The 115,343-nt window shown below is 53.5% G+C and carries 104 protein-coding genes, 7 pseudogenes and 1 riboswitch (2 of these 112 cut by a window edge); of the genes and pseudogenes, 32 read left to right on the plus strand and 79 right to left on the minus strand.

Annotation, left to right across the window (positions count from 1 at the left end):
• Together AWJ19_RS22970 and AWJ19_RS36835 are read right to left on the minus strand one after the other, a co-directional pair.
• Window positions 1-424 carry the start of an MFS transporter gene (locus tag AWJ19_RS22970; RefSeq protein WP_241781862.1) on the minus strand. 611 nt of this gene lie to the left of the window's left edge, so only the first 424 of its 1,035 coding nucleotides appear in the window; its start codon is at window positions 422-424; the stop codon falls past the left edge of the window.
• The gene (locus AWJ19_RS36835; protein ID WP_241781856.1) at window positions 376-903 is read right to left on the minus strand and encodes an MFS transporter; all 528 of its coding nucleotides are present in this window, start codon (window positions 901-903) and stop codon (window positions 376-378) included. The genes AWJ19_RS22970 and AWJ19_RS36835 overlap by 49 nt, the downstream gene beginning before the upstream one ends.
• A 184-nt stretch (window positions 904-1,087) precedes the next feature.
• Here AWJ19_RS36835 and AWJ19_RS22975 point away from each other — a divergent pair, with 184 nt between their 5' ends.
• The 7 genes from AWJ19_RS22975 (at window position 1,088) to thiE (ending at window position 6,912) form a co-directional block, all read left to right on the plus strand.
• Complete coding sequence (locus AWJ19_RS22975) at window positions 1,088-1,705, plus strand: TetR/AcrR family transcriptional regulator (RefSeq protein WP_082708074.1); 618 nt, start codon at window positions 1,088-1,090, stop codon at window positions 1,703-1,705.
• Window positions 1,706-1,771: 66 nt separating this feature from the next.
• Window positions 1,772-1,873, plus strand: a riboswitch (TPP riboswitch).
• A gap of 121 nt (window positions 1,874-1,994) precedes the next feature.
• Entirely contained in the window at window positions 1,995-2,750 is a 756-nt protein-coding gene (locus tag AWJ19_RS22980; protein WP_068727374.1) for an ABC transporter ATP-binding protein, read from the plus strand.
• On the plus strand, window positions 2,731-3,507 hold the full coding sequence (locus AWJ19_RS22985) for an ABC transporter permease (protein ID WP_068727376.1): 777 nt from the start codon (window positions 2,731-2,733) through the stop codon (window positions 3,505-3,507). The genes AWJ19_RS22980 and AWJ19_RS22985 overlap by 20 nt, the downstream gene beginning before the upstream one ends.
• A complete protein-coding gene (locus tag AWJ19_RS22990) occupies window positions 3,504-4,562 on the plus strand; it encodes an ABC transporter substrate-binding protein (protein WP_068727378.1) in 1,059 nt (352 codons plus the stop codon). Before AWJ19_RS22985 ends, AWJ19_RS22990 begins: the two co-directional genes overlap by 4 nt.
• Before the next feature lie 34 nt (window positions 4,563-4,596).
• The gene (gene thiM / locus AWJ19_RS22995; protein ID WP_347231146.1) at window positions 4,597-5,400 is read left to right on the plus strand and encodes a hydroxyethylthiazole kinase; all 804 of its coding nucleotides are present in this window, start codon (window positions 4,597-4,599) and stop codon (window positions 5,398-5,400) included.
• A gap of 29 nt (window positions 5,401-5,429) precedes the next feature.
• Window positions 5,430-6,254, plus strand: a complete 825-nt coding sequence (thiD, locus tag AWJ19_RS23000; RefSeq protein ID WP_068727381.1) for a bifunctional hydroxymethylpyrimidine kinase/phosphomethylpyrimidine kinase — start codon at window positions 5,430-5,432, stop codon at window positions 6,252-6,254.
• A complete protein-coding gene (gene thiE, locus AWJ19_RS23005; RefSeq protein ID WP_068727383.1) occupies window positions 6,247-6,912 on the plus strand; it encodes a thiamine phosphate synthase in 666 nt (221 codons plus the stop codon). Before thiD ends, thiE begins: the two co-directional genes overlap by 8 nt.
• Before the next feature lie 67 nt (window positions 6,913-6,979).
• Here the strand turns inward: thiE and AWJ19_RS23010 are convergent.
• Window positions 6,980-7,539 (minus strand): annotated as a pseudogene (locus AWJ19_RS23010) (GNAT family N-acetyltransferase).
• Window positions 7,540-7,655: 116 nt separating this feature from the next.
• Here AWJ19_RS23010 and AWJ19_RS23015 point away from each other — a divergent pair.
• Window positions 7,656-9,506, plus strand: a complete 1,851-nt coding sequence (locus AWJ19_RS23015) for an ABC transporter ATP-binding protein (RefSeq protein ID WP_068727385.1) — start codon at window positions 7,656-7,658, stop codon at window positions 9,504-9,506.
• A 90-nt stretch (window positions 9,507-9,596) separates the two neighbouring features.
• On the opposite strand, the gene AWJ19_RS23020 is transcribed toward AWJ19_RS23015, so the two are convergent.
• The 17 genes from AWJ19_RS23020 to AWJ19_RS23100 all read right to left on the minus strand — a co-directional run bounded on the left by AWJ19_RS23020 (window position 9,597) and on the right by AWJ19_RS23100 (window position 31,966).
• On the minus strand, window positions 9,597-10,292 hold the full coding sequence (locus tag AWJ19_RS23020; protein WP_068727387.1) for a pseudouridine synthase: 696 nt from the start codon (window positions 10,290-10,292) through the stop codon (window positions 9,597-9,599).
• Between the two features lie 9 nt (window positions 10,293-10,301).
• A complete protein-coding gene (locus AWJ19_RS23025; protein WP_082708084.1) occupies window positions 10,302-10,475 on the minus strand; it encodes a DUF3934 family protein in 174 nt (57 codons plus the stop codon).
• Window positions 10,476-10,599: 124 nt separating this feature from the next.
• Window positions 10,600-11,685, minus strand: coding sequence for an aspartate-semialdehyde dehydrogenase (gene asd / locus AWJ19_RS23030; RefSeq protein WP_082708075.1), 1,086 nt, complete (start codon window positions 11,683-11,685; stop codon window positions 10,600-10,602).
• Window positions 11,686-11,971: 286 nt separating this feature from the next.
• Window positions 11,972-13,183, minus strand: a complete 1,212-nt coding sequence (locus tag AWJ19_RS23035) for a VWA domain-containing protein (protein WP_068727390.1) — start codon at window positions 13,181-13,183, stop codon at window positions 11,972-11,974.
• Window positions 13,184-15,529 (minus strand): DUF5682 family protein, encoded by a 2,346-nt coding sequence (locus tag AWJ19_RS23040; RefSeq protein ID WP_068727392.1) that lies wholly within the window; start codon window positions 15,527-15,529, stop codon window positions 13,184-13,186.
• On the minus strand, window positions 15,526-16,629 hold the full coding sequence (locus AWJ19_RS23045) for an AAA family ATPase (protein ID WP_068727394.1): 1,104 nt from the start codon (window positions 16,627-16,629) through the stop codon (window positions 15,526-15,528). The genes AWJ19_RS23040 and AWJ19_RS23045 overlap by 4 nt, the downstream gene beginning before the upstream one ends.
• Before the next feature lie 345 nt (window positions 16,630-16,974).
• Window positions 16,975-18,825 carry a HEAT repeat domain-containing protein gene (locus tag AWJ19_RS23050; protein WP_068727396.1) on the minus strand — a complete coding sequence of 617 codons (1,851 nt, stop codon included), beginning with the start codon at window positions 18,823-18,825 and terminating at the stop codon, window positions 16,975-16,977.
• Between the two features lie 56 nt (window positions 18,826-18,881).
• Complete coding sequence (locus tag AWJ19_RS23055) at window positions 18,882-20,318, minus strand: SWIM zinc finger family protein (protein ID WP_068727398.1); 1,437 nt, start codon at window positions 20,316-20,318, stop codon at window positions 18,882-18,884.
• Window positions 20,319-20,608: 290 nt separating this feature from the next.
• Window positions 20,609-21,211 carry a response regulator transcription factor gene (locus AWJ19_RS23060; protein WP_068727400.1) on the minus strand — a complete coding sequence of 201 codons (603 nt, stop codon included), beginning with the start codon at window positions 21,209-21,211 and terminating at the stop codon, window positions 20,609-20,611.
• Window positions 21,208-22,347: a sensor histidine kinase gene (locus tag AWJ19_RS23065; RefSeq protein ID WP_068727613.1), complete on the minus strand. Its 1,140-nt coding sequence runs from the start codon at window positions 22,345-22,347 to the stop codon at window positions 21,208-21,210. Before AWJ19_RS23065 ends, AWJ19_RS23060 begins: the two co-directional genes overlap by 4 nt.
• Before the next feature lie 130 nt (window positions 22,348-22,477).
• Window positions 22,478-23,545, minus strand: a complete 1,068-nt coding sequence (locus tag AWJ19_RS23070) for a fatty acid desaturase (protein WP_068727402.1) — start codon at window positions 23,543-23,545, stop codon at window positions 22,478-22,480.
• 254 nt (window positions 23,546-23,799) lie between these two features.
• Window positions 23,800-25,404, minus strand: a complete 1,605-nt coding sequence (locus tag AWJ19_RS23075) for a response regulator (RefSeq protein ID WP_068727404.1) — start codon at window positions 25,402-25,404, stop codon at window positions 23,800-23,802.
• Window positions 25,405-25,422: 18 nt separating this feature from the next.
• Window positions 25,423-26,769: an extracellular solute-binding protein gene (locus AWJ19_RS23080; RefSeq protein WP_068727406.1), complete on the minus strand. Its 1,347-nt coding sequence runs from the start codon at window positions 26,767-26,769 to the stop codon at window positions 25,423-25,425.
• Window positions 26,770-26,804: 35 nt separating this feature from the next.
• Complete coding sequence (locus tag AWJ19_RS23085) at window positions 26,805-28,529, minus strand: sensor histidine kinase (RefSeq protein WP_068727408.1); 1,725 nt, start codon at window positions 28,527-28,529, stop codon at window positions 26,805-26,807.
• Window positions 28,530-28,677: 148 nt separating this feature from the next.
• The gene (locus tag AWJ19_RS23090) at window positions 28,678-29,541 is read right to left on the minus strand and encodes a carbohydrate ABC transporter permease (RefSeq protein ID WP_068727410.1); all 864 of its coding nucleotides are present in this window, start codon (window positions 29,539-29,541) and stop codon (window positions 28,678-28,680) included.
• Window positions 29,538-30,491 carry a sugar ABC transporter permease gene (locus AWJ19_RS23095; protein WP_068727412.1) on the minus strand — a complete coding sequence of 318 codons (954 nt, stop codon included), beginning with the start codon at window positions 30,489-30,491 and terminating at the stop codon, window positions 29,538-29,540. The genes AWJ19_RS23090 and AWJ19_RS23095 overlap by 4 nt, the downstream gene beginning before the upstream one ends.
• A gap of 116 nt (window positions 30,492-30,607) precedes the next feature.
• Window positions 30,608-31,966 (minus strand): extracellular solute-binding protein, encoded by a 1,359-nt coding sequence (locus AWJ19_RS23100; RefSeq protein ID WP_068727413.1) that lies wholly within the window; start codon window positions 31,964-31,966, stop codon window positions 30,608-30,610.
• 198 nt (window positions 31,967-32,164) lie between these two features.
• Between AWJ19_RS23100 and AWJ19_RS23105 the strand changes: the two genes are divergently transcribed.
• Together AWJ19_RS23105 and AWJ19_RS23110 are read left to right on the plus strand one after the other, a co-directional pair.
• The gene (locus AWJ19_RS23105; protein ID WP_068727415.1) at window positions 32,165-32,377 is read left to right on the plus strand and encodes a hypothetical protein; all 213 of its coding nucleotides are present in this window, start codon (window positions 32,165-32,167) and stop codon (window positions 32,375-32,377) included.
• A gap of 4 nt (window positions 32,378-32,381) precedes the next feature.
• Window positions 32,382-32,687 (plus strand): HNH endonuclease signature motif containing protein, encoded by a 306-nt coding sequence (locus tag AWJ19_RS23110; RefSeq protein WP_068727417.1) that lies wholly within the window; start codon window positions 32,382-32,384, stop codon window positions 32,685-32,687.
• Between the two features lie 102 nt (window positions 32,688-32,789).
• Here AWJ19_RS23110 and AWJ19_RS35970 read toward each other — a convergent pair whose 3' ends face one another.
• Both AWJ19_RS35970 and AWJ19_RS23115 read right to left on the minus strand, forming a co-directional pair.
• Complete coding sequence (locus tag AWJ19_RS35970; RefSeq protein WP_198536625.1) at window positions 32,790-32,948, minus strand: hypothetical protein; 159 nt, start codon at window positions 32,946-32,948, stop codon at window positions 32,790-32,792.
• A gap of 171 nt (window positions 32,949-33,119) precedes the next feature.
• Window positions 33,120-34,118 (minus strand): aldo/keto reductase, encoded by a 999-nt coding sequence (locus tag AWJ19_RS23115; protein ID WP_068727418.1) that lies wholly within the window; start codon window positions 34,116-34,118, stop codon window positions 33,120-33,122.
• 126 nt (window positions 34,119-34,244) lie between these two features.
• Here AWJ19_RS23115 and AWJ19_RS23120 point away from each other — a divergent pair, with 126 nt between their 5' ends.
• Together AWJ19_RS23120 and AWJ19_RS23125 are read left to right on the plus strand one after the other, a co-directional pair.
• On the plus strand, window positions 34,245-34,916 hold the full coding sequence (locus tag AWJ19_RS23120) for a tetratricopeptide repeat protein (RefSeq protein WP_068727420.1): 672 nt from the start codon (window positions 34,245-34,247) through the stop codon (window positions 34,914-34,916).
• Window positions 34,917-34,918: 2 nt separating this feature from the next.
• The gene (locus tag AWJ19_RS23125; protein WP_068727422.1) at window positions 34,919-35,227 is read left to right on the plus strand and encodes a hypothetical protein; all 309 of its coding nucleotides are present in this window, start codon (window positions 34,919-34,921) and stop codon (window positions 35,225-35,227) included.
• 292 nt (window positions 35,228-35,519) lie between these two features.
• Here AWJ19_RS23125 and AWJ19_RS23130 read toward each other — a convergent pair whose 3' ends face one another.
• The 6 genes and pseudogenes from AWJ19_RS23130 to AWJ19_RS23155 form a co-directional block, all read right to left on the minus strand.
• Entirely contained in the window at window positions 35,520-36,401 is an 882-nt protein-coding gene (locus AWJ19_RS23130) for a carbohydrate ABC transporter permease (protein WP_068727425.1), read from the minus strand.
• Window positions 36,398-37,276, minus strand: coding sequence for a sugar ABC transporter permease (locus AWJ19_RS23135; RefSeq protein WP_068727426.1), 879 nt, complete (start codon window positions 37,274-37,276; stop codon window positions 36,398-36,400). Before AWJ19_RS23135 ends, AWJ19_RS23130 begins: the two co-directional genes overlap by 4 nt.
• Before the next feature lie 188 nt (window positions 37,277-37,464).
• On the minus strand, window positions 37,465-38,799 hold the full coding sequence (locus AWJ19_RS23140; protein WP_068727428.1) for an extracellular solute-binding protein: 1,335 nt from the start codon (window positions 38,797-38,799) through the stop codon (window positions 37,465-37,467).
• 173 nt (window positions 38,800-38,972) lie between these two features.
• On the minus strand, window positions 38,973-40,544 hold the full coding sequence (locus tag AWJ19_RS23145; RefSeq protein ID WP_068727430.1) for a response regulator: 1,572 nt from the start codon (window positions 40,542-40,544) through the stop codon (window positions 38,973-38,975).
• Entirely contained in the window at window positions 40,541-42,322 is a 1,782-nt protein-coding gene (locus AWJ19_RS23150) for a histidine kinase (RefSeq protein WP_068727435.1), read from the minus strand. The genes AWJ19_RS23145 and AWJ19_RS23150 overlap by 4 nt, the downstream gene beginning before the upstream one ends.
• Before the next feature lie 198 nt (window positions 42,323-42,520).
• A pseudogene (locus AWJ19_RS23155) lies at window positions 42,521-44,430 on the minus strand (beta-N-acetylhexosaminidase).
• A gap of 255 nt (window positions 44,431-44,685) precedes the next feature.
• On the opposite strand from AWJ19_RS23155, the gene AWJ19_RS23160 reads away from it, so the two are divergent.
• The 5 genes and pseudogenes from AWJ19_RS23160 to AWJ19_RS23180 all read left to right on the plus strand — a co-directional run bounded on the left by AWJ19_RS23160 (window position 44,686) and on the right by AWJ19_RS23180 (window position 49,384).
• Complete coding sequence (locus tag AWJ19_RS23160) at window positions 44,686-45,819, plus strand: amidohydrolase/deacetylase family metallohydrolase (RefSeq protein ID WP_068727440.1); 1,134 nt, start codon at window positions 44,686-44,688, stop codon at window positions 45,817-45,819.
• A pseudogene (locus AWJ19_RS23165) lies at window positions 45,785-46,885 on the plus strand (DgaE family pyridoxal phosphate-dependent ammonia lyase). Before AWJ19_RS23160 ends, AWJ19_RS23165 begins: the two are co-directional and overlap by 35 nt.
• A gap of 2 nt (window positions 46,886-46,887) precedes the next feature.
• Complete coding sequence (locus AWJ19_RS23170; RefSeq protein ID WP_241781857.1) at window positions 46,888-47,655, plus strand: KDGP aldolase family protein; 768 nt, start codon at window positions 46,888-46,890, stop codon at window positions 47,653-47,655.
• Complete coding sequence (locus AWJ19_RS23175) at window positions 47,648-48,661, plus strand: sugar kinase (RefSeq protein WP_068727442.1); 1,014 nt, start codon at window positions 47,648-47,650, stop codon at window positions 48,659-48,661. The genes AWJ19_RS23170 and AWJ19_RS23175 overlap by 8 nt, the downstream gene beginning before the upstream one ends.
• 9 nt (window positions 48,662-48,670) lie before the next feature.
• Window positions 48,671-49,384, plus strand: a complete 714-nt coding sequence (locus AWJ19_RS23180) for a GntR family transcriptional regulator (protein ID WP_068727443.1) — start codon at window positions 48,671-48,673, stop codon at window positions 49,382-49,384.
• A gap of 207 nt (window positions 49,385-49,591) precedes the next feature.
• On the opposite strand, the gene AWJ19_RS34270 is transcribed toward AWJ19_RS23180, so the two are convergent.
• The 7 genes from AWJ19_RS34270 to rpiA form a co-directional block, all read right to left on the minus strand.
• Window positions 49,592-49,894, minus strand: a complete 303-nt coding sequence (locus AWJ19_RS34270) for a hypothetical protein (protein WP_082708076.1) — start codon at window positions 49,892-49,894, stop codon at window positions 49,592-49,594.
• 5 nt (window positions 49,895-49,899) lie between these two features.
• The gene (locus AWJ19_RS23185) at window positions 49,900-51,633 is read right to left on the minus strand and encodes a serine hydrolase (RefSeq protein WP_198536626.1); all 1,734 of its coding nucleotides are present in this window, start codon (window positions 51,631-51,633) and stop codon (window positions 49,900-49,902) included.
• Between the two features lie 594 nt (window positions 51,634-52,227).
• Window positions 52,228-55,389 (minus strand): MMPL family transporter, encoded by a 3,162-nt coding sequence (locus tag AWJ19_RS23190; RefSeq protein WP_068727444.1) that lies wholly within the window; start codon window positions 55,387-55,389, stop codon window positions 52,228-52,230.
• Entirely contained in the window at window positions 55,367-55,840 is a 474-nt protein-coding gene (locus tag AWJ19_RS23195) for a MarR family transcriptional regulator (protein ID WP_068727445.1), read from the minus strand. Before AWJ19_RS23195 ends, AWJ19_RS23190 begins: the two co-directional genes overlap by 23 nt.
• Window positions 55,841-56,036: 196 nt before the next feature.
• Window positions 56,037-56,477: a GNAT family N-acetyltransferase gene (locus AWJ19_RS23200; protein ID WP_068727447.1), complete on the minus strand. Its 441-nt coding sequence runs from the start codon at window positions 56,475-56,477 to the stop codon at window positions 56,037-56,039.
• A gap of 14 nt (window positions 56,478-56,491) precedes the next feature.
• Window positions 56,492-56,890, minus strand: coding sequence for a VanZ family protein (locus tag AWJ19_RS23205; RefSeq protein ID WP_068727449.1), 399 nt, complete (start codon window positions 56,888-56,890; stop codon window positions 56,492-56,494).
• A 76-nt stretch (window positions 56,891-56,966) separates the two neighbouring features.
• Window positions 56,967-57,653, minus strand: coding sequence for a ribose-5-phosphate isomerase RpiA (gene rpiA / locus AWJ19_RS23210; protein WP_068727451.1), 687 nt, complete (start codon window positions 57,651-57,653; stop codon window positions 56,967-56,969).
• 74 nt (window positions 57,654-57,727) lie between these two features.
• Between rpiA and AWJ19_RS23215 the strand changes: the two genes are divergently transcribed.
• Window positions 57,728-57,925, plus strand: coding sequence for a hypothetical protein (locus tag AWJ19_RS23215; RefSeq protein ID WP_068727453.1), 198 nt, complete (start codon window positions 57,728-57,730; stop codon window positions 57,923-57,925).
• 8 nt (window positions 57,926-57,933) lie between these two features.
• Here AWJ19_RS23215 and AWJ19_RS23220 read toward each other — a convergent pair whose 3' ends face one another.
• Genes AWJ19_RS23220 through AWJ19_RS23230 form a run of 3 tightly spaced genes read right to left on the minus strand, consistent with a single transcriptional unit; the run spans window position 57,934 to window position 59,457 of the window.
• On the minus strand, window positions 57,934-58,410 hold the full coding sequence (locus tag AWJ19_RS23220; RefSeq protein WP_068727457.1) for a GNAT family N-acetyltransferase: 477 nt from the start codon (window positions 58,408-58,410) through the stop codon (window positions 57,934-57,936).
• Between the two features lie 38 nt (window positions 58,411-58,448).
• Entirely contained in the window at window positions 58,449-59,003 is a 555-nt protein-coding gene (locus AWJ19_RS23225; RefSeq protein WP_068727458.1) for a macro domain-containing protein, read from the minus strand.
• Entirely contained in the window at window positions 58,987-59,457 is a 471-nt protein-coding gene (locus tag AWJ19_RS23230) for a hypothetical protein (protein ID WP_128083675.1), read from the minus strand. The genes AWJ19_RS23225 and AWJ19_RS23230 overlap by 17 nt, the downstream gene beginning before the upstream one ends.
• A 225-nt stretch (window positions 59,458-59,682) precedes the next feature.
• Between AWJ19_RS23230 and fsa the strand changes: the two genes are divergently transcribed.
• The 3 genes from fsa to AWJ19_RS23245 all read left to right on the plus strand — a co-directional run bounded on the left by fsa (window position 59,683) and on the right by AWJ19_RS23245 (window position 62,114).
• Window positions 59,683-60,336, plus strand: a complete 654-nt coding sequence (gene fsa / locus AWJ19_RS23235) for a fructose-6-phosphate aldolase (protein ID WP_068727461.1) — start codon at window positions 59,683-59,685, stop codon at window positions 60,334-60,336.
• Between the two features lie 119 nt (window positions 60,337-60,455).
• A complete protein-coding gene (locus AWJ19_RS23240; RefSeq protein WP_068727465.1) occupies window positions 60,456-60,896 on the plus strand; it encodes a MarR family transcriptional regulator in 441 nt (146 codons plus the stop codon).
• Between the two features lie 12 nt (window positions 60,897-60,908).
• Window positions 60,909-62,114, plus strand: a complete 1,206-nt coding sequence (locus AWJ19_RS23245) for an MFS transporter (RefSeq protein WP_068727467.1) — start codon at window positions 60,909-60,911, stop codon at window positions 62,112-62,114.
• A gap of 8 nt (window positions 62,115-62,122) precedes the next feature.
• Here AWJ19_RS23245 and AWJ19_RS23250 read toward each other — a convergent pair whose 3' ends face one another.
• The 3 genes from AWJ19_RS23250 to AWJ19_RS23260 form a co-directional block, all read right to left on the minus strand.
• Window positions 62,123-63,388, minus strand: coding sequence for an MFS transporter (locus tag AWJ19_RS23250; protein WP_068727469.1), 1,266 nt, complete (start codon window positions 63,386-63,388; stop codon window positions 62,123-62,125).
• A gap of 192 nt (window positions 63,389-63,580) precedes the next feature.
• Entirely contained in the window at window positions 63,581-65,935 is a 2,355-nt protein-coding gene (gene helD, locus AWJ19_RS23255) for an RNA polymerase recycling motor HelD (RefSeq protein ID WP_068727472.1), read from the minus strand.
• Window positions 65,936-65,980: 45 nt separating this feature from the next.
• On the minus strand, window positions 65,981-67,012 hold the full coding sequence (locus tag AWJ19_RS23260; RefSeq protein WP_068727474.1) for an aromatic acid exporter family protein: 1,032 nt from the start codon (window positions 67,010-67,012) through the stop codon (window positions 65,981-65,983).
• Between the two features lie 394 nt (window positions 67,013-67,406).
• Between AWJ19_RS23260 and AWJ19_RS23265 the strand changes: the two genes are divergently transcribed.
• Entirely contained in the window at window positions 67,407-67,901 is a 495-nt protein-coding gene (locus tag AWJ19_RS23265; RefSeq protein ID WP_068727476.1) for a hypothetical protein, read from the plus strand.
• A 67-nt stretch (window positions 67,902-67,968) separates the two neighbouring features.
• Here the strand turns inward: AWJ19_RS23265 and AWJ19_RS23270 are convergent, their stop codons facing one another.
• Window positions 67,969-68,613: a phosphatase PAP2 family protein gene (locus tag AWJ19_RS23270; RefSeq protein ID WP_068727478.1), complete on the minus strand. Its 645-nt coding sequence runs from the start codon at window positions 68,611-68,613 to the stop codon at window positions 67,969-67,971.
• Window positions 68,614-68,723: 110 nt separating this feature from the next.
• Between AWJ19_RS23270 and hfq the strand changes: the two genes are divergently transcribed.
• On the plus strand, window positions 68,724-68,945 hold the full coding sequence (gene hfq / locus AWJ19_RS23275) for an RNA chaperone Hfq (protein ID WP_039872699.1): 222 nt from the start codon (window positions 68,724-68,726) through the stop codon (window positions 68,943-68,945).
• A 170-nt stretch (window positions 68,946-69,115) separates the two neighbouring features.
• Here the strand turns inward: hfq and AWJ19_RS23280 are convergent, their stop codons facing one another.
• Window positions 69,116-70,222: a lactonase family protein gene (locus tag AWJ19_RS23280; RefSeq protein WP_068727479.1), complete on the minus strand. Its 1,107-nt coding sequence runs from the start codon at window positions 70,220-70,222 to the stop codon at window positions 69,116-69,118.
• A 225-nt stretch (window positions 70,223-70,447) separates the two neighbouring features.
• On the opposite strand from AWJ19_RS23280, the gene AWJ19_RS23285 reads away from it, so the two are divergent.
• Entirely contained in the window at window positions 70,448-70,783 is a 336-nt protein-coding gene (locus AWJ19_RS23285; RefSeq protein ID WP_068727480.1) for a hypothetical protein, read from the plus strand.
• Window positions 70,784-71,010: 227 nt separating this feature from the next.
• Window positions 71,011-72,225, plus strand: a complete 1,215-nt coding sequence (locus AWJ19_RS23290; RefSeq protein WP_068727482.1) for a peptidylprolyl isomerase — start codon at window positions 71,011-71,013, stop codon at window positions 72,223-72,225.
• Window positions 72,226-72,307: 82 nt separating this feature from the next.
• On the opposite strand, the gene AWJ19_RS23295 is transcribed toward AWJ19_RS23290, so the two are convergent.
• The 3 genes from AWJ19_RS23295 to AWJ19_RS35975 form a co-directional block, all read right to left on the minus strand.
• Window positions 72,308-72,502 (minus strand): hypothetical protein, encoded by a 195-nt coding sequence (locus tag AWJ19_RS23295; protein WP_068727483.1) that lies wholly within the window; start codon window positions 72,500-72,502, stop codon window positions 72,308-72,310.
• Between the two features lie 75 nt (window positions 72,503-72,577).
• Window positions 72,578-73,177 (minus strand): nitroreductase family protein, encoded by a 600-nt coding sequence (locus AWJ19_RS23300; RefSeq protein WP_068727485.1) that lies wholly within the window; start codon window positions 73,175-73,177, stop codon window positions 72,578-72,580.
• Window positions 73,178-73,417: 240 nt separating this feature from the next.
• Window positions 73,418-73,609, minus strand: coding sequence for a hypothetical protein (locus AWJ19_RS35975; protein ID WP_198536627.1), 192 nt, complete (start codon window positions 73,607-73,609; stop codon window positions 73,418-73,420).
• Here AWJ19_RS35975 and AWJ19_RS23305 point away from each other — a divergent pair.
• Together AWJ19_RS23305 and AWJ19_RS34275 are read left to right on the plus strand one after the other, a co-directional pair.
• Window positions 73,608-74,633, plus strand: coding sequence for a metallophosphoesterase (locus tag AWJ19_RS23305; RefSeq protein WP_198536628.1), 1,026 nt, complete (start codon window positions 73,608-73,610; stop codon window positions 74,631-74,633). The two genes, AWJ19_RS35975 and AWJ19_RS23305, sit on opposite strands and share 2 nt — an antisense overlap.
• A complete protein-coding gene (locus tag AWJ19_RS34275) occupies window positions 74,570-74,878 on the plus strand; it encodes a hypothetical protein (protein WP_241781863.1) in 309 nt (102 codons plus the stop codon). The genes AWJ19_RS23305 and AWJ19_RS34275 overlap by 64 nt, the downstream gene beginning before the upstream one ends.
• A 141-nt stretch (window positions 74,879-75,019) precedes the next feature.
• Here AWJ19_RS34275 and AWJ19_RS23310 read toward each other — a convergent pair whose 3' ends face one another.
• The 18 genes and pseudogenes from AWJ19_RS23310 to AWJ19_RS23385 form a co-directional block, all read right to left on the minus strand.
• Window positions 75,020-76,534 (minus strand): copper amine oxidase N-terminal domain-containing protein, encoded by a 1,515-nt coding sequence (locus AWJ19_RS23310; RefSeq protein ID WP_082708080.1) that lies wholly within the window; start codon window positions 76,532-76,534, stop codon window positions 75,020-75,022.
• Between the two features lie 101 nt (window positions 76,535-76,635).
• Window positions 76,636-77,304: a TraX family protein gene (locus AWJ19_RS23315; protein ID WP_068727486.1), complete on the minus strand. Its 669-nt coding sequence runs from the start codon at window positions 77,302-77,304 to the stop codon at window positions 76,636-76,638.
• Between the two features lie 191 nt (window positions 77,305-77,495).
• Window positions 77,496-78,659: a multiple monosaccharide ABC transporter permease gene (gene mmsB / locus AWJ19_RS23320; protein WP_068727488.1), complete on the minus strand. Its 1,164-nt coding sequence runs from the start codon at window positions 78,657-78,659 to the stop codon at window positions 77,496-77,498.
• Between the two features lie 5 nt (window positions 78,660-78,664).
• Window positions 78,665-80,194: a multiple monosaccharide ABC transporter ATP-binding protein gene (gene mmsA, locus AWJ19_RS23325; RefSeq protein ID WP_068727489.1), complete on the minus strand. Its 1,530-nt coding sequence runs from the start codon at window positions 80,192-80,194 to the stop codon at window positions 78,665-78,667.
• Window positions 80,195-80,289: 95 nt separating this feature from the next.
• Complete coding sequence (gene chvE, locus AWJ19_RS23330; RefSeq protein WP_068727493.1) at window positions 80,290-81,384, minus strand: multiple monosaccharide ABC transporter substrate-binding protein; 1,095 nt, start codon at window positions 81,382-81,384, stop codon at window positions 80,290-80,292.
• Window positions 81,385-81,663: 279 nt separating this feature from the next.
• Window positions 81,664-82,899 (minus strand): response regulator, encoded by a 1,236-nt coding sequence (locus AWJ19_RS23335; protein ID WP_068727495.1) that lies wholly within the window; start codon window positions 82,897-82,899, stop codon window positions 81,664-81,666.
• Window positions 82,900-82,917: 18 nt separating this feature from the next.
• Window positions 82,918-84,477 (minus strand): sensor histidine kinase, encoded by a 1,560-nt coding sequence (locus tag AWJ19_RS23340; protein WP_347231142.1) that lies wholly within the window; start codon window positions 84,475-84,477, stop codon window positions 82,918-82,920.
• A gap of 32 nt (window positions 84,478-84,509) precedes the next feature.
• On the minus strand, window positions 84,510-84,785 hold the full coding sequence (locus AWJ19_RS37670) for a hypothetical protein (protein WP_347231143.1): 276 nt from the start codon (window positions 84,783-84,785) through the stop codon (window positions 84,510-84,512).
• A gap of 24 nt (window positions 84,786-84,809) precedes the next feature.
• Window positions 84,810-85,823, minus strand: a complete 1,014-nt coding sequence (locus tag AWJ19_RS23345; protein WP_068727498.1) for a substrate-binding domain-containing protein — start codon at window positions 85,821-85,823, stop codon at window positions 84,810-84,812.
• A 173-nt stretch (window positions 85,824-85,996) separates the two neighbouring features.
• Complete coding sequence (locus AWJ19_RS23350) at window positions 85,997-87,802, minus strand: LTA synthase family protein (RefSeq protein WP_128083676.1); 1,806 nt, start codon at window positions 87,800-87,802, stop codon at window positions 85,997-85,999.
• 222 nt (window positions 87,803-88,024) lie between these two features.
• Window positions 88,025-89,013 (minus strand): annotated as a pseudogene (locus AWJ19_RS23355) (aldose 1-epimerase).
• Between the two features lie 84 nt (window positions 89,014-89,097).
• Window positions 89,098-89,325 carry a hypothetical protein gene (locus AWJ19_RS37675; protein WP_347231144.1) on the minus strand — a complete coding sequence of 76 codons (228 nt, stop codon included), beginning with the start codon at window positions 89,323-89,325 and terminating at the stop codon, window positions 89,098-89,100.
• Window positions 89,319-89,819, minus strand: coding sequence for an MgtC/SapB family protein (locus AWJ19_RS23360; RefSeq protein WP_347231145.1), 501 nt, complete (start codon window positions 89,817-89,819; stop codon window positions 89,319-89,321). Before AWJ19_RS23360 ends, AWJ19_RS37675 begins: the two co-directional genes overlap by 7 nt.
• Before the next feature lie 215 nt (window positions 89,820-90,034).
• Window positions 90,035-90,826, minus strand: coding sequence for an SDR family NAD(P)-dependent oxidoreductase (locus AWJ19_RS23365; RefSeq protein WP_068727503.1), 792 nt, complete (start codon window positions 90,824-90,826; stop codon window positions 90,035-90,037).
• A 236-nt stretch (window positions 90,827-91,062) separates the two neighbouring features.
• On the minus strand, window positions 91,063-91,947 hold the full coding sequence (locus AWJ19_RS23370; RefSeq protein WP_068727505.1) for a GNAT family N-acetyltransferase: 885 nt from the start codon (window positions 91,945-91,947) through the stop codon (window positions 91,063-91,065).
• Window positions 91,948-92,225: 278 nt separating this feature from the next.
• Window positions 92,226-93,020 (minus strand): ABC transporter ATP-binding protein, encoded by a 795-nt coding sequence (locus AWJ19_RS23375; protein WP_068727507.1) that lies wholly within the window; start codon window positions 93,018-93,020, stop codon window positions 92,226-92,228.
• On the minus strand, window positions 93,007-93,933 hold the full coding sequence (locus tag AWJ19_RS23380; protein WP_068727508.1) for an ABC transporter permease: 927 nt from the start codon (window positions 93,931-93,933) through the stop codon (window positions 93,007-93,009). The genes AWJ19_RS23375 and AWJ19_RS23380 overlap by 14 nt, the downstream gene beginning before the upstream one ends.
• Window positions 93,934-94,001: 68 nt before the next feature.
• Window positions 94,002-95,072 carry an ABC transporter substrate-binding protein gene (locus tag AWJ19_RS23385; protein WP_068727509.1) on the minus strand — a complete coding sequence of 357 codons (1,071 nt, stop codon included), beginning with the start codon at window positions 95,070-95,072 and terminating at the stop codon, window positions 94,002-94,004.
• Window positions 95,073-95,404: 332 nt separating this feature from the next.
• Here AWJ19_RS23385 and AWJ19_RS23390 point away from each other — a divergent pair, with 332 nt between their 5' ends.
• From AWJ19_RS23390 to AWJ19_RS35380, 4 genes are all read left to right on the plus strand, one after another.
• The gene (locus AWJ19_RS23390) at window positions 95,405-96,340 is read left to right on the plus strand and encodes a C40 family peptidase (protein ID WP_068727510.1); all 936 of its coding nucleotides are present in this window, start codon (window positions 95,405-95,407) and stop codon (window positions 96,338-96,340) included.
• Between the two features lie 305 nt (window positions 96,341-96,645).
• Window positions 96,646-97,029: a hypothetical protein gene (locus AWJ19_RS23395; protein WP_068727512.1), complete on the plus strand. Its 384-nt coding sequence runs from the start codon at window positions 96,646-96,648 to the stop codon at window positions 97,027-97,029.
• Between the two features lie 64 nt (window positions 97,030-97,093).
• Window positions 97,094-97,792, plus strand: coding sequence for a YitT family protein (locus AWJ19_RS23400; protein ID WP_068727515.1), 699 nt, complete (start codon window positions 97,094-97,096; stop codon window positions 97,790-97,792).
• A complete protein-coding gene (locus AWJ19_RS35380; protein WP_157890077.1) occupies window positions 97,789-97,944 on the plus strand; it encodes a hypothetical protein in 156 nt (51 codons plus the stop codon). Before AWJ19_RS23400 ends, AWJ19_RS35380 begins: the two co-directional genes overlap by 4 nt.
• A 102-nt stretch (window positions 97,945-98,046) precedes the next feature.
• Here AWJ19_RS35380 and AWJ19_RS23405 read toward each other — a convergent pair whose 3' ends face one another.
• From AWJ19_RS23405 to AWJ19_RS23420, 4 genes are all read right to left on the minus strand, one after another.
• Entirely contained in the window at window positions 98,047-98,334 is a 288-nt protein-coding gene (locus AWJ19_RS23405; RefSeq protein ID WP_068727517.1) for a stage VI sporulation protein F, read from the minus strand.
• Window positions 98,335-98,400: 66 nt separating this feature from the next.
• A complete protein-coding gene (recG, locus tag AWJ19_RS23410; RefSeq protein ID WP_068727519.1) occupies window positions 98,401-100,458 on the minus strand; it encodes an ATP-dependent DNA helicase RecG in 2,058 nt (685 codons plus the stop codon).
• A 3-nt stretch (window positions 100,459-100,461) separates the two neighbouring features.
• Window positions 100,462-101,325 (minus strand): DegV family protein, encoded by an 864-nt coding sequence (locus tag AWJ19_RS23415; protein ID WP_068727521.1) that lies wholly within the window; start codon window positions 101,323-101,325, stop codon window positions 100,462-100,464.
• 29 nt (window positions 101,326-101,354) lie between these two features.
• Entirely contained in the window at window positions 101,355-103,127 is a 1,773-nt protein-coding gene (locus AWJ19_RS23420; RefSeq protein WP_068727522.1) for a DAK2 domain-containing protein, read from the minus strand.
• 191 nt (window positions 103,128-103,318) lie between these two features.
• Between AWJ19_RS23420 and rpmB the strand changes: the two genes are divergently transcribed.
• On the plus strand, window positions 103,319-103,507 hold the full coding sequence (gene rpmB, locus AWJ19_RS23425) for a 50S ribosomal protein L28 (RefSeq protein WP_036686205.1): 189 nt from the start codon (window positions 103,319-103,321) through the stop codon (window positions 103,505-103,507).
• Window positions 103,508-103,605: 98 nt separating this feature from the next.
• Here rpmB and spoVM read toward each other — a convergent pair whose 3' ends face one another.
• The 11 genes and pseudogenes from spoVM to coaBC all read right to left on the minus strand — a co-directional run.
• A complete protein-coding gene (gene spoVM / locus AWJ19_RS23430; protein WP_020431362.1) occupies window positions 103,606-103,686 on the minus strand; it encodes a stage V sporulation protein SpoVM in 81 nt (26 codons plus the stop codon).
• Window positions 103,687-103,891: 205 nt separating this feature from the next.
• Window positions 103,892-104,560 carry a ribulose-phosphate 3-epimerase gene (rpe, locus tag AWJ19_RS23435; RefSeq protein ID WP_068727523.1) on the minus strand — a complete coding sequence of 223 codons (669 nt, stop codon included), beginning with the start codon at window positions 104,558-104,560 and terminating at the stop codon, window positions 103,892-103,894.
• A 3-nt stretch (window positions 104,561-104,563) separates the two neighbouring features.
• Window positions 104,564-105,468 (minus strand): annotated as a pseudogene (gene rsgA / locus AWJ19_RS23440) (ribosome small subunit-dependent GTPase A).
• A 117-nt stretch (window positions 105,469-105,585) separates the two neighbouring features.
• Window positions 105,586-107,808, minus strand: coding sequence for a Stk1 family PASTA domain-containing Ser/Thr kinase (gene pknB, locus AWJ19_RS23445; protein WP_068727525.1), 2,223 nt, complete (start codon window positions 107,806-107,808; stop codon window positions 105,586-105,588).
• A pseudogene (locus tag AWJ19_RS23450) lies at window positions 107,805-108,580 on the minus strand (Stp1/IreP family PP2C-type Ser/Thr phosphatase). Before AWJ19_RS23450 ends, pknB begins: the two are co-directional and overlap by 4 nt.
• 6 nt (window positions 108,581-108,586) lie before the next feature.
• The gene (gene rlmN, locus AWJ19_RS23455) at window positions 108,587-109,627 is read right to left on the minus strand and encodes a 23S rRNA (adenine(2503)-C(2))-methyltransferase RlmN (protein ID WP_068727527.1); all 1,041 of its coding nucleotides are present in this window, start codon (window positions 109,625-109,627) and stop codon (window positions 108,587-108,589) included.
• Between the two features lie 169 nt (window positions 109,628-109,796).
• On the minus strand, window positions 109,797-111,290 hold the full coding sequence (gene rsmB / locus AWJ19_RS23460; protein ID WP_241781858.1) for a 16S rRNA (cytosine(967)-C(5))-methyltransferase RsmB: 1,494 nt from the start codon (window positions 111,288-111,290) through the stop codon (window positions 109,797-109,799).
• Window positions 111,287-112,223, minus strand: a pseudogene (gene fmt / locus AWJ19_RS23465) (methionyl-tRNA formyltransferase). Before fmt ends, rsmB begins: the two are co-directional and overlap by 4 nt.
• Window positions 112,224-112,228: 5 nt before the next feature.
• The gene (def, locus tag AWJ19_RS23470) at window positions 112,229-112,714 is read right to left on the minus strand and encodes a peptide deformylase (protein WP_068727529.1); all 486 of its coding nucleotides are present in this window, start codon (window positions 112,712-112,714) and stop codon (window positions 112,229-112,231) included.
• Between the two features lie 62 nt (window positions 112,715-112,776).
• Entirely contained in the window at window positions 112,777-115,308 is a 2,532-nt protein-coding gene (gene priA / locus AWJ19_RS23475) for a primosomal protein N' (protein ID WP_068727531.1), read from the minus strand.
• Window positions 115,308-115,343: the end of a bifunctional phosphopantothenoylcysteine decarboxylase/phosphopantothenate--cysteine ligase CoaBC gene (gene coaBC, locus AWJ19_RS23480; protein WP_068727533.1), read on the minus strand. The gene runs 1,200 nt beyond the window's last position; 36 of the gene's 1,236 nt are visible here — the last part of the coding sequence; the start codon falls outside the window, past its right edge — the gene reads right to left on this strand; its stop codon occupies window positions 115,308-115,310. Before coaBC ends, priA begins: the two co-directional genes overlap by 1 nt.

The raw sequence follows: 115,343 nt of genomic DNA on the forward strand, positions 1-115,343 counted from the left end.
AGCCGCGGGCCTGCTGCAGAAACTGCGGAAGCAGGAACAAGGCTCCGTACAAGCCGAACTGGGCGATCCACTGGACCAGAATGCCTGTGGTGAAATCAACCGAGCGCAGAATGCGCAGCTCCAGCAGCGGCGTCCTGGAACGCAGCTCAGCGATGACAAAAGCAATCAGCGCTGCCAGTCCCAGCGCAAGTCCGATCAGTGTTTTATTGGAGGACCAGCTATCCGCTCCCTGACTGACCCCGTAGGTCAGAGAGGCAAAGGCCAGCGGTCCGAGGATCATCCCCAGCTTGTCCATTCCCGGTACCTGTCCGCGCTGAGCATTTGGCAGCTTGCGCAGGCCAATCATCAGGCAGATGATTCCGATCGGGATATTGATCAGGAAGATCCATCTCCATGAATGATACTGGACCAGCCAGCCGGACAGGACGGCCCGATGGCCGGAGCGAACAGCACCGGAATACCCATAATGCCCATTACAATGCCGACCTTGCTCTTTGGCGCGAGCCTGTACACATATGCCATGCCTACCGGCAAAACGCAGCCGCCGCCGAGCCCCTGCAGCACCCTGAAAGCAATCAGCCATTCTGCGCTGTTTGGCGTAGCACATAAAATGGAACCTATTGTGAATACCACCACTGCAGTCAAAAAGACGGTTTTGGCCCCGAAGCGGTCGGACAGCCAGCCGGACAGCGGAATGACCGAAGCCTGTGCCAGCATATAGCCGGTTACGATCCACTGCAATGTTGTCAGATTGGTATGAAAGTCTTCAACCAGCGTAGATAACGCCACATTCATCGCCGTGCTGTCGAGGACAACCATAAATACACCGAATATGATCGCCAGCAGCGGCACCAGAATTCCGGACAGCCGGAACTCGGCATCCTCCTTGATTACTCCTTGCATCTTCTTTCTCCTCTCCTATGCCAGTGCAGGTTCAATGTCGTTGACCGCTGCACCCTTCTCTTTATATAATATGTTTGCGGACAATTGTCCGTATAATCCAATAACAGTCTACGGACAATTGTCCGCTGTGTCAATAAATTCTTGATATCTATGCTGAATACTACCTATACCGAAAGGAACATCCATGACCCCTTTTAAACCTATTGTCCCATCCGCCGCACCCGACCCGTATAAGGAGCGTATCCTGGAGGCTGCACGCGAGCTATTCACCGCAAACGGGCTGGAGGCTGTCAGTATGTACGCCATCGCCAAGCGCGCCGGTATCGGCCAAGGCTCACTGTACCGCCGTTTTTCTGATAAAGGTGAAATCTGTTCATTGCTGCTGCGCGACAGCACGGACCGGTTTTTGCTCAGTCTGGAAAATGAACTTGCACTGCCGCAGGCAGATAAGGCTGCTCTTGATCACCTGCGGAGCAGCATCAGCCGGATTGTCGGGTTTATCGAACAGCACGCCGAGCTGCTGCAGCTGATCAAATCAGAGTTTACCGGCAAGAAGCAGCTCACCCAGTTTGAACACCCTTTTTTCCGCAGGCTGAACGAGTTTCTGACCCAGCTGCTCAGACGTGCTGCCGCCGGCGGTGAGATCAGTCCGGTTGATCCGCAGTTTACAGCCACGGCTCTGATTGCCGTGCTAAGCCCGGATTTGTACCTGTATCAGATGAAGCAGCACGGCTCCACCAGGGAGCAGATTACCGACGGTATTCTCGCCCTGTTCGTAACCGGCATTCAAAAAGGACTATAAGCCTCTCTTTACAAACCGCCAGGTTATGGTATATTAATTAGAAATTACGAATTGAATAAGAATCTTTTATTTCACTAGGGGAGTCGGCCGACTGAGACGGAGCTAAGCTCCGGACCCTTGGAACCTGATCTGGATCATACCAGCGGAGGGAAGTGGAGCAGGAACGATCAGCATTGTCTGTATCCAGCCGACAGACTGTATCTTTCAGACCTCTTTATTTCCTCCGGAAATGAAGAGGTCTTTTTGTGTTCAATGTCTTTCGTAATTCAAGGAGGTAAAGTAGACTGCTATGCTCTCGATTACTAATCTTAGCTATTCCTATGGCGCCGGGTCAGGCGGGCCTGTTATCCAAGGACTCTCCATGAACGTACAGCAGGGAGAATTCATTTCCCTGGTCGGAGCCAGCGGCTGCGGTAAAAGCACCCTGCTGCGCATCATCGCCGGTCTGCTCGAACCTTCAGGCGGGGACATTTCATTCGGCGGCAGACCTTCAACCGGCAGTACCCGGCTTGGAAAGATCGGATATATGCCGCAGCAGGATCTGCTGCTGCCGTGGAGAACCGTGCTGGACAATTGCCTGCTGGCGTGGGAGCTGAAGCGGAGCGGCAGCAAAGAGGCTGCCGTGCAGCAGATCCTCAGCCTGCTGCACAGTCTCGGCCTTGCCGGCACGGAGAATGCTTATCCGGAGGAGCTGTCCGGCGGCATGCGCCAGCGGATTGCCCTTGCCCGGACACTGTCCGCGGGGAGTGAGCTGCTGCTGCTTGATGAGCCTTTCGGAGCGCTTGATGCCCTGACCAAGCGCGGACTGCACCGCTTGCTGCTGCAGCTGTGGAGCAGCCTGGGCCGGACAGTGCTGTTCATCACCCATGATCTGGAGGAGGCACTGCTGCTCAGTGACCGGATCTGCCTCATGCATGGCGGGAGCATGCAGGAGATTGCTGTGCCGCTGCCGCGGCCAAGGCACGGGGAGCTAATCTATCAGCCGCAGTTTATGCAGCTGCGGGAAGAGCTGGAGCGGAGGCTGTATGAGAGCATTGCACATTAAACGGCTTCTTCACGCCTATGCCCCTGCCGCCCTGCTGGTGCTGGTGATCATCGCGGTCTGGGAAGGTGGTGTGCGGTTTGGTAAGGTTCCTGCGTTCATCCTGCCCGCGCCTTCCGCGGTCTGGGCCGCACTGCTGGAACACCGGACTTTGCTGCTAAGTGTGCATTTGCCGGCCACCTTGCAGGAAATCCTGCTCGGGTTCCTGTTATCTGCAGGCTGCGGCACCCTGCTCGGACTGGGGATGCATCTGTTCCGGCCGCTGGCCAAAGCGGTGTATCCGCTGCTGATTGTCAGCCAGACCATTCCGCTGATTGCGCTCTCCCCCATCCTGATTATGTGGTTCGGCTATTCACTCGGGGGCAAAATTGCCGTTGTTTTTCTGACCGCATTCTTTCCGGTAGTAGTTGGTACTTACGACGGACTGTATAAAAGCGGGGAGCAATACAAGGAGCTCCTGCTGACTCTTGGTGCCAGCCGCCGGCAGCTGCTGGTCAAAACGCAGATCCCGCTGGCGTTGCCCGCCTATTTCTCCGGCCTGAAGCTGTCGATTGTCTATTGCGTCATTGGAGCCACCATCGGCGAATGGCTTGGAGGCAACCGGGGTCTCGGCTATTACAGCCGCCGGATGGTCGGCAATCTGCACAGCGCAGAGCTGTTCGCCGCTGTCTTCCTGCTCTCTGTTCTAGGAGTCCTGCTGTTCCTGAGTGTCTGCGCTGCTGAACAAATTCTTGTAAAGAAAAGAGGTTTACGACGATGAGCCCTAATCCCATCTGTAACAAATCATCTAAAAGAAATCTGCGCGTAAGAGCCGCACTGCTGGTCCTGACCGGCCTGCTTGCTGTAATCAGCGGCTGCAGCGGGTCAAATGCAGCCGATCCCTCCACGGATGCTGCCTCAGGCAATGCCAACGGAAAGCTGCACAAGATGACAGTCATGCTGGACTGGTATCCGAATGCTGTGCATTCTTTTCTGTATGCTGCTCAAGAAAAGGGTTATTTTGCCGAGGAAGGACTTGAGGTTGTGCTGCAAATGCCTGCCGACAGCAACGATGCCCTGAAGCTGGCCGCCGCAGGCAAGGTTGATCTTGCCCTCAGCTATCAGCCCCAGGTGCTAATGGCCCGTTCAGAGGAAATTCCCGTTGTATCCATCGCCGCGCTTGTGCGTCATCCGCTCAATCATCTGCTTGTTCCGGCAGACAGCGGCATCAAGAGTCCCAAGGAGCTTTCCGGTAAAACCGCAGGTTACTCCTCCATTCCGCTCTATGAAGCTATGCTGCGGACCATGGTGGAGCATGACGGCGGTGATCCGCAGTCGGTATCGATGGTCGATGTCGGCTTTGACCTGATTCCTGCCATTACTGCAGGCCGTGTTGACGCCATTATCGGCGGCTTCATCAATCACGAGCAGCTGATACTCGACAAGGAGAACCATCCTGTTACTTCCATCGACCCTACAGCCTTCGGAGTGCCTGACTATTACGAGCTGGTGCTGGTTGCCGGTGAGCAGGGGCTTCAGGAATCCAGGGACTACTACAGCAAATTCATGAATGCGGCCCGCAAAGGGCAGCAGTTTGTGCAGGACCACCCGAAGGAAGCTTTGGATATTTTGCTGGCTCATGAGGACAGCACGGCCCCGCTCGACCCGCAGATCGAGAGCCAGAGCCTGGACATCTTGCTGCCGCTGATGGATGCAGGAGACAAGCCTTTTGGATACCAGACATCAGAGTCGTGGAACCGGGTCACAGACTGGCTATCCGGAAGCGGGCTGCTGTCAGGCGAAACGAAAAGCGATGAGGCCTTTGTTAATTTGTGAGCTTTACCATTTTATACTCTAATTCTCAGGAGGAATAATCATGTCCTATTTAGCCAAGGTACGCGAGCTTAATCCGCTCGTACATAACATTACTAACATCGTGGTGGCCAACTTCTCCGCCAACGGGCTGCTGGCGCTGGGTGCCTCCCCTTTTATGGCCGATGCGCGCGAAGAGGTTGCGGATGTTGCCGCCATGTCCGGAGCAGTGGTGCTGAATATCGGCACCTTGAACGAACAGGCCATCAACTCCATGATCCTCGCCGGACAGTCCGCCAACACGCACGGCGTACCGCTGGTGCTTGATCCGGTGGGCGCCGGTGCGACTGCTTACCGCAGCGAGGTCACACAAAAGCTGGTGCAGTCCATGCAGCTGACCGCGCTGCGCGGGAATGTGGCCGAGGTGGCCAATGTAGCCGGTGAAAGCTGGGCCAGCAAGGGTGTGGATGCCGGTGCAGGCGAAGGCGATGTACTTGCACTGGCCAAAAAGGCTGCCAAAAAGCTCGGCTGTGTAGTCATCGTTACCGGCCGGGAGGATGTCATTACCGACGGCAGACGCACCTTTGTCGCCAGCAACGGCCATCCGGTTCTGACCAAGGTAACCGGAACCGGGTGCCTGCTTAGTGCAGTGACCGGTGCATTTCTTGCCGCGAGCGAAGGCGCATGGCTGGAAGCGGCAGCAGAAGCGATATCCTTTTACGGCGTCGCTGCTGAGATCGCCGCAGAGCGGACTGAAGGCCAGGGGCCGGGAGCATTCCAGATTGAATTTCTGAACCAGCTGTCAGCAGTGACCCCGGAAATCTACAGCCAAAGATCGCGGATCGAACAGCTTCACAACTAACAACCTGCAGGCAAAAAGGAGAATGCGGTATGACCAAAGTAGTAAAAGCACTTACCATTGCCGGTTCGGACAGCGGCGGCGGTGCCGGCATCCAGGCTGACCTCAAGACCTTTCAGGAGCTGGGCGTGTACGGCATGTCGGCACTCACTGCAGTCACGGCACAGAATACGCTGGGCGTTCAGGCTGTCTATCCCCTGACGGAGGAGGCTGTGGCCGCCCAGCTCGACTCCGTTGGAGCTGATTTGCAGCCGGATGCCGTGAAGACGGGCATGCTCTTCAGCAGTGCAATCATAAGTACCACAGCCGCCAAGATCAGGGAATACGGCTGGGAACGGCTTGTAGTCGATCCGGTGATGGTCGCCAAGGGCGGCTCTCCTCTCCTGCTGCAGGAGGCGGTGGCTGCACTAGTCAATCAACTGCTGCCGCTGTCTCTGGTCGTCACCCCCAATATTCCCGAAGCTGAAATATTAACCGGCATGACCATCACCGGGCTCCAAGAGCGTGAACAGGCTGCCAGGCTGATTCGCTCGATGGGCCCAAGGTATGTTGTGCTCAAGGGTGGCCATGATGACGGAACGGACGGTGTGCGGGATCTTATCTATGACGGGCAGGCTTTTACTTACCTGGACAGCACGCGTATAGATACCAGACATACCCACGGCACCGGCTGTACCTTCTCGGCAGCCATTACCGCCGGACTTGCTGCAGGAGATCATGTTAATGAGGCTATACAGACAGCCAAAGCTTTTATTCACGCGGCCATAGAACACAGCCTTGGGATCGGCAGCGGCCATGGTCCGACCAACCATTTTGCGTACCGGCGCAGTCAAAGAGAGGGGCAGCAGAATGCTTAGCCGCAGCGAACATATCAGGGAATTGCTGAAGCTGTATTTTATAATGGGCAGTGTGAATTGCCGCCTGTCTCCGGCCGACACACTGCTGCAGGCGGTTAACGGCGGCATTACCCTGTTCCAGTTCCGGGAAAAGGGTCCCGGTGCGCTGGGCGGCGCTGCAGCTGTTGATCTGGCCCGCCAGCTCCAGGCCATCTGCCGGTCGTACGGCATCCCTTTTATCGTCAACGACGATATCGGGCTTGCTGAAATGCTGGATGCCGACGGTGTCCATGTCGGCCAGGAGGATGAGCCGGCCGCTGCCATCCGCCGCAGGCTCGGTGCTGACAAGATCGTCGGCGTATCGGCGCATACGCTGGAAGAAGCACAGCAGGCGATAGCGGATGGTGCAGATTATCTCGGCGTAGGCCCGGTTTACCCCACCTCCTCCAAGGAGGATGCCAGAGCAGTACAGGGAACGCAAGTGATCGAACAGCTAAGACGCAGCGGGCTCAGCATACCGCTGGTGGGGATCGGCGGTATTACTGCAGACAATGTGACACCTGTGATACGCGCAGGTGCGGATGGAATATCGGTGATCTCAGCGGTTGCGCAAGCCCCGGATATCACCGGCGCAGCAAGGCATCTGCTGCACAAGGTCATCACAAGCAGCAGGACTTAAAAAAACAAACAGGGCGGGCAGCATCTCCGGATGCGCCCGCCCTGTTTTGAAAGAAAGAATATTGCTGTTATGCTTCATCCGTCAACGAATTAATAAATCTGCCCATAACCAGCGTGTTATAATATGTACCGTCTGCCAGCAGCTTGTCTTTTTTGAGGATCCCCTCGGTTTCGAATCCGAACCTGCGGTAGAGCGAGATAGCCTATTGGTCTCCAGCACCGTCAGCCCAATCTTGACGATCCCGTGGCTGTCCGCCCAGGAAGTGGCCTGCTGCAGCAGACTGTAGCCGATTCCGTATCCCCAAAACACCCGCAGAATGCAAATTCCGAATTCCACCTTATGCGCATTCCTGGACAGCACGCTTCCCTCGCATCTGGCGAATCCGGCGATCCTTCCCTCTACTTCCGCCACAAGAAACAAATTTCTGGACGCTTCCGTATCCTTGCGGATAATCTCTTCAAAGCCTTCCGGACTGATGAAGCCTTCACCCTGACGCCGCTCCATATTCTCTGTTTCCCCGTCAATCTGCAGCCTTACTGCGGACAGCTCCGCGGCATCCTCACGGACAGCTGATCTGATCATATAAAAGATTCCGTTCCGTTCAACCTGCCGATGACCAATGATCATAAGATATGTGCCCCCTTTTTCTGGCGAATGTTAATTATAGCATTTACCACCTCCCCTTTCAGGTGTAAAATTACCCGGACCTCTCTATTAAATTCAAGCAAAGCTGGTGAGCATAAATGGCTAGAAATTTCAGTCCCGGCGGGTTCGGCGGAGGACCGGGGCACGGAAAATTCAAATTCGATGACAGTACCGGCAAACCGGATATTTCCCGGGCGCTGCTGCTGCGGATCAGCAAATATTTTCTCCCCTACTGGAAGCAGACACTCGTTGTGGTGCTTGTATTATCCGTATCTGCGGTGCTGGGACTGCTGCCACCGATTCTGATTCAGCAGATTATCGACCATGCGCTGCCGGATAAAAATTTGCGTCTGCTTGCTCTGCTTGTCCTGGCTTCGCTGGGCACCACTGTTATCTCCGGTCTGCTGGGAGTATTGCAGAATTATTTGAATTCTTTTATCTCCCTGAACATTGTGCATGATATGAAAAACCAGATGTACCGCCATCTTCAGCAGATGCCTCTGCAGTTCTTCTCGGAAGTGAAGCAGGGAGAGGTGATTACCAGAATGACCAGTGACATCACCGGAGTGCAGAGCGTGTTCAACAACACAATCGTCAATTTTGCGAGCAACCTGTTTATTCTCGTCTCCACCGCAGGAGCGCTGTTCATTATGAACTGGAAGCTGGCTTTGCTCGGCATTCTTGTCGTACCGCTGTTTATCGTGCCAACCCGCAAAATGGGCAATGTACGCTGGAAGCTGGCCAGAGAGACGCAGGAAAAGGTCTCGGAGCAGAACCGGATTATCCAGGAGACGATGAGCATCAGCGGCTATCTTTTGATGAAGCTTTTTACGAGAGAGTCTGCTGAATACAGAACCTTCACAACAATTAACGCAGAAGCTACACGCCTGCAAATCCGCGAATCGATGGCCGGCCGCTGGTTCATTATGTTCCTCTCCACATTTACGAGTATCGGCCCGATGCTGATCTACCTGTACGGCGGCATTCTTTTTATTCAGGGAGAGCTGACCATTGGTACCATCATCACCTTCGTTGCGCTGCTCGGCAGATTGTACGGGCCTGTCATGCAAATGACGAATTTATATGTGGATATCAAGCGGTCTGTGGCGCTGTTTGAGCGGATTTTTGATTATTTTGATATGGAACCTGTCATTACAGATCAGCCGGAAGCAACAGCAATCAATGCCGCCGGAAAAAACATTTTGTTCGACAATGTTCATTTCGCTTATCAGCCGGATAAGCCTGCACTGCGCGGGATCAGCTTTACTGCTGCCGCAGGCACCGTAACTGCACTCGTCGGACCAAGCGGAGCAGGCAAAACAACCATTACCAGCCTGATCCCCAGGCTCTATGAGATACAATCCGGCACCATCAGCATCGGCGGTACAAGCATCCGCGAATTCACACTGGAGTCACTCCGCTCCCAGATTGGTCTGGTGACCCAGGACACCTACCTGTTCAACGGCACGATCCGGGAAAATCTGCTGTACGCCCGTCCCGGTGCGGCCGAAGCGGAGATGATTGAAGCCTGCCGTGCTGCGTATATTCATGATTTTATTATGGGGCTGCCGGAGCAATATGAGACCATCGTCGGCAACCGCGGAATCAAGCTCTCAGGCGGGGAACAGCAGCGGCTTTCGATTGCCCGTGTGCTTTTGAAGAATCCGCCGGTCATTATTATGGATGAAGCCACTTCTTCTCTTGATACCGTCTCGGAATACTACATTCAGCAGGCCATGCATTCCCTTTTAGCGAACAAAACAGGGATTGTCATCGCCCACAGGCTTTCCACGATTGTAGCTGCCGATCAGATTCTGGTGATTAAGGATGGAATGATCGCTGAAAAAGGTACGCATGACCAGCTTCTCCAACAAAACGGGGTGTATAAAGCTTTGTACGATAAGCAGTTTGAGCCGAAAGTGTTCTCAGACCCTCCTGTTGCTGAATAACGCTATTTTGTTGTATAAAAAAACCGTATCCTGCCGCTATTACAGCCGGGGTACGGTTTTCACTTTTGCGCAAAATGGTTCATCCGATTGTCATCCGTTCAGCGTCTCCATCAGCCTGTCCAGCTCCTCCCCGGTCAGATGCCGCCACGCTCCTCTTTCCAGGCCGTCCAGTGTAATATTCATAATCCGGGTCCGTTCCAGACGGAGTACTCTTTGACCCAGCTCCTTGCACATCCGGCGGATTTGCAGATTAAGCCCCTGGGTAAGTATAATCCCGAACTCCTGCTCTGCTATCGGATAGGTAATACAAGGCTTCGTGACGGTGCCGAGAATGGCGACACCGGCGGACATGGCCTCCAGGAATGCTTCGGTCACCGGCTTGTCCACGGTTACATGGTATTCCTTCTCATGCTGATTTTCCGAACGCATCATTTTGTTAACAATATCACCGTCGTTCGTGAGCAGAATCAGACCCTCCGAGTGTTTGTCGAGCCGTCCCACAGCAAAGATGCGGGAAGGATAGTTAATATAATCAATGATGTTGCCCTCAACCCCGTGCGCAGCTGTGCAGGTAATGCCAACCGGCTTGTTCAGGGCTAGATAAACTTGTTCCTGTGCATTCAAGCTGACCGGGCTGCCGTCAACAGCGACCAGATCATCCGGCTCCAAAAGGGTATTTTTGCCGCAGACCTCACCGTTAACGGTTATCCGGCCGGCTGCAAGCAGTCTGGCCGTTTCCCGGCGCGGGTAAATGCCGGTCTTGCTCATGTATTTGTCGATTCTCATCTCCAGATCCTATTTACTGCCGCCCTTTTTATTATCACTGCCGGCTTTACCTGCACCTTTCGGCCCCTGGCTGCCTGCCGGTCCTTTTTTCGGCTTCACCGGCTTGGCTGTTTTATTCCAGCGGGTCCAGCCCTTGCTGCCGGTTCCTCTGCCTGTGCCGCCGCCTTTACTTTTTGCCACAATATCACTCCGTCTTTTGTTCAGTTTCTTTGCAATCCAACCTATCTTACCATTATTAAGCATGGCCTGTCAGGTAAATACACAAACAGCCTGCCGGAACCAGTCCGGCAGGCTGTACATAACGATATTATTTCGGCTGGATATAGCCTTCTGCTTTCAGCAGCTCTGCGATCAGCACTGCACCGCCGGCGGCGCCGCGTACAGTGTTGTGGGAGAGGCTGACGAATTTGTAATCATACAGCGAATCTTCACGCAGTCTGCCTGCAGACACGCCCATGCCGTTCTCGATGTCGCGGTCGAGCTTGGTCTGAGGACGGTTTTCTTCTTCGAAATAAGTGATGAACTGCTTAGGTGCGCTTGGCAGCTCCAGCTCCTGCGGACGTCCCTTGAAGCTGTTCCAGCGTTCCAGAATCTCTTCCTTGGACGGCTTCTGCTCAAAGGACGCGAACACTGCAGCCAGATGCCCATCAGCTACCGGCACACGGATACACTGGCTGGTAATGACAGGCTGTTCGCTTTTAACGATACCTTTTTCTGATACCTCGCCCCAGATCCGCAGCGGCTCCTGCTCGCTCTTCTCTTCTTCGCCGCCGATGTACGGAATGACGTTGTCGAGCATCTCCGGCCAGTCGGTAAAGGTTTTACCCGCTCCGGAAATAGCCTGATACGTGGTCACTACAACCTTGGACGGCTTAAATTCCTTGAGGGCATTCAGTGCCGGCATGTAACTCTGGATAGAACAATTCGGCTTAACGGCGATAAAGCCCGTTTCTGTACCCAGACGTTTGCGCTGCTGAGCGATAACCGCCAGATGCTCCGGATTAATCTCAGGGATAACCATCGGAACATCCGGTGTCCAGCGGTGTGCAGAGTTATTGGAAATGACAGGCGTTCCTGTCTTGGCGTAGGCTTCTTCTAGCGCCTTGATTTCATCTTTTTTCATATCTACAGCACAGAAAATCAGATCGACATCTGCAGCCACTTCTTCTACATTAGAGGCATCTTGAACCATTATGCCTTTTACTGCTTCAGGCATAGGTGTAGCCAGTTTCCATCTGCCTTTTACCGATTCCTCGTACGTTTTACCGGCCGAATTCCGGCTTGCAGCAATAACGGTTACCTGAAACCATGGATGATTCTCAAGTAGTGCAATAAAACGCTGACCCACCATACCGGTACCGCCAACGATACCCGCTCTTAATTTACTTGACATAAGGGATTCATTTCCTTTCAAGCAGCTCCTATTGTTAGGTGCTTTTTAATAACCGATTATAAATGATATACGCAGCTTACACAATATGTGATTGAAAAGTAAGTACTGGATAAAATAAAACGTTCAGCGGCTGGATGTACTCGTAACCGTCTGCGGCTAAACTGGATATACTCTAATCCGGCGACCCATAATCCCTGATTCTTCTAAACCATAAAAGCTCCGCCCTTGTGTTAAAGGAGCAGAGCCTTTCATTATAATGCCTGAGTTAATCAAATATCCGCTAAAATTATTGGGCACCCAGCCGCTTCGCCAGTTCCCCAAGATCCTGGCCCTTCAGCGCTCCTTCAACCAGTGCCGGCAGCAGTGCCGGTGTACAGGCAAAGCAAGGTGTTCCATCCCTGGACAGCTGCCTTGCAAGCCTTTCGTCATAAGAGGGCTTGCCGGAATCGGACAAGGCCAGCAGCGTCATTGTGCGGACACCGGACTCCCGGAGCTCCCGCATACGCCGTACGAGCGCTGCCTGATTACCGTTCTCGTACAGGTCAGAGACGATGATAAACAGCGTTTTTTTGGGTTCTTCGATAAACTGCTCACAGTATTTAACGGATTTGTTAATGTCCGTCCCCCCGCCGAGCTGAATACCAAACAGCATATCAACCGGATCATTCGCACATTGCTCAGACAGGTCTACGACCTCAGTATCAAAGACAACTACTCTGGTGTTCAAGGCCGGGATACTGGCAAAAATCGAGCCGATCACCGAAGCCCAGATGACCGAATCCGCCATCGAGCCGCTCTGGTCAATATCTACGATTACCGTCCATTCCTTGCTGCGGCGGGCCCGGTCAAAGTAATAAAAACGCTCAGGAATGATAATCCGCCGTTCCTGGTCATAATGCTTGAGATTGCGCTGAATCGTCAGCTTCCAGTCCAGACCGCTGAGCGACGGCAGAGGGGAATGCTGGCGTTTGTTCAGCGCGCCTGTGACCGCACGCCGGATATCTGTCTCCAGCAGCTTGACGAGATCATCAACCAGCGCCTTAACCAGCATCCGCGCCGTCTCCTTCGTCTTCTCAGGGATTTTGCCCTTCAGCGAGAGCAGGGTTCCCACCAGCTGAATGTCAGGCTTGACCGCTGCCAGCAGCTCGGGCTCAAACAGCAGCTGCTTCCAGCCTTTACGCTCCATGGCATCGCTCTGGATAATCGAGACTACATCTTCCGGAAAGAAGCTGCGCACGTCGCCCAGCCATTTAGACAGGTTCAGGGAACCGTGCCCGGAGCCTGCGCCCTTGCCCCTGTTGCTGGCTGCCTTCCCTGAGGTCCCGCCGGCTCCGGTCTCATCATAGATGGCGGCCAGGGCAGCATCCATTACCCGCTCTTCATCCGTCAGCGACAGCTGACCGCCTTCCCCGTATCCGGACAGCGCCGCATCCGCCTCCTGGCCGAGAATCAGCCGCCAGCGGGTCAGTGTGTGTTCCTCTATATGTTCATTCGTCATCTAAAAGTCACCGAAGTCAAAATCATTCAGCTCATCCAGCATTTTGGCTTCCTCCTCCTTCAGCTCACCGGTCAGAACCTCTGCCGCCTGCTCGCTGTTTACACCCCACAGCTCGCCCAGCAGCTCGGAAATCATCGTCTTCTCGCGCGGGGAGAACGTACTGAACGCTCTGCGGAGAAAGACCAGTGCCCGCTTGAATTGGTCGTCATCCAGCGCATTGATATAATCATTCAGCTGCTCCCACAGGCTCATCCGTGACAGCAGGCCGTAATGCCCGCGCATCGACAGGCCCTCGAACCAGCCGGCGCCCAGATCAGCCGGTATGCCCGGGGACAAGCGGCGCGAAACTTCAGCCGCAAGCTCCCCGGCCGAGACGCTGCCGCGCTCCAGCAGAATCGCGCAGGCATAACCGGACAGGCGAGGATTGCGGTCGTCGCGCTCAGCGAGCTGCTGCAGCTCCTGCAGCCATTGCCCGTCATCCAGCTTGTCGCCATGCTCAAGCGAGATCCCGTTCAGTTCGTTCATTGCCGTCAGCATTGCGCCGGCCGCCTCGTCGTTCACGCTGCTGGCGTCCAGCAGGAACAGGCAGCCCCTGTTGAACAGTTCCTCAAGCAGAGGCAGAAGCGGTGCAGTATCGACTTTGCGGATATCCCCGAAGCTCAGGATCGTTGACAGCTCACGGGCAGCAGCAGCCATTCCGACCACATCCCGGCTGAGGGCAGCCAGATTCTGCAGCACCCGGGTACCTTCCTCCATCTGGGCCGTCATGGCGCACTGGCAGGCAATCCGGATCAGAACCGAAGCTTCGGCGATTGACCGGCATTCCTGCAGCTTCTCGCGCAGCACATAGGCTGCTGCCACTTCAACGGTCTCACCCAGCAGTGTCGATTCGACCACCTGAATTTCCACCTCGGGTGACCACTGGATGACCCAATGCTCCGCCCAGGTCGCACTGTCCTGTCCGCTCGGACGGTTCCTGGCAAAGGAAATACCCAGTAAGCTCAGCCGGTGGAACAGGACCGAACGGTTCAGGTCAAGAAAGGCAGCCTGTTCACTGGATACTCTGCGGTTCTCGCGGAGATCAAGCTGCAGGTCGCTGGCGACCGCAGTCTTATATTTCTCCAGCTTATACTGCTTAAGCAGTCGGCCCAGATCATCCTGAATCGGGGTCTGACTGACACCCTCAGGCAAATAGCCGATCGCCGTGCCGACATCTACGCGTGCCAGCGGTTCTGCTATGGCGCCAAGATCTCCATGGCCTAGCAGTGTCTGGGCTGCATCGCGCAGGTCCCGCAGCGCCGGCCTGCTGCCGCCATGCAGGGCAGCCAGCGATTCCGCCAGCCTGACCGCTTCAATGACTTCAGCGGTGGAGCGGTAGGTACCGCCGCTGCGCACATGGCCGGCCACTGCAGAAAGATAGCGGTGCGGCAGCTCCTCAGGCTTGCCGGCAGCCATAGCGTCCCACATCATTTCAAAGTAATGCGGAGCTGCGTTGCCGGCGCCATAACCGGACATGGTAGACAGTTTATAGTACGAGTAAGGCATCAGCGTCAGCTTGGTGCTGCGTGACGGGAGAGCGGCGAGCTCTTCATCACTCATAGGCGGAAGCTCTGCCGCCAGAGCCGAGGCATGATAAGCCCCGCAGATCACTACAATCTTTTCCGGCTTATGCCCTGAAGCAACCGCCTGCTGAATCTGACGCCGCATATAGGCTTCACGCAGCGCATTGTAGGCATACTCCGAAGGCTGCTCCCTTAGCTCCTTCTCCTCTCCCAACTCCCGCATCTGCGCCGAAAAAGCATGAATGGCAGCCTGATATGCCCCACTGCTGTCGTTATGCTCATAATTGCGTTCCCAGTACATGTCGTAATCATATTCGCCGGCAAGCTGGGCAATCCGGCTGTAAACAGATTCTTCATCCTGGACCTCTGCCTCTTCCGGCTCGCCTGCCTGGTCAACGGAAGGCACTGCTTCCGGCCCGGCTGCTCTGCTCCGGTTCATGATGTCCTGCAGGCCGAGGGTTACGGATGACGGAAGATCAATAAAAGCAGCCTCCGCCTTATGCTTCCGCGCCCATTTCATCGCCTGATACTCTGGAGAGTAGACAGCGAACGGCCAGAGCACCGTGCGGACAGGAACCTGATCGGTGAACGCCAGAATGGCCACGGGGGGCCGGGTTGCTCCCTCGGTCAGATGGCGGATTTCATCCGTTGCATCACCGGGACCTTCAATCAGCACCGCTGTAGGCTTGTGCTCATCCAAGAAGTCCAGCAGATGCCTGGCCCCGCCGGGGGACAAATGGCGCACCCCGAAGATACGTACCCCAGCTTCAGCAGCCGCAGTCACTCGTTCATCTCCTTACAGGCCTGGTACAGGCCGCGCCACTCCGTCCCTTTTTTCTTCATCACATTATCAAGATACTCTTTCCAGACCAGCTTATCCTTGTCATCATCCTTCACAATGGCGCCCTGCAGGCCGGCTGCCAGATCACTGTCCGTCAGCTCACCGCTCCCGAAGCTTGCAGCCAGCGCCATACTGTTGGTCAGAAGAGAGATCGCTTCCGCAGTAGAGATCACCCCTGCCGGCGTCTTCACCTTCTCCTTCTTGTCCAGTGTCATCCCGCTGCGCAGCTCGCGGAAAATCGTAACCACTTTGAGGAGCGCGTCATCCGCCGGAACAGCGGCCTGCAGTTCGTAAGAACCCGCGATTTCGGCTACCCGCTTCTTCACAATGGATAGCTCCGTCTCGATATCTGACGGTGCCGGTAGCACAATGATGTTGAACCGCCGTTTCAGGGCAGCGGACATCTCATTGACCCCGCGGTCTCTGGTATTGGCAGTGGCAATAATCGAGAAGCCCTTGCGTGCACTGGTTTCCTTGCCCAGCTCCGGTACGGAAATGGTCTTCTCAGACAGGATGGAGATCAGCGCGTCCTGCACTTCGGAGGCACAGCGTGATATTTCCTCGAAACGGGCGATGCCGCCATCCTCCATGGCCCGCATAATCGGGCTTCTGACCAGCGCCTCCGGAGTCGGCCCGTTTGCCAGGAGCATCGCATAGTTCCAGGAGTAGCGCACCTGCTCCTCGCTGGTTCCTGCTGTTCCCTGAACAACCAGGCCGGAGTTGCCGTAAATCGCCGCCGCCAGGTTCTCGGACAGCCACGATTTGGCCGTACCCGGCTCCCCGATCAGAAGGAGTGCACGGTCCGTCACCAGCGTGGCTACAGCCATTTCGATCAGCCGCGTATTCCCGATATACTTCGGGGTAATCACCTTTTTGCCGGCTTTCCCTCCGGCGATAAAGGTCAGAACCGAACGCGGCGACATCTGCCAGCCGGCCGGGATTTTCCCCGTATCCTCCTTGATCAGCGCTTCAAGCTCCTCGCGGTACAGTACCTCCGCCGGCAGCCGCATGTAGTCCTGAAGCTGCTCTTGTCCAGTTGACATGTACACCTCTCCTTTGAGTAATATCATGTATCTTTCCTTGGTGTCCTGGCAATTTCTCAAGCTCTTCCTGCTGTTAGTGTGCTTCGTCCAACTAAGTGGAAATTCGCCACTTAATTCTTCTGCGAATAACGTTATTGAATTTCTAGTTGGAAAAACGCCACTTAATTTCCCACAAACCAGGCCTGAAAGGCTATTTGGATCAAATTAAATGCCTTTTTCCCACTTAATGACGGCAAAATTTGAAATTACCCTGAATTAAGTGACGAAAATCTAATTAGGTTTCGCACCCGTCCACCAACGTCTAACACCTAACTCCCTAACTCCTGGCAACCGACTCCCGTCAGCCTATTGCCGGCTCCGCAGGTGACTAACCAGATACTCAAGCTGTGTCTTACTCTCGTAGCGGTATTTAGACAGGACTGTTTCAATCCGTCCTGCATAGCTGGCCGGGAAGTCAAGCATCAGCTCGAGCAAATAAAAATGGAATGAATACGGATTTTGGAATCTCTGCTGCTCCACCACAGAAATCAGCAGCTCCTGCCGCTCCGCTTCAGGAATCCCCGCGCGTTCTAGTCCCTTAAACAGGCTGGACACGAAATCAAAGTCTTTGCGATGCTTGCCTTCCCGGTTGAGCTTTGCAAGCAGATATTCCTGTACGCCTGAATGACCGGGGCGGGCAAGAGCAGCTGCCAGCTCGGGTGCATCCCGTTCGATCGCCCAGTCCAGCCACCGCGGGTCCCACTCAGCCGCAATCCGGTCCGGAGACAGCATCTCCCACACATACTGCTGGCGGCTTCCGGCATAATCCCAGGAGAGCTCATAAGTCACTCTTTCCGCATTCAGAATCTGCTCCTCCAGCGTATCCTGCAGTACCCGGTTGCGCGTGGCGGCATCTTTAGCCAGCCTCGCTTTCATCTTGTCGATTAGCGAGCCGCCGGCGAACTCATTGTAGAGCTCCTTGGCTGTAAGAAGCTGCTGCGCTGTGCGGAAGTAGTAGGACAGATAGCGGACGCTTTTCTTATCCAGCTCTCGCAGCAGCTCAAGTCCCTGCTCCGAAAGCGCAGTCTCCTCATACCGCGCCGCCCGGTCCAGCAGCTGCAGCCAGCCGAGTGCGGCAAACCGGTCATACTCCTCAATAATAAAGCGGTATATTTCATCCAGCTGCGGATTGCGGATATCAGCAAGGGCTATCAGGTAAGGCGAGATGACATTCCAGAGCGCCTCGTTCTTTTTGCTGTCTTTATGGTCAGCTGCAAGTGCCTCACGCAGTTCATCCATAAACTTCACTGACAGCCGTTCCCCCAGCGGGGCAGACGGCCATTTCGCCAGCGCATAGGCAGCCAGCTCCCGGTCCTTCTTCCCGGCAAAAGCCTCAAACAGCCGCTCCAGCCCCTCTGTGGAGCCGCCCTCCGCCAATGCCGTATATGCTGCTTCACGGATCGGCTTCTTCTTATCCGTAGTCCAATCGAGCAGTGCCTGAACATATTCCTCCTGACCGGCCAGACAGAGTATAGCTGCTGCCCGCACATCATCACTGCCGCTGCCGGCAGCCTTATAGATCTCTTCAAGCAGCTCCGGACGGCCTACCGCTTTGATTACGTGCAGCTTGCGGACTTCGCTTTTTCCGCCGGCGGGATTGAAGTGCTGAACCAGATAATCAGCTGCTGCCGGACCATAGGATGGCACAATCTTGTTCATGGCAAAGTCAGCAAGCTCCGCATAGGGATCGCCAAGCGCTCCGACGGCCAGCGGGAGCAGCCGTAGATCCTGGAACACTCCGTCTTTGAAAGCCTCAATTACCGTCTCATATCTGCCGCTCCCAGTCGTTGTCAACGCCTGGCGGACGGCGGCAATCTTTCTGGAGGAAACCCCGGTTTCAAGACCAAAAGCGCTGCCCCGAAGCTGGGCAGCTTCACCGCCGGATGGTGAGGTGCTGCCCTGCGTAAACAGAACCGATTCCAGCAGCAGGGTCAGATCCTGCAGCTGCACTGCCGAACTCTGACCTGCTGCAGCTTCTGTTGTGACCAGAGCCGAGATCCCTTCACCCAGCCGCTTGAACACTGCCGCCCGTTCGCCCAGCTGCTCGAACTGCGGCAGCAGCCGTTTCAGGCGGAAATCATCCGCAGCCAGATCGCTGCCCGCAATATATAGTCTTCTGACCTCCTGATGAAGCTCTTGCAATAATGCTGTACTCATGCGCGTCCCCCTAACGAGATAGTATGCAATGGCTATCTATTCAGACTTATAGTTAGTTAGAGCAGCCTTGTAATCCCTTCAGCATGAATGATGCCAAGCGGCTGGGCTGCGAGTCTGCCCCGGTCCATATCATGTTCAAACATGACCAGCAGGGTGCAATGTTCAAGGCAGACCGGCGGCAGAAACGGCAGCAGGCCGGTTGTGCCCTGGGACAGGGCGGGAACATCCTCCAGCACAAGCTGTCCCCCGGCTTCATCTGTTATCAGGTACTCGCCTTGATCGGTCTGACTGATACTTACCGCATGGAGCAGCAGTACCGGCTCCTTGTCACTCAGCGGATTCTTCAGCTGGTTCTTCACTTTCTTGACCGCCTCCGCAATGGAGCGGTGGGCATGAGCATGAACCTGATCCAGGTCTGCAGGTGTGACTGTTCTTGCAGTCATCCCTTCATAACGGACCCGCGGATTCATCTCGCCCGGATATTTATACAGCAGTGGCACTTCAGCCACTTCATAGAAGCTGTCTTCCTCACGCAGCAGCTTTGCTGCCTTGTACGGACGGTAATGCAATGTCTTATAAACGGCACCGGCGGACATATCCAGCCAGTACCCCTGATCCACGAATTCCTGGCGGGCCTTGTCGTCATAGCTGTAAAAAGCCAGCTGAAGCAGCTCCGCATTCTCCGCTGTCAGCCCGTATTCCTTCAGCTCGGACAGCTGCCAGGCATGGCCCAGCCATTCATCAATCGTTGATTCATGGTCAAGGGCCAGCTCGGGGTCCTCACTTCTGGCAGTCAGGTAGCTGCGGCCTTTCTTAATGAAGGCATGCAGCAGCGTCAGCTGCCGGACCGCATATGTATAGCCCTGTTCACGGTCCTCTCCTTTGCCGAGCAGCAGCGCAAACCGGCGCAGCTCAATCTGCGCACCGGACAGATAATAGTTGCCAAGCTGCTTAACATGCTCCTGCACGGTCTTGAGCGTCTTTGCGTCGATAGCAGACAAGCCGCCGCGGATCAGCGAGAGCACCAGCTTCTCCAGCAGGTCCAGCCCTTCAAGCTGGGCCGTGATTTTTTTCTTGAGCGCAGATTTATTAACCTTCTTCGGTTTGGCCGGGCTGCCTTCTGCAGCTTGCTTTACCTTGTTTTCTTCCCGTTTCTCCGCCTTCTCCCGTTTGGCTGCGATATCCTCCGGAACGGGTGCAGGAGTAAAGGTCTGGCCCTCCACATAGGCATACAACAATCCAAGGGCATGCTTGCAGGGAAACTGGCGGCTCGGGCAGGAGCACCGGAACACCGGGCTCTCAGGAGAAATGAAATCCACCGAGCATTCGTACGGCGTTTTGCCGCTGCCTGCGCATTGTCCGAACAGCAGCTCGCCGTTCTCGGTGCGGTGAAGCTGGATAAAGCTCTTTTTGCGCACCAGTCCCTGGCCGTTCTTGATGGCGGCGGTGTTCGGTGCTAAAGAATCGACATAGGATGAAGTAAGTTCAGGCAAAGCAGATACCTCCCGACATGTAAGCTGGTATAAGAGAACAAAATGGCAGAAATAAGCATACAACCTACATTACCCTTTGGGAGCAATAAGATCACATGTTTGCATTTATCTTAACAAAAATAAACTAAGCTTCCAATCTTACAGGCCCTATTATGGAAAAATTGGGAAATAGGAACTATACAGAGCAGCCGCCCCTTACTTCTCCCCAAAAAAATAGGACGGACCCACTAAGGTCCCTCCTTCTCCACAAACATAACGCCGACGCTCGCACGCTATAGTCTCTAAACATTTTATTTAAACCAGCCCTTTTCCTTGAAACGTGTTATCGCCTCAATCCGGTTGCCGACATCCAGCTTGTCCAGAATCACCGAAATATAGTTGCGGACGGTTCCCGTAGTGATATAGAGCTGGCTGGCGATTTCTTTTGTGTTTTTACCGTCAGCGATCAGGCCGAGCACTTCCTTCTCGCGCTGGGTCAGTGGATTGGCCTCACTGCTGTAGGCTTCATCCATCAGCTCCGGGGCATAGATCCGTCTGCCGGCCATGACACTGCGGATCGAAAGGGCAAGCTCCTCGCTGGGGCTGTCCTTGAGCAGATAGGCGTCCACACCGGCTTTTACAGCACGCTCAAAATAACCGGCCCGGGCGAACGTGGTCAGGATCATGATTTTACAGCCGGAGCCCTTCAGCGCTTCTGCTGCCTCCAGTCCTGTCATCGCCGGCATTTCAATGTCCATAATGCAGATGTCCGGCTTGTGCTGCTGCACCAGTCTGACCGCTTCTTCACCATTGCCTGCGCGGCCCACTACCTTCATGTCCTCCTCCAGATCAAGCAGTGAAGCAAGTGCGCCGAGCAGCATGCGCTGGTCTTCCGCAATCACGATATGAATCATCCTTCTTTCGCCTCCATTTCCAGTTGCCGGATTACTGTCGGTGCTTTAATGATAATGGTTGTACCATTAATATGTTGCATTTCCATACATCCGTTCACGAACTCCAGGCGTTCCTTCATCCCCTGGATGCCATGGCCTTTATAATTCAGATTAGCTGCGTCAAGCCCCTTCCCGTTATCAGATACTTTGATGACCAGTTCCGTTCGGGAGGGCTCAATCTGAATGCGGCACTGCGAGGCCCCGCTATGCTTGACTACATTCGTCACCGCTTCTTTAATGCACATACTGAGCACATTTTCCGTAATTAATGAGGTATTTTCCAGCTTCGGGCTGCCCTCCAGCTCAAATTCAATCTCCGCCGCCTGCAAAAGCTGCCTGATCCGCACCAGCTCATCTTCCAGCCGGATGCCCCGCATCTGGGTGATCATCTCCCGGACCTCTTTAAGGGCGCTTCTTGCTGTCTGCCTGACATCGTTAATTTCGATAATCGCCTGCGCAGGGTTTTTGTTGATCAGCTTGCCGGCCAGGTCGCTTTTGAGCCCGATCAGGGACAGCTTTTGGCCCAGTGTATCATGCAAATCCCGCGAAATCCGCTGCCGCTCCTCCATAATGACCAGTTCAGAGATCCTTTTGTTGGCATCCTCCAGCTGGCCTTGCAGCTTATCCTGGTTATTGCGGTTGTAGGTGGTAGCCGGCAGCAGCACTACAGCAATGATGCTGACGAGCACAAAGGGCAGCTGGGACAAGAACACCGGATTACGCGTGATCAGCTCGTAATTGATGGCCACAATCGTCGTCAGCAGGTGAATCGTGTACATCGTGAAGAAGCCCGCCCGGCTCTGGATATTACCGATAAAAAAGGCCAGAAAAAGTGCGAAATACATATACCCGAACATGAGCGTCATCGTAATTGAGACCACAATCTGCACACTCGTCCAGAAGTAGACCAGCCAGCCCCGGGATTTGAACGCAAGCACATAACAGGCAAAAAACAAAATAATCATGACAATACCGTACACCCACCGGTCCATCGAAGATGAACGGAAGATCGAGTAAAACGGAAGAATATAGAACACGACCCAGACGTAAGGGCTCAGACCCGTGCTTTTATGAAAAATATGATGCCATTTCTGCATATCCGCCATCCTTTTTGCCAGCAAGTTTGTACCCCCATTTTAGCATAATCCGCGGCAAAAAAGAGAAGAAGCGCACCCGCCGCCAATCTGCGTGTCTGCTTCCCCTCCTGACTCCTGCACCGGAAGCCTGCTATTTGGCCTGCAATCCGGTTTTTTGTATCTTCAGCCCTTCCACAGCAGGCAACGGCTGCCGCAAGCGGTCCTTGATTTCCTTAAAGCTGACAAACCCTTTATTCTGCTCATCCCACAGGCGGAACCGGAGCGCCTTCAGGCTTGTGCTGATGGTAATGGTCGTTGCTTTCTGCAGCGGAGGCGTGGCGTTGTGTGCCAGCTCCAGATTATAGTTAGGCACTTTGGGCGCCAGGTGATGGACATGATGAAAGCCGATGTTGCCGGTGATCCACTGCAGCAGCTTGGGCAGTTTATAATACGAGCTTCCTTCTACGGCAGCCATAACATAGCTCCACTCCTCTTCATGCTCAAAAAAAGTATCCTCAAACTGATGCTGCACATAGAACAGCCAGATGCCCAGGAAACCTGATACGAACACGATCGGCAGCTGCACCAGCAGAAACGCCTGCCAGCCTACAAGCCAGATCATCCCCGCATACAGCGCCACAATCAGCACATTCGTCAGATACGTATTCATCCGCTCCTGGCGCCTGGCGCTTTTTACGTTAAAACGGTACTGGATCAGGAACACGGCAATGGGGCCTGCGCCGAACATGACCAGCGGATTGCGGTAGATCCGGTACCAGAGGCGCTGCAGCGGCTTGGCGGCAATGTACTCATCCACAGTCATGATCCAAATATCGCCGATGCCCCGCTTATCGAGGTTGCTGCTGCCGGCGTGATGGATCGAATGGCTTCTTTTCCACTGGCGGTAAGGGACAAGGGTCAGCACACCGGTGATCGTTCCAAGAATATCATTCGCTTTGCGGTTTTTGAAGAACGAGCCATGGCAGCAGTCATGAAAAATAATAAAGGTGCGGATGACAAAGCCTGCAGCCGGTATGGCAAACAGCAGGGTAAGCCAGTAAGATACGGATAGGCTGAAATAAGCAGCCGCCCATAACAGGAACAGCGGGCCAAGTGTATTAAACATCTGGTTTATGCTTCTATTACGGTCATTTTTTTCAAAAGGGGCCACGCTTTTCTTCAGGCTGGAGAGCTGGGATGACGTGCTGCTCTTGGACATCTGTAGGTTCCTCCTTGTATGTGTGCGCTCAAGTCTGCATTTATTTACCTTATTATAGTGAAGGAAGTGTCATGTCCGTAAGGCATAAACATCAAGGAGCGGGTATGACATTTATCATACTCCATCAAGCCGGTTTGATTAACGTTAAAATAAAAAAGCCGCAGCTCCCGGACGGTGTTCCCCTCCAAGACAGCTGCAGCTGCATACTTTACCTTTTATTCACATTTTATTTTGAGCACTTACCGATACCCTGCTCAGCCTTCACCCGCCAGCCTCATCATCTCTTCCCGGTATTCCGTCGGCGTCTTCCCTGTTGCCTTCTTGAACACCTGGGTGAAATATTTCGGGTCCTGGTAGCCGACTAGCGGTGCCACCTGGTATACCTTGACACTGCTGTTCTGCAGAATATATTTCGCTTTCTCCATCCGGCAGTGGGTTACAAATTCGAGGAAGGTATAGCCGGACACCTGCTTGAACAGGGTGCAGAAATGGCTGATGCTCAGATCCGCCACCTCCGCCACTTCCTCGATGCTCAGGTCCTTATGGTAGTTGTCCTCGATGTATCTTTTGACTTTGTCGACTACACTGCGGCCGTCATCCCGCGCCGCCTGTCTGCTGCCTTCCTGCATCCAGTCCCGGAAATCCTGCTTGAGCACATTGATGACGCCCGTCAGTGTCCCCAGGCCCTGCAGCTTACCCATCAGCCCTTCCAGCGACCATTCCGCCTGCAGGCCCATCTGCTCGAACTGCCTGTACAGGACGACGACCAGTTCAATAATTACCCGCTGGGCCAGCTCCTTGGTCAGCGACTGAGCTTCAATGAAGCAGGCCATCTCATCGAACAGCAGCAGCATCCGCTCCAGATTCAGCGTACGGATGCTCTCGATCAGCGAGAGCTCCAGTTCCTTGGGATACTGGACCTCGTGTTCCCCGGCTTCCGGTGTCTCCTCTTCGATGAATACACCTGCCTCACCGGAATAAAAGCGCCGGTACAGCGCTTTGGCAGCGAGCGGATAAACGGTGCTGAGCTGGTCAATGCCCTGTGTACTGCGGCTGATCCCTACAGAGCAGTGCAGCTTGGAGTAACGCTTGATATCCGCGACAAGCCGCTCGCCGAGCTCCTTCCTGACCGTACCCAGACTTCCGGGGAACAGCAGCACCCATTCGCCGTTGTAGAAAGGAAAAATCGATAAGGCGCCGTTCTCCAGCGACCATTCCTCCAGGATGTTGCGGATCGCAAACAGCCACAGATGCTTCTCCTCTGCGCTCCATTTGGCCGTAAGGGAGGCATAGTCGTCCAGCCTCACCACCGCCATAAAATACTCGCGCTCCAGCTCACTGTTCTCCAGCCATTTCAAATGCTGCAGCGGACGGGGATTGCCGAGCGTGAACTCGGCGAACATCCGCTCCCTCGCCAGCATGGACAGCATCTGTACCGAATGCATCAGCTGTTCATTCTCCTTCTGGCGGTCCAGCTTCACCCGCGCCCGGGTAAGCATATCCGTCAGCTCGTCATGATCAATCGGCTTAAGCAGGTAGTCAAAGGCTCCAAGCCGCAGGGCATCCCGGGCATATTCAAATTCCCCGTAGCCGCTGATAAATATAAACAATAGCTTCGGATTCTTCGGAAGCAGCTCCTTCATTAATGCGATACCGTCAATTACCGGCATCCGGATGTCGCTGATCACGATCTGCGGCGAGGTTTCCTCGATCAGCCGCAGCGCGGCTTCCCCGTTGCGGGCTTCACCGGCAATCGTCAGGCCCAGCTCCTCCCATGGAATAGCCACCTTTAAGCTGCGCAGAATAATCGGCTCATCATCCACCAGCAGCACTTTGTATTGTTCTTGCCGTGCACCCACTTCCCGCACCTCCCAGATTTATTGTACAGCCGAACTCTGTATAAGATTCCAGTACTGCTCCGACGCGGACTGCAGCTGCTGCAGGGCCTCCTCCGCCGCCAAGCCGCCGTCAATCATTTCTTCGATCACACTGAGGAAGGTCTTCTTCACTTCAGGCGACAGCAGGTTGTCATAAGGCACAAAGCTCTGGCGGTCCTTGGCCATAATCCCCATCACCTGCGCGAACACTGGTCCGGTCTTCTCAGGGTCAAAATCAATCCGCATCGAAGGAATTCTTAGCCCCTCATAAACAATCCGCGTCTGGATCTCCTTCGTATAGAAGGCTTTCATCAGCTCCAGCGCCGCTTCACGCTTCGCCCCCGTAAGACTTGAGGACAAGCCGATGCCAATTGTATAACCTCCGGCTATGGAGGGCTCTGTTCCCTGGGCCAGCGACGGGAACGGGATGACTCCGACCTCATTCTCGAAGCCTTCAGGAGCCGTCTCTCCGGTGAACAGGTTAATGTCCCAGTTCCCGTTCAGATACATTGCGGCTTCGCCGCTGCTGAACATGCGGACCGCATTTTCGGGGGAAGTATCATTCGAGTCTGCGCTGAATGCCCCTTCACCGATCCACTTTTCCAGATGGCTGAACGCTTCCAGATATGCCTTATTCACGAAGGCAGCGCCGTCTTTGCCTGTAACCAGCTTCTGGATCAGGTCGGGTCCGGCATAGCGGTCCATCAGATAATGGGCAAAAATACCGGCCGGCCAGCGGTCCTCATTGCCAAGCGCAAACGGGGTAATTCCCGCCTGCTTCAGCTGCCGGATCGCCTCATCCAGCTCGCTGACTGTTTCCGGCGGTTTGATGCCGAGCTTTTGGAATAAGGTCTTGTTATAATACAGCGGCTCGGCATTCCCTTCGATCGGCAGCCCGTAAATATGCCGGTCAAAGGTCCACAGGTGCAGGTCGCTGAACTGGTTGCGCAGCCCGTTATCCTGTACGAAGCCGGTCAGGTCCATCAGCCGGTTGGACCTTGCATAAGGCTCAATCTCTGCGCCGCCGAACAGCACGAACATGTCAGGCGGAGTGCCGGTAACCATTTCGCTTTTGAGCTTTTGCTCGCGGTGAATCGTCTGATCCAGCCCTTCAAAGTTCACCTTCACGTTCGGATGATCCTTCTGATACTCCTGAACGACTTCCTCAAAGATGGCCAGCAGCGGCCGGTCATGCTCCTTCATCCAGAAATGGCGGAAGGTAAGTGTTATTTTCTCCGGAGAATTATCTTCAATCGGCTCCTTATTGCCAAACGAAATAAATAATACCGCTCCGGCCATCAATGCTATATAGAGCAGAATCCAGCCCCATTTGGTTAACCATCTCACCGCATTACTCCCCGCTTTCATCCTGTTTAGGTGCTTCATGGCTGTATGGTCGGAATCCGGATACAGATCGTCGAACCGAATCCCGGAGAAGAACAGACCATAATACCGTAAGGATGGCCAAACCGGATATTCAGGCGCTCATGCACATTCCGCAGCCCGACACCGCTGTCCGCGTATTTCTTGGGGTTGCTGTGCTCCGTGTCCCACAGGCTCATCAGGGTAGAGAGGTCAAAGCCGGGCCCGTTATCCTTTACGATAATAATGATATCCTTGCTGCTGCGCTGTGCGCTTATCGTAATCTCCCCGTGCTCCTCCATCTGTTCGATGGCGTGATAGAGCGCATTCTCGACAATCGGCTGGACAATCAGCTTCTGGGTCATCACCTGCCTGAGCGTATCCGGAAGGTCGATCCGGTAGCTGAATTTATCCTCGAACCGGAACTTCTGAATGTCCAGATAATGCCGGACATGCTCAAGCTCCATCTGCAGCGGAATCAGCTCCTGGTTCTGGCTGATGCTGATGCGCAGCAGCTTGCCGAGTGAAACGACCATCTTGCTGATATCGCGGTTGCCCGCAAGCACGGCCATCGAGTTGATTGATTCCAGTGAGTTATAGATAAAATGCGGGTTGATCTGGGCCATCAGCGCCTGCATTTCCGCTTCCTTCTTGCGCCCCTGTTCGGTCTGCACCTGCTGGATCAGCTCACTGATCTGCGAGCTCATCCGGTTGAAGCCGTCGATCAGCAGGTCGCTCTCATCATCTGACCGCAGCGGTGTGGTAATCGGCATAAAAATGCCCTGTTTCACCCGCTTCATCCCGTTGACCGCACTGTTGATGCTGCGCACAAGCCTTCTGACGAAGTAGTGATCAAACAAAAAGGCGGACAACAGTGAAACCGTTCCCAGAATAATCGCCAGATTACGGATCGAATCGGACTCCGAGGAGATCAGATTCATCGGGGTAATCGCCGCAAGATACCAGTCTGAATTATGTGAAGGCAGGAAAGTAATCAGAGATTTCTCCCCCTGATAGTTGTCAATGTAATAGTCCTGGCTCTTGGTATAATCTGCCTGCAGAAAAGGAAACTCCGTCCGCTGCCCGATATGCTCCCCGGACTTGTTGAAGACGATATTACCCTGCTTGTTGACCAGCAGTATATCTCCTTTCTTCAGCGTTGCCGCCTCCCAGAAAATCTGGTCCAAAAGATCCGGTTTGACGTATACGACCAAATATCCGATATCCTCCAGAGAGTAATAGTCTTTAATGACTCTGGCCTGCACCAGCACCGGGTTACCCGCTGCCTCCGAGCCGTTCTCCCCCGGGCCTGACCAGACCGGGCGGCCTTCGGCGCCTTCCATGGCGCCATACCACACCTGCTTACGCATATCGGCGAAGGACATAGGCGCATTGTACTGGTACAGCAGCCGGTCTTTGCCGTAGAGGCTGAAGGAGGTGATCATCGGGTGATTGATCAGCAGATTGTTGATCTCCTGCTTGCGGTCATAGGTCAGCACAAAATTCGGCTGCTTCAGCGACTGCTGGATGGCAGGCTGCGTAATGGCCGAATTCGTAATGGATGATATCTCGCTGAGTGCGAATTTTAGTTTGCGGTCGGTCTCAAGTAATGAGATCCAGTAAAAGCTGCTCGATTTCTTCTCCATTGCATTTGAAAAGTTCACGTATGTCACAATTCCCATGACAATAACGGGAATGAATACGAGAAGAATAATAGCGAACAGAATTTTGCGTCTTAGCTTCATTGCCGTTACCTTCCCCCTGCTGTCTTCAGCCGGACTCAAGCAAAACGGGTGCCGCCCCTGACTGCAAGGACGGCACTGCCGCTTCTGCCTCCTCTACTATTCTTCACGTATGGTGCGGTTTCCTGTTAACCGCTTTGGGTAAAGCGGATTAGCTCTTGATAGCGCCTGAGGTCAGGCCGGCGATAACCCAGCGGCTGAACAGCAGGAATACAATCAGCAACGGCAGCGTCGCCGTAAAGGTAGCGGACATGATCATTCCATAGTCAAGACCGTCACGGGTTGTAAAGAGCTGCTGAAGCGCAATCTGGATGGTATAGTGCTCTTTGTTCTTCAGCACAACGAGCGGCCAGAAGAAGTCATTCCACACGGTCATGAAGTTAAGAATACCGAGTGTCGCCATAGCTGGCGTAATAACCGGCACCGCGATATTCCAGAAAATCCGGAAGTGGCCGCCGCCGTCGATCCGCCCCGCTTCAATCAGCTCGGTCGGCACCGCAGACGAAATATACTGGCGCATCCAGAAGATCCCGAACGCATTGACCATCGCCGGCACAATCAGCGCCTTGTAGCTGTCGATCCAGTGCAGTTTAGCCATGATAACATAAGTCGGAAGCACACCCAGCTGCTGCGGTACAATCAGGGTGGCGATAACAAATACGAACAGCGCGTTTTTAAACGGGAATTCATATTTGGCAAAAGCGTAACCGGCCAGTGTACAGAAAAAGACGACCGAAACGGTTACCATCGAGGATACAAACAGCGAGTTGCCGAGCGCCTGGAAGAAATCCGCTTTTTCCAGTACTCGCTTGAAATTGTCGAAGAATTGGTCGCCGACCGTCAACAGCGGCGGTACATGGAAAACAGCCCCTTTGTCGTTGGTGCCGACTACAAACATCCAGTAGAAAGGGAATACGGAGACCAGCGCCCCGAGGATAAGCAGGAAATAAAAGCCCAGCTTGCCGAAGAAGCCAAGATCATCCGGTTTTTTTCTGAACATACGCAGTGTACTCATGCTTTCTTGCCTCCAGTGTCTCCGCCTGTGCCTCTGGAAATCAGCATGTTAAGGATGGAGAAGAGAATAGTGACGATGAACAGCATAACCGCTGTTGCCGCCGCTGTACCGAAGAAGCCGTTACGGAACGCTTCACTGTACAGGTAAGTAACCATGGTAATCCCTTCCTGGCGGGTGGAGCCGGTTCCAGCCTGGCCAAGGAATACATAAGGCTCTGTGAACAGCTGTAAGGCACCGATCGTTGACTGGAGGGATACAAAAATAATGAAAGGCTTGAGCAGCGGCAGCGTAATCGAGAACAGCTGCTGTCTGCGGTTGGCGCCGTCAATGCGGGCGGATTCATACAGGTCCATCGGAATACTCTGCAGTCCGGACAGGAATATAATGGCGTTGTAGCCCGTCCAGCGCCACATAACCATAGTGGAGATGGCAATTTTGACACCCCACCAGCCGGAGTTGAAGGCAACACTTTCAAGCCCGAGGCCGTTCAGCATCCAGTTGATCATCCCGTTATTTCCGAACAGGGTGCTGAATACGAGCGTAACGGCCACAATGGACGTAATATTCGGCATGAAATAAAGAATACGGAATGTCTTTTTAAATTTGGTCATTCCTGAATGCAGCAGTACGGCCAGCAGCAGCGCCAGCATAACCTGGGGAACAGTCCCCATCAGGCCCATAATGAGCGTGTTGCTGAAGGAAATCCAAAAGGTCGGGTCACTGGTGACCAGATCATAGTTTTTGAAGCCGACGAATTTCATCGGGTTGAGTGCATCCCATTTGAAGAAGGATAAATAGAAGGTAAAAAAGATCGGGTATAGTCCGAATATCGAGAACAGAATAAAGAACGGTGAGATAAAGGTATAGGCCGTAATACGGCTCCGTCTTTGTTCAGTTAAAAAAGGGCGTTTGCTCTCGGCATGCGGACTCGTAATTACGGGTTCTGCCATGTCACACCTCCAGGATAATTAAGAAAGCTCCATTTCCGAAGAATCCGGATTCCCGGGGGCTGCCTGCCCTCTCAGGAATCCGGATGTCCGGTTCATATCACGCTTCTGCTTGGAGTCTAGCTGCGTTCAGCCAGAGTCTTCGCCTGTTTTACAGCTTCATCCCACTCTTTTGCAGGGTCGGCTTTCTTCTCGATTACGTTCTTGAGCGCATTCTTGAAGAAGGTATCGGTCTGGTCATGCAGCGGTCCGTAGTATACCGGTTTAACGCGGTTAGCCGCTTTACCGAATTCCACTGCAGTCTGCTGTCCGCCGAAGAAATCATCCTTGAAGTCTACGAATGCAGGATCTTCATACAGTGCAGGGATTGAAGGCATCAGACCTTTGGTCTTGAAGGATTCCAGCTGATTGTCCTTGTTAACCATCCACTGGATGAAATCATAAGCTTCTTTCGGGTGTTTGCCTTCTTTAGGCAGGGTGATGAACGATCCGCCCCAGTTTCCGGCACCTTCAGGCAGCTGGGCAATTTTCCATTTGCCGGCCGAATCCGGTGCATTACTCTTGATATTGCCGGCCATCCAGGCAGGTCCCATGACTACGGCGAACGAGCCGTCGCTCATGCCTTGGCCCCATTCAGGCGACCACAGCAGGTAGTTGCTGATCCAGCCCTCCTGGATGCCTTTTACCGTGAAATCATAAGCCTTCTTAACCTGCGGATTTGTGTCGCCGATGAACTTCCCGTCAGCCTTGCTGAAGTAGATTTCATCAGCCGACTGGTCGCGCAGAGCGTTGTAAGTCAAGTCAGTCAAGTCGGAGAAGTACTTGCCGGTTTTGTCTTTGTAGGCCTTGGCTACAGCAGCAAACTTGTCCCAGGTATCGATCGCCGCGCTGAAGCCTTCAGGATCGCTAGGCAGTCCGGCTGCTTCAGCCAGATCTGTGCGGTAGTAGACAACTGTCGGCCCGATATCTGTCGGAAGTCCGAGCTGGAAGCTGCCATCGATGGAGGAAGCCTGCTTCCATTTCCAGTCCAGATAGTTAGCCTGGATGTCTTTGGCGCCAAGGTCGTTCAGATTGTAGAATTTGTCCTGGGCACTGATGAAACGCTCCATGAAACCGATTTCAAGTTGGAAAATATCAGGTGCTCCGGAGCCTGCGGACAGAGCGGTTGTCAGGTTGTTGTGATGGGCAGTCTGGTCACCGGTATTCTGGATTTTAATAGTGACATTCGGATGCTCCTTGGTATACTCGTTCGCCAGCTCTTCATAGTTGACGTTACCGAGTGTCCAGAAGGACAGCTCCACTTTTTCAGCCGGTTCTGATGTGGCTGCATCTGTAGCTGGTGCATTTGTACTTGCTGCGTTGTTACCCGCATTTTCCTTGCCCGCATTGTTCTCTGCGTTGTTGCCTCCGCATGCTGCCAGTGATCCAACGAGCATTACGGACGCAAGTGCAAGCGCCAGGTTCTTTCCTGTTTTCATTCCTCTGTACCCCTCTCAAAGGTTTCTCTTACAAGACTTAGTGTACCGTAGGAGAACTCTTTTGCAGAGGAGGCAAACTTCCGATTTATGGTTGAAATACTTACGATTCAGGCCAGCCCGGATTGGATTTATCGCCCCTCGGCAGGTATACTGGTTGTATTTCAGGTTCATATTCACTGCTAAAAGGAGAATGCTCTTATGCCTATCAACCGCCCGCTGTACACCGACAGCGACCTGCAGGAAGCGATTGACCGCAAGCTGCCGGTACGGGTCTTTGAAGATGATCATCTGGTGAACTCGGGGGCAACCGTTGTCCGTTTCACCGATTCCGATGTCATCATCCAGTCGCGGGTCAGCGACCTAACCTATTACTCGCGCCGCACCTGCCAGTTTTTTGAAGTCAGAGGCTAGGACGATGAAAGGACAGCCCTCCGGCACCTGTGAATTGTGCGGACGTTCTCCCCTGGCTACAACGGTCCATCATCTGGTCCCCCGGGAAAAAGGCGGTGCCCTGCAGCCGACCGCACTGCTGTGCAAAGCCTGCCACCGGCAAATCCACGCACTCTATACGAATGAGGATCTGGTGACACTTGGACTGACTACCCTTCCAGCCCTGCAGCAGGATTCTCAGATCGCTTCCTATCTGAAGTGGATCGTCAAACAGGCTCCGGGAGCAGAACCCAAGCTTCGCAAGTCACAACGTGTCCGCGGGAAACGCTGACTACAGATACAGCAAAGAAGCCGGGCCCTGCTATTACAGCAGAAGTCCGGCTTCTATTTTCATTACATCAGATAGACTGTGATAAGGGGATTATTCTCCAGGTTACCGCTTTAACAGGTTCGAGTTGTTAAGCTTTTCGTTAAGGATATCCTGAAAGCTTTGCGTTTTATCTTCGCTTCTGGTCTGCTTGTGCTCGGTGACCGGGTGAGGTCTAAAAAATTGATGATTGTAAGCCATAAGATTATGTACTGCCATATTCATAATGGTTCAGCCTCCTTCCGAAATCTACACCCTTGCACGGATGCGAATCAACTTATGGTTTATATAACCCAATGCAACCATTCTCAAACCCTTTTTTTGCATATTTTTTGCATAAATAATAAAAAAAATAGCTTCAGGCCCTGAATCAGGCCTAAAGCTATTTCATCAAAGCTATTTCAAAGCTGCCCATGAAGCATCATCCAGCTGCTGCAATTCACGGCTGTCCAGTCTGAATCCCATTGCTCCGATATTCTCACGGGCATGGCGGACTTTAGACGCTCCGGGAATGGCGACAACTGTCTCGCCGTGGAAGTGAATCAGCCAATTCAAGGCAATCTGGCCGTGTGTAACCCCGTATTTTCCGGCAAGTGTCCCAAGCAAGTCAATCAGCGGCCTGCTGCGGGCAATGCCCTTCTCATCCAGTCCGGACTGCATCCGTCTGATCAGGGACAGCTTGCTGATCTGGGCCGGATCGTTATGGAACCGCCCGGTCAGTACCCCCTGCTGCAGCGGGGAGTACGCAATAATGGAAATGCCCAGCTCCTTCGCGGCAGCCATCGTCCCGCTCTGGTCAATACTCCGGTGAAGCAGGTTGTATTTGACCTGATTGGACACCAGCTCCAGACCATGCTGCTGCAGAAGCCCGTGTGCTTTGACCATCTGGCTGGCCGAGTAATTGCTGACTCCGACATAACGGATTTTTCCGGCCTTGACCAGCCCGGCCATCGCCTTCATCTCACTGTCAATCGACGACAGCGAGAACGGCTGATGAATCTGGTATAAATCAATCTGCCTTCCGCCCAGACAGCGGATCCGTTCATCAATGGTGGCTGGTATGGATCCGGCCGTCCGGAACAGCGGCCACCATTTGGTTGCGATCAGCGGCTCCGCATGTGGGCTGCCCTCGAGCCTCAGCTGATCCAATACAGCTGCCAGAGCCTGCTCGGACTTGCCTCCCCCGTATATTTCAGCCGTATCCACCCAGTTCATGCCGCCTTCCAGACTTACCCGGACAATCTCCAGGATATCGGCATCCTCCAGATTGCTCCAGTACTTGCCTACGATTCCGCTGCCCCGGCTGAACTGCCAGCAGCCCAGCCCCAGCGGTGACACGGACAGCTCAGATTGTCCCAGCTTACGCAAAGGAATTACGGGTGTGACTGTACTCATGGCTCATCCTTCTTTCCAAAAAATTCGGAGTTAGTAAAAATGAATAATATGGTATAATTACCCTGCTCTGCAGGTTAGATGTTAAGTGAACGCTGACCGGAGTTACAACTTATTCGGAGGGACTTCATGTTTAAAATTCTGGGCTTTTTGTTTCTTGCACAATTTTTAGGTAATCCTTTTCTGGCCTTGATTGTTCTGTTCCTGATCCTGTATGTTCTGGACCGCCGGTATGTAGGCATCCTGCCCAGCATAGCCAAGCCCTTCCGCCGGAGCCGGCAGATGTCCAGACTGCGGACAACCATTTCCCTTAATCCCAACGATGTCTCCTCCAAATTCGAGCTGGCCCGCCTGCTCATTGAACGCAAGCGTTACAGCGAGGCCAAAGAGCTGCTCCTTAATATCGCAGACCGGTACGAGCAATCTGCGGAATATTGGGTTGAGCTCGGCTATGCAAATCTGAAGCTCGGAATGCTGCCGGAGGGCGAAGCCCAGATGCTGCAGGGGCTGGAGATTAACCGCCGGGCACAATATGGCCAGCCTTTTCTCCGCCTGGCCGAGATCTTCCGGAGTGTTGATCAGGACAAAGCGCTGCACTATGTAAGCCAGTTCCAGGAGATCCACACTTCGTCCAGCGAAGCCTATTATCTGGCCGGCTCGATGTACAAGGCTCTCGGCAGAAATGACGAGGCCAGACGGGCTTTTGAAGAGTCCATAGCCATTTACCGCTCGCTGCCTAAATACAAGAAACGCCAGGAACGCGGCTGGGCACTGCGCAGCTATTTTGCAAAGATGCGTTAAGGGTGCACCCGAAGGAAAAGCCCGTACGCGGCTCATTTGATGCGGCGGGAGCGCTGCTGCTCGGCATCGGCACGACCGGCATGCTGCTGTTCCTGACTACGCTGTCCTGGATTGCGCTGGATGCAGGGACGGCAGGCCCCGCGCTTGTCTGCGCTTATGATCCGCACCGTCTCCGATCCGTACGTCTTCCCGCCGGCCAGCCCGATCCAGCGGAAACATTCCTCCGCCGTGCCGGCGGTGACCCGCTCGATCCGGAACGCCTGCCTGGCGGATTCCACCACAGCCGCGGGCCGCTCAATGGCGGCGAGTGATTCATACAGGCATGCCTCCCATCGTAGATATATAGCCCAATATTACACAACGGGAGCGATCCTGTCGCCCCTGTTGTGTAATATTTTTCGTTTATCCGGTTGTGTTCATCCGCATCAAACTTCAGGCACGCCGCCGTACCATTCGTTGATTCCCTGCCGCCTCTCCGCACCGCGATAGCGCAACGGCTTGTTGACCTCCGCCTGAATAATATCCGCCCAATGCAAACAAGGCGGCTTGCTTCCCGTTAAGTACGGTAAGCAGGCCGCCTTATTGTATTTGGATATGCTGCGCTCAGCCCTTTACGGCCCCCGCCACCATCCCTTTCATAATCGAATTCTGGAACAGCAGATAAATGATGATGGTCGGAATCACCGCAATCGACATCGCCGCCATCGTCAGGCTGTAGTCCGTGCCGTAACCGTCCGAGAACAGCGACAGGCTGAGCGGCAGCGTCTTTAGCGCCTGATCGTTAATGAACACGAGCGCGAAGGCGAAATCGTTCCAGAACCGCAGGAATCCGAGAATAGACACGGTCGCCATGGCCGGAACCGCCAGCGGGACGATAATCCGGAAGAAAATGCCCCAGTAACCGTTGCCGTCGATCATCGCCGCTTCCTCAAGCTCTTTCGGGAAGGCGGTCAGATAGGCGGCTACGACGAAGATTGCGACGGGAAGCTCGAAGGCGGTGTACGGAAGAATCAGAGACGCGTATGTGTCCAGGATGCCGATATTTTTCATCAGAATAAACAAGGGCACCAGCGTGCTGTGAATCGGGATCAGCATGCCGAGCACGAATAGCATCATGACCAGTCCCTTCAGCCGGAACTGCAGACGGGACAAAATAAACGCGGTAAGTGTTCCGAGAAACAGCGTCAGCGCCAGGGAGCCGACCGACACAATGATCGAATTCAGAAAAGCGGAGCCGATGCCGCCGATCTCCCACGCCCGCGTATAGTTGCTGAACTGCCACTCCGAAGGGAGCGCGAACGGACTGCCGAAGAAGTCCTGATTCGATTTGAAGGAGCTGATAAACAGCCAGAGCAGGGGATACAAGGTCAGCAGCGCATAGATGAGGAGAACGGGGTTCAGGATCCACGCCCCGCTGAACTTCAGCGTCCGGGCCTGTCTTTCGGCCGGGCGTTCCGTCAAGCTGCCGGTAGCGATCGTCTTCATTCCATCCCCCGTTTCCGCATGAGCAGCTGGCTGCCTAGCACCAGAATCATGCTGATGATAATAATTAAGGTAGAAACCGCCGACCCGTAACCGTAGCGGAAGATTTCAAAGGTGTTGTTGTACATATAGGTGGCGAGAAGCTCGGTGGACTGCGCAGGCCCTCCGCCCGTCATGACGAAGATCAGATCGAATGCCTTCAGACTGCCCGAAATGCACAGCACGATAGCGACCTTAATGGTGTCCCAAATCATCGGGATGACGATCAGATACAGCCACCTTCCTTTGACCGCGCCGTCGATTTTGGCGGCTTCCTCGATTTCCGAGGGGATGTTCTGAATGGCGGACAGAAAAATAATCAGATAAGGGCCGATGTTGGCCCAAATGACCGGGGCGCTGACCGAATACATGTTAATGCCGGGGTCGCCCAGCCAGTCCCGGATCCAGGATCCGAGCCCCATACTGTCCAGCAGCACGTTCAAAATACCGATTTGCGGATGATAAATGTATCCCCAGATCAGCCCGATCACCACGGTAGAGACGACCATCGGCATAAACACGGCCGAGCGGACAAACCGGTGAAACCGGGTGCTTTTTCTAAGAATCATGGATAACAGGAGCGCGATCGGCAGCTGTCCGAGAATGGAAGCCACGACGATGATCATATTGTTCTTCAGCGCCCGCCAGAATACGGGGTCCTGAAGCGCTTCGGCATAATTGTCGAAGCCGAGAAAGCTGGCTGCGCCGATGCCCTTCCAGTCGAAAAACCCGTAATATGCGGACCAGACAATCGGAACGATGACAAAGACCAGGTAAACGGTCAAGGCGGGCAGCAGCCCGATTGCAATAAAGCCTCTGAGACGGTTCGTGAATGCCATAGCCGGCCTCCTTTGCTAGCCTTGCAGAATGGATAAGAGAGATAAGGGGAAACGATCAGGCGATCCGCCTTTCCCTTGCGGGCAGAAGATACGGACGCTATATGTGCTCAGATCCGGTTGTCGCCCTGTAAAAAGGTCCTCCGCCGGCTATCAGGCGGCGGAGGACGCCCAAACCTTTATGAAGGCGATTATTGGCCGAGCTCGCGGGCCTGGGCCTCCTGAATCTTCTTCGCGATATCCTCCGGATTGCCGCCCATAGAGATTTCCTGCAGGCCGTTGTTCACCGCTTCCGTAGCCGAGGAGGTCAGGTAAGCGTCGTATACCGGCGTCAGCTTCACAGATTTATAGAGATTGAACGCCTTGTAGAACAGCGGCATCACCTTGGTCTGATCCGGCTCCACGTTGTACGTCACGATAGAGTTGCTGTTTGCAATTGCTTCCATAGCTTCCGGTCCGCTGACGGTATAAATCAGGTCCAGCGCAGCCTTCAGCTGATCGCCTTCCACATGCTTGCTGAGCGCGAGACCGCCGCCCGAGCCGCCGGACATGGAGTTCGGATCGCCTTTGCCTCCGGGTACGGAAGGAAGAATTGTTACATCGACCTGATTCAGCTGCTCCTCGGTGCCGGAAGCGGCCATGTTCGTCAAGGCCCACGCGCCGTCGATCATCATGGCGGCTTTGCCCTCAATGAAGTACTGCTCCATCTGCGTGTTGTCGAGACTGTTGAAGCCGGTCTGGAACGCCTTTGCGTCGGCCAGCTCTTTAAAGAGGCTCAGCGCCTGCACGAATTCGGGATCGGTGAATTTCGCTCCATCCTGGGCGACGGCCTTCTTGAACCATTCGGTGCCGGTCACCCGGTCCGCAAGCGACGAGATGATGCTGGACTGGGCCAGCCAGGAGGCCTTGTTCCCGAGCGAGATCGGGGTAATCTTGTTATCGTTGAACGTCTTCACCGCGGTCATCATTTCATCCCATGTGGTCGGAACCTTGACGTTATATTGTTCGAACAGGGATTTGTTATAGAACAGGAAGGAGGTCGCCGAGCCGCTCAGCGGAGTCGCATATACCTGACCGTCAAAAGACAGCGTGTCCAGCGAGCCCGGGATAAAGTTGTTTTTCCATTCGGGATATTGATCGAGCAGCGGTGTGATCGGCTGGATCAGTCCGCCGTCGTAGAATTCTTTAATGGAAGTTCCGGACTGGGTAAAGAACACGTCCGGCATTTCGTCGGCCGCAGCCACGGTCTTCAGGCGCTGGCGGTAGCCGTCGGGAGGAATGGCTTGAGCATCCAGCTCAATCTCCGGGTGCTCCGTTTTGAACTTGTCAATCTGGGCGCGGACCGCCTGGGCCCGAAGATCGTCCCCGGAGAAGTTATGCCAGATGGACAGCTTGATCTTGGGGGATGCCGCATCGGCCGTATTCCCCTCCGCTCCGGTGTTCTCTGTACCGCCTTGCCCGCAGGCCGCAAGCAGCAGCGACAGCGCCGCCGCAGAGGCGGTGATTGCCAGTGGTTTCTTTTTCATCTTCAAGCCCTCCTCGTTTCTGTTGGTATGTTCAGTATAGGCGCTGAAGGACGGGTCAAAAAGGTGACATTCTACAGGTTCAGGGTAGACAAAATTCAGTTTATGGGAGGAAAGAGGACATTTCGTTCGGATATAAAGCGTTTCCTTTGAATATATCACTTCGATGTGTTAGATTATATGTCATTTGACTGGCGGAATTCGGATGGGGTAAGCCCGGTTGATTTTTTAAACTGCTGGCTAAAATATTTCACATCTTCATACCCCACCTCCCCCGCCACCTCGCTGATCTTTTTCCGGGTCGTCATCAGCAGACTTCCCGCGCGGCTCATCCGCTCCCGGGTCACAAATTCCATGTATCCCTGACCGGTCTCCCGTTTAAAGACCTCACTGAAATGATTGGGGTTCAGATGCACAAAGCCGGCGACCTGCTGCAAACTGAGCTGCTGGTTAAGATGGCTGCGGATGTAAGCTATGGCCCGCTGGATATACGAATACCGGCCTTCGCCCGCTTCGCGGTGGAACTCGTTCATGACGGACAGCAGAAGCCGGAACACCTCATCCTCCAGCCTGACCCCCGGCTCGAAGCTCAAAGAGGGTGAGCCGCCCGTCTCCTGCCCCCGGCCGTCCCGGTTCCGCTCCAGCCACCGCTGTGCGACAATGACGACCGACTGCAGATAGGCCCGCAGCGTTGCCGGCGTCGTCTCCGGATCCTCAAGCTGCTCGCTTACGACCCGCCGGGTCCAGGCGTGAAGCTGCGGCGTATGATGCTGAATAAGCAGGCCCAAGAGCTCCTGCTCTTCCTTCTCTGAACACACTGACCGGCCGCCCCGGCGGCGCTCGATATCTCCGATCTCGTAAAATCCCCGGTCCCCGAACAGAACCCGGTAGGCGAATACTTTCTCCGCTTCCTCATAGGACCGCCCAAGCTCGCCCAAGGCGCTTACCCTGCTGCCGGCGGCGGCAAACAGCTCGCATTTCAGCATTTCCTCCACCCGGCCCAGGGCTTTCGCAAGCGCCGCTCTGCCCGCCCGGTCCGCCTCGGACCTCAGCACTGCGACAATCGTCCGGTTCCGGCGCAGCGTCACGCACGGAAGCAGCTCCTGCAGCCGGTTCTCCGCGCTGCCGAGCATCAGCTCGTCAAACCGCTCGTCTCCCCAGCCCGATGCCCCGATCAGTAGCACCCGTACCTGACCCGTTGTTGAGCCGGGGGTCTCCGACTCGGGAATCACGCCGGCTTCCCGTAGCCATTGTCTTACCGGCTCGGGAACCGTTCCGCCCGTGCCGGCTCCTGCTCTGCCTGTCAGCCATTCCTCCATCATCCGCTGCCGCAGCGCCGCCGCCTGGGCCGCTCCCTGCTTCGCCGACTCCCGCTTCGCCGTCAGGTTCTGCTGCGCCTTCATAACCGCCTTGATCACCTCTTCCGGCCCGCTCGTCTTCAGCAGATAATCAGTCACGCCCTGGCGCAGCGCCTGCTGGGCATAACCGAAATCATCATAGCCGGTCAGGATGATGATTTCGGCATCCGGCAGCCGCCGATTGATCTCCCCGGCGAGCTCAATCCCGTCCATGCCGGACATACGAATATCCGTCAGCACGATGTCCGGCTGCTCCGCCGGAATCCGCTCCAGCGCTTCCTCGGCCGATTCCGCCGGCGGAAGCAGCATCATGCCCAGCTCTCCCCAGTCAATGACGGTGCACAGCCCCGTCCTGATGATCGCTTCGTCGTCAATGATCAGTATGTTCAAGACAATCCCTCCGTCGCCTCAGGTATGGTAAAGGAAATACGCGTGCCGCTGCCCGGCCCGCTTTCGATATGAAGTCCCGTGCCCCGTCCGTAGTGCAGCAGGAGCCGCCGGTGCACGCTTCCGAGTCCGTACCCGGACTTGGACGAGTCCGCGCCTCGTCCCTCTTCTGCGTCTGCGGCTTCCGCCTTCAGCAACATGCGGCGAAGGGAATTCAGCTTCTCCGCGTCCATACCGATGCCGGTATCCTCTACGGTAAAGGACATCCCGCCCTGCTTCAGCTCGCCATAGACGTATACGCTGCCCTTGCCCTGTTTTTTCTGCAGGCCGTGCATGATGCTGTTCTCGATCAACGGCTGCAGCAGCAGCTTCAGCATTATCCGCCCCTGCATGTCCGGCTCGATCAGAAATGTGGAGTCGAATTTGCCCGGAAAGCGCTTGGACATAATGCTCACATAGTTCTGGGCATGGGCCACCTCCTGTCCGACGGAGCAGAATTCCTTGCCGTCGTTCAGGCTGAACCGCAGAAAATCGCCGAGCGCCCCCACCATCTCCGCCACCTGCCGGTCCTTGTTCATCAGGGCGGTCCAGTGAATGGAGGATAAGGTATTGTACAGAAAATGCGGGTTGATCTGCGCCTGAAGCGCCCGGATATCCGCTTCTTTCTTCTTGGCTTCGTTCAGCTGAAGCTGGCTCTTCAGCCGCTCAATCCGGCCGCCGAGCTGATTGTAGCTGTGCAGGACCATCCCGATCTCATCAGTCGACCGAACCTCGAACTGCTCGACCGGATCGCCGGGCCTGACGTCTCTCAGCTTGCGGGCAAGCTTCGTCAGCGGCCGGGTCACCCATGCCGTAAAATAGAGCGAGAGCGCTCCCGCGAGCGCAGCGGCTACACCGATCGCGATGGCCGTCAGCGTCAGCACGTATTTGTTCTGGGCGGTATAAATCCGGGTCGGGATGACGCCGACCAGCTTCCAGTTCAGGCTGGGCAGCGTATAGTAGAGCAGTGTATTGCTCTCCCCTTCCCGCGCTACCGTTAGCACCCCTTCGGTCCCTTTCATCGCTGTAACTCCCGGTAGGACCGATTGGAGCGGCTGGTTCAGGCCCTCGCCGGTCTGCGAGGACATAATTTTGTTCTCCTGGTTGACGAGCCAGATCCACCCGCTCTCATTCCATGCCGCGTCCTGAAGCATCTTCTGCACTTCATCCACGTTAACGCTGACTGACAGTTCGCCGAGCGGTTGAAACTTCTCGGTGCTGCGGATCGGGCGGACGAGCGAGAACACCCGCTTCATCCCGTCGTCGGTCGTCTGGTTCTCATATAACGGCGTCCACCATTTTTTATCCGGGTCATAAGCATCCGCGTTGGATTCCAGCAGCCGCGGCAGCCCGGAATGCAGTATGGTCGTGTTGGACAAGGTCGGATAACCCCGGTCGGAGGTGATGGTAATGTTAGAAATATATGCCTTGGAAGAGGCCAGATTCAGCAGGAAAGCGACGTTTTGCGAGTACAGGGAGATGTCCCCCTGCGCACTGCCCAGATAGGATTGGATGCTGCGCTGGCCGATGATGAATACCGACATGTTCTCCGCGTCGCTGATGATGAAATCCAGTTTGTCCGAGATTTGCCGGAGGGTGTTCATGCCGGACTGCTTCTCGATTTTCTCCGTCAGGTTGGACGCGATCCGGTAAGACACGGCCCCGGCGCCAAGAAGCGGGAGCGCGATCGCCGCGATCAGCAGCAGCGACAGCTTCCCCTTCAATGATTGTTTGATTCCCATGATGACCGCCCTCCCTGCTAACATTCTTCACATTGTAACTCAATCCGCCCGGATGGTCTTTAGTGCCGGCGCACAATTTTCACTCTCTTTCGAACATTTCCGGACGGTTTTCATGATGTTTACATGAACAAAGAAGCCGCTCCGTGTCAGCCGGGCTATCACCGGTCGGAAGCGGCTTCTATTAGGGTTACGGAACTTCTAGAACGGATTCAGCACGTGGAAAAAGACATTCGGAGACGCCATCCGGTAATAATAGCTGCACCAGCCGGCTCCCCGGTTGTTAAAGCGGTTGGCCGAGCTGTACGGCAGGCGTTCCTGCTCCAGCTCCTCAATCCTGGCGATCCGGCCCTCCGTATAGTCCAGCAGCCGCAGGGCGGCGGAGTCGAGCCGGCTGAGCAGTCCGCCGTACCGGATGTCCAGCACCTCCCACCCGAACGGCTTGAACATCCGGTGCCAGGCGGCCCGGAGCGCGCTGCGCCAGCTCCCGCGCCGCCTCCGCGATCTCGGGCAGCCGGCGCACGGCTGCATCGGCCAGTGTCCCCGCATCGCCGGCGTCGTACGCCCGCTTCAGCTCCACGCCGAGCTCGCTCTTGCGTTTCAGTACGGCGCTCAGCTTCACCGGCACCTCCAGCATCGCCGCCGCTTCCGGATCGGCCGCGCGGGCGGACGCAATCCGGCGCTCCAGCCCCTCGTAATGGGCGTTCATCTCAAGGCCTTCGATCTGCCGGTCGAACAGGCCCAACAGCACGTCCTGGTACAGCAGAAACTTCGACGGATTGCTCTGGACCCGGTTATCCGGCTCCGCGCCCGGCGTCTCGTCGAGATCTTTCATCAGCAAATAGCTGTCCGCTTCGATCCCAGTGCAGAACCTCACGCGCTCCGCCAGGGTCTCCCATTCCGGCGAGCCTTCTGAATAGGCATGCTCCGCGTACTGCTGCAATCCGAGGAGCGCCGCGAACGGATTCCCCTCATTGCCGTCGTCTCCCCACATCGTGGCGTACACCTCGCGGATGCCTTCCTTCTTGCAGACTTGAAGCGCGGTGTCAGACGCTTTAAGGGACAGGCCGTAGTTGACCCCGAACGTATTGAAAATCCACACCGCCCCGGCGAATGTAAGCCTCGAGCCTAACGGGCGTGCTTGGCAATCAACGCCTCATAGTCAGCGGCCTCCGTGTGCACATAATCCCAATACACCATCCCGACATCCTTAGGTATGCGCCGCTGCATCTCTTCCGGAATCTTTGTTTCCCCCTCGTAATATTCGCTGCCGTTTGACGAGGCGAGCTTCAGGAACATATCGCTCCACATCAGCGGCTCCAGTCCTTTGCTGCGGACAACGGCCAGCACCTCTTCAAGATGTGAGGTCATGATGTCGAACCGGCTGATATAGCCGTTGCGGTCCAGATATTTGCCCCGGCCCAGCTCTTCCGCTTCATCCATGCCGATGTGAATCTTGCGGCTGCGGAACGGGCGCTCGCAGCTTCGATCATCCGCCCGATCAGCGCGCGGGTCCTCTCTTCGCCGACGAGAAGTGCGCCTTTCGTATCCTTGTAATGGGATACTGGCTCCCATTTCAGGAATTCCTCCAGATGGGCCAGCGTCTGAATACTCGGGAACGCCTCAATACCGAACTGTGCGGCGTAATCGTCGATCTCGCGCAGCTCCCCGCGGGAGTAGCGGCCCCGCATGTAGCCGAAATAAGGCTCCCCTTCAATCTCGTATGTATCCTCCATGTACAGCATAACAGTGTTCAGTCCCATCAAAGCCATCCGGTTCAGCATGGATTTAAAGCTCTCTACCGTCAGGACCGCGTTCCGCGACAGATCAAACATCGGGCCGACCAGGTCGAATTGCTGACGCTCCCGGATTCGGAACGGCTTCCCCTTGCGCATATGCTGGACCAGCAGACCAAGCCCGCGGAAGAACTGATGGGTTTGTGCATACGATATATAGGCCTTCCCCTCTTCCCAGCCGGCCTCGATCCCCTCTTCGTTTACGCCGACACGCACGGGCGTGCCATCCTCCCCGATCTCGAATCCAAGCTCCCCGGCTATGATCCCGATCCCGGGCAGCAGCGGCGCTACGTCGCCTTCGAACCGAAACTTCATTTCCCCATCCTCCTCTGATATCAAGTTAAGCTGAAGCAGACATCATCTGCTAAACAGCTTCTCAAACAGCTTCCCGAACAGCTTCCCGGACAGCTTCTCAAACACCGGTTAGCAAACAAACTCCCTCATAAACATTATAACGTTATATTGTATTTTCTGATTTCTATGGTATCTTAAATGTACGTCGAAGCGCAATACATGATTATCGGCGGCAAGAAACGAAATTCATTTATTCAACATAGGCAGGTGAATCATATGCGGGAACACAATCATACGCAGGAAGCGACGCTGGTGCTCTCTAATGTGCGGATGACAGACGGCCGCAGGGCTGACATCGTGCTGGACGGAGAACATATTGCGGAGCTGGCTCCTCCGGGCCAAGGGCAGGCCGAACGAAAGTTGGACTGCACGGGCCTGTATGTATCCAGCGGGTGGATTGACATGCACGTGCATGCGTTCCCCGAGTTCGACCCTTACGGCGACGAGATCGACGAGATCGGTATCCGGCAGGGCGTTACAACCATCGTCGACGCCGGAAGCTGCGGAGCGGACCGGATTGGCGAGCTTGCCGCAAGCGCTCGGAGCGCCCGGACGAATCTGCTTGCCTTTCTGAACATTTCCCGCATCGGACTATCGCGGATCGACGAGCTCTCCAGACTGGAGTGGATCGATGCCGAACGGGCGGCGGAAGCCGTCAGGGCTCATCCGGACCTGATTGTCGGGCTGAAGGCCCGGATCAGCGGCAGTGTCGTCAAGGAGAACGGCATCCAGCCGCTCCGGATGGCGAGAAGCCTGTCCGGGGCGCTGTCACTGCCGCTCATGGTACATATCGGCTCTGGACCTCCGGATATCACCGAGGTTATTCCGCTTCTGGAGAAGAACGACGTGCTGACCCACTATTTGAACGGGAAGCACAACAATCTCTTCGACGCCGCCGGCAATCCTCTTCCGGTGCTGACCGAGGCCATCTCACGGGGCGTGCATCTGGATGTCGGTCACGGCACGGCAAGCTTCTCCTTCCGGGTGGCCGAGGCCGCCCGGAGGCACGGCATTGCGCCGGACACGATCAGCAGCGATATTTACCGCGGCAACCGGCTGAACGGTCCTGTATACAGCCTGGCGAATGTAATGAGCAAGTTCCTGCACCTGGGTTATTCACTCCAGGAGATCGTCGATGCCGTCACCGTCCGCGCGGCGGATTGGCTGAACCGTCCGGAGCTGGGACGGATCCGCCCCGGCGAGTCCGCCAATCTGACGCTGTTCGCCGTCGAGGACGGCCCGGTCCCGCTTACGGATTCGGAAGGAGCCGTCCTGACAGCGTCCCACAGCATTCATCCCAAAGGAGTGGTTATTCATGGACAATACGCTGCATGTGAAATACGGCCTTAAACGGGTCATCAATGCCAGCGGCAGAATGAGCATACTCGGCGTCTCCGCCCCGTCCGACACGGTGATGGAGGCGATGAAGACCGGCGGTCAGCAATATGTAGAGATCGCCGACCTTGTGAATAAGGCGGGAGATTACGCCGCCCGGCTCATCGGGGCGGAGGCGGCCATCGTCGTCAACTCCGCCTCCAGCGGCATCGCTCTTGCAGTTGCCGGCATCGTCACACAGGCGACCGGCGCCGTCGCTGCGCCTGCATCAGGATCCTATCCCGAAGAATGAGATCATTATGCTTAAAGGTCATAATGTCCAGTATGGGGCTCCTGTAGAAACGATGGTTTATTTGGGCGGGGGCCGGATCGTGGAAGCCGGATATGCCAACGAGGGCCGGGCGGAAGATATTGAGGAAGCTATATCCGATCATACCGCGGCGATTCTCTACGTCAAATCGCATCATGCCGTGCAGAAGAACATGATTTCCGTGGAGGAAGCCTCCGAGCTGGCCCGCCGCCGGGGCGTCCGCTTATCGTCGATGCCGCGGCGGAAGAGGATCTGCGGAAATACGTTTCCCTCGCGGAACTTGCCATCTACAGCGGAAGCAAGGCCATTGAAGGCCCGACCTCCGGCCTTGTCGCGGGCAAGCGAAGCTTTATTGAGTGGGTCAAGGTCCAGATGCACGGGATCGGTAGAAGCATGAAGGTCGGTAAAGAAACGACCTTCGGGTTGCTCCAGGCACTGGATGAGTATATGGTTAAGGAAGATACGAGCGAACAGGAACGGACGGCGCTGCAGCCGCTGCTTACGCTGAATGAAACACCCGGTGTCCAGGTGACGATTGTGCAGGACGAAGCGGGACGGGCGATTTTTCGCGCACGGGTAAAGATCGACCCTCAGCAGTCGGGGACCAGCGCTGCAGCCGTCGTCGAGGCGCTGCAGGGGGGCGAGATCGCCATTTATACGCGGGATTACGGAGTGAGACAGGGGTATTTCGATATCGATCCGCGGCCGCTTCAAGGCGATGACATCGCCGTCATTCAGGCCAGAATTCAAGAGCTAGCAGGGGGGCAATAACGATGAGCGACATCAATCAAATGAATATCACCGGACGGCTGTATAAGAACCGTGCGGCTTTGAACGTACTGGCCGGCAGCATCGGCAATGCGAAAGACGTCTATGAAGCGGCAGAAGGCCATGTGCTCGTCGGCGTGCTGTCCAAGAACTACCCGAACGCGGCTGAAGCGGCAGCTGCGATGAAGGAATACGGCGCGGCTATCGAGGACGCGGTGTCCATCGGACTTGGCGCAGGCGATAACCGCCAGGCGGCGGTCGTGGCCGAAATCGCCAAGACGTATGCCGGCAGCCATATCAACCAGGTATTTCCGGCGGTTGGAGCGACCCGGGCGAGCCTTGGTGCACGGAACAGCTGGATCAACAGCCTTGTGTCTCCCTCCGGGCGTCCAGGCTATGTCAACGTTTCGACCGGTCCGTTCAGTGCCGCCGGCGAACATGCCGTCATTCCGGTCAAAGCGGCCATCGCGCTGCTCCGCGATATGGGCGGAAACGCCCTGAAGTATTTTCCGATGAACGGGCTTACACTGGAGGAGGAATACCGCGCCGTGGCGAAAGCCTGCGGTGAGGAAGGCTTCGCCCTGGAGCCGACCGGCGGTATCGACCTGGACAACTTCGAGCCCATCCTCTCCATCGCACTGGAAGCGGGCGTTCCGCAGGTGATTCCCCATGTCTACTCCTCCATCATCGACAAGGCGACGGGCGACACCCGGGTTGAGGATGTGCGCACCCTGCTGGCCATCATGAAAAAGCAGGTCGATCTCCATGCCTAAAACGGTCGCCGCCTTCGGAGAAGTGATGATGCGCCTTCAGGTGCCAGGCTTCAGCCTGCTGTCCCAGAGCGATACGCTTCAGGTGTCGTACTCCGGCACAGGTGTCAACGTCGCATCCGCTCTGGCCCGGTTCGGGCATACCGGATACCTCGTCACGACGCTGCCGGCCAACGCAATCGGGGATGCGGCGGTCGCCAACCTGTGCAAGCTGGGCCTGCTTCCCGCCCATATCCGGCGCGCAGGCGCCTACATGGGGATGTATGTGCTGGAGAACGGCTTCGGCCCCCGGCCAAGCCGGGTAACCTATACGAACCGGCTGGAGAGCAGCTTTAATACGGCTCCTGAAGGAGCGTATGATTTCGCCGCCGCACGTGAATGCGATGCCGTTCATTTCTGCGGGATCACGCTGGCGATGAACGACACGGTCCGGCGGCATGCGCTGTCCTTTGCCCGGACCGTCAAGGAGGCGGGCGGCCTGGTCGTCTTCGACTGCAATTACCGGCCTTCCCTGTGGGGGGAAGACGGGTATGCGAAGGCCAAGCCGTGGTATACTGAGATGCTGGGGCTTGCCGATATCGTCATGATGAACGAGAAGGATGCCCTCTATATTCTGGGGATGACAAGCAGGCGGGAAACCCGGCAGGAGCAGCTGGAAGAGCTGATCCCCCAGGTGGCCGATACATACGGCATCACCGTCATCGCGGGGACTCACCGCAAGGTGAACCCGGACAATACCCATTCGCTTCAAGGTTATTTGTATAAACATTCCGCCTTCGCCTATTCCGACCGGCTGACCTTCCCGGTCCATGACCGGATAGGAGCCGGGGACGCTTTTGCGAGCGGAATCATTCATGGAGAGCTGGAAGGCTATCCGCCCGGGACGGCGGTCCGTTTCGCGGCAGCGGCTGCGATGCTGGCACATACCATTCCGGGCGACACCCCCCTCTCTCCCGAAAGCGCCATCCTTCGGGCCATGACCGAAGGAAGCGGCGATGTAGAAAGGTAGGAATACAGCGTGAGTTTATCCCGTAACAAGCGGCCTTTATATCAGCAGATCAAGAATATTATCAAAGACCGGATTCTTCACGGCCATTATCCGCTGGAGTCCAACATCCCGCCCGAGCCCCGTCTGGAGGAGGAGTTCGGCGTCAGCAAGATTACGATCCGCAATGCCATTAAGGAGCTGGTCCAGGAGGGCTACCTGGAAACGAGCAGCGGCAAAGGAACGAAGGTGATCCGCAACACCTCCACTTCCAAGCGCTCCACCTGGAAAAGATTCACCGAGGTGCTTGTGGAAGAGGGCCGGGTCATCCGCAAAGTGCTGCTCAGCGCGGAGGTCGTCATTCATGAAGAGGGCAGCCGGCCTCACGCTCTGTTCGGAGACACAGGTCTGCGGATCGAACGCCTGTATGAGCTGGACGGCAAGCCTTATATCCATTACTCGCATTACTTCCCGGGCTGGATCGGCGAGGCGGATCCCTCGGAGCTGGACGCCCAGTCCCTGTACGGCTGGCTGGAGGAACACAAGGTGTCGATAGCCAAATTCAGGGACGAATTCGCCGCTGCGTCCCCGCCGCCCGCCGTCGCAGGTCTTCTGCAGACCGGGGAGAGTCATCCCCTGCTCAAGAGATACCGATACGCCTATGACGAGGCCGGCAGCGTCGTTGAATACAGCGAAGGGTATTACCATTCCGAACTTCAGCCTTATGTTGTCAATTATGACGTTTGATCGGATGAATTAACCGCAAACTTGACGAAACATCAAAAGGGACCCTTCCGGGTCCCTTTTGATATTTGCCTTTGTTCCCTGCTGCCTGTGTTCCATTTGCCTTTATTCTCTGCTTCATTTATTCCCTGTTGCATATATTCCTTATTTCCTTTGTTCCCTGTCGAGCTCTCTTGTGCTCTCTTATGCTATTGCTTTGAATTCAGCCGCCTACTGCATCAGCGGCTGCTCCGGCAGCATCAGGTAGTATTGGATCGCGGCCAATTCGGCCCGCTTCAGTCCGTGCTGCGAGCCGTAGTCATAGATTCCATTGCTGACCGTTACCTCGGGGCCGTGAATTTGGAGATCAACGACCGCCTTCACGGCCTCATCTGCCCAAGGCGAAGTGCCAGCCGCCAGTTTGGCGTTGCCTGCGCTGCCCTGGAACCCGGATATTTGCAGAAGCTTCAGCGTAATGACTGCGGCCTCTTCACGCTTGATGATCCGCTTCGGCTCGAACAGCCCGTTGCCCATGCCTGTCAGCAGTCCAAGCTCGGCGGCCGCTGAATCTCCGCTTGATAAGGAGAAGCCGTCAAGTCCTTGAATACAGGCTTTTTCGTTGATGGTGGCAGTCCGAACTGGCTCATCACCGCATGAATGAATTCCTCACGGTTAACCTGTTCGTCCGGACCAAAGGAGCCGGAAGGATCATTCGGGAGCACGCCCAATGACTGCAGGCCGAAAATATAACGGGCATACGGATGATCCTTCGTTACGTCCGTAAATCCGGTCCCTTCCGCCAGTTTCACCGCGTAGCTGCCCGGGTTGGCATATTTCAGGTAGGTGATCCGGCCCTGAGCATCCTGCTTGAAGGCCAGCGGGTTGCCGTCCTGATCGGTAAACAGCAGGTCCCCGACCTGTTTGAATTTCACCTGCTGCCCGGCCTGGTCTGTCCCGGTCAGCGTTCCGTCCCCGCTCGCTTTAATATTCATCAGCAAAATGCCAAGGCGCAGATCTCTGTATACGCCCTCGAAACGGGCCAGCTCGGACTTTGGCTTCGGCGCATAACCAGAGTTTCCGATCTTCGGGCTGCCCGGGTAGAACTCATCCATAAAGGCTCCATATAGCCGCATCGTTAAGCTGGGGTCAAGCGCCGTTGTCGAAACGAATACGCCGGACTGTTCACCCGGCAGCAGGAACATGTAAGATTCAAAGCCCGGTATGCTGCCGCCCTTGGCAATGATGAACCGGCCGTTGGCGTCCGTCAGCGGTGCGGGAGCCTCGAAGCCGTAAGTCATATCGGGTACGCTGGGATGAATGGATACCTGGTAGGCGGACATCGCCTGATGAGAAGACCCTGAAAGCAGGCTTTGTCCGTTAGAAGTTTTTCCCCCGTTCAGGAAGGACGTCATAAATTTGGACATGTCCGCCGCGGTCGTGATCATGCTTCCCTCCGGCAGCACCTCCGGCGACAGACGGTAATCCGGCATTTGTTCCCCGCTCACCTCATAAGCCGCCGGCAGCCGCTTCGCAAGCGCTCCGGCAGGATCGTAGGTGCTGGAGGTCATGCCAAGCGGAGCGAATATATGCTTGCTCATGTACTCGTTAAAGGACTCGCCGCTGGCCTTCTGAACGATATAGCCGACAAGCTGGGAGGCGAAGTTATCATACATGTAAGAGGTTCCGGGCTCTCTGACCACCGGCGGGAAAGTTGAAAACACCGATTCTTTAAGCGTCACCGGCTTGGCCGAAGGATCGAACAGCACATTCGCTTCCGTGGGGTCTCTGACCTCGAAACCGGTGGTGTGCGTCAGCAGCATTTCCACCGTTACTGGTTTGCCGAACGGGTTGGTAAGCTTGTAGCCGTCCAGGTATTTTTCGATATTGTCCTGAAGTCCGACCTTGCCTTGGTCCACCAGCTGCATCAGCGCGATCACCGTAAACACCTTTGACACGGAGCCGACCCGGAAGGTTGTATTGGACGGATTCACCGGGTTCCCGGATTCCTTGTCCAGCTTTCCGTAGCCCTTCTCCGCAACAACAGAGCCCTTCTTCACGACCGATACCACCGCCGCGGCTGTCCCCAGCCGATTCTGTTCCTCCGCAAAAAAACGGTCCAGAAATGCCGATACCGTCCGGGCATCCAGAACATTCGCGCTTGCCGCCGCCGCGGACACAGTCGGAATGGCAGCCTGAGCGCCTGCAACGGGTACAGCTCCCGTAAATATCAGTATCAACGCCATCAAGCCCGCCGCGGTTCGTTTCCTCTTCATCTGATCAGCCTCCGTTTGGTTGGTTATGGATTGGAATTCGTACATAAAAAAGGTACCATTACCATCCACCCTTCCAAAACGTACCAAAGTCCGTATTTTCACTGGCCTTAGGTCCAGTTGCCATTTGCCCTATAAACCAGCCGCTGTCTCCTATATGGTTGTATGCCTAATACCGGTATCGTTCGAGGATAGCCTTTCATACAAAGTGATGGGCGCAAGTACGCCGTCCATTACCGCTGATTACTCCGCGAAAAAGAGCCTTATCCCCGGAGGCGGGGAATAAGGCTGTTGTATCGGTTCACTTTTTCATATCCTAACCATATTCCTTAAAACCACAGGGTCAAACAGGGGTGCTCATATAAGCTGTGAAGGAAGCTTGACCAGCACTTCATATTCCTGATGATACCGTCCTGCGTCCGAACTTCCGGCACGTAAACCTCCGTCTCCGTACCAGCGGAATCCCGGTCCATTATACCGCGGAAAATCCCTGAAATTCCGTTTCACCTCTCCTCCTTCCTTCCCGATCCAGCCGGAGCAGCCTTATTACGCGCATAACAAGCACCAGTAATTCACCGATGTTCTTTCGTTGCTTATTTACATATGCATGTCATGCTTGGTTGTCTCTCCGCTGTCTTTGACGCTGAACGGCCACCAGTTCGCCCGCCCGAACATCCGCACCATCACCGGAACGAAGAATGGCAGGAAGACCAGCGCATACAGGGCAAGACCCGATAACACCACAGTGGCAATCTGCATCATCGACAATACACCGGATGGATACATGGAAGCAAAGGTCCCGCCTAGTATGACTACCGCTGACAGGATAACCGTACCCATATTGCGCATCGCATGCAGAATCGCTTCACGTACATCCCATGTTTTGTTCTCGTTAAATCGGGCCATCAGGAAGATACTATAGTCTACACCTAATGCAATCAGCATTACGAAGCTAAAGAACGGCGTGGTCCAGGTAATACCGGAATAATCCAGCAGATTCACGAAGATTGCTTCCGTAATGCCAAGCGCCGTAAAGTAGGTGATTACGAGCGATACAATCAGATACAGTGGCATAATAACCGAGCGCAAGAGCAATACAAGAATGATAAAAATCCCCGCAAGCATCAGCACAACCGTCCGTGTATAGTCCTCATTTGAGATCTTTTGCAAATCGCTGTACGTGCTGGTTACGCCGCTGATGGCTGTCTCGGCATTTTCCAGCTTCGTGCCTTTGACTGCACGGTCCACTGCCGCTTGAATATCTCCCATACTGTCAATCGCTTCAGAGCTGTAAGGATTGTAAGAAAATACAACATCCAGCGTCATCACCTTGCGGTCGTCAGAGAGATATGTGTCAAACACCTGCTGAATGCCTTCAGCTTCCAAAGCTTCCGCCGGAACAAAGAATCCGCTCAGCTCATCGTCTTTGGCATCCTGAATCTGCTGCAGGTAATCCTGGGCAGAGCTCAGACCCGTGGTGATCTGCTTAAGGCCGTCCGCACTGTCACTAAGCCCGCTGGTCAGCTCGCCGATCTGCCCGGTCAGCTGTCCAAAACCGTCAGCCAGCTGCTGTTGTCCGCCCTGCAGCTGATCCAGCCCGCTGCTGATCGACGGAATCTGATCCACAATCCGGCCCTGCCCGGCTGCAGCCTGGTTCAGCCCTGTCTGCAGCTGTCCGATTCCGGCCACCAGCTTCTCAAGACCCTGGGCCAGCGCAGTCTGACCTGCTGCCGCCTTGGCATAACCGGCGTTGGCTTCAGTCAAGCCAGCCGCTGCGCTTTGAAGCTGGCCGGAAATCTGGCCGAGACCTGCTGCAAGCTGAGAAGCACCTGTACCGGTTTGAGTTACGGTACCTTTAATTGTCTGGTAATTCATATCTTGAAGCAGTTCTGGATGACTGCCTTCGAGGCTGGTGAAGGAAGCATCCAGTCCGGTTAATGCGGAGGCCACACCCTCAAGCTGGGTTTGCAGCCCGCCAAGGCCTCCGTCAAGCGCAGTCAACCCTGCGCCAATCTTCTTATAGCCTTCAAGCAGCGCAGCATTCGCATCTGCCAGCTGCTTCGCACTGTCTGCAGCCTGGGCCAGACCGGCTTTGATCTCACCGGCACCGGCAGAGCCGCTCTTAATGCCGCTCTCAATCCGGGAGAGGCCATCGCCAAGTGCAGCAATGCCCTGTTTGAGCTCCGCCGTTCCTTCCGTCAGCTTCGCACTGCCGGATACGGCCTCCTGGAGCTTCGGTTCATTGTCACTCAGCTGCTTGCTTGCTTCCGCAAGCCCTGACTGGATCTTGTTCAGTCCGTCATTGCTCTGATCCAGACCGTCAGACAATGTAGCAACCTGGGTCGGAATCAGGAAATCATTGATTTGTTCCCCGGTTGGACGTGACATACTGCGTACAGACTTGACGCCGTCCACCTTTTCCAGCTCGCGGCTGATTTTTTCAGCCAGGCCCATATATTCCGAGCTGTCCATACGGTCGTCATTTTTGATTACGATTTTACCCGGCATCGATTCACCCGGGCCAAAGCTCTCCGAAATGATATTAAAGCCTTTCACCGAGGCGTAATTCGAGCCGATTTCATCCATGCTGTTGAAAGACAGCTTCCCGTCATAAGTGATCAGGAACGGAGCAACGACAGCCGCCACAATCAGCAGCGCCGCCCAGGGTCTTTTCAGCGAGAAAGCGCCTGCAGCGCCCCAAATCCGGCTTTCACTATGCTCCAGCTTGCTGCTCGAAGGCCAGAACAGTTTTTTGCCCAGGACGGCCATAAAGAAGGGAACTACGGTCACGAGGGCCAGCAGCATTACAGCGATCCCTACCGCCACGGCCACCGCTGAACGGTACAGCATGAACTTCGAGAGGCCGATTGCCAAAAAGCCGACGAATACGGCAAGACCCGAATAGAACACCGTACCTCCTGCCTTGCGGTAAGTTGAGATAATGGCGCTTTTCGTATCTTCTGCAGTAGCCATTTCTTCCTTAAAGCGGCTGATCAGCAGAATACAGTAATCCGTCCCGATCCCGAACATCACGGCAACCATGAAGATTTGTGTGAAGGTCGATAACGGGAAGTCAAAACGGTCAACCAGAAAGGATACGATCGACTGCGATACAATATAACTCAGTCCCACCGTCAGCAGCGGCACAAACGGCGCAACGAAGGAACGGAACACGACAAACAGAATCAGCAGAATAAAAATAACGGTGATGTATTCTGATTTCTTCAGGCCGGCTTCCGAGCTGACAATCGTATCTTCGGTGATCAGCCCTTCACTGGTCAGATAATGATCGGCAGTGACATCTCCGAGCAATTCGTCGACCTTATCCGGCAAAGCCTTTACCTCTTCCTCCCCACCTTTTACCGAAAGCGCCACCATGATGGTATTGCCGTCTTTGGCAATCAGCGTATCCGCCAGCTCCGCCTGCGAAAAAGGATCTGTTATGGAGTCAAGCTTAAGTGCCTCCTTGTCCGCAGCCAGCTTCTCCACGCCTTGCCTGATGCTCTCTTTATCTTCGGTACTAAGCCCCTCCGGCTTATTGAACACAAGGGCTACCTGATGCAGCGTCTCTCCGCCCTTTGCAGCTGCAACCTCCCGCATAATTTCGGCTGCACGGGAGGAGGTATATCCGTCCGGAACAGAGATTTGCCCCTTCTCTCGAACGAGATCGGACATCGCCGGCGCAGTCATGAATAACACAACAGCGGCGGCGAGCCAGACTGTTATCACAGCCCACCTAGCTTTCAGTATGGTCTTCAAGCTTTTCTCCCTCCTGTTTCTCCTGCATTAAAAATGCCAGCTTCTCAAACATGGTGATGAATTTCTCGATATCCTCTTCCATAAAATAAAGCAGATAAGGAGAAATCACTTCCTTTACCTGTTTTTCAGCCAGCAGATATACCTGCTCCCCCAGCTCAGTGAGCGTCAAGTATATCTGGCGCCGGTCATGCTCATCACGGGTCCGTTCAATCATTCCCGCTTCAGCAAGCCGGTTGATAATTGCGGTAATTGAGCTCTTGCCGACACATACGGCTTCCGCCAGATAGGTTGAGGTGCACATCTCCTGGCCTTTGATCAGCCGCAGAATCAGAAACTGATCACTCGTCAGACCTTCGGCCATCCGCTCCTTGATCCGGGCATTGATCTGCCTTGTCACTACGAGATAGGCATCCACGTAGCGGTTTATCCACCGTTCTGCGTCTTCATTCAACACTGCTGCCTCCTGTCCCAATAATAGTTCACGAGTAAAATAGTTTCACAGTAAAACTATATTGTCATCTGCCTAAAAAGTCAACCTGTGACGGGCTCCTGTCTGCTGGAATCAATCACTCCCCAAAAACAACAAAAAAGCTACCCGGGATGGACTCCCGGATAGCTTCCTTTGAACGGCACCAGCTGAGTGCCTTTTATTCTTCGTCCTCGTTCTCTTCTACTTCATACACACAGCGGAACATCTCAATGCCCGCCGGATTCTCGCCAAGACTGTACACCATGAATCCCAGCGAACGATAAAAGTCCGCAGCAATCTCATCTTCAGTCTCTGCAAGCAAGTAACGCGGCTGACGGGCAGTCAGCAGCTCAAGGATCATGCCGCGTGCATAGCCCTTGCCTCTGTTCTCAGGCAGAACAGCAATGTGGCGGATGTCCAGTGAACCGTCCTCGGTCTCTTCAAAGCCTATCAGGCCTAGCAGCAGCCCCTCTTCTTCCCAGCCGCACAGCTGCAGCGCAGCATGCTTGCTGTATTCGGCTGAAGCGCGCCACAGCGCATCCGGTTCATCGATTACGGCGTAAGACAGCAGCTCATCCACTTCCGCTGTTCCGACGCGCTGCTTCAGATCTATCAGCATAAATGTTAATCCTCCTAAATGTGTTTATTTATACGAAGCAGTAAATATCCAACCCATACACCTATTAGATTGAGCAGCAGATCATCAACATCGAAGCTTCCGACCCGCAGCAGCATCTGAAAGATTTCAAGCAGCAAAATACTAGGAACTGCCCATAAGGTCAGTATGAATAAGGAACGGAATTTTCTCAGCAGCAACGGGAATAACACGCCAAACGGAATGAATACGGCCACATTGCCAACGAGGTTAATCAATCTGCCAGTGAAGGATACTCCGTTATCCAAATTAAAATAAAGCTTTACGGTACGAAACAGCTCCAGATTATATTTCAGCGGCCCCTCCGTCCGGACCGTTCGTCCAAAACCAAGAAACATCCAGTATATTACGGCCGCACTATACAGAAACAGCAACATCCATTTCCCAAGCTGCAGCCGCGGACGGATCTGTGAGCTTCCGGTACGTGAAGGACTGCTTCGTTGTTTTCGCGGTTTAGAGATGGGTCTCACCTTCGATGATCTCGATGCTGCCGTCTTGCTTGCCGATAATAGCCATGCTGGCAATACCTATGAACAGCCCGTGATCCACTACGCCTGAAATGCCCTGGAGCTGTTCTGCCAGCTCTGGGGCTGAAGCGATCGCTCCAAAATGGCAATCGGCAATGTAGTTGCCGTTGTCCGTCCGGTAGAGCTCATCACCGCTGCGGCGAAGCTCCGGATTGCAACCGAGCTTGGCAAGCTTCGCTACCGTCCATTCCCAGGCAAACGGTACAATCTCTACCGGCAGCGGAAATTTACCAAGTGTCTGCACCGCCTTACTCTCATCCGCAACAACGATCATCCGCGTGCTGCCCATCGCCACGATCTTCTCACGCAGCAGGGCTCCGCCGCCGCCCTTGATCAGCTGAAGTTTGCTGTCCAATTCGTCCGCTCCGTCAATGGTCAGATCCAGGCTGTCGATCTCGCTGAAGGCCACCAGCGGAATGCCCAGTTCACGTGCCTGATCCTCAGAAGCCTGCGAAGTGGCCACAGCGGTAATGTTAAGGCCCTCCCGTACACGCTCGCCCAGCTTCCGGATGGCCCAATAAGCGGTTGAGCCAGTTCCCAGACCTACCTTCATCCCGTCTTGCACATATTCCACGGCTTTCTCCGCAGCCAGCTGCTTAACATTGACACTCATTTTAATACCCCCATATTTTCCTATATAATGGTCTATAAATATCAATTAATCATTTACTTCCGGGAGGATTCACGATGAGAACCGCAAATCAGATCCAGTCCAAAATCAATGAGCTGACTCTTCAGCGCAGGGCACTTACGAGCAGGCTGGCTCCGCTTCCTCAGGACAGCCCCCAGCGGGAGGGCTTAAGCACCCAGCTGAGCAGGCTTGACGATATGATCCTGATGCTGGAATGGGTGCTCGACGCGCCGGCCGGCAAATACCATGCCTGACACGGCATTCAGGACAGTATCTTGCCGTAGCAGACACTGTCCGGATCGCCGATATACTGGCCGAACAGGTCAATGGGCCGGTAGCCGTGCTTGACATAAAGCGCAATGGCTTCCGGCTGTTTAATTCCGGTCTCCAGCTTGATCTCCACGCATCCTGCGGCAGCAGCCTTTCCCTCCAGATCCACCAGCATTTTACCGGCGATGCCCATCTTGCGGCTGCCCGGTTCCACATAGAAACGCTTCAGCTCCATCACACTGCTGTCCTTCTCCAGCGGCCGCAGTCCCCCGCAGCCAACCGGCTGTCCACCCAGATAGGCTACGACGAAGGTCATCTCTTTAACCTTGGGGTCAGAGAAATCAACCACATAGATCATTTCATGCGGGTAGCGTGCCTTCAAATCCTCATCCAGACGTTCAATCAGATCCCGCAGATCCGTATTATCGGGCTGGACAGTAACAAATTTCAATTCAGTAACAGATGACATCTCCAGGGCTCCTCCGTCCTTCCGGTTAACCGGTCTGTTTAGATATAAGTTTTAAGCGTTTCCTCGTAGAGCCGGGCATTGTCCGGCTCAAAGCAGATAAAGGTGATGGTATCCAGCGGCAGCTTGTCCGGCTCAGTGCTTTGAACGTAATCTACAACGGTAGAAAGAGCCGTCTCGCAGGCCAGTTTTTTCGGGAAATTGTAGATACCCGTGCTGATATTAGGAAAAGCAATACTGCGTGCTCCGCGGGCGCAGGCCAGGTCAAGGCTGCTGATATAGCATCTGGCCAGCGTCGCCTCCTCCCCTGCACCTCCGCCTTTCCAGATCGGTCCGACAGTATGTATAATCCCCAGGTTAGGCAGTCTGCCAGCTGTTGTAAATGCAGCCTCGCCCGGCATGACGCCGCCCTGCTTCTGGCGGATTACCGCACATTCGGCGGCAATCTGCGGTCCGCCGGCACGGTGGATCGCCCCGTCAACTCCGCCTCCGCCGTAAAGTCCGGAATTGGAGGCATTAACGATGATATCGCCTTTCCAGGCTGTGATATCTCCGGTACTCACCGATATAACCACATGATTAATGCGGACTTGCATATCCGGCTTCCTCCCTCACCGTAGCTTCCAGATTGATAATCAGCTCTTTTTCCCCTTTGCGGTCAGCCTTGCCGGGAAATGATAAGTGTTCAGACAACACACGCTGAATGGATGCAGCGCGGATACGTGTCTGCATCCATTGCCGGGCATCCTCAAGAGTCATTTCTCCGGTACCAGCCGGTACGCGGCATAGAGCATAAGTAGTCCCTGTTTCTCCCTCATGGAGCTGTTCCTCCGGTTTGGACAGCACGGTATATTGAAATAAGGGTACCGCCTCCGGCCTTTCCTCATCCACGCGAAATTGCTCAAAAAATACGGAATACATGAGTTTTCCGGTTGGGGCCGCAGCGCTTTCAGCCTCCTGCTGCCTGATCAGCCTGCTGTTCTGATAGGCGATCAGTCCGGCGGCAAGCAGCAGAAACAAGGCGGCACCGGCAATTGCCGTGATCATCATGCTCACCTGCCATTCGCGTTCTTTTATACAACACCGTTACTATATTATCATGGGAAATGATGCCGGGGAATGGTCCTGAGGGGTGTAATTCGGATTAAAACGAAAATTCTATAAAGTTAAATTGAAATATTCATATTAACAGTTGAAACTTCGTGCAGCATGATACATAATGAGGTTGTACAAGCTGTTTGTCAATCCATAAGATATCAAGGAGGAATAGCTTCAATGAAATTTTTCTTGGATACCGGTAATATTGAAGAAATCAAACGGATTACCCGGCTCGGATTAGTGGATGGCGTAACGACAAATCCGTCGCTGATCGCCAAAGAAGGCAGATTGTTCAAAGATGTGATCAAAGAAATCGTTGAGATTGTACCCGGTCCTGTAAGCGCCGAGGTTATCGGCCTTACTACTGACGAAATGCTGAGCGAAGCGCTTGAAATTGCAGAATGGGCACCGAACGTAGTTATCAAGCTCCCGATGACTGAAGACGGCCTGGCTGCATGCTACGAGCTGACCAAACGCGGCATCAAGACCAACGTTACCCTTATTTTCTCCGCCGCACAGGGCCTGATGGCCGCTAAGGCCGGCGCTACTTATATCAGCCCGTTTGTCGGCCGCCTGGATGATATCGGGGTGGACGGAATGAAGCTGATCAAGGACCTGAAGACAATCCTGACCAATTACGGGCTGTCCTCCGAGATTATTGCAGCCAGCATCCGCAATATCGCCCATGTGGAAGAAGCGGCGATTGCCGGCGCACATATCGCGACCATTCCCGGCTCCCTCCTCCCATCCCTGTGGAAGCATCCGCTGACTGATAACGGGATTGACCGATTCCTTAAGGACTGGGAATCGGTACCAAAGGAAGCAAAATAACAGATTCATTGTGAAGCACCTCCCTGCGCGGGGGTGCTTTTTTTGCGCTGCATAAGTTGACATTATTAATTGTCATAATTATAATTGTCATAACAACTATTAATGAAAGGACGATTCCTATGTCCGGTTCCCCCCAACAATTTCTGGGCTTTTTGCTTGGCTCTACCTACCGGAGAATTTCCACCGCCTTCGCCCGTGCGCTAAAGCCTTATGATATTACTCCTGAACAATGGTCTGTACTGCTGATGATTGTCGACCGCAGCGGAATTAACCAAAAGGAGGTTGCAGCCGCAGCCGCCAAAGACCAGCCTACAACCGCAAGAATTGTTGAATTGCTGCTCAAGAAGGGCTTCATCACGAAATCGCTGAATCAGAGTGACCGCCGGGCTTTCCTGCTCTATCCGACCGAGGGGGGTAAGCAGCTTATCGAAAACACCGTCGCCCTCGAACGGCAGGTCATCACCACAGCTGTATCAGGCCTTACAGACATTGAGCTTGAACAGCTCCGCGGCATGCTGGAGCTTATCTATCACAACACAGAGAATACACAACTAGAATAGGAGCAGAACATATTGAATCATTCATCAGAACGCTTATGGACCAAATCGTTTATCACTCTTACCATCTGTAACCTGCTGCTGTTTATCGGCCTGCAGATGACATTGTCGACTTTGCCTGTCTACGCCAAAGACAGCTTATCCGCTACATCAGTACAGATCAGTCTGGTTACCAGTCTGTTTGCGCTTAGTGCTATTGCTTCCCGGCTATTCGCCGGCAAAGCAATGGAAAAAGGCGGCCGCAATCTGCTGATCTTCCTTGGCGTGGCAATCTGTATAACCGCCGTAGCCGGCTATTACTGGTCCGGGACGGTAACGGTCCTGCTGCTGATGCGCATGCTGTTCGGCATCGGCTTCGGCATGGCCAGCACTGCATTCCCGACAATGGCCTCCGATGTCATTCCGATCCGCCGGATGGGTGAAGGCCTGGGCTACTTCGGGCTTTCGACCAGTCTGGCCATGTCAGCCGGTCCGCTGATCGGACTCAGCCTGCTGCAGGGTCCAGGCTTCAGCTCTCTGCTGATGTGCACAGGGCTCGCCATTGCTATCATTCTGCCGCTGGGCTACCGCCTGACCCGAAGCCTGCCGGCTCATCACAGAGAGCCTGCGCCGGCCATAATACCCGGGCCTAAGGGCAATGTGTTCCATAAGCTGCTGATCCCCGGCCTGCTGAATCTGCTGCTGTCGGTTTCCTATGGCGGACTGCTTGGCTTTCTTGCCCTGTACGGACAAGAGGCGCATTTGGACCACATTGCTTACTTTTTCCTGTTTAACGCCGTGGCTATCGTCATTATCCGGCCTGTTTCAGGTAAAATCTATGACCGCTTCGGCCCGGCAGCCCTGCTGATTCCCGGCAGCCTGTTCATAATAGGCGGACTGCTGCTGCTCTCCTTCGCCTCCTCAACCGCTGCGCTGTTTCCGGCAGCACTCTGTTACGGCATCGGTTTCGGTTCCATGCAGCCTGCGCTGCAGACCTGGATGATCCAGTCCGTCGATCCCCGTCAACGCGGGACGGCCAACGGGATGTTCCTGAACTCCCTGGATTTCGGAGTTGCTATCGGCACCATGATTCTGGGCACTGTTGCTTCGTACAACTCCTATGCCGAGATGTACCGTTATTCAGCACTGGCTCCTTTGCTGCTGCTGGTCATTTATAGCATAGTTCTCATTACAAAGCGGCGCAGCCGTTCAGTATCCAGCAAGGTGCAGGTTAGCCGGTAATTAGACGGTTACCGGGCACGCTGGCGGATTCCGCGCGGAAGCTGGAGTTGTTTTTCACCTCTCTGACCGCTTCCGGAGCTCTTTTTACCGGGAGTAACGGCCAGGAGCGTAAGCAACCCTCCTACTGCGCTGACTCCAGCCATGGTACCGAAGAGCAGCCATTGCCCCCTTGGCATCAGCAACGATACAACAGGTGGTCCCAGGGCTACACCGATGAAGCGCATGCTGCTGTACAAGGAGGTGATTGTTCCGCGGTTTTTCTGGTCAATGCCTTCAGTAATCAGGGCATCCATACAAGGCAGTGCAATCCCGATACCCACCCCACCCACACTAAGCAGCCCTACCAGCCAGTATAATCCTGAACCAAACCCCGTAATAACCATGGCCGCAGTTATCAGGAACATACCTCCGCAGCCAATCCATTTCATCCGCGGCTTATTTTGCCCGATGATTTTGCCGCTTCCGTAGGAGGCAAGGCACAAGAGCGCAAGCGGAATGGCCAGCACGAGACCTTTTATCACCCCGTGAATATTATATTTGTCCTCAAGCGTTTCCGATAAATAAAAAAGAACCCCGAATGTTACAAACATACATACACCACCGATGGCAAAAATAGCATACAGCCACCGCCCGTGCTCCCGCAGGATAGCAACAATGCCTGACATAAATTCTTTAAGGCTCTGCTTATCAGCTTCCCGTTCCGGCTCCTTAACCAGAAACAGCACAAGCAAAAAAGAAATAATGCATAAAACCGGAATCGAGATAAATGGAGCGTACCACAGCAGCAGCCCCAGATAAGCACCGAGAATCGGACTGAGCACCTTGCCGAAGGTATTGGAGGTTTCAATCAGGCCGAGACTTTTGCTTACCACTTTTTCGTCCTTGAACATATCCCCTACAAAAGGCAGGACAATGGGAAAAGCCCCTGCCGCACCGATCCCTTGCAGCACACGTCCCCCCAATATGATCCAGTATGCCGTTATTCCTTTGGTAAACAGGGCAGCAGCGATACATACAGCTCCGCCGGCAGCAGCAATAATCAGGCTGGGCATAATGATTTTTTTGCGCCCGAACCGGTCAGAGAGATAGCCGGCAACCGGAATCATTAGAATAGCCATTAAGCCATACAGCGTAATCAGCAGGCTGACCTGGAAGGAGCTGATATGAAGCTCACGCGAAATTTGCGGCAGCACCGGGAGGAGCATGGAGTTGCCGAGGGTCATAATAAGCGGAATGGAGGCTAACGCCATAAGATCCCATTTCTTATCCTTCATGGAGTGACCACCTTTACTGTCATTGACAATCCCCGTTAGTGTGCTTGGTTCTGTCCGCCTGTATGCACACAAAATAAACCCGCAATGTGAGGCCCTCAAAAACATAGGATTTATACAAAAAATGGCGCAGAACAGTCCCATTAATAGGGCTGTCCTGCGCCATTTTCTATATTGTTCGGTTTGATGCCGCCATTACAGCAACCCGGCTTCCGCCGATCCTGCCGCTGCCGGATCGGGCAGAAATGAGCTGGGCCGGCCAAGGCTGTAAATATGCAACAGATGCATAGCCCGGGTACAGGCGGTGTAGAACAGCTTGCGTTCATTTTCCCTGCCGTACTTTTCCTGTGAGCCATCATAAATAATAACAGCATCAAACTCTACGCCTTTGGCCAGGTAGGCGGGAAGCACGAGCGTTCCCTTCTGGAAATTCGGGGTTTCCTTGGTCACCAGTCTGACCGGAAGGCTGTTTTGCAGCTTGGCATGCACTCCGGCGCTCTCTTCTGCCGTTTTGCAGATTACAGCTACATAATGATAGCCTGCGGCATGCAGCTTCAGCACATCCTGCTCCACTGCAGCCAGCAGCTCGGGTTCACTGTTCACAACGGTAAGAGACGGAGCTTCGCCCCGCCGGTTGAAGGGAACGATCCGTTCTCCGCCGGGAATCATGGCCCGGGTAAATTCCACTATCTCATAAGTTGAACGGTAGCTTCTGGTCAGGGAGATTACCTCTGTATTGTCCTCCCCGTAAATACTAACCAGGCTGGAAAGATCGCCAAGCACCTCACCTTGTGCATAGATGGCCTGGTTGAGGTCCCCCAGCACCGTCATTTTGGCCCGGGGAAAGAGCCTGCGCATAAATTCAAGCTGGAACGGGGAGTAATCCTGCACCTCATCTATAATAACGTGGCGGATGAGTGTATTTGTGCGGAACCCCTGGCTCAGCTCCTTCAGATACAGGAAGGGAGTTGCATCTTCATAGGCCAGCTCACCTGCGGCAATCGTATCTAGAGTAAGCCTTGAGATTTCATCCCAGTGCTCCGGCAGCCCTGCCCCGGAATTCAAGCTGTCCATCAGCCTGCGGTCCGTAAACATCCTGCTGTAAAGCCCTTTGACATCGACGAACCGGCCGCGCTTGGTCCAGCCGCGCAGCGGCTTCAGCTTCTGGCTGACGATATAGCGGGCCAGCATGCTTTTCTCGGTATCAAAATCATCAAAGCTCTCATTGTGCCCGCCGCCCTTGCGCCGTGTCATCTGGTACGCACGCTGGTAGTCGCTCGTATCCAGCAGTTCCATCTGCTCCTCTACCCACGGGGCACTGCGCTCTTCTACGCTAAAAGCGGCAATTTGCTTGAGCAGCCAGCCGGTCATAAGATCGATCCGGTTCGCAAGCTTGATATTGGGGTCGTAAGTATAGAACTGCCGCTGCATCTCTTCCTTGCTGACGATAGCTTTTCCCTGAAACATCAGCGGTTTGAACAGCATCCCCTCATGCTCAAGCAGATTGACATATCTCCGGATGGCATCAAGAAAAGCTACCGACGATTTATAGCCGATTCCGGCGCGGCGGATTTCCGCAGACGGATGATCCGGCGCGGCCAGCAGGCTCTCGGTCTGGCTGAATACATCTTCAAGCTGAAATTCCTGTCCGAGCCTGTGTTCCAGGTACATCTGGAAGGTGGTCTGCTGCATGTTTTCTTCACCCAGCTCGGGAAGTACCGTAGAAACGTAGCTGTTGAACAGCGGGTTCGGCGAAAACAGCAGCATCTGGTCTGCCTGCAGAACTGCACGGTATTTATAGAGCAGATAAGCTACACGCTGGAGCGCCGCTGAGGTTTTACCGCTGCCCGCCGCTCCCTGCACGACCAGCATCCGGCTCCGGTCATTACGGATAACCGCATTCTGCTCCTTCTGGATTGTAGCTACAATGCTTTTCATCCGGTCATCGGCACTGTGGCTCAATACCTGCTGCAGCAGTTCGTCGCCGATGGTCATCCCGGTGTCAAACATGACCTCAATCAACCCGCTGTCGATCACAAACTGGCGCTTGAGCTCCATCGTTCCGCTGACCAGGCCTCCGGGCGTCTCATAGGCAGCAGGTCCGGGAGCTCCATCGTAATAAAGGCTGGAAATGGGTGCACGCCAGTCATAAATCAGGAAGGTTCCGTCGTCCTCCATCAATGAGCCGATTCCAAGGTAAATGCGCTCTGCCTCAGCTCCGGGCTGTTCTGAGAAATCAATCCGGCCGAAGTATGGCGAATTTACCAGCTTTCTATATTTTTTGAGCGCCTTGCTCGACTGCAGATGATGACGCTCCCGTTCATTCAGGATTTGCGCCTGCTGCCGCAGGCTGGTCGAGGTCTCCCCCAGATCATCCGGGCTGCTGAAGTTTACTGTAACCTCTTCCCAGAAATCTTTGCGCATATCGACAACATCGGTACGGTGCAAGCCCAGCTCTTCTGAGAGACGGCGGATATGTGCAGTTAGCAGCCGGGTAATTCCTGTCACCCGTTCCTGTTCTTGTTTCCATTCTTGATCATGTTTCTCCACTGTATTTCATCCCCTTTGAAAGGTTGACGTTCAAGTCTGCTCCGGTTATTCCTTCTCATCACTGTTCACCCGGTTGATCTGATCCGCCAGCCGGTCAAGCCGGTCAAGCTGGTACCCATAATCATAGATCGCCGCCGCTACCACTGACAAGCGCAGCTGTCCCGATTTCTCGGGATTATAGCCCTGGATGGCCGCCTCCAGGAACCTGTCATTGTCTTCGGCAAGCAGCTCCGAATCATTGGAGCCCGGCTTCAGCTTGTCTTCGAACTTGAGCAGAATGTACTCATGATATTTAATCAGCTGCTCCAGGTGGCGGTCAAACAGCTCATCGGTCCGCTCGGTCCGTTCTGCCTGGAAATAATGGCGGTCAATCGCCTCCAGCACCTCAAAGCCTTTTTGCAGGGTGTGCAGCAGGTTTTTATATACGACCATTTGCCGGGTCTGGCTGTATTTTGCCCTGCGCAGCTGTTTCTGTTCCTCCTCGAAGAGGGCATACTTATCGGCCAGCGACTTGATCGAGCCTTCCAGCGCATTTTTTTCATCCCGGAACACACTTTCCTTCATCTCATGCGAGACTGCGGTCCGCAGCAGCAGTGACAGGCTGGTAAAAACATTCTCGATCTGCTGGATGTACTGCTTGCGCGGCTTGGGCGGGAATACGCTGATATTTATAAGAAATGCAGAGACAATCCCGGTCAGTGTAAGCAAAAAGCGGGTCAGTGCGAACTCCCACTGCCCGGACGCCTCCATCACAGAGATTACAGTAACCAGAGTCAGGCCGATGGTGTCAGCTCGGTTCATTTTCATACTGATCATAATAACCAGAATACATACAAGTCCTACTGCAATCGGTTCATTAGACAGGAGCATCCCGCCCAGCAGCGCAATCACCGCTCCCATGGTGCTCGTCTGGATCTGGTCCAGGAAATACCGCCATGAGCGGTAAATGGACGGCTGCATGGCAAATATTGCTGCTATGGCTGCGCCGACAGGAGAAGAAAACTGCAGGAGTACAGATAAATAAAGGGCAAGCGTAACTGCCATTCCTGTTTTTAATATGCGGGCGCCAAAAGCCAAATCCATCCCTCCTAAAGTTTTGCATAGCATATGCATCCAATGTAGTTCTTCGGCAAAACTGCTTCGGAAGCATACGCTTAGTTTTGCATAGCATATGCATCCAATGTAGTTCTTCGGCAAAACTGCTTCGGAAGCATACGCTTAGTTTTGCATAGCATATGCATCCAATGTAATTCCTCGGCAAAACTCGTTTTCGGAGCATTCATCTAAAGTTTGTTCACATCCGTTATGTATATCCTGTAAGTCTTCCGTCAATCTCTATAGGGTACATATGTAATTACCCATGAACCATGCCGGCGAATTTTTAGACAGGCTTAAGCCAAGCTTCATGTTTCTTTCAGCTTTCCGGTAATACTGTGTACGGAAGTACCATTCCATCCCAAGAGGTGAACGCATGAGCAACAAGATCAGAAGAATTGCAGCATTTACGGCAGCCGTCATGCTCTGCCTGGCTCCGGCCGCTGCTTATGCCGAGACAGTTCCAGGCAGTACGCCTACACCGGCAGCAGACCATACCAGCCCCGGAAAAGAGCAGCCGTCACATCCGCATCACAGCAAGGGCCTGAAAACAGGCGGGCATTTTATCCTGGGCGAAACCGCTAGGCTTCTTGAAATGGACCGCCGGGAGCTTATGGACAGCCTGAGAAACGGACAAACCCTTTACAGTCTGGCCAAGGAAAAAAAGGGCTGGAGCGAGGACCAGTACATTCAGAAGCTGAGTGAAGCTGCCAGCCTCAAGCTGGACGAATCCCTCGAGGAGGGCCAGCTGACCAAGGAAGAAGTCAAAAAGCTGAAAGCAGGACTTCCGGCATTGCTGAAGCTTAGCATTTCTGCTGCCGCCAATTCGCATAAAGGTAATCCTGGAAAGCCGGCAGTACCGGTCCAATAAGCCGCGATACGGACACCCTTGCCTGTACAGGCTGACGGTGTCCGTATTTTATTTATACAGAAAGGCTTTATTTCCGCTGCCGGGTATTCTGGTAAGCTTCAAAGCAGGCAACCGACAGCATCAGCCAGGCGCCGCTTGCCGCATATCCGCCTATCACATCGCTGGGATAATGGACCCCCAGATAGATCCGGCTCCAACCGATGCCAAGGGTCATAAGTACAGTGAACAGAATCAGTATAAGCCTTTCTCTTTTCCGCCGCATATGACGCCAGAGCAGGTATGCCAAGGCCCCGTATAAGGAGAAGGCAGCCATGGAATGACCGCTCGGAAAGCTGTAGCCAGCCTGTTCGATCAGGCGGTGAATACTCGGACGCTCCCGTTGAAACCACAGCTTGAGCCAGGTATTCAGCAGCTGGGAGCCTAAGCCCACCCAGAGGAACAGAACGAGCTCCATCCGGTGCTTCAGTACAAAAAAGAGCATCACCATGGTAACAAGTGAAATCGTAACCGCCAGCTTCGATGAGCCGACAAGTGACAGGCTTTTAGCCAAAGAAGTCAATCCTGGCGACTCCGCTGATTGTACGGCATGAATGATGGAATTGTCAAAATAGGCCGTCTTGTTCAGTGCCACAAGCAGCGCAATGACGGCAAAACCTAATGCAAACCATAAAGAGAACCGGAATCCTCTGGACCATCTGCGGTATTGAAACATAACAAACCCCTTGTCTGATACGTATTCTGTGAAGACGTTGCCTGAGAACCGTCTTGCCGTGATATAATGGGACAGGAAGACAATTCATATAAAGATGGAGTGCTGCCAAAGTGGAAAGTCTAAAGCTGCAGGAGCGTTTGTTGAACCAGTGCATTTCAACAAAGGTGCCCGTAACGATTTTTACAACTAACGGAGTCAAAATGCAGGGACTCGTCACCTCTTACGACGCTTATACAATCACCCTGACAGGACAGGGCGACGGCAAACAGAACGTTTTGTTCAAATCAGCGGTCTCCACTGTTGTACCGCTCAAGCCAGTTTCGCTTAAATAGGCAAGTAGAAACGGCTTCGCCGTCCTTAAAAAGGCGGCAACCGTTTCTGCGGGAAATATCAGACCTGTATAGATCTGCAAGTTTATACTTTCTGATATTTTTAAAAGGAACACCGGAGCCAGCCCTTCCGGTGTTCCTTTTTTGGTCAATCAGTATGAAGCCGGCCTGAATCAGGCAGGAAATACTGCCGGCTTAACACAAACCGGCTTGGACGTCTTCGCTTCGTTACCGGTAAAGGTCAACCGTCCGGTAGCTTGATCGAGAGAGAATACAACCAGGTTATTGCCGTCACGGTTGGCTACAATCAGATATTCACCATCCGGTGTAACAGTGAAGTGGCGCGGATGACCTCCACGTGTAGACACATGCTGGGCCAGCGTAAGCTCTGCCGTTTCAGCATTCACTGCATAGACCACAATACTGTCATGCCCGCGGTTCGAGCCATACAGGAAGCGTCCGTCCGCCGAGAAGGCAATCTCTGCACATCCGTTATTTTTATAAGAATAATCATCCGGCAGCGTAGGCACAGTAACTACTGTCTTCAAGGTTCCTGACTCGCTGTCATACAGGAAAGAGGTGACTGTGCTGTTCAGCTCGTTAATGACATAGGCGGACTTGCCGTCCGGATGGAATACAAAATGACGGGGGCCTGCTCCTGCCTCCACCTTGATTTCACCTTGAACCTCAAGCGTATTTGCATCCCGGTTGACCCGGTAAGTACGGATCAGGTCCAGGCCGAGATCGGAGACAAACAGGAAACGCTCGTCCGGACTGAAAACAGCCGAATGGGGATGCGGCTTCTCCTGGCCAGGCACTGTTCCTTTGCCCGTATGTACAGCAGTATCGGTCAGGCGCACCGGCGTGCCGTCAGCATCTGTACTCAGCAAGCCTACAAGGCCGCCATGATAGCTGCATACAACGATAACTTCGCCAGCGGCATCCCTGTTAATATGACAGGTTGTCGTCTGTCCTGCTTCTGAAGCAGGCATTGTGGCAATCCGGTTCAGCTCTGTCAGGCTGCCTGTCTGCGGATCAATAGCAAGGGTTACGACCTCGCCCTCTTTAACCCCGTCACTGTTAAGCTTCTCGCCAATCGCATACAGCCGGTTCTTTGCAGTATCTACATTAACAAAGGTAGGATTGGCGATGCCCTGCACACTGTCCAGCAGCTTCAGCGTACCTCCTGCCTCCCCGTCAAACGCATATACTTGTACCCCGTTATCCTCAGCACTCGCATAGGAGCCGGTAAACAACAATAGTCTGGAATTTTCTTTCATCTCGGTTTTCCTCCTCCATAAGTCCATCCGGTGTTTTATATGCAGCCTGGCTCTCATTCAAACTACAGCCATCTTTATAATTTACATTTTTTCAGCGTCTATGACAAATGCAACGGAAAAAATGACAAAAAACATTTCAAAAATAAGACTTCTCAAAGAATTAAGAATATGCTATAATGAAAGCGCTAACACGCGTCGTTAAAATTGTATAAAGGGGGAACACGAATGAGCAGCCTGCTGGAAGCCAGAAATGTATATGAGGACTTCGAGGTGGAAACAGACATTCTGTTCTTTAAGGTCGGGGACCATGATCTGGTCATTTTTCACGGCAGAAACTATAACATTAAAAAGAGAATGACTGCCGAGCAATTAAACCGTTTGCTGTCGAATTCCAGTTACTATCATGTTTACGGAGGCTGCTATGTAAATCTGAACAAGATCAGCGCCATTGAAGACGACTGCATCTATTTCGGAGAGAAGGGCCTTTACGCCAAAAATGTCCGTGTTCCCAGACGGAAACAGGAAAGCATACGCCATCTGCTGAAAGGGCTTACTACTTGAGCAAGGATTTGAATGCAGAAACAGGCTGACCTTATGCAATCTAATGACTTCTGCCAACAAGCCGGAGCGCACGGGAATCCCCTGCCTCCGGCTTTTTTCCTTTATCTTAATAAAAACTTAAAAAGCGTTTTTGCTTTTTTATACTTTCTTAAGGTTTGGAATCGGAATTTCTGGTAAAGTTGTAGAAAGACAGGCATCACCTATACCGAAGGGAGTCATTAATTATAATGGACAAAAAAGAATTTGAAACAAATGAGCAATTGAACAACAACGCAACATCCGAAGAGACTGACGCTTCCGCAAACACCAATGAAGCACCAGTGGAAGCTGAAACGGTTCCTGCAGCGGCAGAAGAAACTGTTACTGCAGCACATGAACCGGTTGAACCAGCTAATAATGCAGCAGCAGATGTAACACCTGAAGCTGTTCCTGTGATGAGCAAGGTTGGCGGCGGCAATACTCCTCCCTCCTCCCCTAAAGGCGGCAAAGGCTGGATGATCGCATCGATCGTTCTTGCAGCAGCACTGATTATAGTATTAATCAAACCGCCTTTCCAGAAAGATGACAGCAGCGTTGCAGTGGCTACCGTCAATGGTACCGATATTACCAAAGCGCAGCTGTATGATAAGCTGGTTGAAGCAGGCGGCGAATCGACCCTGCAGAACCTGATTACAACTACGCTTGTAGACCAGGAAGCCAAGAAAGCCAACATTACAGTTACCGACGAAGACATCAATGCTGAAATTGAAGACCTGAAAACCCAGTTTGGCGGTGAAGATGCACTGAATGCCGCACTGGCCCAAAGCTCCATGACGATTGATGATCTGAAGGCGCAAATGCCGCTGCAGGTTGAGATCCGCAAGCTGCTTGAGCCTAAGGTTACCGTTACCGATGAAGACATTACAACCTACTTTAATGATAATAAAGCCACCTTTAACCAGGAAGCAGAAGTACAAGCTTCCCATATCCTGGTTGCTACCAAGGAAGAAGCCGATGCGATTGTCAAGCAGCTTAAAGAGGGCGCTGATTTCGCTACCCTGGCTCAGGAGAAGTCTTCCGACACCGGTTCAAAGGACAACGGCGGGGATCTCGGGTTCTTCAAAAAGGGAGACATGGTTCCAGCGTTCTCTGATGCTGCCTTTGCCCTCAAAGTCGGTGAAACCAGCGGTGCTGTGAAGAGTGATTACGGCTACCATGTTATCAAGGTAACGGACCGCAAGGACGCTCATGAATACACGCTGGAAGAAAAGAAAGACGAAATCAAAAAGACCCTGATTTCCCAGAAGGTGTCCGAGATGTCCTCCACCTGGCTGCAGGATCTGACTACAAACGCTAAGATTACCAACACCCTTACTGATGAGCCGGAAGCCTCTGCAACACCGGAAGCCTCTGCTGCAGCCTCCGATTCCCCGGAAGCAACAGAAGCACCTGCAGCTAAATAAGCTGATCAAATGACAAAAGGACCAGACGGTTAACAAAACCGCTGGTCCTTTTTATGCTGCCGGTTTAAGCTGACAGCAATTGCTATGTGTTTTTCTTGCGGATCTGCTTGTCGTGATTCTCGCCCCACTCTTTGGCCTGTGCTGTGGCAATAGCAATGGCCCGTCCTTCATCGTATCCGTCTTCCAGCAGCGCATTGGCGATTTCAATCGCCTTGTTGCGCACCGGTGCCATGAAATTCTTCAGGGAATCCGGATAGTTATCCTTGTTCCAAGGCATAACAAAAACCTCCTTAATCAGGTTATAGTACTACTTATCCTGAATAAGGAGGTTTCAAACAGTTATGGCCGGTGCTTATTTAAGCACTTTTACACGCTCTTCAATCGGCTGGAATTCTTTAGGTCCCGGTGCGGTAACCGTCTTGCCGAACGGCAGCTGGGCAATCAGCTTCCATTCTGCCGGAATGCCGAAGGTTTCCTTCACTTCATCGTCGATCAGCGGGTTGTAGTGTTGAAGCGAAGCGCCAAGACCGGCTTCGGAGAAGGCAGTCCAGACTACATATTGCAGAATACCCGAGGACTGATTCGACCAAATCGGGAAATTGTCAGCGTACAGCGCAAAATTCTCCTGCAGATTCTTCACAACAGCCTGATCCTCAAAAAACAGAACAGAGCCGTAACCTGCTTTGAACGAAGACAGCTTCTGGGCTGTACCTTCGAATTGCTCTGCCGGTACAATTTTGCGGAGCGTTTCAGCAGTGATATCCCACAGCTTATCATGCTGTTCGCCAAGCAGAACTACCGCTCTGGAGCTTTGGGAGTTAAAAGAAGTCGGGCTATGTAATACGGCCGCTTCAACAATTTCCTTAATTTGATCATCGGAGATCGGGGATTCCTTGCTGATTGCATATACGGACCGTCTTGCTTCTACAGCTTCCAGAAAACTCTTAGACATAAGATAACTACCTCCATTAAATTTAGTAACTAACTTTTGTATATCTTAACACTTCTATTCCGATAAAACAACATCTATTTCATATTTTTTCCTGCTGCTGTGATTGTATCCACCCTTATTCTCGCAGTAATCTGTTTGTTTATACGCTTTCCACTATTTTCTATAATCACGGGAGCTTGATTCGAAACACCTGCCTGCCCATGCCGATATACAAAACCGCTGTAAATGCGCTACAATGGTTCAGCCATATTGTTGAAGGAAGGTCCTAACCATGATATTTTCCGCCAAAAGAAACGGTTTTCCGTTTAAAAAATCACCCTTGATTGCTTTTACCATACTACTTGCAGCAGTTTCTCTCCTGCCCGGCTGTAAAGACACAAATTTGTCATCTGGCTCTCCCGAAGAAGGAACAGTTCCTGCTGTCGGCTCCATGACCTCTACCCAGCCGGTGTCATTCTGGGTTGCAACAGATACCCATTATCTTAACAAGTCACTGCAAGACGGCGGACCAGCCTTCCAGAGCTATGTAAACAGCGGTGATGGCAAAATGCTGCCTTACAGCGATGAGCTTATGGAGGCGCTAGTCCATAATGCAGAGCTGAAAAAGCCGCAATTTCTGATCCTGAGCGGCGATCTGACCAACAACGGTGAGGCGGACAGCCACAAAGAGCTTGCCGCCAAGCTGAAGCGTATCGAGAAACAGGGCACCTCTGTTTATGTCATCCCCGGCAATCATGATCTGTTCAACCCCTGGGCAAGATCGTTTAAGGGTGACAAACAGATTGTGACTGACCATATCACCAGTCAGGATTTCACGGAGCTGTATGCTGATTACGGATACAATGAAGCTATTTCAAAAGATGCGGGCAGTTTGAGCTATGTTGTGGAGGCCTCACCGGGCTTATGGCTGCTTATGATTGACAGCAGCCAATATGTAAACAACGAGAAATACGGATTCCCGCAGACGGACGGGCGGATTCTTCCGGCGACTTTATCCTGGATAAAAGATTGTGTAAAGCTTGCTTCAGAGCAGCACGCTTCCATCGTAACAGTGATGCACCATAATCTGCTCAGCCACACTTCCATGTCCGTATCCGGTTTCAAACTTAACAACAGTCAGGAGACGATGGCAGCCCTTCGTCAGGACGGCCTTAATCTCGTGTTATCCGGACATATTCACATGCAGGATATCCGCCGTGATCCTGCAACCGGCCAGACAGCAGCAGATTCAGATCCCCTTCCGGTGTACGATATTGCCACCAGCGCCTTTGCCGTCAACCCGCACCAGTATGGCGAGATGACCTTTGATCCCCGGTCCCGGAAAGTCACTTACCATACCGCTTCGGTTGAGTCGAGCAATGGGCGGCAGACAATGGAATTACAGATCCGAACCTGTTACATTTCAAAGCATATGCCGAGCAGTCTTTTTCAGAAAGCTCTTATAACAAAGCTATGAAGAATCTGAAGGACAGCAGCTTTGGCGAAGCAGACAAGCAATCTATGGCCAGGATGATGTCGGCGCTGAATGTAAAATATTTTGCCGGCACAGCCGGCACTGATGCAGAAGCCATAAAAGCAATGCCGGGTTACAAGCTATGGCTGAGCCAGAAGGAAGGCTTCATGTCCGGATACATCAGCAGCATGCTCAAGCCCAAGGAGCAAAGCAACATAGCACTGGAAATGACTCTGACCACACAGTAAGCAGCATTGCTGCAGAATGGAGCCTGCAATGACCACCCGAATAGTGCTTACTTTTGCCGAATAATATGAATCCGTAGCAAAAAGCCGGAGTCCCGCGTCAGGGAACTCCGGCTTTCTATTAATTCAGATAAGTTACACTGGTTAAGGGCGTTCGATCCAGATGTAGCCATCCTCATCCTTCTCAACCTTCGCATGCAGTCCTTCGGCCAGCACACGGAGCGGTACATTGGCATCCCCGTATTCATCCACGAATACCGGAAGCGGCAGCTTCACCGTTTTCCCGCCCACAAGTGCCTGATCGGAACCGATTTTGAATACGACTGCATCTCCGTATACATCATCAGTTACAGTAATGGACTTGTTAGCACCATCCCAGGTCACTTCGGCATCCAGGTCCTCAGCTACATAACGCAGCGGAATCCAGGTGGTCCCTCCGATCACTACCGGATAATAATAGTCGTCATCCGGGGTAATCATCAGCGTTTTGGCCGTTATTTTCATATCGTCCTTAAGCACATTGTATACAGTAGAGCCCGGCTCAAAATTACGCAGGGTTTCACCCGGAGTCAGCTCGGTGTTCGACAGGTCCAGAGCACCGTCCTTGCTGATCAGATCTGCGGTAACCGCCCCGTTCACATTCCATGTCTGACTCTGTGACTGAACCGAAATGCTCTTCAGCGGCAGGTCCTCACTCGCCGGCAGCGCAACGGTAAGGTCAATGTTCTGCTTGCGGATATGGAAGCCGCTGTCTACAAACAGATCTACCTTCAGCTTCGTATCCTTGCCCAGCACAGTAGCCATTTCAGGTGTTGTCTCGTAAAGACTCTCAAGCTGCTTGTCATAGACAAGCAGGAGTGCATCCACAGCCAGCTTGGCAGCATCATGGGCCACGGTTACAACGCCTTCCTTATCCTCCAGCGGAATATCTCCCAAGCCGAGCATATCCAGCTCTTCATCAGCTCCGGCTGCTGTCAGGATCGGATACAGGTAATCATACAGACCGCCAATCAGGGCAGTAAAGCCTTCTGTATCCTTCGAAACGGATTTGAGGAAGCTCTTCACCAGAGCAGGCAGCTCATCGCCTGTAATTTCGGTATGTAGCTTCGTCAGGTTCAGCTGCTGGCCATACACGGTTTCACTAACCGAAGTAGCGCTGATAGCAGCCGGGTTCGGCAGATTCTTCACTACAAATTGGGTAACAAGCTTGGAAATATCCTGCAGCTTGCTCTCATCCAGCCCTTCTACCCCAAGCGAATCCTCATAGCTCTCAAGCGGGAAATAGAACGGCTGCTTGGCTCCCTCTGCATTAAAGACCACCGCCTCCTGATCCATGGACAGGTTAAACGGTACAGTCGCCTGCTTGTAGGTTACGGATCCGGCTGCGGAAACATTACCGTTATCCTGCAGCTTTACATGCGCGATATTAACAGAAAAAGAATTGATAAGTTCGATCATTTCCAGATCCTCGGCACTGATTCCGTCAGCCGGAACAGCCTTCAAGGATAAGGTAGTGCTGGATTCCATTGATTTGACATCAAGATCCCCCAGCAGTGCCTTGTTAACGTCCAGCCCTCCGACTGTTTGGCAACCTGCCAGAATCAGCAGCAATGCCAGTACCGGCAGCAGCCATTTGGTGCCTTTCTTCATTCTCCTCATAGCATGACTCCTTTATCGGTTATTTGTACATCTATCCATCAACTCAAAAGAGGAAGGACTTGCCGTTAAAAGTGCTATATACCCTGGTTAAAGGAACTCTCCTAAAGCATAAACAGAGTTTTCCATTGAATATTTACCCAATCCTGGTAAAGCATAATCTTGATTATGGCCAGTACCGCCAGGTGACCCGGATAAAAGGACCACCATACCCAGCGGGGCAGGCGTCTTTTCTCAAGGAAAGCCCATGCAGCCGGAAATACCGCAACAAGAATGGTCGGTACGATACTGAACATCTGGACCAGCCAGCCGCTATAGAACAGATAGAAGCTATTCAGCACAAAATGGGCCAGAATCAGATAATACGAACGTGCATAACGGAAGATCAGTACGAGGATCAGACCGTAGGCATTATAATCAAGCGGAAGAACATCCATTACATAGACAGCTATCAATACAACCGGAATGCCCAGCCAGAGCGACGGCAGCTTATCCAGTATAAGCAGTACAATGGCGGATAGCAGCAGCGTAAAGACAACATTCCAGCCGCCGGGGTCTAGCGCCATATTGTATGGAATCTGGGCAATAACCGCAATGAGCAGCAGCCTCATCAGATACCTTGGTCTCGATTTAGTATGTATATGCCCTTGCACCAGCCCGTAGCAGTAAATCGGAAAGGCGATTCTTCCAATGATTCTCCAGCCCATCTCATCCGGGAAAAAGATGTAGCCTATGTGGTCGATAAGCATTGTAAGCATTGCAATAACCTGCATCTCCGGCCTCCTGATTTAAGTTCTATGAATGCTATTATCCAATGCTTTGCCGGACAGTGCAAGCCTGCCTACTATTTCCACAAGCTGCAAGCGTTTTCCTTTAGTTAGGAAATATTTATTCTTATATAAAATGAAAGCCGCCCCGCTAGTGCGGAGGCGGCTTTGACTGTGTCTGCGGCATCAATAGCCGGTTAGGCAGTTTTTGATTTGTTGTAAATGTCAAACCCTACAGCCAGCAGCAGAACCAGACCTTTAATGCCCTGCTGCCAGTCTACACCAAGGCCGACAAGGGACATTCCGTTATTCATAACCCCCATGACCAGACCGCCGATGATGGCTCCGACTACCGTGCCGATCCCTCCCGAAGCCGAAGCCCCGCCTATGAAGCAGGCTGCAATAGCATCCAGCTCAAAATTGGTTCCGGCCTTTGGGGTAGCCGAATTCAAGCGGGCAGCAAAGACCAGGCCGGACAAAGCGGACAGTACGCCCATGTTTACGAATACCCAGAAGGTGACCCGTTTGGTTTTTACACCTGAAAGGCTCGCTGCTTTCTCATTGCCTCCCAGCGCGTAGATATGACGGCCCATCGTCATATTGTTCATCACAAAGGAGTAGACAGCAATCAGCACCAGCAGGATGAGGAGGATGTTGGGAATCCCGTTATACTGAGCGAGGACAAAGGTAAACAGATTAATAACGATAATAAGTGCAGCCGCCTTCACCATTGAAATCCAGAGCTGCGTTTGTTCAAATCCGTATTTGATCGAAGTTCTCCGCGTTCTGATCTCTTGAAGGACTACCAGTACAGACAGAATAATGCCTGCCAGCAGTGTCACTACATTCAGCGTGCTTCCGTCAGTGAAATCGGGAATGAAGCCGGAGCTGATTTTTTGGAACGTCTTGGGAAAAGGGGCAATCGACTGCCCGTTCAGCACAATCATCGTTAATCCGCGGAACAGCAGCATGCCTGCCAGCGTTACGATAAATGCAGGGATTTTGATATAGGCAACCCAGAAGCCCTGCCAGGCGCCGACAAGTGCACCCATCAGCAGCGAAATGACAACGGCCAGCACGGGATTCATCTGCTGCTCAACCATCATAATGGCCGAAAGCGCCCCGATAAATGCGGCGACAGAACCGACTGACAGGTCGATGTGGCCGGTGATGATCACCAGCACCATGCCGATCGCAAGCACCAGAATGTAGCTGTTCTGCAAAATAAGGTTTGTCACATTCAACGGCTTAAGCAGAATGCCGTCAGTCAGAATCTGAAAGAAGACGGAAATGAAGATCAAGGCAATAATCATGCCGTATTGGCGGATATTCTTTTTGAAAAGTTCACTGATTGCTCCCATTGGTGTTACCCCCTGCTTCGTGTCATATATTTCATCAGCAGCTCCTGCGTAGCGTCCTGCCGCTGCACCTCACCTGTGATCCGTCCCTCGCACATCGTATAAATTCTGTCGCACATCCCGATAATTTCCGGCAGCTCGGAGGAGATGACCAGCACGCCCCGTCCTTCCGCAGCCAGGCTGTTAATAATTGAGTAAATTTCATATTTGGCGCCAACGTCAATTCCGCGTGTCGGCTCATCCAGTATAAGCACATCCGGCTGGGCATAAATCCACTTGCTTAGCACAACCTTCTGCTGGTTGCCGCCGCTTAAATTTACCGTTTTCTGCAGAATACTTGGTGTCTTGATGTTCAGCTTCCTGCGGTATTCCTCTGCCACCAGCACTTCCTTATTCTCATCGATCACACCATGCCGTGACAGCTTATTCAGGCTGCTGAGCGAAATGTTGCGTTTGATATCATCAATCAGGATCAGGCCGTAATGCTTGCGGTCTTCCGTTACATAGGCAAGTCCGCCCGCAATAGCCTGGCTGATATCATTGAAATGAACCTCCCGGCCGTGCATGAACAGCTCTCCGCTGATCCGTCTGCCGTACGATTTGCCGAATACACTCATCGCCAGCTCCGTCCGGCCGGCCCCCATCAGCCCGGCAATGCCGACTACCTCACCGCGGCGGATATGCATATTGATCCGGTCGAGCATTTTGCGGTCTGCTTGCGTCGGATGATAGACTTCCCAGTCGCGGATTTCAAAAATGGTCTCCCCAAGCTCCGGCGTCCGCTCCGGGTAGCGGTTAGTCAGATCGCGGCCGACCATGCCTTTTATAATGACATCCTCGGTTACCGCATCCTGCTTCATATCCAGCGTTCTGATCGTCTGGCCGTCCCGCAATATCGTTACCGAATCCGCTACCTTCTCGATTTCGTTCAATTTGTGTGAAATGATAATTGAGGAGATTCCCCGCTTCTTCAGCTCCAGGATCAGGGTCAGCAGGTTCTCGCTATCATCCTCGTTCAGCGCCGCTGTAGGCTCATCAAGAATGAGCAGCTTCACTTCTTTGGACAACGCCTTGGCGATCTCCACCAGCTGCTGCTTGCCGACACCGATTGTCGATACCCGGGTCAGCGGAGATTCGCCCAGGCCGACGGTCCCAAGCAGCTCCCTGGTTCTCAGCGTCGTTTCATTCCAGTTGATTACTCCGCGCTTTGCCTGCTCATTGCCAAGGAAGATATTTTCCGAAATCGACAAATACGGAATCAGCGCCAGCTCCTGATGAATAATGACGATGCCCAGCCGTTCGCTGTCCTTGATATCCCTGAACTGGCATACCTCGCCGCCGAACAGGATATCCCCTTCATAACTGCCATGCGGATATACCCCGCTAAGCACCTTCATCAGGGTCGACTTTCCGGCGCCGTTCTCCCCGCAGAGGGCATGGATCTCGCCCGCCTTCACCTTCAGGTTAACATCCGACAGCGCCTTGACCCCCGGAAAGGTCTTCGTAATCCCCTTCATTTCCAAAATATACTCACTCATCTGACTCTCACCCAGCTTTCCCTGTTACTGTGAAGCGGAATGCCGGCGGCTGTACAGAAAGAACCGCCGCATGCCGCCTATATTGTGCCTGCCGGTTATTGGCCGAGCTGCTCTTTAGTATAATAGCCGCCCTCTACCAGCACTTTATCCACATTGCCTGCGTCTACAGAGACAGGTTCAAGCAGATAAGAAGGAACAATCTTGACTCCGTTGTCATAAGTAGTCGTATCATTGACCTCCGCTTCTGTACCCTTCAGCACACTTTCCGTCATTTGTACTGCCTTCTTGGCCAGCTCACGGGTATCCTTGAACACGGTTTGGGTCTGCTCTCCGGCCAGAATCGATTTCACCGATGCCAGCTCGGCATCTTGGCCTGTTACAACAGGCAGCTTCTTATCTCCCGAGCCGTAGCCTACCCCCTTCAGGGAAGAGAGAATGCCGATGCTGATGCCGTCATAAGGAGAAAGCACCGCATCAAGATTGTCGCTCGCATAGTTGGCGCTCAGCAGATTATCCATCCGTGCCTGGGCAGTGGCACCATCCCAGCGTAAGGTTGCCACCTGTTCCATCGTAGTCTGTTTACTGCGTACAACCAGCTTGCCGGAGTCGATATAAGGCTTCAGGACGGACATCGCCCCGTCGAAAAAGAAGTACGCGTTATTATCGTCCGGCGAACCGCCGAACAGCTCGATGTTGAAAGGTCCCTTACCTTCCTTCAGCCCCAACTGCTCTTCAATATAGGAGCCCTGCAGTACACCGACCTTGAAATTGTCGAAGGTAGCATAATAGTCTACATATTCACTCTTTTTGATCAGCCGGTCATAGGCAATTACGCTTACACCCGCGTCATGCGCCTTCTGCAGCACATCGGTTAAGGCCTCACCATCGATTGAAGCGATTACAAGTGCCTTCACCCCTTTGGTGATCATATTCTCAATCTGCGCTACCTGATTTTCAACGACATCCTCCGCATATTGCAGGTCCGTACTGTACCCCAGTGCTTCGAACTCCTTCACCATGTTGTTGCCGTCATTCACCCAGCGTTCGGAAGATTTCGTAGGCATCGCGATTCCTACTTTGCCGCTCTTTCCTTCCGAGCTGCCCGAGCTGCCCGAATTGTCCGCGTTGCCGCAAGCAGCCGTCATTAGCATCAGTGCCAGCGTCAACAGGATAAGTCCAATTTTCTTCATTCTGCATTCCCCCTGAAAGGTTCTGTTGTTGTTTCTGAGAGGCGGGTGCCTCCCGCTTCACAAATTGAGTATAGCAATGCGTATACCTGGCCGTATTTACACTGAAACTACTGTTTTTATAAAAAAACTACCTTTGTGTTTACGCTTACAATCATGGACAAAAAAAGAACACATTCAGCATAGAGCTGCATGTGTCCTCCAGTGTTAACACGGTAGATACGGTGCCTTGTTTTTAGATCGGGCTTTATTTACATCCTTACCTGTACCCGCCCTTACTTCTTAACCATTCCCGGTCCTTCCGCCGCCCTCTGTCTCACCGGGAAGCACGCCTTTACGGAACTGCAGCGGAGATACGCCGGTCTGTTTTTTGAAAGCTGTGCTGAAATAATGCTGCGTCTCGTAACCTGAGCGTTCGGCAATTTCATTGATACTCCATTCGGTGGAATTCAGCAGCTGGGCGGCTTTGCGGATCCGGATCTGAGTCAGATAGGTGCCAAACGATTCACCCAGCTCCTGCTTGAACAATCGGCTGAGATAGACCGGAGAGGCCTGGAGCTTCCCAGCCATCGACTCAAGACTCAGATCACATTCGGTGTAATGCTCCAGCATATGTTGTCTGGCCCGGCGGACCAGCGGCGACAGAGGCTGCTCGCTGGACAGGGATACCCTGCATTTGCGGTAAGCAGAGGGCAGACTGGTCAGATCGCCGGAAACCTGCTGGAACCCAAGCTCCACAGCAATCTTGAGATGGCTGCGCACTGCTGCCTCAATGCCGGCCAGCGCCCCTTCTCCGCTGCCTTCCCATAGAAGGATGACTATCAGTCCGGCGCTGTCCCGGAAAATGACCTTTGGATAAACCTCCAGCAGCTCAGCACTGATATTCTCAATGGCATACAGAAACAGCTGGCGTTCGCTGTCCTTCATCGATGGCTGGCGTACTTCGCCGCGCCAGCGGATCACGGCAAGCAGCTCCGGGCAGGCCGGGGGCAGCTTCAGAAACTGCAGCTGCTCACTGATCTCCTCGCGGCTGAGGTTCCCCTCCAGCCACTCCTGGCAGAATCGTTCACGCAGCAGCGGAAAGTTCTTGAGGATCTGTCTCGAGGCTTGCTGGAAGTGCTCGCTTTGGCGGCGCTCTGTCTCCAGATCATCCCGTACCCCCCGTAGCACCTGCATCAGCTGCTGCGGATCTGCGGGCTTCAGTATGTAATCATTAACCTGCAGCCGGATGGACTCCTGGGCATAGGAGAATTCATCATGCCCGGTAATGACAATAATCCGGCAGCCCGGCAGACGCTCCTTCAGCTGCTTCATTAGCTCAATGCCATGCATAATCGGCATGTTCAGATCCACCAGAGCAATGTGGACCCCATGGTGCAGTGCAAGTTCAAGCGCCTCTTCCCCGTCTTCCGCCTCTGCTGCAACCTCTAGGCCGAGACTATTCCAGTCTACACATCGCCGGATGCCTTCACGAATAATCTCTTCATCGTCGGCAATCATCACCTTCCAATGCTCCATAGCCCTCAAGCCCCTCTCTTAGTCAGCATAATCCGCCGGACTGCTGCTCCGTACAACCGGATGCCGGACAGTTACCACAGTGCCACTCCCTGCTGTACTTTCAATAACTAGACCATAAGGCTCCCCGTAAGTGAGCCTGATCCTTGCCTGCACATTCAGAATGCCGTAGCCGCTGCCGCTGCTGCCAACTGCCCCTTGGTCAGCCTCTGCAGTTTCACCATCCACACCCGCCGACTCCAGACGCTTGTTAAGCAGCGCAAGCCGCTCTGCGGCCATTCCGGCGCCGTCATCCGTTACTGTCATGTACAGGTCACCTTGCCGTTCTTCTACTGTAATAGTGATCCTGCCGGGGCCGCGCCGTTCCTTGATCCCGTGATAAATGGCATTTTCCACAATCGGCTGCAACAGCAGCTTCAGCACATACAGCTCACCGAGCCGGGGATCCGCTGAAATGGAGTAAGACAGCTTACTGCTGTACCGGGTATGCTGGATCTGCAAATAACTGACGATATGCTCCAGCTCATCTGACAGCGGGATAATGTCACTGCCCTTGCTAAGCCCCAGCCGGAACAGCCTGGAGAGAGACTGCACCACGCCGGCAATGTCCTCCGCACCTTTGCTGCGGGCCATCCAATGGATCGTATCAAGCGTATTGTAGAGAAAATGCGGCTTGATATGCGCCTGCAGGCTGCGCAGCTCCGCCTCCCGCTTCTGCCGTGCCTGCAGCTCGGTCAGCGAGAGCAGCCGGCTGATCTGGACCAGCATCGTATTGAAGCTGCGGCCAAGCATTCCGATCTCATCTGAACGGTTCCCCCAGTAGCGGATCGTCAGATCACCGGACTGCGCCTTGCTCATGAAGGAGGCCAGCTGGCCGATCGGCCGGGAGATGGAATAGGCCAGATAGAAAGAGGCCGTCATCCCGAGCATGCAGACTACAAACACAAAGGTGACTACATTAAAGGTGATTTCCCGTACACCATAGGCGGATTCATCCATCGGAAAGACACCTACCGTGGTCCAGCCGGTAAATGACGAGGTCCGGTAGATCAGCTGAATCTCCCGCTTATCCGCTTCTACCGAGGTAATGCCGGAGCTGTCAGTAAACAGGTCTGCCTGAATAGACTGCATGAACGGGTGCTGCGGCGTATAAACAATCTCCCCGCTGCTGTCGACCACAGTCAGATAGCCTGTTTTGCCCAGCGTGACATCCCGTGCAGTTTCGGCAATTGCCCGCAGCTTCATATCCACCAGCACCACTCCCTGAACGATCTGCGTATCGGGATCTACAATCGCCCTGACGGCAGATACGACCTCACTTTCTTTATAGTCGGCATGGGACTTGACGGCACGGCCGTAAGGATGACCGATTATTTTGAAGATACCTTTGTTGGCCGCTGCCGCCTTGTACCATGCCTCCTCGGTCAGTTCGGTATCCGGCCGGGTGTACATCTCGTTACTGATGTAATCACCGTCCCGGTTCACCAGCATTATTCCGGCGATTTCCGAGCTAAGCGTAGTGAAGCCCTGCAGGAACTTTCGGATGTTATATTCCACCGGTTCGCCGTTAACTCCGGTCACGCCGGAGCCTGCGCTGCCCGGAAGCTGACCGCTCAGAAAAGACTCGACCCGGGGTCGAACGAGATCAGATAAGATATTTTCTGCAGATTCTCCACATCATTCTCCAGTGCGGCATTGACCTTGCCAATCAGCTGCATCGTATTCTCATTGCTCTGCTGCTCCACTCTGCGGTCAACCGTCCAGCCGATCAGCAGCCCTAGTCCGATGGAAGGCAGAATGCTGATTAACAGAAAATGAATGATCAGCTTATAGCGGATCGGCATATTATTCAGCTTAAGCTTTTCAAAAGTCAGCCCGTGCCTGTTCATAAGATGTCCCTCCCCCGGCCGGGCCTACTTGGCATAATAATTCTCCACATTCGCCCGGGTCACCACATCAATGCCCGTATCTACTGTATCCGGCACCGGCAGCGGCTTATTATTGAGATAGGCTGAAGGATCCTCCAGCAGGCCGCGGTGCAGGTGAAACAGCTCGGTCAGCGACCAAAAACCCATATTCCAGGTGCCTTGGGCCATTGTTGCCGCGATCCGTCCTTCCTTCACCAGATCCAGTGTGCCTTTATCAGTGTCAAAGCTGATAATCTGCATCCGGGAGTCCGTACCCTGTATTTTCCTCACTGCCTCGGCTACTCCGATTCCTCCGTTGGATTCCGTAGCAAAGATCCCTTTAAGCTGCGGATAAGCGGCCAACAGCTGCCCAGCAGCCTCCCTTGAAGCGACCTGATCGCCATCGCCGTCCTTGACGGCTACTATTTTCATCTCCGGAAACTCACTGCGGATGGTCACACTGAATCCGTCTGTACGCTCCTGATGGTTATGCTGCTCAGGTGTTGTGATGATGGCTACTTCTCCCTGTCCGCCCGTAAGCTCTGCCATCTTGCGCGCTGCCTCAACGCCGGCATTGTAATTATCCGTGCCCAGGAACGAGTAAGCTTTACTTGCAGGAGCACCCGAATCAAACAGAACAACCGGGATTCCGCTATCCACCGCTTTGTTGATCGTGGCTGTCAGCAATTCGGAGTTGACTGCAGAGATGGCAATGCCTGCCGGCTTTCTGGCAATAATCTGCTCCAGTACCGTCATTTGCTCATTCGCGTCATGCTGAGTCGAGCCATGATATTCTACGGATACATTGAGTTCCTCCGCAGCATCCTCAAAGCCCTTCAGAACACTTTTCCAGTAATCGATGCCGAGCTGAAAGGTGACCATTACATACTTGTCTTCGATATTGCCGCGCAGGCCCGCCGTTTCCCAAGGGTCCGTGCTGCTTGCCTGCAGCTTGTAGTTCAGTACATACACCAGGAAAATTCCGATCAGAAGCACATAGACCAGCCATAGCTTCTTCACCATGTAACCCCTTTCATAAGTGAATGATAATCAGTTGCTAAGGCCATGATACCTTGTTTGCCGGAAGTTGAAAATAACAAATGATTGCCGCTGAGCAATTGGCAGCACACGCTATACATAGACAAACAGGCCCCGCAATGGGGGCCTGTACGCAAACCTGCTGCTGCTGCGAATCAGAACAACAGGCCTGCCGAGTAGCTCTCGCCCTCCAGCAGGTCATATTCCACCAGGCGGTAATCGTCAAGCAACTCCTGCTGTTTCGGAGTCAAGCCGCTCTGCGGACCGGAATTTCCGAGCAGGACAGCTTTGCTGAGGCCGGGAATCTCTGCCTGAACCTGTTCAAGCAGCTTGTAGTACGGAGGCAAAGACATTCCGGACAAACGGAAGACCTCCGGACCCAGGTAAGCCGGACTGAGCGTACCGAGCGGATCCGCTCCTATATCAAAGTTGGCCAGCACCATCAGCTTGGTCTCATGCTTCAGCCGGGGCTCTCGATCCCAGCCTGCTGCCGAATAAATTCCTGAGGACAGCGCCGGCAGATGGTCGCCCCAAAATACGGCAATGGTCGGCCGCTCTATTGTCAGCAGCTCCTGCTGCAGATAAGCCAGCGCTTCGTCAGTAAGACTGGTATTGTGCACATAGGTTTCGATTTCATCTTTATATTCAGCCTCCACCCCGCTGACGCTAATGGTATTCGGCCCGTTCAGCCCTTTGGTGAACGGAAAATGATTCTGCATCGTCACCAGATGTAGAAAAACCGGGTCTGCTGCCGATCTAAACCGCCTCACCGCCTCCTGCACGGCAAACTTATCAGAGATATAACCGTCAGGTGTGATACGGCCGCTGTCCCCCATATCCTTTTCACTGGTGAACGAATCGAACCCCAGCATCGGATATACCCGGTTGCGGTTATAAAAGGTTTCATCGAAGGGATGCAGCGCCTCCGCCTTGTAGCCCCGTTCCTTCAGGATGCTGACGATGGACGGCAGGAAGGACATTTTGACCAGCCGCTGCTGATATGGAATGGAGCCGTCGTTCAAAAAATACATGGACAGTCCGGTCAGCGCTTCAAATTCCACATTAGCCGTATTTCCGCCAAATTCAGGGGAGAGCAGATAGCCGGATGGCGTTGTCTGCTCCGCCGAATGGATAAAGCTGAGCGGGTCTTCACTGAAAGCAAGCCCCTCCAGCCGTGTAGGGTCGAAAAAAGCTTCATCCATCATGAACAGGATATTGGGCTGCTCCCCGGCAGCAGCTGTCCCTCCGCTATCCGGCTGTTCCCTGTATCTGGCGGCAATTTCTTCGATTGCCTGTTTGCTGTAGCCTTCAGGCTGCTCCATCAGATTTTGCCGCAGATTGCCTGTAAAGGCGTAGAGGAAGCCATTCTGGGTGTAATTCACCTTCTGGTTCCAGAAAATATTCTGGTACTTCAGTGAGGAAGCGAGCGGACTCTGCCCGCTGACCATTGTGATAAATCCGGCCAGTATGATAACAGATATAACCCCCAGTGTGATCCTGGACGGCAGGCGAAGCTTCATCTCCGGCAGCCGGCGCAGCAGCAGGACAAGCACGGCAACGAACAGCACGCCTGCAGCCAGCAGCGGCGGTGAGATCATGCCCTTCGTGATGGTGCGCATATCTGCGGCATTTTTGAGCAGCAGCAGATCCCAGGGAAACAGCGGCTCCCCGGTTGTTGACAGCTTTTTATAATTTGCAGTACCGGTCACGGCACCGGCTAACAGGATTATTCCCGGCCCGATATACATATTGGGCAGAAGGACTGATGCTGCCAGCAGAAAGAAAAAGAAAAAAAGGCTGCCGGATATATATAACAGCGGATACTCAAGGATCCAGCCGAATATACGTTGAAGCTCCAGACTGAATGAGGCTGCCTGCAGGCAGAAATTCAGCAGGAATCCGGCAAGCAGCAGGCCGGCTGCCAGCTGCCATGTCCGCCTGGGTAACATTGTGTGGCGCAAAACAATCACTCCTATCTATACTAAACGTGTAGTATACGCCACTTACCTTAAAACAGGATTAAATTCAGAACATCCCCCTTGTATCGTTGCTCCTATTCTTAACCTCCGCCGGCTAGAGGTATACTTTTTTAGACAAGCAAAAAAAGCGGGGGCAGCACGCAGCTACTTCCCGCCCTATTTTAACCTTTTCAATACACGCGGCATTAGCCCCGCTTAACCCTATTATTTTACATACAGTCGGCCGGTCTCTTCCCAGAATTCTCCCGGTGCCAGACTGAACAGCCCGATTTGATCGCCGGAAGATCAACCTTCGGCGCATTCACGAGGTTAATCTGCGGTTCAGGGCAGAAGAAGCCCTCGGTTGCCCCGTTGTTCCAGATCATCCACTGCTTGTACGATGTTCCTACATCGTAAACGAGCGTTACACCAGACTTGCTGTCTGTAAGCTCCATCCGGTTACGGCCATTCTGGGCCACCGCAGTATAATGGTTGTCCATTGGCGCATAGAACGGGTACAGGCCTTCATCACGCAGGGCAATTTCGTCCGCAGTCAGTTCCTGGTAAGCACCTGTAGGCAGCATACGCTCGTTAAGCTCCCAGCGTTCGCCGATCGTCAGCTTCACCTTGTAATCCTGAGGTGTACTTCCGGGCGCAAACGGCGCATTAATGGCGGTATGGAAGGCCAGCAGACAAGGCATCAGCTCTTCACCGTCATTGTGCACCTGCAGGTGCTGGGACAAACCGCCTTCACCAAGCGTATAGCGCAGCTTAACGGTATATTTGAACGGCAGATACTGATAAGAAGGATGGTTCTCATCCACCTTGATGGCAACTGTTACGAAGCTCTCGTTTTTGCCGGCGCCAAATTCCTCAACTTCCCAGGCAGCCGTATGTAAAAAACCATGCAGATGGTTGCCGGTCGCCGTCTCGTTCACCGGAAGGTGGTAGGTCTGCCCGTTAAAAGGGAATTCGCCGTCTTCATAACGGTTTGGAGGAAACAGCACCGGAATCCCATGAATCCCCGGACTGGCCTTGAATGCCTCCATCTCCTCCGCACCCGGCTCATGCAGGAAACGGTAACCATTCTCGGTATCGCGGAAGCAGATCAGATTGCCCCCGATATGCGGCAGGATTGCCGCCTCATAACGTCCGGCCTTCAGCCAGACCGCAGCTTCCCCTTCAAATTGGCCTTCATAAGCAGTAATCGACATTGTACATTCTTTCTCCCTTCCATAATCTCAAAATGACTCTCTTAGATAGATTAACACATCTGCGGAAGCGGTAACATGGCATTTTTACAATTGTTCCACTTCGACGCTCATGACATGCTCTATTTTTTTCACATCGTAATAGATTTCAGTCGCATAATCATGATCAGGCGCAGACAAAACCATATCGATCAGCTGTCTGCCGTCATCCAGATCCTTGATTTTCATCCTGCGGATGGCCCGGCCCGGTTTACGTGTTTTACGCTGCTCCGTCATAGGACGTCCCTCGATTTTCTGAATGACCTCAGTCAGCACGTAGTTAGGCTCCATAATGATTTTGACGGAGATTTCATGCTTGTTAAGCACCTCCGGGCGATTGCCTTAATCAGCAGCGGAACTGCGTTCACAGCGAACATAAGCAGTACTACCGCATACCCCGCCTCCAGGTAAAAGCCTGCACCTACTGCAATTCCGATCCCCGAGGCAGTCCAGATTAGCGCCGCTGAGGTCAGGCCCGAAATGGCATCTCCACCTCTGCGCAAAATCACACCGGCTCCTAAAAAACCGATCCCGCTGACGATCTGTGCTGCCAGACGCATCGGATCCATCGTAGGATGTTCCGCCCCGCCAAACTTGTCATAGGCGTGAATGGAGACAAGTGTCACCAGACAGCTCGCGATGCTGATAACCATGCTGGTCCGGATCCCCAGCGGTTTCTGCTTCAATTGCCGGTCGATGCCGATGAACAGCCCGAACAGCATGGCCACCAGCAGTTTTACAATTGATTCTGTATGAAGATCAATACTCATGGCTCCTCCTCTAAAAAAACAGATAGAAACAGTATACCTTAAAACGGATGCCAGGCTGATGACAAATTAAAAAAGAAGAAGAAACGAATGCCGCTCTGCCGCATACCGCATTAACCCGTTAGAGGCAGCTGCAGCATTGCCGGTGATGGAATCCGTTTCTTCGGAAAAGGAACTATTCTTTACAGGTTATGCCGGTCAGTGCCCCTATAGAATGGTCAGCCGTGCAACAGCGATTCGGCACCGTCACAATAAATTTCTGTTCCAGTAATATGATCGGAATCGTTCGAAGCGAGGAACAACGCAAGCTTGGCCACCTGGTCCGGACGTCCCGGCCCTTCCTCCAGCGGCTGATCACCCTCAGGGAAATCCACCGGAATCTGCACTTCCTTCAGATCCTCAGACGGATAGGTGTTATCATCAATATTAGTCTTGATGGCTCCGGGACAAATGGCATTGACTCTGATCTTGTACTGTGCCAGCTCAAGGGCCGCCATTTTCATAAAAGCAACCTGGCCCGCCTTCGTGGTGCTGTAAGCCGAGAACCCGATATTGGAGAAGACCCGGTTTCCGTTAATCGAACTGTTAATCAGAATACTGCCGCCCTTCTCCTTAAGATGCGGTATCGCATATTTTACGGTTGCGAACGTCCCCCGCAGATTGATATGAATGGTCTGATCCCAGTCCTCCATCTCCATCGTTTCAATAGGTGCCATAGCCCCGTTAATTCCGGCATTTGCGAACACAATATCCAGCCGACCCCATGTCGCTGCTGCCTGATCGATTGCTTCTTTTACCTGCTGCGGCTGTTCAATATCACATTCAATTACAAGGGCCTCTCCGCCCGCTTCTTCTACCTGCCGTTTTACTTTTTCGGCATTATCAGGTGTACGGTCCAGCAAAATGACCTTGGCGCCGTTTCTGGCAAATTCCAGAACAGAAGCTTTACCGATACCTGAACCTCCGCCGGTTACAACCGCTACTTTACCTGCTAATTTAAGCTCAGCCATTGTTATGTTCCCTCCTGTTGTTGTTCTTTCCCTAACCTTTACCTCGCATTCACGGAAATGAACCGGGTTCTCTTGATTTTGACTTATGCTATTAGTCTGGATACCATTAGAAAGATCAGCAGCAGGCTGTAAACGCAAACATATCCTCATCCTCTATTCGGAATGATGAATGTGGCGCAGTACAAAGAAATGGACCGCGCAGGATAAACCTGCAGCGGTCGTTGGTGTTCTCGTATTCAGCTTAACCGGCTTAACGGGATCACATAGTAATGCGACTCAGCGGTTATTTCAAAACCGGAATTCCCGTATAGCTTCAAGGCCTGGATGTTATCAGTAACTACGCTCAGCCGAACCATCAGCTCTGCCTGCTGTTTAAGAAGATTGACGACTGCGGATAACATTTGCCCGCCGATTCCTTTGCCCTGCTGCGAAGGCAAGACACAAAAATCATGGATAACGGCCAGCGCATGCCCCTGATAATGAATCCGGATCATTCCGGCTGGTTCAGAGCCGGATTCAGCAATATAGGTTATCCGGTCCGGAGCTGCGGTATGTGCCAGGTAGCTGCGCGTCCATTCCTCGGGATCACCAAAGGCTTGCGAGAGGCACGCTATCATGAAGCCTGCATCCCGGGTCTCTTCGCGGCGGATAACCAAATGATGCACTTGAGCAGCTGACTGACTGGCTTCAGTTATCTCCCTGCGGTTCAGCATCATCGTATACTGGGCAGTTGCAAACTCTGCTCCAAATTCAAGCGTGGCTTGAATCCCCGGCTCTGAGTCCGCGGGAACCCGAATCCGGCAGGTCGCCACTCCCTGTATGCGCATATCGCCCGCGGCTTGCTGCAGCAGTCTGCGGAAGATGTCCTGTCGCCGGAAGTCCGGATGAACCATCGCATTAATATTAGCTTCTATGCCGTCTGAAGTATACCAGCTGAGAAATCCGGTTAACTGGCCGCCGCTCAGGCTAAGATAGGCTTCATCACCACCGGTTTCCTTCAGGCTTTCAACACCTACCCGCAGACTTGAGCTGTCAGCCGTCTTGCACGTTCGTTCCAGACTGCGGACCAGCTCAAGCTGGGTGTCACTGTAGTCTGTCATTTTGTAAATATGATGCTGCATATATGATAACCTCATCCGAGAGGGAACTATGCAGTTTATGGACGACTAGGCATTATCCCTCTAATTTCTGTCCGTTGTGTTAGAGCTTCCATTGGCACCGCCTCCTTCATAATCATGCCGATGGGCACTAGTCCATTGTATTCCAATATCTGAAACAGTCAACACAGGTTAGAAAACTTCATATAGAACAAAAAGACTTGAGCCACAGTCAAAGGTCATTGCTTAACTGTGTTCAAGTCTTTATCTCCAAACTTCCGAGGATAATCTGTCTGTAATCTTTATCCCAGCATCATCCGGTCATCTGCCAGCTTGTGCCCGCTGATGGTTTCAAATTCACCCAGCAGGCGCTCAACGGTCAAATCCTTCTTCCGTGATTCGTCGATATCCAGAATGATTGAACCTTTATCCATCATGATCAGCCGGTTGCCGAGACGGATCGCCTGCTCCATGTTATGAGTGACCATCAGTGTCGTCAGGTTCATTTCCCGTACAATGGTTTCTGTGAGCTTGGTGATCAGATCAGCACGGGCTGGGTCAAGCGCTGCCGTATGCTCGTCCAGCAGCAGGATCTGCGGCTGTGTAAAGGTCGCCATCAGCAGGCTGAGCGCCTGCCGCTCACCGCCGGACAGCAGCCCTACCTTGGCCCGCAGGCGGTTCTCAAGACCAATGCCTAGACGGCTCAATTGTTCACGGAACACATTACGTCTGGCCGCATTCACTCCGAAGGCCAGGCCGCGGCTCTGTCCGCGCTTATAGGCCATCGCGAGATTCTCTTCAATCGTCATATGCGGGGCTGTACCGGCCATCGGGTCCTGGAAGACCCGGCCGATCCAGCGGGCCCGCTGGAACTCCGGAAGATGGCTGATGGAGTTCCCTTCGATCCGCGCTTCACCCAGATCGGGCTTCATCACGCCGGAAATAATATTCATCAAGGTAGATTTGCCTGCGCCGTTACTGCCGATGATGGTTACAAAATCACCGGCCCGCAGCTCCAGGTCTATTCCAAGCAGGGCAATCTTCTCATCCGGGGTGCCAGGATTGAACAGCTTGGAGACATTATCAAGCTTTAGCATTGGCTGCTCCCCCTTTCTTGCTACGCAGAGCCTGCTCTGCAAGCTCTGCCGTACGTTTGCGTGCGGTGCTCTTCGTCTTCAGATACCGCTGGATTGAAGGGAACAGCAAGGCAATTATAACGATAATGGCGGTAATCAGCTTCAGATCCGAGGCTTCAAGCCATGGCACCCGGAGCGCAAGCGCTACAACGATACGGTATACGATCGAGCCGAGAACAGCAGCAAGCGTAGCCCGGAAGACGCTTCCGGCCCCAAAGATAGCTTCCCCGATAATAACCGAAGCAAGGCCGATAACAATCATACCAATACCCATAGAAGAATCGGCAAAAGTAGAATACTGGGCAATCAATGCACCGGAGAGTGCAACCATGCCGTTCGACAGACTGATGCCGAGAATAGTCGTAGTATCTGTATTAACACCGAAGCTGCGGATCATCCGCGCGTTGTCACCGGTTGCCCGCAGGGCAAGTCCAAGATCTGTCCGCAGGAACAGGTCCATCAGAATCTTGACCAGTATAACAACAAACGGCATAACGAGCAGCGGATTAATAGAGCTGAACAAGGTATCTTCACCCATCAGCGAAACGTTCGGCTTGCCCAGAATCCGCAGGTTGATTGAATAAAGCGCAATCATCATGAGAATCCCCGACAGCAGACCGTTGATCTTGCCCTTGGTGTGCAGCAATCCTGTACACATCCCGGCAACCATACCGCCGCCAAGCGCACACAGGGTAGCGAGCCAAGGCGCAGAACCGTTCGTAATCATGACGGCAGCAATTGCCCCGCCGGTTGTAAAGCTTCCATCTACAGTCAAATCCGGAAAATCAAGAATCCGGAACGTAATATATACCCCTAGAGCCATAAACGCGTACAAGAGGCCCATTTCCAGGGCTCCGAGCATTGAATTATACATAGGTGACTTCCTCCCTCAAGCGGCAAGGGGCGTCCCGTCCGGGATCGCCCCATAATAATGTATGGCTCTTATTGAATGATGTTGTTCCCCTGATCGGCCACTTCAGCCTTCATAGCATCTGTTACTTCAATTCCTTGGGCTGCTGCTGCCTTGAGGTTAAGAATCAGATCCAGCTTCTCCTGCATGGACACCTTCATATCACCAGGGCTTGTGCCGTTCTTCAGTACGTCTGCAGCCATTTCACCAACCTGGTAGCCATGGTCATAATACTTGAAGCCTACTGTCGCAAAAGCGCCTTTCTCAACGGTGTCGCGGTCAGCTGAGAAGAACGGCAGCTTGTTGTCGTTTGCCGTCTGGATAATGGCATCCACACCGCTTACAACTGAGTTATCCAGAGTGATGTAGAATGCATCTACACGGCCAACCAGGGATTCTGCGGCCTGCTTCACTTCGGAAGTGTTTGTAATTGCCGCCTTCACGAGCTCGATGCCGTGCTTGTCCAGCTCTTCCTTAGCAATACCAGCCATGACCACAGCGTTCGGTTCGCCTTCATTGATGATCAGCCCGAGCTTCTTGACATCAGGGAACTGGGTAGCGATAAAATTCATCAGCCGTGTAATAGCCTCTGGATTAGTATCCGACGCACCCGAGACGTTGCCGCCGGGATGCTCGAGGTCGCTCACAATCTTGGCATCCAGCGGATCAGTTACAGCTGCGAACAGAATTGGTGTATCCTTCACATTCTGTACAAGTGCCTGGGCGGAAGGCGTTGCAATTCCCAGGACAAGATCATTTTTGTCTCCGGCAATCTTCTGGGCAACTGAAAGGTTATTCGCCTGGTCTGCCTGGGCGTTCTGCAGATCCACCGTCAGGTTCTCACCTTCTACAATTCCAGCGTCCTTCAGTGCTGCCAGGAAGCCCTCGCGAGTTGCATCCAGTGACGGATGCTCTACATACTGTGAGATCGCAATTTTGTAAGATTTGGCATCATCAGTACCCGCATTGGCAGGTGCCTCCGTTGCAGCCGTTGCATTGCCGCTATTCGTTGATCCCGTGTTAACCGCATTGTTGTTTCCGCAGCCCGCTGCAACCAGCATCAGGCACAGGCCCAGACCGGCCCAAAGTTTCGATTTTTTCATCAGATATCCCCTTTTCTGTTTACGGTATCAGCGCGTGTATCAAAGTGAGCGACTCAGCATTATCGCTTTCATCTTTAAAAGCATTAAAGCAATAGCTTACACGAATCTCCCATCAAATACAGCAAATCTATTAAACTTATATTATATGTAGGTTGTTTATCCGTCAATCGTTAATCAGCAATCCAGATATTACAAAATGCGCACAATGTCAGCAGGTTCTTCCGAAATGTGTGCACCATGTAGGAACAGGAAGCGAATCCAGTAAGTTCATTCTTATAAAAGCCGTCGTTTTGCACAAACTGAAGATACAGTTTGAAGATGGAGCGTGACATATGAAAAGAACAATATACAAAAAATCTGCAGCAGCCGCACTTTTAATTGCGCTATCCCTCACAGGCAGTGCATGCGGGTATTATCAAAACGATCAGAAGCCCAAGGCTAACTCCATCACACCTTCCGGCTCTTTTGCCGGCAGTTATTACGAAAAATCTTATGTTAAGGACGATCAGGGGAAATTCTGGATTCCGTTGAAACCTGCTGCCGCCGCCCTGGGATACCGGATGAAGGATGACACCTCCAGCGGGGGCTTCGCTAAAATAGGATATACCGATGTAATGTATATGCTGAAGCCGAATTCTGCCCAGGTATTCTCGCTTGGCGACAAAGTAACCTTGCCGGATGCCCCAATCCGCCGGGACGGCCAGATCTATATTACGCCGACTTCTTTATCAAAGCTGCTGCAGACCGAAGTAGGCTGGAATCCGACTACAGGCGAGATCAATATTGCTGCTCCGACCGACAAAGATGACGGCCTTATAAATGGCAAAACATCCGGTCAGGGTACGGCCAATACACTCCGGATTCAGAGTGCTTCTGATGTCGATACCGGTGAGCTTGTTGCCTACGCCAAAAAATTCCTCGGCGTTCCTTATGATTTTGGAGCAGGCTCTTACGAGGAGACCAAGAAATTTGACTGCTCCTCTTTTACCCGCCACGTATTCAGGAAGTTCGATGTAGAGCTGCCGCGTCTAGCGCGGGATCAGGATAATAAAGGCCGGCGGGTAAGCCGTGATGAACTTAAAGTTGGAGACCTGATTTTTTTCACCGTTCCCGGACGCTTTGAGAGTGACGCTGTTCCCGGCCATGTTGGCATTTATATCGGTGACGGAAAATTCATTCATACCTGGGGCGAACCCGGTGTGCAGATCAGCGAGCTTGATACCGGCTATTGGCATAACGTCATCCTTCACATGCAGCGTGTGCTGTAAACAGCACTTTATATGCGATGCTAATAATAAACCAGCGGATGGACCGTTTAATCGGAGCCACTGCTGGTTTTTTATGCGGTTCCGGAAAATGGCAAGCCTGTAAATATTCCATCCCGGGTGGATTAAGCGCATCTTTGGCAAAAAAATTATTTGAAATCCCCTTTTACTCTCAGAAACACTTATTTACTGGTGCTAGTTCGTTTTTCCGGCACTTTAGCGGTTTCAAAACCCGTTATTCAATTGGTTCTGTCACTAAACATATGGTATGCTTAAACTACAAGATACAGCAAGGAGGTGTTTCCAAGATGGCATATTTAGCAGCTAAACCGCTTACAGTCTGGCTCCGTGCAGCGCTGGCTCCGCTTCTGCTTCTCATGACGCTCACAGCCTCAACCGGAGCGGTCAGCAGTGCCGAGCCTGAGCAATATCCGCACATTGATGAGCATAAAATGACACAGCCAGCCCGATTACATGGGCCTTTGCCGAAATCGGTGCCGATTATGCGCAGTGCTCATCATGGAAACCCTTTGCCTGTCCCTCAGGACACGGGGCTGCCTGTCTGCTTCGTCCTGCTGTATCCGCTGTTCTACAACCGTTTGAAACGGCGGCTGCTCAGGCCGCTTAAATATACATCCAATTATGTTGAATTGTACACTTCATCCAACTGTCAGACTGCCTCTTTACACTAACCTTACCGATCTGCCGCTTCGGCGGCATTAAATACAGTTTCCCTGCCGAAGGAGGAACCCTTGGATGAATCAACCTTTTGGTCATGGACTTCCGGCCCCTGCCCGTACCAAGCTGATCCGTATCCTCTGTGTGATTTGCGGAGGCCTGCTGGCTGCAGTGGGACTTGAGCTGTTCCTGATGCCGCACAAGCTGGTGCTTGGCGGTATCGCCGGCTTATCAGCCCTGCTGGCCCATCTTACCGAAATGCGGCTTGGCCTGTTTCTGTTTCTGTTCAATCTGCCGTTTATTCTGTTGTCTCGCAGGCAGATTAACCTGCGCTTTGCACTCTATACCTTGCTTGGCTTGTTCTGTCTGACAATCGGCTCCCTGGCGCTGCACCATTTTCCGGCAGTTTCCGCTGATCCGTTGATTGCTGCTGTTGCCGGAGGACTCTGCCTTGGTCTGGGAATCGGCATAATGATCCGTTCAGGCGGACTTTCCGGCAATGCCAGAGAGCAGGGCTTTCTGTTAACTGACGGCGGTCCCGCCAAGTCAGCCGAAGTGGTCATCATGCTGTTTAACTGCTGCATTCTGCTTGCCGGAGGCATGCTGTTCGGCTGGGATCAGGCGATGTACAGTATTATCGCTTATCTGCTCGCCTTTGAGGGGGTCCGCTTCTCCCTGCGCGGCCTATCCCGCTCCAGGGCGTCTGGATCACCAGCAGCCGCTGTGAGGAGATTCGCAAGGCACTCCAGCACTCGCTCAAGAGGGATGCCAAGTTGATCCAGCCCGGCGTACTGTTCTGTCTGGCGAGTAAGCTTGAGGAAGATGCTCTTACCTCCATCGTCCGTTCCTTTGACCAGGACAGCAAAATTACCGTGACCAGCAATCAGCCGGACAGCATTACTGATTGGGTGAGACGCAAAATCAGCTAAATACCTAGCAAGGTTCAGCTTATCTATGACAAAAAGACGTTCCCGCAGCTCTTTGCGGAAACGTCTTTTTGTTGTTCTTGATACCACGGCATTCCTAACGGCTCAGCGGAACATTCCCCACAGGCGGATAAGGTGAAATGTGTTATTCGGATCAATTTTCTGGGCGATGACAAACTTCACAATCTGCTCTTCCTGCGCTCCGGTAAGCTTCTCGTTAAGCACTGCCGCAGCATTCCGTACAAGCCTGCGGACTACTGCAGTATCCTGCAGTTCCTGCTTGGAAACGCCGTTAATCATGTTCTTGATCCGTTCCTTCACAGCCGGATTCTTCATCTTCAGCTTGATGCGCTCCACCAGCTGGGGACTGATTCCATATTGCTGATAACCCAAATGCAGCACCTCCCGTCATATCCAATCATTCACAGTATATGAGGGCAGGCCGCCGCATGTGCCTATTTAATCGATGATTTCCCCCTGGAATATCTGCTCAGCCTGTAAGTAACTGCGCAGCGCCGCATAATCAGCCGAGGTCCAGAAGGTGGTGTCCTTTAGCAGCATAGCGGCATCATCACGCGCCTGCTCCAGCACTTCGAAATCTGCGGTCATATCCGCCAGCCGGAATTCCGGCAGGCCGCTCTGCTTCGTTCCGAAGAAATCACCCGGCCCTCGCAGCTCCAGGTCGCGGCGTGAAACCTCAAATCCGTCATCGGTATCCGTCATGGCTGTCATCCGTTCCCGGCCGATTTCGGATTTCGGATCTGCCACCAGCACGCAATACGAAGCATGCTGGCCGCGTCCGACCCGCCCGCGCAGCTGATGCAGCTGTGACAATCCGAACCGGTCAGCATCCATAATAATCATAAGAGTCGCATTGGGAACATCAACGCCAACCTCTACCACTGTAGTGGAGACGAGGAGCTGGATTTCATTGCTGTAGAAAGCGCGCATCACTTCGTCCTTCTCCGCCGGAGTCATCCTGCCGTGCAGCAGGCCAACCCGGTAATTTGGAAAGGCCTGTGACATCTGGACATGAAGATCAATCGCATTCTGCACATCCAGCTTCTCCGACTCCTCGATCAGCGGGCAGATCAGATAGGCCTGTCTGCCCAGATCCACCTCGCGGTTCACCAGCTTCAGCACCCGCTCCATCAGATCATGCTTGACCCAGTAAGTAGTAATCGGCACACGCCCTTTGGGGCGCTCTGACAATGTGGACACATCCATATCGCCGAACACGGTTATGGCCAGCGTGCGGGGTATGGGTGTTGCCGTCATCGTAAGCACATCAGGATTATAACCCTTACGCCGGAGGATGCTTCGCTGGTTAACGCCAAAGCGGTGCTGCTCGTCCGTCACAACCAGGCCCAGCTCACGGAAGAACACATCCTCCTGGATCAATGCATGGGTTCCTACCACAATATCAAGCATCCCCATTTGCAAGGAAGCCAGCAAATCCTTGCGCTTGCGGCCGCTGACGCTGCCCGTCAGCAGTCCGACCGTAATGCCGAATGGCTCAAACATCCTTGTGAGGGAACGCATATGCTGCTCTGCGAGAATTTCGGTCGGCACCATAAGCGCCCCTTGAAATCCCGATTTAACGGAAGCATACAGTGCAATGGCAGCGAGTACCGTTTTACCGGAGCCTACATCTCCCTGCAGCAGCCGGTTCATACAGGAAGCGGAGCGCATATCCTGCAGGATCTCCAGTTCTACATGCTTTTGGGCATCTGTCAGCTCAAACGGCAGGCTGCGAACGAATTGACGCACGGTCGCATTGTCAACTGTATGCCGCACTCCATCCATTCTGCCCTGATTCAGCACCCGGAACGCCTGAACCTTCAGCTGGAACAGGAACAGCTCCTCATAGACCATCCGGCGCCGTCCCTGCTGGCCTTCCCGGGTATCCTCAGGCTGGTGAATCGTGGCAATAGCCTTTTTGCGCGGCATAAAATCATATTTACGCATGATGACCTGAGGCAGAATCTCCGGTATCAGCTCGCCGTACTGCTGCATCCCCTGATTGATCACCTTGCGCAGCCAAGTCTGGGTGATCTTGCCCCCTACCGAATAAACCGGCTGCAGTGTCCCGGTCTTGCCCTCACCGCGGTCCGGGAATTCATAATTCGATACCGTGATCTGGCTGCGCTTCTGATCCCATTTGCCGGAGATGACAATCTCTCGGCCTGCAGTCAGCTGTTCGCGGACATAGGGCTGATTGAACCAGGTAGCCGTGAACATCCAAGGCTCAGCCACCATTTTACAGCTGATCCTCGACTTCCCCCCGTACCGCTGCAATACCGGAATACCGATCACTTTGGCAATCAGGGTTGCTTTATCGCCATGCTTGACCTCACTCAGCGACTTCGGCCGGTAATCCTCATAGCGGAACGGATAATATTCCAACAAATCCTTAACTGTAAAGACGCCAAAGGCGTGAAGCTCGCTTTGCTTTTGAGCGCTCACGCCATTTATTTGTTTGACTTCAATTTGATCAAGTGATAGCAGCTTATTCATCCCCTATTTACGCGGGCCAATGAACACGGCTAGCGTCCCGTTGCCGACATGGCTGCCTACGACCGGACCAATATTGGTCAGCACCTTCTCTTGCAGAGTGAAATGCCCGGCCAATTCATTCAGAAATTCTTCGCCGTAAGCCGGTTCCGCCGTATGACCCACGGCCACGTTGATTTTGTGTATACCCGGCAGATCGTTCTTGAACAGCTCGATCATCCGGGCAACCGCCTTTTTGCGGCCCCTGACCTTCTCCACCGCATAGATAATCCCTTCGTCATCAATCGAAAGAATCGGCTTTATATTCAGCAGGGTGCCGAGAAAAGCGGATGCTTTCCCGATTCTGCCGCCCTTCTGCAAATATTCAAGCGTATCGACCAGAAAGTACAGCTTGCGGGACTGCCGCAGCTTCTCAACGACGTCCAGTATTTCAGCCGGCCCTTTGCCTTCCGCAGCCATCCGGCCTGCAGCTACTACCATGAACCCGAAGCCATAGGAAGCGGACAGCGAATCCACAACTGTGATATGGTTCCCTTCCTCCTCAAGCATCGACTTGGCAAGCACTGCGGACTGATAGGTTCCGCTTAGCCCGGATGAAATATGAAAGGACAGAACCGGGCTGTCCGGATAGCGCTCCATAATGCTGCGGTACACATTCATGTACTCGACCGGTGACGGCTGCGAGGTTGTCGGCAGCTGCTGTGAGCGGGGAAGACGCTCATAGAATTGCTCCGGTGTCATATCCAGATTATCCCGGAAAGCCTGTTCGCCGAACATTAGCGTTAGCGGCACGACCTCAATGCCGTATGCCTCCGCCAATGACGGCGGGATATCTGATGTGCTGTCTGTGACAATAACCGTACGATTCATGGATTTCCTCCCCAAACTATAATATCAACCTATGGCTCTACAGAGAAAAGATAGTAGTACAGCGGCTGTCCGCCTTCGTGTACTTCCACTTCGACCTGCGGATAAGTTTCCTCAAGCCAGCTGACAAGCGATTCTGTAATCTCTTCATCAGCTTCAGCGCCGGTTAACACAGTGACAATCTCATCACCATTAACCAGCATTGTAGCAAGCAGCGCCTGGCTTGCCGCCAGCAATTCGTCGGATGCTGCTACAATCTTCGAATTGGAAATCCCGATGAATTGTCCGGATTTGATCTCAAGCTCTTCTATAACCGTATCCCGGACCGCATTGGTTACCTGTCCAGATTTCACCTGGGAGATGGCTTCCAGCATGCTTTCTGTATTGGTCTCAACGGCATCGTCTTCCTGGAAGGCAAACGCTGCTGCAATCCCTTGCGGAATACTCTTGCTTGGAATAACAGTAACCTCACGTTCGCCTTCAAGCAGATCTTTGGCCTGCTGTGCTGCAAGGACGATATTAGAGTTATTCGGCAAAAGATATACATGCTTGGCAGAGATCGAGGAAATAGCATTTACAAAGTCCTCGGTGCTCGGATTCATCGTCTGACCGCCAGCCAGCACGACATCGACACCAAGACTTTTAAAAATCTCGGAAATGCCGTCTCCGGATGATACAGCAATGAAGCCGTAAGGAGCGAGGTCATCAGCCGGAGGAACCGCAGGTGCCTGCACCGTGCTGTGCTCCTTCGGAATCTCGGCGAACAGCTCAGGCATTGGCGCAATATCCATTCCGGCCGTCAGCAGGTCACGATGCTGCTCACGCATGTTCAGGATATGAATCTGGGTAATTTCCCCGTACAGCAGCGCGAGGTTAAGCACATCACCCGGAGTCTTCGAATGCACATGAACCTTAATGGTTTCGTCATCGGAAATGACGATAATCGAGTCGCCGTTGACTGATAACGCTTTCCGGAATTTTTCTTCATCGAAATTTGCGCCGGTACCGCCAAGCTGGCGGTTAATGAAAAACTCCATATCATATAAGAACTCAATATCTTCCGTATGAAGCTGGGATTGGGCAGAGGACTGCACAGATGAAGGTACATTTACCGGCTTGGTCAGCACAGGCGCCGCTGCGGCAGATGCGGGAGCTTGTCCCTGTACAGTGTGCTGCACAGCCGTGCTTCCGCTGGTCAGATACTGATGGAATCCTTCATAAATGTAGACCAGACCCTGTCCGCCGGAATCCACTACGCCGACCTGCTTCAGAACAGGCAGCAGCTCCGGGGTATTAGCCAGCGCTTCTTTGGCTTTGGCCAACACTTCCGTCATCAGCTCCGTAATATCGGTAGTACGGCGCGCAAAATAGACGGCATGTCTGGCTGCTTCTTTGGCAACGGTAAGAATGGTGCCTTCTACAGGCTTGACCACTGCTTTGTAGGCTGTATCCACACCGGTCTGCAGCGCTGCTGCGAACTGCTGCGTGTTCAGCTCATCATATTGGGCGGCGTAGCGTCCAAGACCTCTGAACAGCTGTGACAAAATAACGCCGGAGTTCCCCCGTGCGCCCATCAACAGGCCTTTGGATAGTACTCCTGCACATTGACCGACCGAGGCGGTATTATTCTTTTTCAATTCGTTCGCACCTGCGGTCATCGTCAGATTCATATTTGTTCCTGTATCTCCATCCGGTACCGGAAATACATTCAAGGAATTGACGTGCTCTGCATGCTGCTGCAGCTTCTCCGCGCCGGCAAGTACCATTGCGGTAAAATCTGCTCCGTTTATAGAACGCTTACTCAATGAGAATTCCCCTTCCTAACTTCATGCCTAATCAATTCGATGATTAACTGGACATAATGCACTAATTTATATTGTACTATAAGAGCTAAAAGAAATAAATGTTTTTGAATTGGTTGACGAAGCAAATTTTGCTGTGATATTATATTTAAGTATTGTTTTATGCAGGTGTAAGTAACAAGGAGGTGTAATCTATGTCCCGCAAATGTGCAGTAACTGGCAAGAAGCCGAGCAGCGGTAACCACGTGTCTCACGCTAACAACCGCAACCGTCGTTCTTGGGGAGTTAACGTTCAGAAGGTCCGCATTCTTGTGAACGGCAAACCGAAACGCGTGTACGTCAGCACCCGTGCTTTGAAAGCCGGTAAAGTTGAGCGCGTTTAGTCTTGGAATTTTTCCAGGATCTTTCATATGAATGAAGCAAAAAGCACCCTTTACATTCGTAAGGTGCTTTTTTTCATGTTTTCTGTTCTGTTATAAACTCAGCTCTTCTGAAACGTGTTCAAGATTGCTTTAACAAAACCTCCCAAAAATCTTGGCAGCTTAAACGTGTAAAATTTCATTATTAACCCTCCCATCAATTGTTGCCGTACGGTAGGAGACTACCCGGATTTCATATTACTCATATAACCCTGACGAGGTGCAGACCTCCCTTGAAGTACAAAAAAAGGCTACATGAGATTTCTGCTCATGTAACCATATTTATGCGGCCATAACTTGGCCTATAACCTTTATCGGTTAATCCCCTTAATGCTTGCTTCAGTTGGACTATCGGACTGCAGCCTCTGCAGCCTCCCGGATGGCCTGTATGGCGGCTGCACGGTCAGGACGTCCAAATACGGCATTGCCGGCAACCAGCACATCTGCGCCTGCCTCAGCCACCAGTCCTGCTGTATCCTCTGCTATCCCGCCGTCCACCTCGATCCGCAAATTAGGATGATTGATTTCAGCAGCCCATTCACGGATCTGCCGGATTTTACGCAGGGTATTCGGTATAAAAGCTTGTCCGCCGAAGCCCGGATTTACCGTCATTACCAGCACCATGTCTACATCCTCAAGCACTTCACGCACAGCCGAAGCCGGTGTTGCCGGGTTGATGGCTACACCGGCCATCAATCCGAGCTCTTTAATCTGATGGATTACCCGGTGAAGATGAACACATGCTTCTGCATGCACAGTAATAACGGAGGCGCCGGCAGCAGCAAAGTCCGCGATATATCGTTCCGGGTGTTCAATCATCAAATGAACATCAAGTGGTAAAGACGTATGTGCTTTTACTGCTTTGACAATCGGAGGGCCGAGTGTAATATTCGGCACAAAGTGGCCGTCCATTACATCAACATGTATCCAGTCTCCGCCGCTGGCCTCAGCAACGGCAACCTCAGCACCGAGGGCAGCAAAATCAGCGGATAAAATGGATGGGGCTAGTAAGATCATAAGTTAGTACCTCCGTTTCTTGTCCTTCATCTCATTATAAAACAGCTTGTAATGCTCGTAGCGGCTGTCCGCAATTTCTCCGGCCTGCCAGGCCTCTATAACCTTGCAGCCCGGCTCATGCAGATGGCTGCAGCCGCGAAACTTGCAGCTCTCCGCATAAGAAGCGAACTCCCGGAAGCAGACGGACAGCTCCTCCACTCCCAGCTCCAGGAAATCCAGCTGGCTGAAGCCGGGAGTATCCGCTACGAATCCCCCGCTCCCGATATCGATCAGCTCGACATGACGGGTCGTATGGCGCCCGCGGCCCAGACGCATGCTGATTTCACCTGTCTCCAGCTCAAGGCTGGGTACAAGCCGGTTCAGCAGTGTTGATTTGCCGACACCAGACTGTCCGGAGAACACACTGATTACCCCGGCCAGTCTCGTTCGCAGCTCCTCGCTGCTGAGCCGTTAAGGGAACTGGTGACCAGTACCTCGTAGCCGATTTTTTCATACAGCTCCTTCACCTGGGCCGTTGCCTGCCCGTCATCCTCAGCCAGGTCCTGCTTGGTCAGTACAATCAACGGCTCCAGTCCGGAGTGCTCGATATGTACCAGAAATTTATCCAGCAGATTCAGATTCATATCCGGCTCACGAACAGAAAACAGCAGAACGGCCAGCTTGACATTGGCAACCGGCGGCCGGATCAGCTCGGATTCGCGGGGGAGGATTTCGTCAACCATCCCCTCGCCGTTCTCAGTCAGAATATAAATAATACGGTCGCCTACTAGCGGTGAAGTCCCTTTTTTCTTCAGGATCCCCCGGCCTCTGCACTGAACTGCCTCTTCTTCTGTCACAATATTTCCTTCATGCAGCGGCTTCACGTAATAATAGCCGCTCAGCGCTTTAATGATTATACCTTCAGGCATACATAATGAGCCTTCCTCTCCTGATTTTGCGCAAATGACCCAAGCTTAAATTCAACCCGGGTCACTCTGCTGCCGCAGCCGGCCCTGTTGTACAGGAATGACTGCTGCTTATATCTGTTAATGGTCTTTGCTCTTGTCCTTATTATTACCGTTCCCGGCACCTTTACCATTCCCGGCCTGCTTGCCCTGGACCGCTTTCTCACTCAGAAATCCAGTCTGGTCAACCTCACCCGTATTCTCACCTTCCCCGGAATCCGGCGGCAGAATCTCCGGCTCGATTGTCGGATCAGGCGGTGCCTGGGTCGGCGCAACGGTCGGCTCAGGCGTCTGGGTTGCAGGCGGCTCTGGCTGCTGTACCGTACCATTCTTCGCATCTGAATAACGGACTTCAAAGGCCTCGATATATTCACCGTCCTGATAAATGGAAACCGCCCCGTCCTTATTAGGTGCAAGAACCAGATTCACGGACAGCACCTGAGTCTTGGCAATTGTCCGTGTTCCCCATTCCTGAGGCTCACCGTCATTGCGTGCATCGGAATAAACAATCCGGATTTTGGTCTTTTTGCCTTCACTGGATGGTGCCACCGGCACATTGAACGTATAATTCAGCGCTTCCGGCGGGTATCCGGTACTTAATGACACAGAAATCTTATCGCCCGGGGATACCAGATCCCCTTGCTCATAAGGCCACTGCTTTGTAATTTTTCCTTTTTCGATGGAATAGCTGGTATCCTCGCTGACTTCATCCAGAACCAGCCCCATCTCTTCCAGGATGGCTTTGGCTTCATTCTGTGTCTTGTTCGTCAGGTCAGGCATCGGCTTGCTCTCCTGGCCTTTGCTGACAAATATAACAAACGAGGCTGTATCCGGATCATACTCACTGCCTTCAGCCGGCTCGGAGCCGATAACCTGGCCTTCAGGAAAGTCTTCGCTGAACCGCGGGTCCTGGCTGATCCGGCTTTGGTCCACACCATCCGCCACCAGTGCTTTTACAGCATCCTCATAAGTTCCGCCGGTAAGCTTCGGCACGTTCGAAGTTGGCTTGGCCGTACTAACCGTAAGAATAATGTGAGTGCCTTCCTTGACCACAGTGCCTTCCTTCTTATTCTGCTCCCAGACGACATTCTCGCCAAAGTTAGGATTGTACTGCTGCACTACCGGGTCTTCCACTATAAGCCCGATTTCATCGAGCATTGCAGTCGCCTCTTCAAGCGAATGGTTAGTTACATTAGGCACAGTTACTTCTGCAACAACCAGCTGTGACCTGACATACCAGGCAACACTGCCCATTGCAATCAGCAGGAGCAGCGTTAAGCCGACCCATAATGCCGGCATGCCCCATTTCCGCTTCCCTTTCGGCTGGACCGGAACGTCCTCATCATCCTCAATCCGGCGCATCCGGTCCTCTCCGCCTCCGCTGCGGCTGCCCAGTGTGTGCTGGATCGGCTTGATTGCCGGAATAATCCGGGTCCGTTCTTCATCATCGTCATCATGAAATGATGCCTTGGCCTCACTGCGCCGTTCCGGCTGCAGGCAGGTCTCCAGATCATGAAGCATCTGCTTAGCTGACTGATAGCGCTCGTCCGGATTTTTGCGCATGGAACGCAGGATTACATTCTCAACGCTCTGAGGAATCAGGGGATTCAGCACACGCGGCTCCTCAAATTCCTCCTGCAGATGTTTGAGCGCTACACTGATCGGGCTTTCGCCCAAAAAAGGCAGCACACCAGTCAACATCTGGTAGAGTACAATGCCGAGTGAATACAGATCGGATTTCTCCCCGGTCGTTACCCCCTTGGCATGCTCCGGTGAAAAGTAGTGCACTGAGCCGACTACTGAGCCTGTCTGCGTTATGGTGGTTGAAGTAACCGCACGGGCAATTCCGAAATCTGTTACTTTGACCCTTCCGTTACGGCCGATCAGAATGTTATGAGGCTTGATATCCCGGTGGATGATCTGGTTCTGATGAGCATGATCCAGCGCATCGCAAATCTGGGATGCGATCCTTATGGCTTCATCTACCTGAAGCGGTGCCCGTTCTTTGATAATCTCGTTCAGGTTCTTGCCTTCCACATATTCCATAACAATATAATGCACATCCTCTTCCTGGCCTACATCGTAGATGCTGACCACGTTGGGATGCGACAAGGAAGCTGCCGACTGCGCCTCGCGCCGGAAGCGGCGGATGAACTCCTCATCATGCACAAACTGGTTTCTTAGTACTTTTATGGCGACGTTCCGGTTAAGCAGGATGTCATGGGCTCTGTATACAAGCGCCATGCCGCCTCCCCCGATCCGCTCGATGACTTGGTAACGGCCGCCCAATTCGTGACCGATCATCTATTCCACTCCTTTGTCTCGGGCACAGCGGCCTCTCCTTGATGTTCTAACATAGCGACGCTGATATTATCGCCGCCACCGGCAAGCAATGCCAGTTGAAGTAAGCGGTCCGCTCTTTCCTCTAAAGGGATCTCATGGATGCCCGCGACCTTGCCCAGATGCTCCTGGCTGACAAAATTGCTCAAGCCGTCACTGCACAGCAGCAGCAGCTCACCTGGAGCAAGGCTTACAGGAGCCACATCCGCCTGTACCTCGGCATCCGTTCCCAATGCCCTGAGCAGCACATTACGGCGCGGATGACTGCCGAGTTCCTCCAGACTGATCTGGCCGTTTTTGAACAGCTCATTGACCAGAGTATGATCCTCGGTTAACTGAATCGCGGCACTGTCTTTGATTAAATAAGCTCTGCTGTCCCCGATATGGCCGATATAACCTTCAGCCCCGTTAAGCAAAGCCGCAACGACAGTAGTCCCCATGTTATGGTACTTCTCATCACGGGATGACTCAATAAAGACCGTACGGTTGGCCGCAATGATTGCGGAAGACAATGCTTCACTGAGCTCTCCGCCCGCCTTATCAGGCGGCAGATCGTCCAGCGTGTTACGCATGGTCTCCAGAGCTAGCCGGCTGGCCGTATCTCCGGCCAGATGTCCCCCCATCCCATCGGCGATAATACCAAGGGTATAACCGTGGCGCGTAGCGCCTATCCAGACCGAATCCTCATTGACGGTACGTACCGTCCGACATCGCTGGCATGAACTGTTCTGATCAAATATCCTCACCCCAACTCCATATGTTTGGCGCGCAGCTGTCCGCATGCGGCCGCAATATCATGGCCCTGCTCACGGCGGATTGTAACGTTCACGCCATGGTCGGCCAGGATACGCTGAAATTCAAAAATATCATTTCGGGAAGTCCGCACGTACTTGCGCTCCGGCACATGGTTAACCGGAATCAGGTTTACGTGGCACAGCATCGTCTTGAGAACACCGGCCAGTTCCTTGGCATGCTCGGGCTGGTCATTAACCCCGCCGATAAGAGCATATTCAAAGCTGATGCGGCGGCCTGTCTTGGCCTGATAGTAACGCAGTGATTCAATTACATCATCAAACGGGTAACGCCGGTTAACCGGCATCAGCTTGGAGCGCAGCGCATCATTAGGCGCATGGATAGAAATCGCCAGATTGATCTGGGTGTCTTCGTCGGCGAATTTGTAGATGTTCGGTACAATACCGCTTGTAGAGACAGTTATGTGCCGTTGTCCGATATTCAGCCCCTTTTCATGGATCATCAGCCGCAGGAATCTCATGGTAGCATCGTAGTTCTCGAACGGCTCGCCTGTACCCATAATTACGATACTGCTGACACGCTCGCCCCGGGTATCCAGAATTTGCTGGGAGCGGACCACCTGGGCAACAATTTCACCGGCAGTCAGGTCGCGCTTCAGTCCGCCCAGCGTGGAGGCGCAGAACGTACATCCGATCCGGCAGCCTACCTGAGTCGTAACACATACGCTGTTACCGTAATTGTGTTTCATAATAACTGTTTCGATTGCATGATCATCATGCAGGCCAAACAGGAATTTCACTGTTCCGTCCTTGGACTCCAGCTTCGTAATTTCAGTCAGGGCGTTGATTCTGAACTGTTCATCCAGCTTTGCACGCAGCGCCTTGGACAGGTTGCTCATCGATTCAAAATCATTAACCCGCTTGACGTAGAGCCAGTCAAAGATCTGTCCCCCGCGGAAAGCCGGTTCTCCGTTGTCCTTTGCCCACTGCTGCAATTCTTCTAAAGTAAAATCATATATTAAAGGTTTCATTATTATTAGCACCTGTTCTTTCATCAAATTATATTCTTAAGGATATGCGTATTATTTCTCATTCTTCCTATTTTAACACAAAATTCAGAGACGGTAAAAGAAAAGCCCGCCGCGCACCAGAATCTGCGGGCGGGACCTCTGTTAAAATTCATTCAGCCGTTCTGCTAACTTACAAGAGTCGCTGCAGACGGGCGATATAGAATCCGTCGCTGCCGAAATGCTGCGGCAGCAGCTGGATACCTTCGCCGGCAGCAAGCGCCGTATCCTTGGTCCGTTCCCATACCGGGGTACTGAAGCTTACCGGAACGAAGTCCGGATTCTGCTTCAGAAAAGCGGACACAATTGCACTGTTCTCCGCCTGCTCCGTGGTGCAAGTGCTGTAGACCAGCACTCCTCCGGGCTTCAGCAGCCTGGAGACGGACTGCAGCAGCTCTGCCTGCAGTCCGGCAATGCTGTCTACATCCTCCGGCTGCTTGCGCCATTTGAGATCCGGCTTGCGCCGGATCACCCCGAGCCCGGAGCACGGTGCATCCAGCAGAATCCGGTCAAACGACTCCGCCGGCAGCTCAGCGGCAAGCTCAAGCGCATCTGTGCTGCCGGTCGTGATGCAGTCCAGCCCAAGGCGAGCTGCCTGATCGGAGATTAGCTTGGCCTTGTGGGCATGAAGATCGTTGGCATAGATATAGCCATCGTCCTTCATCAGTTCGCCCATATGGGCGCTCTTGCCGCCAGGGGCAGCGCAGCAGTCAAGGACTCTCATGCCAGGTTCCGGAGCGACAGCTTCCGCAACCAGCATAGAGCTTTCATCCTGGACGGACAGATAACCATCTGAATACCAGGAGGTTAAAGCTAGATTGCCGGCTCCCTTAACGACGATACCGTACGGGCTTAACCTGGATGCAGCCGCATTCATTCCTGCATCCTGCATTTCTTCAAGCAGCTTGTCCCGGCTGATCATTGTCGTATTCACCCTGACGCTGACAGCCGGCGGTTCATTATTGGCAGCGCACATCGCTTCAGCTGTTTGGGTACCGTACTCAGCCGCCCAGCGCTCTACCATCCATAAAGGATGGGAGTAGAGGATAGAGATCCGCTCAGCTTCACTAAGGCCTTTTTTGAGTACCGGCAGCTCACCGGCGCGCAGCACGCTGCGCAATACTCCGTTAACCATCCCGGAGATGCCCTGATGGCCGCGTTTCTTGGCTATGTTAACTGCTTCATTGACGGCAGCATGCGGCGGAATGCGGTCCAGATACATGATCTGATACAGGCTCAGCCGCAGCAGATTGCGCACCCAAGGTGTCAGCTTGGCAATCCCCTTGCTTACAAAATCCTCAAGCACGTAATCCAGTGTAATCAACCGGGACAAAGTGCCGTATACCAGCTCTGTAGCCAGCCCGGAATCCTCACGGCTAAGTCCAGACTTCTGCAAGCTGCTGTTCAGCAAAAGGTTACTGTAGGCACCCTCCTGCTCTACCCGGACCAGCACATCAAGCGCCACAGCGCGGGATGAAGCAGCAGGACGGGTTCCCCTGTCCGCGCTCTTCCCGGCTGCCCCGCTTCCGCCTTGCACACGGCTGCCCTGCGGCTTGGCGGAATCGCCATTGCGTCCGGACCTCTGTCCGCTGCGCCCCGGGCCGCCCCCGTTCATGCCCGCGCTCAACCGAGCACCGTCCCGGGACTCATAGCCGCACCGCGGCTGAAGTCACCGGCGCTCATCGTTTTTTTGCCGGCCGGCTGCACAGAGGTCAGCAGCAGTGAACCGTCACCGGTGCTCACCTCTACACCGCGTTCATTGACTGCAAGTACTGTGCCGGGTGGTTTGGAAGGTGCAGTCTGCTGGTCAGCAGGCTTAGCAGCCGCCCATACCTTAAAGGTTTCGCCGTTCCAGAGGGTGACGCCCCGGAGAACGGGACAAGTCCCCGGATCCGGTTGTAAATATCACGGGAGCCTGCATTCCAGTCGATCCGCTCGTCATCCCGGCTCAAATTCGGCGCATAAGTAGCTTCATTGTCATCCTGCTGCACTGCTTCAACACGGCCTGATGCCAGCTTCGGCATCTCCGCCTTCAGCAAATCGCGTCCGGCCAGGCTCAGCTTTTCAAACAGATCACCTGCGGTGTCCTCATCTCCAATCGGCACTTCGACACGGGAGATCATATCGCCGGTATCCAGCCCTTCAGCCATATACATCAAAGTCACACCGGTTACCGTCTCCCCGTTGATGATGCAGCGCTGGATCGGCGCACCCCCGCGGTATTTCGGCAGCAACGAGCCATGGACATTAACGCAGCCGTTGCGCGGCAGATCAAGCACACTTTTAGGCAGGATCTGGCCGTAAGCGGCTGTAACAATCAGGTCAGGAGCATAGGCGGCAAGCTCTGCCACCGCTTCCGGCCGGCGCAGCGTTCCGGCTGCAGCACCGGAAGCCCGAGCGATAGGGCAGCCTCCTTGACCGGAGTAGGCATAAGCGTCTTCTTTCGGCCCTGCGGCCGGTCGGGCTGGGTGATAACAGCCACGACATCATAACCTTCCTCCACAAGCATTTTCAGTGAAGGCACGGCAAAAGCCGGTGTGCCCATGAATACAATCTTCATTCCGTTCACTCCCCGGACTCACTGTGCTCAGCAGTGTACTCATATACCTTCTCGGCAATATCGGTAAACAAAACTCCGTTGAGATGGTCAATTTCATGCTGGAATGCGCGGGCCAGAAGGCCGCTGCCCGTAATGGTAACCTCTTTACCTTCACGGTCAAGACCGCGTACAGTTACTGTCTCTGCCCGCCGGACATCGCCGTTTAGTCCCGGAATGCTCAGGCAGCCTTCCGGTCCGAACTGTTCGCCTTCTGTACTTATGATCTCCGGATTGATCAGCTTGATCAGTCCGTGCTCCTCATCGGCATCAACAACGATCAGACGCTTCAGAATTCCTACTTGCGGCGCAGCCAGGCCGACGCCTTCCGCGTCATACATCGTATCAGCCATATCATCCAGCAGCTTCTGGACATTCGGGGTTACTTTGGTTACAGCTTTTGCTGTTTTGTGCAATACCTCATCCGGTTCTTTTACAATTAATCTTATTGCCATTACACGTACACCATCCTTGTTCTGAACGTTCTGTATTCTCTATATTGTATCACGCCATAAAGCTACATCAACATCTGCGGATCTACGTCGATACTGATCTGCAGATTGTTATCGCGGAGCGAATCTTCCAGCTCCTCTGCAATCTGGCGGGCCAGTCCGATGGCATCGATTGCCCCCCGCCATTTGATAATACACTGGAACCGGTATCTTCCTTTCAGCTTGGGCAGCGGGGAAGCGACTGGTCCTAGCAGGTCAAGCGCATCCGCGGACAGCTTGTCCAGGCTGGCGAACCAGCGGAGCTGTCTTGCCCGTCCCTGCAGATTCAGCGCGTAATTCTCCGCCATTTTCAGCAGGAGCGGAAGCTGCTCGTGCGAGAGGGTGACGAGAATCAGCCTGCAGTACGGCGGGTAATGCAGGGCTCTGCGGTGCTTCAGCTCTTCACGGACGAAGGAGTAATAGTCGTGTCCGCTCGCATGCACGATCGAGTAATGCTCGGGCGTGTAGGACTGCACGACAACTTCACCGGGAAGCTGATGTCTTCCGGCCCGGCCGGCCACTTGGGTAAGCAGCTGGAAGGTCTTTTCACCGGCCCGGAAGTCCGGCAGATTCAGTGCAGAATCGGCGGTTATGACTCCGACAAGGGTTACATCCGGGAAATCCAGCCCCTTGGCTACCATCTGCGTGCCCAGCAGGACGTCGGCCTTTTTGTCGCGGAACTGGTTCAGCAGCTTCTCGTGAGAGCCTTTCTCTGTTGTCGTATCCACATCCATCCGGATAACCCGGATTCCGGGGAAGAGCTTACCCAGCTCTTCCTCCACACGCTGGGTTCCTGTCCCAAAGAAGCGGATATGCTCGCTGCCGCATTCCGGGCAGACCTTCGGCGAAGGTTCTGCGTGACCGCAGTAATGACAGCGCAGATTGTCACTGCGGCTGTGATAAGTCAGCGAAATATCGCATTCGGGGCAGGTGGCTACATATCCGCAGCTGCGGCACATGACAAAGGTGGAGAAGCCTCTGCGGTTCAGGAGCAGTACTGTCTGCTCCCCTTTCTCCAGCCTGCTCTCCAGTGCAGCGTGAAGTCTGCGGCTGAACATCGAACGGTTTCCTTCCTTAAGCTCATCCCGCATATCCACCACATGCACCTTTGGCAACGCATTGCCAAGAGCACGGGTAGGCATTTCCAGCAGCACCGGCGAGAAGTGAATGTCGCTCTGGGACCTGGCAGCATGATAGCTCTCCAATGAAGGGGTAGCAGAACCAAGAATAACGGCTGCCCCGCCCTGCTCTGCCCTGCGGACAGCCACATCGCGGGCATGGTATTTCGGGTTCTCCTCCTGCTTATACGAGGATTCATGCTCTTCATCCATAATAATCAGCCCCAGGTTGGCGAAAGGGGCGAATACCGCCGAACGGGCCCCGACAGCTACCATTGCTTTACCTTCCCTGATCTTGCGCCATTCGTCATAGCGTTCACCGACGGACAGGCGGCTGTGCATAACCGCTACGCCGCTGCCGAACCGTCCCTTGAACCGTTCCACCATCTGCGGGGTTAACGCAATTTCCGGGACGAGCACCACAGCCTGCCGGCCCTGATCCACAGCACGCTGTATACACTGCAAATAAATCTCCGTTTTCCCGCTGCCGGTTACCCCGTGCAGCAGAAAGACCTCATGCTGCTGCTCATCAACCGTCCGGGCTATCCGGGTGAAAACCTTCTGCTGCTCAGGTGTAAGCGGCAAAGGTGTACTAGGCTTAAAGTCGCGGCCCCGGTAAGGATCGCGATATACTTCAATTTCACTAATTTCAATATAGCCCTTTTCTTCCAGCGCCTTGACCGTACCCGCCGTAACCTGCAGAACGGCCAACAGATCCTTCATCGGCATGGGCAGCATTTGCTCCATTTCAATCAGAAAGGACAAGACGTCTTTCTGCCGGGCCGACCGCGCCGGGAAGGTGCTGAGCGATTCACGGGCTGCAGCCAGCCCGATCGCCAGGTCAACAGCCTTCAGCTTCTTCTTGCCCATTTTATCCTTGATGGACTGACTCTCGGTAAGCACGCCCCGGCGCAGCATAAACTTGACCGTCTCTGCAGCTCCGGGAAAGCTGCGGGTCAGCTGCTTCATGGACACTTCTCCGGCTTTTCTGACGAAATCAATGATCGTCCGCTCCTCCAGATCCTCCTCCAGGAACAGCGGAAACAGTTCATCTGCCGGCTTATCCGCAGCTTCAGCCTCTTCGCCCAGAGAGATCAGGCGTTCAGCCTTGCCTTTGAGCGCGGTAGGCAGCATAGCCTGCAGGGCAGAAATCCGCCGGCAGGCATAGCGCTGGCTCATCCAGTCCCCTAATTCAACAAGCTCCGGTGATAGCGGCGGGAGCAGGTCAAGGACCTCCTGGATCGGCTTAAGTCCGGAAGCTGTTCCAGTCTCCCCTGACTCCAGCGAAACGACGAATCCCTGTACCGTGCGGTGTCCGAAGGGAACCGCTACACGGCTGCCGACTTCGATCCACAGCCGCAGAGCATCAGGAATAGAGTAATCGAACGGCCGGTCGGTGCTGCGCACAGGAACATCGACAATGACCTTCGCTATCTCCATTATCGTGTTACTCCGGATATCCGTTCGGCTGCAAG

Origin of the sequence: Paenibacillus sp. DMB5 (assembly GCF_001517085.1) — a bacterium.
Lineage (GTDB): Bacteria > Bacillota > Bacilli > Paenibacillales > Paenibacillaceae > Paenibacillus_AQ.

Coding starts and splice junctions, on each gene's coding strand:
- rpe (WP_068727523.1), bottom strand. CDS start 104,560: ATGATCTTACTAGCCCCATCCATTTTATCCGCTGATTTTGCTGCCCTC.
- AWJ19_RS22975 (WP_082708074.1), top strand. CDS start 1,088: ATGACCCCTTTTAAACCTATTGTCCCATCCGCCGCACCCGACCCGTAT.
- AWJ19_RS23365 (WP_068727503.1), bottom strand. CDS start 90,826: ATGGCTGAGCTTAAATTAGCAGGTAAAGTAGCGGTTGTAACCGGCGGA.
- AWJ19_RS23135 (WP_068727426.1), bottom strand. CDS start 37,276: ATGGCATTCACGAACCGTCTCAGAGGCTTTATTGCAATCGGGCTGCTG.
- recG (WP_068727519.1), bottom strand. CDS start 100,458: ATGAATAAGCTGCTATCACTTGATCAAATTGAAGTCAAACAAATAAAT.
- AWJ19_RS23240 (WP_068727465.1), top strand. CDS start 60,456: ATGTCCGGTTCCCCCCAACAATTTCTGGGCTTTTTGCTTGGCTCTACC.
- AWJ19_RS23095 (WP_068727412.1), bottom strand. CDS start 30,491: ATGGCAGAACCCGTAATTACGAGTCCGCATGCCGAGAGCAAACGCCCT.
- AWJ19_RS23250 (WP_068727469.1), bottom strand. CDS start 63,388: ATGAAGGATAAGAAATGGGATCTTATGGCGTTAGCCTCCATTCCGCTT.
- AWJ19_RS23035 (WP_068727390.1), bottom strand. CDS start 13,183: ATGACGAATGAACATATAGAGGAACACACACTGACCCGCTGGCGGCTG.
- rpiA (WP_068727451.1), bottom strand. CDS start 57,653: ATGAGTGTCAATGTTAAGCAGCTGGCTGCGGAGAAAGCCGTGGAATAT.
- AWJ19_RS23295 (WP_068727483.1), bottom strand. CDS start 72,502: ATGCCTTGGAACAAGGATAACTATCCGGATTCCCTGAAGAATTTCATG.
- AWJ19_RS23415 (WP_068727521.1), bottom strand. CDS start 101,325: ATGAATCGTACGGTTATTGTCACAGACAGCACATCAGATATCCCGCCG.
- asd (WP_082708075.1), bottom strand. CDS start 11,685: ATGTCAAGTAAATTAAGAGCGGGTATCGTTGGCGGTACCGGTATGGTG.
- fsa (WP_068727461.1), top strand. CDS start 59,683: ATGAAATTTTTCTTGGATACCGGTAATATTGAAGAAATCAAACGGATT.
- def (WP_068727529.1), bottom strand. CDS start 112,714: ATGGCAATAAGATTAATTGTAAAAGAACCGGATGAGGTATTGCACAAA.
- AWJ19_RS23105 (WP_068727415.1), top strand. CDS start 32,165: ATGCCTATCAACCGCCCGCTGTACACCGACAGCGACCTGCAGGAAGCG.
- AWJ19_RS22980 (WP_068727374.1), top strand. CDS start 1,995: ATGCTCTCGATTACTAATCTTAGCTATTCCTATGGCGCCGGGTCAGGC.
- AWJ19_RS23335 (WP_068727495.1), bottom strand. CDS start 82,899: ATGGAGCATTGGAAGGTGATGATTGCCGACGATGAAGAGATTATTCGT.
- AWJ19_RS35970 (WP_198536625.1), bottom strand. CDS start 32,948: ATGAATATGGCAGTACATAATCTTATGGCTTACAATCATCAATTTTTT.
- AWJ19_RS23090 (WP_068727410.1), bottom strand. CDS start 29,541: ATGAGTACACTGCGTATGTTCAGAAAAAAACCGGATGATCTTGGCTTC.
- AWJ19_RS23070 (WP_068727402.1), bottom strand. CDS start 23,545: ATGTCCAAGAGCAGCACGTCATCCCAGCTCTCCAGCCTGAAGAAAAGC.
- AWJ19_RS23285 (WP_068727480.1), top strand. CDS start 70,448: ATGAGCAGCCTGCTGGAAGCCAGAAATGTATATGAGGACTTCGAGGTG.
- AWJ19_RS23110 (WP_068727417.1), top strand. CDS start 32,382: ATGAAAGGACAGCCCTCCGGCACCTGTGAATTGTGCGGACGTTCTCCC.
- AWJ19_RS23370 (WP_068727505.1), bottom strand. CDS start 91,947: ATGCAGCATCATATTTACAAAATGACAGACTACAGTGACACCCAGCTT.
- AWJ19_RS23290 (WP_068727482.1), top strand. CDS start 71,011: ATGGACAAAAAAGAATTTGAAACAAATGAGCAATTGAACAACAACGCA.
- AWJ19_RS23280 (WP_068727479.1), bottom strand. CDS start 70,222: ATGAAAGAAAATTCCAGACTATTGTTGTTTACCGGCTCCTATGCGAGT.
- rpmB (WP_036686205.1), top strand. CDS start 103,319: ATGTCCCGCAAATGTGCAGTAACTGGCAAGAAGCCGAGCAGCGGTAAC.
- AWJ19_RS23305 (WP_198536628.1), top strand. CDS start 73,608: ATGACCTCTACCCAGCCGGTGTCATTCTGGGTTGCAACAGATACCCAT.
- AWJ19_RS23140 (WP_068727428.1), bottom strand. CDS start 38,799: ATGAAAAAGAAACCACTGGCAATCACCGCCTCTGCGGCGGCGCTGTCG.
- AWJ19_RS23360 (WP_347231145.1), bottom strand. CDS start 89,819: ATGAGTATTGATCTTCATACAGAATCAATTGTAAAACTGCTGGTGGCC.
- priA (WP_068727531.1), bottom strand. CDS start 115,308: ATGGAGATAGCGAAGGTCATTGTCGATGTTCCTGTGCGCAGCACCGAC.
- AWJ19_RS23385 (WP_068727509.1), bottom strand. CDS start 95,072: ATGAAAAAATCGAAACTTTGGGCCGGTCTGGGCCTGTGCCTGATGCTG.
- AWJ19_RS23390 (WP_068727510.1), top strand. CDS start 95,405: ATGAAAAGAACAATATACAAAAAATCTGCAGCAGCCGCACTTTTAATT.
- AWJ19_RS23265 (WP_068727476.1), top strand. CDS start 67,407: ATGAGCAACAAGATCAGAAGAATTGCAGCATTTACGGCAGCCGTCATG.
- AWJ19_RS23270 (WP_068727478.1), bottom strand. CDS start 68,613: ATGTTTCAATACCGCAGATGGTCCAGAGGATTCCGGTTCTCTTTATGG.
- AWJ19_RS23120 (WP_068727420.1), top strand. CDS start 34,245: ATGTTTAAAATTCTGGGCTTTTTGTTTCTTGCACAATTTTTAGGTAAT.
- AWJ19_RS37670 (WP_347231143.1), bottom strand. CDS start 84,785: ATGAACAGGCACGGGCTGACTTTTGAAAAGCTTAAGCTGAATAATATG.
- AWJ19_RS23200 (WP_068727447.1), bottom strand. CDS start 56,477: ATGCTGATAGATCTGAAGCAGCGCGTCGGAACAGCGGAAGTGGATGAG.
- AWJ19_RS36835 (WP_241781856.1), bottom strand. CDS start 903: ATGCAAGGAGTAATCAAGGAGGATGCCGAGTTCCGGCTGTCCGGAATT.
- thiD (WP_068727381.1), top strand. CDS start 5,430: ATGACCAAAGTAGTAAAAGCACTTACCATTGCCGGTTCGGACAGCGGC.
- rlmN (WP_068727527.1), bottom strand. CDS start 109,627: ATGAAACCTTTAATATATGATTTTACTTTAGAAGAATTGCAGCAGTGG.
- pknB (WP_068727525.1), bottom strand. CDS start 107,808: ATGATCGGTCACGAATTGGGCGGCCGTTACCAAGTCATCGAGCGGATC.
- AWJ19_RS23215 (WP_068727453.1), top strand. CDS start 57,728: ATGAGAACCGCAAATCAGATCCAGTCCAAAATCAATGAGCTGACTCTT.
- AWJ19_RS23205 (WP_068727449.1), bottom strand. CDS start 56,890: ATGTTGCTGTTTCTGTATAGTGCGGCCGTAATATACTGGATGTTTCTT.
- AWJ19_RS23230 (WP_128083675.1), bottom strand. CDS start 59,457: ATGATGATCACGGCAATTGCCGGTGCCGCCTTGTTTCTGCTGCTTGCC.
- AWJ19_RS23045 (WP_068727394.1), bottom strand. CDS start 16,629: ATGTCAACTGGACAAGAGCAGCTTCAGGACTACATGCGGCTGCCGGCG.
- AWJ19_RS23395 (WP_068727512.1), top strand. CDS start 96,646: ATGGCATATTTAGCAGCTAAACCGCTTACAGTCTGGCTCCGTGCAGCG.
- mmsB (WP_068727488.1), bottom strand. CDS start 78,659: ATGGGAGCAATCAGTGAACTTTTCAAAAAGAATATCCGCCAATACGGC.
- AWJ19_RS23160 (WP_068727440.1), top strand. CDS start 44,686: ATGCGGGAACACAATCATACGCAGGAAGCGACGCTGGTGCTCTCTAAT.
- AWJ19_RS23380 (WP_068727508.1), bottom strand. CDS start 93,933: ATGTATAATTCAATGCTCGGAGCCCTGGAAATGGGCCTCTTGTACGCG.
- mmsA (WP_068727489.1), bottom strand. CDS start 80,194: ATGAGTGAGTATATTTTGGAAATGAAGGGGATTACGAAGACCTTTCCG.
- AWJ19_RS23400 (WP_068727515.1), top strand. CDS start 97,094: ATGAATCAACCTTTTGGTCATGGACTTCCGGCCCCTGCCCGTACCAAG.
- AWJ19_RS23085 (WP_068727408.1), bottom strand. CDS start 28,529: ATGAAGCTAAGACGCAAAATTCTGTTCGCTATTATTCTTCTCGTATTC.
- AWJ19_RS22990 (WP_068727378.1), top strand. CDS start 3,504: ATGAGCCCTAATCCCATCTGTAACAAATCATCTAAAAGAAATCTGCGC.
- AWJ19_RS23015 (WP_068727385.1), top strand. CDS start 7,656: ATGGCTAGAAATTTCAGTCCCGGCGGGTTCGGCGGAGGACCGGGGCAC.
- thiE (WP_068727383.1), top strand. CDS start 6,247: ATGCTTAGCCGCAGCGAACATATCAGGGAATTGCTGAAGCTGTATTTT.
- AWJ19_RS23310 (WP_082708080.1), bottom strand. CDS start 76,534: ATGAGGAGAATGAAGAAAGGCACCAAATGGCTGCTGCCGGTACTGGCA.
- spoVM (WP_020431362.1), bottom strand. CDS start 103,686: ATGAAATTTTACACGTTTAAGCTGCCAAGATTTTTGGGAGGTTTTGTT.
- AWJ19_RS34270 (WP_082708076.1), bottom strand. CDS start 49,894: ATGGGCAACGGGCTGTTCGAGCCGAAGCGGATCATCAAGCGTGAAGAG.
- AWJ19_RS23315 (WP_068727486.1), bottom strand. CDS start 77,304: ATGCAGGTTATTGCAATGCTTACAATGCTTATCGACCACATAGGCTAC.
- AWJ19_RS35975 (WP_198536627.1), bottom strand. CDS start 73,609: ATGGAGCCGACAGCAGGAACTGTTCCTTCTTCGGGAGAGCCAGATGAC.
- AWJ19_RS23100 (WP_068727413.1), bottom strand. CDS start 31,966: ATGAAAACAGGAAAGAACCTGGCGCTTGCACTTGCGTCCGTAATGCTC.
- AWJ19_RS23225 (WP_068727458.1), bottom strand. CDS start 59,003: ATGCAAGTCCGCATTAATCATGTGGTTATATCGGTGAGTACCGGAGAT.
- AWJ19_RS23060 (WP_068727400.1), bottom strand. CDS start 21,211: ATGATTCATATCGTGATTGCGGAAGACCAGCGCATGCTGCTCGGCGCA.
- AWJ19_RS23115 (WP_068727418.1), bottom strand. CDS start 34,118: ATGAGTACAGTCACACCCGTAATTCCTTTGCGTAAGCTGGGACAATCT.
- AWJ19_RS23150 (WP_068727435.1), bottom strand. CDS start 42,322: ATGGGAATCAAACAATCATTGAAGGGGAAGCTGTCGCTGCTGCTGATC.
- AWJ19_RS23050 (WP_068727396.1), bottom strand. CDS start 18,825: ATGAGTACAGCATTATTGCAAGAGCTTCATCAGGAGGTCAGAAGACTA.
- AWJ19_RS23220 (WP_068727457.1), bottom strand. CDS start 58,410: ATGTCATCTGTTACTGAATTGAAATTTGTTACTGTCCAGCCCGATAAT.
- chvE (WP_068727493.1), bottom strand. CDS start 81,384: ATGAAGAAAATTGGACTTATCCTGTTGACGCTGGCACTGATGCTAATG.
- AWJ19_RS23185 (WP_198536626.1), bottom strand. CDS start 51,633: ATGAAGAGGAAACGAACCGCGGCGGGCTTGATGGCGTTGATACTGATA.
- AWJ19_RS23065 (WP_068727613.1), bottom strand. CDS start 22,347: ATGCAGAAATGGCATCATATTTTTCATAAAAGCACGGGTCTGAGCCCT.
- AWJ19_RS22985 (WP_068727376.1), top strand. CDS start 2,731: ATGAGAGCATTGCACATTAAACGGCTTCTTCACGCCTATGCCCCTGCC.
- AWJ19_RS23175 (WP_068727442.1), top strand. CDS start 47,648: ATGCCTAAAACGGTCGCCGCCTTCGGAGAAGTGATGATGCGCCTTCAG.
- AWJ19_RS23375 (WP_068727507.1), bottom strand. CDS start 93,020: ATGCTAAAGCTTGATAATGTCTCCAAGCTGTTCAATCCTGGCACCCCG.
- AWJ19_RS23130 (WP_068727425.1), bottom strand. CDS start 36,401: ATGAAGACGATCGCTACCGGCAGCTTGACGGAACGCCCGGCCGAAAGA.
- AWJ19_RS23300 (WP_068727485.1), bottom strand. CDS start 73,177: ATGTCTAAGAGTTTTCTGGAAGCTGTAGAAGCAAGACGGTCCGTATAT.
- AWJ19_RS23020 (WP_068727387.1), bottom strand. CDS start 10,292: ATGAGAATCGACAAATACATGAGCAAGACCGGCATTTACCCGCGCCGG.
- AWJ19_RS23170 (WP_241781857.1), top strand. CDS start 46,888: ATGAGCGACATCAATCAAATGAATATCACCGGACGGCTGTATAAGAAC.